The sequence below is a fragment of the Pseudomonas sp. MF08831 genome (genome assembly GCF_059862645.1).
Map to the genome: position 1 here is coordinate 50774 of NZ_JCBCUX010000015.1, position 113318 is coordinate 164091.

Below are 113318 nucleotides of genomic sequence, written 5' to 3' on the forward strand. Positions count from 1 at the left end.
TGGCAGTTGGGGGCCTGACTGCAAGATTGACCAGGTGTACCGCCAAGCCCGAGAGGAGGCCATCGGCCGGATTAACCGTGCGTTTAAGGATGACAAGCGCGGTGTCCGAATTCTTGGCCCCGTTGTCGTCAAGGCCATCACAACAGACGTGGAGGTTCGCGGATGACCACCAACCAAACGATTGACGGCGTGCCGCGTGAGCTTCTGTACAGAGTTTCGGACCCGTACAGGCCCAACGGACAAGAGAGGGCCCGCGCCGAGCTGCGCGCCCTGCTGGATGCACCTGAGAAGTCAGCTGGAAGCCTGATCAGCGTTAAGCCTGATGTTCTGCGTGCGTTGTTTGCGCCAAATGCAAATGCCGTGCAACTGCGCGATGCAAAGGACGCGGCACGCAAAGCGTATGAGGACTGGTCTATTGCTGGTCAGAACCCAGCCGCCCAGCCCCAGGGCGATCCAGTTGGGAGCTTCGACAAGCACATGCAATACATGCATGAAAATATCGATCTGAAGAAGCGTATCGCTGAGCTTGAAGCCGCCCAGTCCAATGGCAAGCCGGTGGCGTGGATCTGTCACGGGCCAGAGGGAAGCGGCCTCGTTGCGCTGCAATGGTCGCACTTGCCAACGCCGCCAGGCCTTGTTCGCAAAATTGGGTTGTGTCTCGAGCAGCCCGCGCCGGTAGCGGTGGTGCTGCCTGAGCGCCGCGAAGTGGCTGGCGTAGGCGGACACGCTTATTACATCCCTGTCGGCTGGAACGCCTGCCTCGACGAACTGAAACGCCTCAACCCCTCTCTGTAACCCCTCCCCCTTCAAAGTCAGCCGCTATAGCGGCAAGGACGACCCATGGCCAGGAAAAACCACCTGATCGTCGACTCAGGTTGCACACAAGACAATGAGCGCTGGTCGCTCTCGGCCTGCGGGCTGAACGAAGAATCCGAAGTTGAGTGGGACGGCACCCACAACCGTGAACTTGTAAGCTGCATGCGATGCCAGGCGAAAATGGCCAAGCCGCGTCCGGCGCCTGAGCCGTTCCATAAAGAGCGGCCCATTCTTTTCAGCGGTGCAATGGTTCGCGCGATTCTGTGCGGACAAAAGACCGTCACGCGCCGCCCGGTCAAAGGCAATCAGATCCCGAGCCGCAGCAAATCCGACTCACCGGATCATCAGTGGATTGCCGTTGTTCAGGACCATCCGCGCTGGGGATTCGCTGCGTTTGGCGCGACCGAGCAGGAGTGCGCCGCCGAGCTCGCAATGTACGGCGGATGCCCATATGGCCAGCGCGGCGATCGGCTGTGGGTGCGCGAGACCTGGGCGGCAGATGAACAGGTTGATGCGGTCGCGCCGCGAGACCTGAGCCAAGGCGAGCCGATTCATTACGCAGCGGACGGGGCTGCCAGGCAAACCGGATGCGCGATGATCAAGCCAGGCAAGGGCCGCCCATCCATCCATATGCCCCGCTGGGTCAGCCGCATCCTGCTGGAGATCACCGACGTGCGCATCGAGCGGTTGCAGGACATCAGCGAAGAGCAGGCCGTTGCCGAGGGTTTGATATGGCAGGGCCAGGAAAACGGCAAGGTGTTTTATTCCCATGCTGAAAGGAAGTACCCGCCTGGCGCTCATCAGCAGTTCGGGATTTCTGGAGTTGATGCCGTATCCGCGTTCCGCAACCTCTGGAACTCCGTCGGCGGCGACTGGGGCGCCAACCCATGGGTCTGGTGCGTTTCATTTCGGAGGGTCGAGCAATGAAACCGTGTCCTTCATTCCCCGGATACTCAGCAACCAATGATGGCCGAGTGTTTTCCCACCGCCGTCGCGGGCAAGGGGCTCAGCGTGGATCAGTTTCCACCATTGACCCTGCCTTTATGTATGAGCTCGCGCAGCAGACTACCAGCAAGGGCTACAAGACCGCGTCGGTCATGCTGCCTAACGGGAAGTCTCGACCTATCGGAGTTCATCAGCTGGTGGCGGATGCTTTTCACGGCGCATGCCCAGATGGCTTGGTAGTTCGACACTTGAACGGGGTGTCCTCAGACAACTCCTCCGAAAACCTGAAGTACGGCACCAATACTGAAAACGCCGAGGATCGAAAACGACACGGCACGTATCTCGGCGGGAGCAATCATCACGGCGCCAAATTGACCGGTGGCCAAGCTGTGGCGATTCGCACAAGGCGGAGAGCCGGCGCGCGCGTCAAGGATCTCGCGGCCGAGTTTGGCGTGAGCGTAAGCACCATCGAATCCATCATTTACAACCGGAGCTACTTGGCGCCAGGCGTCGAGTTCAAGCGGGTGACGCCATGATCGCCACCCTCTGGTTCGCCTACGTCTTCATCTACAAAGGGCCGAGGCCATGAGCAGGATGGTCAGCGTTCCAACCACGATGCTGTCCGGACCTGCACTCCGCTGGGCCATCGAGTCGATCGAGGGTCAGGTTCCAGTCCCAACAGACACTGGACAGTTGCAGCTTTCCTTCGATACAGACCCAGTGGATAGGCGCCAATGCGAGCGACTGATAGCCAAGTACACCGTATGGGTTGAGCAAGGCCACGATTTCGCATGGGTAGCTGATACGAATTGCGATCCACTTGAGCGCATGGACGGCGAAACCCGAGCAATCGCGGTATGCCGGGCTGTGCTGACGAAGACCGCCGGCAAGTCCATCAAGGTACCCGCCGAACTCATCTAACCCCAATCCCCCTACATGCCTGCCGGTGAGCATCAAGGCTGTTTCTTGCCCTTCGCCCATCCACACGCCATCAGTACCAAACCGGGAATCCAGAGGGCCGGCGCAGTTATCGCGAGACCGCAGACTGCCAACGGGATCCCAGTCAAAAACAGCGGGTTTCTAAACGCCTTATCCATTTCGCGTTACCTTTAAGAATTCATTTCATTAAATCACAAGTGCCTGCCGGTGAGCGGCGGGCGAGGTATTACTATGTCCGAAGAAAAGAATGCATTCCGCGAAGCCGCTATCGAAGCGATCTCGGATATCGCGCAGCACCTGCCGCTCGATTGCGAACTGCTGGTGGTGGCCTGCCGCCCAGGCAAGAAAGACTTTGACCTGGTGCTGCCTTCGCCTGAGTCGAACCTGAACAACGCCCTCGACGCGCTTCGCCGTAACGGCCTGAGCATCGACGGCGACAACGCCTACAAGCGTGACCTGCTGGACTGCGTTGTCGGTGCCCTGGCCACGGGCGTGCAAAACACCAACCCGCCACCAGCTGGGCACTGGGGCCAGCGCTTCTGGGATATCGGTCGGGAGGAACGCGCCAGCAGCGAGCAACTGCTGAAAGCTCTCATGGCGCTCGCCCAGATAGCGGGCGAATGCGAGCAGATCGCCAGCAACTACAGCGGCACCATCGACGGAATCTTTGAGCACGGCGGCGACGACCACGAAGACCCGAGCTGCGCGATCTTCCATCGCCTGTACTACGCCATGTTCGACGCGCGAGCCGCAATCAAGAAAGCCACGACCTAACCCACCTTCTGCCGCCCAGCGCGGCAAGGACACCCCATGTACGCAATAAAACTCACCCTGCTGATGCTGGGCGTTCTGCTCTATGTATCAGCCACGGCATGCTGGTTCTTTTGGATCGGCCCCTGCCTGCTCATGGATGGCGAGTCGGCAAATATCCTCGGCGCCTTTGCAGGAACCTGCATCTGGCTGCTGATCACTTTCGGCATGGTCATCCACATCATCAAGGCGGCGCGCCCTACAGCTGGCGGCGGGAGGTAAACATGGATATTCATTTTCTGTCGCACGAGGAAGTTTGCACGCTCACAGGCGCAAAAACGAAAGCCGGCCAGGTGCAGGTTCTGAAAAGAAACGGTATTCGGCACACCATCAAGCGCAGCGGTTGGCCTTGCGTCATCGCCAACGCCCTTACCGGCGAACCGGTCGCAGCATCAGCAGAAAAACCAAAATGGCAGCCACGCCTGGTGAGTTAAATGGGAAGGAAGCCAACAAACCCTGATAGCGTCACACGCCTCAGGAAGCGCAAGCAGCGCAGCGGGAAAATCTATTACTACTACGACCTCGGAGGCACGCCCAGAAAAGAGATCGCCCTGGGCAGCGATTACGGAATGGCTATCGTGGAGTACGCGAAGCTCGAGAAGAGCCGCGTGTCCTCGGCCTTGGTACAGGACGTACTCACTTTTGCCTACGTTGCGAACATCTACATGCTCGAGGTGGTGCCCACCAAAGGATTAGCGACGCAGAAGGATAACGCCAGAGAGCTGAAGCAATTGTTGAAGTTCTTCGACGATCCGCCAGCACCACTGGAAGCGATCGAGCCTCAACACGTCGTACAGTACCTGCGCCAGCGCGGCAAGACGGCGCCAGTGCGCGCCAATCGCGAGAAGGCGTTACTTAGCGCCATCTGGAACTTTGCCCGGAGCAGCGGCTATACGGCCTTGGCCAACCCGTGCGCCGGCGTGAAGGGACACAAGGAATCGGGTCGCGATCAATACATCGAGGATGAGATGTTCGCCCTGGTGTACCAGCACGCCGAGCAGCCGCTACGGGATGCACTTGATCTGTTCTATCTGACCGGCCAGCGCATCGCGGACACCCTAAAAATGGATGAGCGAGATATCCGCGACAATAGGCTGTCCGTGAAGCAAGGCAAGACGAATGCAAAAAGGAGGATTGAGATAACCGGGGAGCTGAAGGTGGTGATTGATCGAATCATGGCCAGGAAGGACGGGCACAAGATCCGCACTAGCAGGCTCATCGTTATGGATAACGGGCAGCCAATGACCAGCAGCATGTTGCGAGGTAGGTTTGACGCGGCCCGTGAGGCGGCTGGTGTTGAGAAAGGGGACTTTCAGATGCGCGATCTGCGCGCAAAAGCTGGCACCGACAAGGCAGAATCCAGCGGTGACATCCTGCAGGCTCGCGACCAACTTGGGCACACAACTGTCGTTATGACAGAGAACTACATCCGCAAGAGGATCGGCAAAAAGGTCACGCCGACCAAGTAAATTTTGCACCGCAATAGTTTTAACCCCCTTGAAAACAAAGGGCTGCAAGCAAGGTAAAAACTACCCATAGCGGTGCAGAATATACGCTAACCTATTTCATTTAAAAGAATACCTTGCGGACTTAAAATCCCCCGCTCGTAAGGGCGTCCCGGTTCGATTCCGGGTTCGGGCACCATAGATATCAAGGGCTTGCATGAGGAAACTCATGCAGGCCTTTTCTTTTTTCCGCAATTGACACACCTGTTCCGCAATTGCCCTCCTGCGGCGTCCAGCCGAATGCAATTTACCCTCCTGTAACCTCAATCGAACTACCCATACTTTCCCATGCTCTATCGAGAGTCGCCTGGGCCCTCCAGGCCAACCCGCAGGGAGTGGAGTATGTCTGATGATCTGAAAAACCGTGGGCCTCAAGATCGTGCTCGAGTGAACACATCAGAACCTTGGGAGCTAAAGCACTGGACGAAGGCGTTCGGGGTAACAGAGCAACAGCTCAAAGACGCGGTTAAGGCCGTAGGCCCGATGGTGACTGACGTTCGTAAAAAGCTAGGCAAGTAGTGTCAGACACGCCCTGCGCTTGGCAGGGCGTGTTCAATTTCTTTGCGGTGTCTGCGGCAACCTACGGCGCCACACCGAAGAAGCTCCCTGCTACGCTGTTCGCCTCAGGGAGGAACACCGATGCCACATTCAGATGTGATCCTTCGCCGCTCTCAAACTGCTATGAAAACCTACTCGCTCTTGAGGAAACCTGATGCGCGCTGGATCTGTCGCCGCCTCATCTCTCGTAGTAGACCTTGGCGGAATCTGTGTAGTCTCGTCCCAGTTTCGCGCACCATTCGGGGAAGCCGCCTACGGGATTTTCCGAATAGGCTTTCCAGTCCGCGATGAGGCGGTCGAAATGCTGCACTTCAGATGTCAGATACGCCAGCGCTTCGGGATCAGGGGCTTCTGCTATGAGTCGTCTGGCACGCTCCAGCGCTGAGGTCGCCTCGTCAACGCTGCCTAAGAAGGAAGATTCGTCAAGATGATGGGTGGCATGGCCAACCCCGCCAAGCGCTAAGTCGATCAGCATCCTGCGCACAGGCATATCTTCGGGTAACCCAGAAAGCGCTCTGTTAAGCAGTTCAGGGTCACGGTTGAGCAGCCCGAGCCATTCCACGGGTAAGGTTGTGACTGCATCAGGGATATGCCATCAGAAGTCTTCGCGGGGTGCAAAGGCGATACGGCCCTGGGGAACGTCAGGATTAAAAGGCCTGAATCGATTCGGCCTTCAGATTAATTGTCGTAGAAATACCACATGACGGCCGCCACCGTGACGACCCACCCGAGGGTCAGCAGTATTGACAGACCCGCAAGCCGCTTGTCCATGATGCCCTATCAGTTACCAAAATGATCGAAGTCAGAGCGCTCCCGGCAAGCGTAGTTCAATGCGCGAAGCCTGCAACGGTGAGCCCGTCGTTGCGGCACACCCCCGCTTGGATTAATCGAAAACTCCCCTCCGGCCCACTTACGGCATGAGCACCTCAAACTCATAAGCGCGCAATTATTTAGCGCGCCTATTATCTCGATTCATTCTTTTGTATTCCTGGATTTACGTCTGCCCCCCCAAGCTGCAGCCGAGAGTCACTGTGCTGCATGAACAGTCTGTTTTGTTCGCGCTCAACAAAATGACGTGGATTGCCACGCCAATAAATCCCGGCCTTCGGAGGCCTATATGAAATTAAGATCCTTGAATATCGCGCGCAGGGCTTTCGTCTGCTTTGGGCTAATCACACTCCTGCTCATCAGCTTGGCGGGCTTCTCGTATCTGCAGATAGATCACCTGCGTAATGCAGAGCAGGACATCGAGCAAAACTCATTGCCCAGCATCCAGGTCATTGACGACATTCAAATCGCCCTGCTCCATGCTCGCCTTGAAAGTATCCGCATGCTGTCGAGCACGACCAAGGATGTGCATGATAAATCGCTGTCATTGGTCGAAGGCGCCATACAGACGCTCCAGTCGAAGACCGAGTTTTACCGTGAACACCTGATTTCTGGCCAGCAGGATGAACTGCAGTTTTCGAAGACAAGCCAAGCTATGAATGTCTACATCGACGGCCTCAAGAACGTACTTGCCCTCGATATTGCTGATCATGACCAAGCTGTTCTTTTTGCGAACACAGAGCAGGCACAGCGAGCAGGCGCCTATCAGGAGCAGCTAACCATTCTTCGTGAGCAAAATGCGCGTCAGGCGGTGGTGTCGGGGCAAGACGCGACAGATGTATATACCCATAGCGTTAACGTCTTGATTTCGGTACTGGTAGTCGCATTTATCTTAACCATCGTCCTGGCGACCCTGTTCACTAAAAGCATCGTCAGCCCCATCAGCGCCTCGCTGAAGTTGGCGGAAGATATCGCGTCTGGCGACCTCACCCACGACCTTGAAGTGACAGGTTCAGACGAAGCCTCGCGCTTGATGCATGCACTCAATCGGATGCAGAAAAATCTCAGAAGCACGATTTTAGAAATCTCGGGAGCGTCTGCTCAATTGAGTACCGCAGCTGTCGAAATGACTTCGATCACAGAAAGTGCCGATCGCACCCTTCAGCAGCAAAACAGCGAAATCGAGCAAGCGGCCACAGCAGTGACCGAAATGAGCGTCGCCGTCGAAGAGGTCGCGCGCAATGCCAACTCCACATCTGAAGCGGCCATGCAGTCCAGCTTGGCGGCTGATCTGGGCAATCAAAAAGTGACTGAAACGTTAACGGCCATGCGCGGACTGACGGAACTGGTCGAAGTCTCCTCAGACCAGGTGAAAGAACTCGCAGGCCAGGCTCAAGACATCACCAAAGTGCTGAGTGTGATCAGGGCGATTGCCGAGCAAACGAATCTCCTGGCGTTGAATGCAGCAATTGAAGCGGCACGTGCGGGTGAACAGGGCCGTGGTTTTGCAGTGGTGGCCGATGAGGTTCGGGCGTTGGCGCACCGCACCCAAACTTCGACCCAGGAAATTGAACAGATGATATCCACCATTCAAGCCGGTTCTTCAGCCGCAGTGGAGTTGATGCACAAGAGCACTTCTGAGGTTTACACCACGCGAGATACGGCAGAGCAAGCAGGCCAATCGCTGCGCCAAATTATTGATTCCGTGCTGGAAATCAACGACCGCAATATTCAGATCGCGACCGCTTCCGAGGAACAAGCTCACGTTGCACGTGACGTAGATCGCAGTCTTATAAGCATTCGTGACTTGGCAATTCAAAGCACTGAGGGCACTCGCCAGACGTTGACTGCAAGCAATGAATTATCACGTCTAGCCGTGAACTTGAACGACTTGGTTCTCCGATTCCGGACTTAAAAGCTGGATCAAGCACAGTGCAGGGTTCATGGCACAGATTCACAAATCAACAGTGACACGCTCAGCGACAGACAGCAGAGGATAAAAATGGCTTCTCATGAGATTGCCTTGCACTCTGTGCTGAGCGCAGATGAACGCTCTGAAATAGCTGAACTGGAGGCCACGAGCACTATTTTGCAGCTTGTTACGCGCCTGACAGGGATGCGATTTGCAGGCATTGCCAAATTCACGGAAAAGGACTGGATAGTTTGCTCAGTGTGCGACCCAACGCATTTAGGGATAGAGGCTGGAAATACCCTGGAGTTGGAAATCACCCTCTGCAGCGAGCTGAGAAGAAACCCCAAAGCCCTCTTCATTCCAAAAATCAGTGGCGATCACAGATATTCAGATCGCCATGTCGTCAAGCAATACGGACTGGAAAGTTATGCAGGCGCGCCTATCTTCCTTCCTGATGGACGCCTCTTTGGCGCTTTATGCGCGCTGGACTCACGCTCAATCTTGTTTGAAGACCCGGATCTTGAGGAGACGTTAGTTTTATTCGCCAAGTTAATAGGCTGCATTTTTTTCACCAACCTTGCTGCTGAACAAAAGCCAGCAAGTCCTTGTCAGGCTACGTAGAACTCATTGATTTAATCGTCAGCGTGCAATACTCGAGTGTGTTTCTGGTCCTGGGCCGCAAGGTCCTGATCGATGGCCAGGCGCTTGTTTTTATGGAGCGCGAAGTACTGGAGGAGACTGGGATCGAGTCGAAGTGCGAATCCACCGTAGCGTTCACCCGCAAACACTCCTATCAATTTGGCAAATCGAATATTTCCTTTATTTGTCGAATGACGGTCCTTGCGCAGCGTATCAACATACTGGACACCGCCGAGACCTAAGGATTGAAATGGGTGGCGCTGCATGCCTACCTTGCGTGCCGCCTTCGACCGCCTGTGCAACCGGCAGTTCGTCAGCGATGTAGCGTTCAGCCAAGGGCTCGCCCGCCCCCTTCAGATAAGCCTCCGGACCATGCCCGTTGAGACTTGCTATCGTCCAGGTTTTTGCTGCCAAGCAAGACGGACGACGGCACTTAATGACATAGACTGTTAAACTCGCCCTTTCAAATTCCATGTGTGATCAGCGCAGGAGGCTTAAATGTCTGTCCTAATTCGCAACAATGTACGCGTCCACGGTTCAGGCCCTGCCACTCTAGTGTTTGCGCATGGTTTTGGGTGTGATCAAAATATGTGGAGACTGGTCGAGCCGGCATTCCGCGAAAACTTTCGGACGATTCTTTTCGACGTCGTAGGCTGTGGGAAGTCAGACCTCTCAGCCTACGAGGTTGTGAGGTACTCATCATTAAAAGGGTACGCGCAAGACATCGTGGAGATTATTGAGGAGTTTGCGGACTGCCCGGTCATATTTGTCGGGCATTCTGTCAGCGCTATGGCTGGCGTAATCGCCGCCAATAAGCGTCCTGACCTATTTGGGGCGCATGTCATGGTTGGGCCTTCACCGTCGTATATCAACGATGGTGAATATTTTGGTGGTTTCAGCAGGGAGGACATCGACTCACTTCTGGAGACGTTGGAAAGCAACTACCTTGGCTGGTCGAGTTCCATGGCCCCCGCCATCATGGGCGCGCCTGGACAGCCCCATCTTGGTGTCGAATTAACCAATAGCTTCTGCCAGACAGACCCTGATATTGCGAAGCGATTCGCCAGGGTGACTTTCCTATCTGATAACCGCAATGACGTGGCCAAGTTACTGGCGCCGGCGCTGATTATTCAGTCCTCCGACGACATCATTGCACCTGTCGAAGTCGGTCGTTACCTCAACAAGGTGATCCCGGATAATCGTCTTGAGGTGATAGAAAACGTGGGGCATTGCCCGCACCTGAGTGCTCCTGATCTATGCATCAATGCGATCCAAAGCTTCATTGCAAGCGTTCAGGGTCGAATTGCTCATGGGGGCTAATGACGACCCACTCCCTGATGCCGACTTGCTTTACGAGCACGCTCCCTGCGCCCTCATTATCACCAGCAAGGCCGGTTTAATCCTTCGGGCAAATGCCACCTTCTGCGAGTGGCTGGGGTACTCCAAAGATCAGTTGGTTGGCCGACGTAAACTTCAAGAGTTGCTGACTATCGGAGGACGGATTTTCCATCAAACTCACTGGATGCCTTTGCTTGAGATGCAGCGTTCCATCTGCGAGGTAAAGCTTGAGTTTGCGACGTCTGAGGGTAAAAAATTACCCATGATTCTCAACGCAACAAGGCGGGAGCACCTTGGAGGCATTTTCGATGAGGTTTGCGCTTTTGTAGTGATCGAGCGGCATCGATTCGAGCAGGAAGTGCTGATTTCCAAACGGCAAGCTGAGGAATCGCTCGAAGCTCACCTGGCGCTTCAGCGGGATTTGTCGGTTGCCGATGCCAGGCTGCGGGTTGCTCTGGAGTCGGCCAAAATGCACGTTTGGGACGTCGACCCGGTGACACTTGAGCGTCGTTACGATAACAGCGTGGCGCAATTGCTCGGTTATCCGTCAAACCAGGATGTTTCGGCCTCAGTGTACTCAGACCTAATAGACCCTAATGACCGCCCAAGAGAGGCCGAGTTATTTTCGGCGGCTCTCGGATCGGTTGCTCAGGAGTATCGCTGCACTTATAGATTGAACGGCGTTGATGGCGTTCAGCGCACGGTACTCTCCACTGGGCGTGCGGCATTCGACCCAAATAACAAGCTCGTTCAGTTTGTCGGTATTCTTCATGACATTACAGACGTAAAACGGGAGCAGGCAGCAGCAGAAGACCGTGCTCTGTTCTCTGAGCAAATGATTGGGATAGTGAGTCACGATCTGCGTAATCCCCTCTCGGTGATCTCAATGGCCACCGAGGTGCTTGAGCGCAATGATCTGTCCCCTAAGCAGCAACAATTGGTTCGGCACACTCAGGAAGCGGCGCAAAGGGCACGCAGGCTTATCAACGATTTGTTGGATTTCACGCAGGCCAGAATAGGGCGCGGTATTGGGGTAACAAAAACGACTATCGACCTACACCTGCTGATCGCTGCGGCTGTCGAGCAGCTTCGAATCGTTTATCCCAAACGAGAGTTTCTGCATTCAATCAATGGCCAGGGTCTATGCATGGCTGACAGCGATAGGCTTACGCAGCTTGCAGGCAACCTTATTTCCAATGCTGTTACGTACGGAGCGGTGGATCGCCCGGTGACAGTAACCTCCTCCATTACAGAGCAAGGTTTCGAGTTGGTGGTGCACAACTGGGGTATACCGATTCCTCCAGACTTTCTGGCCACGGTCTTCAGTCCGATGACCCGTGGTGTCAATCTTGCGCAAGACAGCCGCAGCGTTGGATTGGGGCTTTTCATTGTTCGCGAAATCGTGAAGGCACACGGCGGCACGGTTTCGGTTAGTTCAACCATTGAAAGTGGGACAGCATTCATGGCTACCTTTCCGTTAAAGTAAGCCTGGATCAAGTAGCTATAACGCGCTCTACGGAGCGCCTTTCTTATACGTATGCTTTCGCCAGATGCAAAAAGCCCAGCGCGGGGCTGGGCATTGACGGCTGTTATGTACGCTTAAAATTGGCAACGATGCACCCATTTACCTCGTTGCGACAATCAACTGTAAGGTCGTCCAGGTAAGGCTGTATTTCCAGGCACTCCATTAGACCAAGCAGGTTCTGGGCGGAATCACGAATGGGCTGCCATTCTTGATGATCGAATAACATCCAGTCGCCACAACGAAAAGCGTGTTCAGGCAGGTTGCTGCAGAGTTGCCAGAGGTTGTAGAGATTGCTTGTAACTTCGCTGGGCATTGCTGTGCCACAGACGACCAACGTATCGTTCAACGGCAGCATTGTCATTGACCAGGCTTCACAGGCAGGGCAAGACGCAATAGCTCCTCGCTGCTCATCGGCACTCATCGCCAAAAATTCCAGGGCAGGAAACGTTTCACAAACGGCGAGCACCCGCTTGTGCTCCCCCTCCCCATACCATTCCCAGAGTGTTGTTGCGAATCTCATCTTGAAGCTCCTGAACCCCTACCGCCGCTATCAAAATCCGCATGTCGTCGCCTCTTTGATTGGGCGGCAATTTAGCATTTGCGGCATCGAAGCCGCCCAGGAAGGATATTTTCCCAATGCATCGCCGGTGTCGAAAACTGATGTATTAGAGGTGGCACCTCTACATTTTTCGGGAAGTAAATTCACTCTCTCGATCAACGATCAACGATCAACGCTTCAAAGCAATTGTGCACGCAGGTCTCTGTTGGAGATCGAATCACAGCTGCCGTTCCTTCTCTTTTTTGCCCTCCGCAAATCCCCCCGCATCCTGCCGACCGACAATCACACTCGCATCCTGATCCACTACAACTGGTTACCCACAAACGCATCACGCTCAACTTTATAAAAAAGGTTCTCTTGGGTGCGCCCGGCGACATCCTTCGTCGCGGAATGCGACAACCTTCCGCCGATTTTCTCCATGGCCCGTTGTGAACGAATGTTCTGAGCGCCGATATGGAACCACACGGTGTCGACCCAGCGAAATGCGTGGTCGAGCATCAGGCGCTTGAGTTCCCCATTCGCTGCGCCGCCCCATTTTTCGCGGGCTAAAAATGTGTACCCAATCGCAACCTCACGTTTTTCTTCACTGAAGTCGTAGTAGCGAGAACTGCCTATCAACGCGTTGCTGGCACGGTCGATCACCACCACAACGCTCTGTGACGTCAATGCCTGGTCAAACCACTCACGAAATACCGGCGCTTGATAGCGGGTTGGGCTCGGGTGCTGAGCCCAGAGCAACGGATCGGCTGCGACGCGGTACAGGGCTTCGAAATCTGCGCTGTCCAAAGGGCGTAACTCAAGCGTGTGCCCGACGATGGACGGCGGGATGGGCAGCGATTGCATCGATATTTCTCCATGAATTCGATGTGGGCGGGTCATGACCGTGTAGGCCGTTAGCATCGCAATAACCAGCCTGTTTGCGCCAGACCGATCAGCAGCCAGGCAAACCTCACTCACGCTTGAACACTCAAAAAAACCCTAATAGATTTTATATAGAATCTATTTAATAGATGTTTACAGTCATGTATCTTCACTCTCGCTTGAGAAATTCCTCAACGAACACGACCCAACCGTCGTGCTTGACCTACGATTAAAGGCCTGATGAGGCCGAGGTGATGCAATGAGTTTGAAAGACAACATTATCGGGCAACTGGGCTTCGGCACGGCGCCGCTGGGCAACATGTTCCGCGCCATTGATGAAGACGAGGCAGCCGCCACCGTCGCCGCCGCCTGGGCTCAAGGCATCCGTTTCTTTGACACCGCGCCGCTGTACGGCGCCGGGCTGTCCGAGACTCGCCTGGGCAAGGCGTTGGCCCATCACCCTCGGGATGCGTACACCCTTTCCACCAAAGTCGGCCGCCTGGTGTCTGACGAAGTGCACGCAAACGCAGGCTCCGGCCCGTTCAGCCGGGGCAACCCGAACAAGATGCTCAGCGACTACTCGGCCGATGCCACTTTGCGTTCCATCGAAAGCAGCCTGCAGCGTTTGGGCACCGACCGCCTGGATATCGTATTTGTGCACGACGTGGCCCAGGACACCCATGGTGATGAGTGGATCGAACACTTCAACATTGCCCGCAAAGGCGCCTTCAAGGCGCTGTCGCGTCTCAAAGAAGAAGGTGTGATTCAGGCCTGGGGGCTGGGCGTTAACCGCGTTGAGCCTTGCGAACTGCTGCTGGATCTGGAGGAGGTTCAGCCCGACGGTTTCCTGCTCGCCGGTCGCTACACGCTGCTGGATCATGAGCAGCCGCTGCAACGCCTGTTCACCAAAGCTCAGGCCAAAGGCGCCGAGTTTGTCGCGGGCGGCCCTTACAGCTCCGGCGTGCTGGTCGGCGGCAAGCACTTCGAGTACCAACCTGCCTCTGCCGCCATGCTCGACAAGGTGGCGAAAATCCACGCGATCGCCCAGCACTACCACGTCGATATCAAGGCAGCAGCGTTGCAATTTGTGCTGGCCAACCCGCTGGTCGCCGCCGTCATCCCTGGCGCAAGTCGGCCTTCGCGTATTACCGAAGACACGCAGGCAATCAAGGCCCGCGTCCCGCGCGAATTTTGGCAAGCGCTGAAAGACCAGGGCTTTATTGCCCCCGATGCGCCTACCCCAAGCAGCCACTGACATGACCGCGTTTATTGTGTTCACCAAAGAACGTACCCACGACCAGTCACAGCTGGACCTGTACCAAAGCCAGGTCCGCGATACGTTTGACGGGCACCCCATTGACCTGGTGGTCAAGGGCACGCCGCACGCGCTCGAGGGCGCACAGGCAGAAGGTATAGTAATCCTGGCGTTCCCCACCCCCGCGGCGGCGCGCGCCTGGTACGACAGCCCCGCGTATCAGGCGGTCGCTGCACACCGTTTGAAGGGTGCGACCTACAGCGTCGCCCTGGTTGACAGCAGCAACGAATAAACCCTATTGATCGGAGAGCGACCATGCACCCGCATAAAACCGCGATTGTGTTGATTGAATACCAGAACGACTTCACCACTCCCGGCGGAGTGTTCCATGACGCCGTCAAAGACGTCATGCACACCTCCAACATGCTGGCAAACACCGCCACCACGATTGAGCAGGCACGCAAGCTGGGCGTGAAGATCATCCACTTACCGATCCAATTTGCCGCCGGCTACCCTGAGCTGACCACGCGCTCCTACGGCATCCTCAAGGGCGTGGCCGACGGCAGCGCCTTTCGCGCCGGCTCCTGGGGCGCCGAGATCAGCGACGCGCTGACGCGCGAAGCCGCCGATATTGTGATTGAAGGCAAACGCGGGCTGGATGCGTTCGCCACCACCGGCCTGGATTTGGTCCTGCGCAACAATGGCATCAAGAACCTGGTCGTCGCAGGCTTTTTGACCAACTGCTGCGTCGAAGGCACGGTTCGATCAGGTTACGAGAAGGGCTATGACGTGGTGACCTTGACCGATTGCACCGCGACGTTCAGTGAAGAACAACAGCACGCAGCCGAGCAGTTCACCTTGCCGATGTTTTCGCAAACCCTGCAACACACAGCGTTTCTGCAGGCGCTGAACGCCGAATAAAAAAAAGGGGCGACTCAGACTGAGTCGCCCCTTTTTTAGTGCCTGGGTCACTCGGTCGGCGCGTACTGCATTTCACCGTTACCAAATGACCAGTCTTCGCGCTTCACATCGACCAGGCTGATCCACACGTCTTCCTTGCGCAACCCGGTCCTGGCGTGGATGCCTTCGGCGATAAATGTATAAAAGGCCTTTTTCACTTCAATGCTGCGCCCGGCGTTCCACGTTACCTGGATAAACACAATCCTGGGCGTGTAGGTGATCCCCAGATAACCGGCCGCCGGGTACACCAGTTCATCCTTGGCATGCCGGTTGATGATCTGGAATTTATCGTGCTCAGGCACGTTGGCAACGCTGGTCATCGCCGCATATACCACCTCACCGATGGCGGTTACGGTGTCGGTGGAGGTGTCGGCGGCGAGGTCAATTCGGACTAAAGGCATTAACATATCCTTCACAGGGTGAGCGGCCATCCACACCGGCGGCCAGTGGTACCACGCTAGTCGCGACGACAAGATTCATCAAGCGCATAATTTTCTAGAAGATGATGAGTATTTCGCATGCTATTTCAAGACTTGAAGGCCTTCGTCACCGTGGTCGATAGCGCGTCACTGACCAAGGCAGCGCAAACGCTTTGCCTGACGCAGTCGGCGGTGTCTCGTCGCATTCAGCACTTGGAAGACACCTTGGGCGACGCATTATTCGATCGCTCGACGCGTCCGCCCTCGCCCACTGCCATCGGGCGTCGCGTCTACGAAAAAGCCGTGGCGCTGCTCAAGGACGCGGAGCACCTGCTGAGTATCCCCCAGGAAAATGCCCCACCCAGCGGGCGCTTCCGTGTGGGATTGACGCAGGTCGTCGCGGACGCGGTGGCGCTCGAGGTGGTCACGCGTATGCGCGACCAGCTGCCCGGGCTCGAACTGCAGATCGTCACCCACTGGAGTTCCGAGCTCGAGCAAAGCTTGCTCCTCGGCGAACTGGATGCAGCCACGCTGATGCTGCCCGCCGCCAATAGCCCACCCGCCTCGCTGCAAGCGCAACTGATCACCACACTCGACATTCGGGTGGTACAGAGCAAGCGCACACCGCGGGTGGCCCCGACCGCCACGATCAACGACCTGGCAGCCGTCGAGTGGGTGTTGAACCCCAAAGGCTGCGGGTATCGCGCGGCATTGGAAGCGGCCATGGGCGGACACGGCCACACGCTCAAACTGGCCTTGGACACCCATGGCGCGGCGATGCAGATGCGCATGGTCGCGGCCGGTTTCGGGCTGGGTCTAATTCCGGCAACGCTGTTAACCAGCAGTGCTCACGCAGATGAGCTGACCACCGTCGAGCTGAGTGATTTTCAGCTGAAAATGGACGTTTGGCTGGCACACCCGCAGCAACCAGGCAATCTGCGCCAGGCCAACGCATTGCTGGCCCAAGGCATTACAGAGGGTTTGCGCCAGCGAGACGCAGAGGATGCAGTTCATCGCAAGCCTCACGCTCAAACGCCGCGTTAATGCGGCACTTGATCGATGCGTCAATCAGCCCTGTCGGCACTCAAACCATCGGCGAATGACTGACAACGCGCAGCGCCAGGCCCTCGTAGGCATCCAGCGTGATGGTGAATTCACCCTCGGCAGTGAGGTCGCCCTCAACCCGTTCATTGATGATGTCCACCACCGGCCCCGGCGCGATATTGGGCAGGTGCAGGGTTTCAGTGATCGCGCTGCCGCCAAAGTTGAGCGCGGTAATCTGCGTGCCCTTCCCGGCCGGCAACTCGTGGACCATGATCAGCAAGCCGGGATGCTCGACGTCCGGCACCAGAATCTGCCGGCTGGCGGCGATGCCATAGGCACTGCGCACCGCGAGGATTTTTTGCAGCTGCGAGGCAAACGACTGCGGGTCCTGCAACTGCTGATTGAGGCTGCCGTACAGGGCTTTCGAGCGCGGCATCTGCCCCGCCGACAGCTCGGCCTCGGGGTTCAAGTCCACCAGGTCGTAGGCGCCACGGTGCACCCAGCGGGTATCGCCGTCGGCCATCAAATGCGCGACTTCATCGGCTGCCAACGGCAGTGCGCCAACCAGGTCCCAACCCGACAAGGCAAACACCCCAGGCTGCATGGCGTTGTACATCACCAACAACAAATGGATCTGCCGGATCTGCTCGATGTCAGTCGGCGTAATCGCCTCCAGGTCACGAATACCCAGCGCTGCGGTAATGATGCTGGCGGTGGTGCAGGACACGCCGTTGGTGACGAATTTGAGGTTATACGGCGCATGTTCGCCGGCCAGGCGTTCGTACATCTGTTCGCGGATATGCTCACGCAAAATGTTGCCGGGGAAAGTCTGGCCCTGATAGAGGTAATTGTCGTGGGCGTGCAAGGTCCAGAAATGCACCAGTTCCAGAGTCAGCTCATCATGGTTCTGCAACGCATGAATCAAGGAGCCTGGGTCGATGCCCTGGCTGTGCATCTCGCGCAGCATCAGGCGCAGAAACTCGGTGTCGCCCATCAGCAACGCGTGCTGATACGCCGGGCGGGTGATGAAGTCATAGGACAGGTCCGCGCCGCCGTGTGACATGGCGGCGATGTCATCCACCGTGAGGTTAAGCTCCTGAAAGCTGAACCCCCCGGCCTTGCGAATCGCGCCGCCGAGCAACTGGTTGCCGGTAATCGACAGCGGATGGCTCTCTGACCAGGCGCCGCCTTCAAGCTTGCGCTCCACCCCCAAGAAGCCGTTGGCATCCAGGCGCAGGATCTTGGCGCCCATCACGTCAATCGCATGCAGGGCGTCGCCGATGATCATTTGCTGCGCGGCAAACGAAGGGTCCAGCCAGTTCAGCGACGGCTGCCCTTCTTTGAAGTAATGCAGGTAGACCCAACGGCGCGGCTTGCCATCCACGCCGACCACCACCGGGGTAGCACTCCAATCGGTTTCCTTCACGCCGGGCTCGAAGAAAATCACCCGCTGCAACTGGCCGACGATGTAATGCTTGTCGCGTAGCGCATCCACCTGCGCGGGGCTGAGGTTCTGCGCGTCCCGGCCATCGGCGACGTCGGGCAACATCGGCCAGTCTTCTTCGCGGATTTCTACCATGTGGTAGAGCCCGGGATAGTCCTCATACGCCATCTCGGCCAGGCGGAAGTCCGCGCCTTTGCCGGTGTGGGATGGGATCACGTCGTCGATGATCACCGCGTTGTGCGCAGCGGCCATGCGTGTCAGGGCTTGCAACTGTGCCTCGGTGCCCAGTTGCGGGTCGATTTCAAAACTGATGCGGTCAAAATTGCCGTCGATGGTCGGTGTATGCCGCGTGCCGGAAAGCCCGCCGGATTTTTTCAGTGGGCCGTTGTGAATGCCCTGGATGCCGATCTTCGACAACGCGTGCCACAAGCTTTCGTCCCCCAGCGCCTCCAGGACCGTGCCGTTTTCACGGGTTACAATCGAGGCCGGGTACGCGGTAAACCACACCGACGACAAGGCTGACGCATCACGCGGCCGGGTATGCGCATACGGCTGCTGCCACAACCGCCCTTGCCCCGAATAAAGCTTGGCGCGCTGGCGCGCCGCGTGCAGCATCGATTGCTCAACCAGCCAGTTCACATGATCGTTGTCCGCCGCCGTCATAAGCCCGTTACCTGTGTGCGTGAAAAGGTTATTCGTAAGCATAGGAGCGGCCACGAGGGCGATTCGTTGCATTGATACTGTTGGGCTAAGACAGAAACCCGATTCGACGGCTAAGAAAATCAATCAGCACACGCAGCTTGAGCGGCACCTGGCTGCCGGACGGCCACAACAGGTTGAAGGTGCTGGTCTCCTCGCTATACGGCTCCAGCACCGCGCACAACTCACCCGACGCCAGGTATTCCCTGACCATGAAGTCTGCCGCGTACGTAATCCCCAAGCCTTTGAGCGCAAAACACACGCGGCCCTCCACCGAGTTGCTGATCAGCGTGCGCGGCAGCTCCAGCTCAGGTTGCTCAGGCTCTCGAATCAGCCAGCGCTGCAGCTTGCCCGTGTCGGGAAAGCGAAAGTGAATGCAGCGGTGTTCAAGCAAATCGCGGGGCCGTGTTGGCAGACCGTGCCGGGCAAAGTACCCCGGCGAACCGACCGCGAGCATGCGGTAACGGCCCAGGCAACGGGCCGACAAGCCAGAGTCCTTGGGCATGCCGCTGCGCACCACGGCATCAAAACCTTCGCCGATGATGTCCACAAGGCGATCGGTGAATTCCAGGTCCAGCTGGATATCCGGGTACAGCAACTGGAAGTCGGCAAACACCGGCAGAAATGGCTTGCCGATCATCGGCAGGCTTACCCGCAAAGGCCCCTGAGGCAAAGAGGCAGTCTGGCGTAACTCCTCCCCTGCCGCTTCCAGCTCCTGAATGACCCGCCGACACCGTTGCAGAAAACGTGTGCCCTCAGCCGTCAGCGTCAGGCTGCGAGTACTGCGGTGAAACAGCCGCACGCCAAGCTTCGCTTCCAGCCGCGCAATGCTTTTGCTGACCGCCGAGGCCGAGATACCCAGGTTCCGCCCTGCACCGACGAAACTGCCGACTTCGCCAGCCTGCACGAACACCGCCATGCCCCCAAAACTGTCCATGAACGTCCTTAATCGTTGAGCCATTCATGACAAAACTGTCACTACTGATCTGACACCTATCCCACTTATTCCGGCCTCAGGCAACCGCTAGATTGCACGCTGACTTGATCCACCTATCAGCGAGGCATTCATGAGCATATTTCTGACAGGCGCCAATGGGTATGTCGGGGGCACCGTCGCCCTGCGACTGATCAACGCCGGCTACGCCATTCGAGGCCTGGTGCGCGATGAAGAAAAAGCGCGCCAGGTGCAGGCATTGGGCATCGAACCGGTCATCGGCAACCTCGATGACCTGGCACTGCTGGCCAAGGAAGCGCGCGCCGCCGACGGCGTCATTCACACGGCTGACAGCGACCATCTCGGCGCCGTGCAGACCTTCATCCAGGCGCTGGCAGGCTCGGGCAAACCGTTCCTGCACACCAGCGGCTCCAGCGTGATCGGCGACGATGCCCAGGGTATAGCCGTCAACCCTGCCGTATTTGATGAAGACAGCACCTTCGTGGTGGCCGCCTCCAAACAACCGCGCCGCGACATAGAGCTCACAGTGCTCGGCGCCGCCGCGCAAAACATTCGCGCGGTGGTGATTTGCCCCAGCAGCATTTATGGCACCGGCACCGGCGTGCACACGCAAAGCGTGCAGATTCCCTGGCTGATCACTCAGGCTCAGGAAAGTGGCGTGGTGCGCGTGGTCGGCACTGGCGTCAATCGCTGGTCCAACGTGCACATCCACGATGTCGCCGAGCTTTACCTGCTGGCCCTGCAAAACGCCCCGGCCGGCGCGTTCTACTTTGTCGAAAACGGCGAGGCGTCGTTCCTTGAGATCGGCCAGGCGCTAGCCCGTCGCCTCAAGCTCGAACCGCTGGGGTTCTGGAGCGTGGAGCAAGCGACCGAACGCTGGGGCTATTTGCACGCGCACTACACCTTCGGCACCAACAGCCGGGTCACGGCCAAACGCGCACGCCAGGAGTTGGGTTGGGCGCCCATCCACGCATCGGTCCTGGAGTGGATTGAACAGGACATGGTGCTATGAGCAAGGTCTGGCTGATTACTGGCAGTGCCAGCGGCATTGGCAAAGGTATTGCGCACGCCGCGCTGGCAGCGGGCGACCAAGTGGTGGCAACCGACCTTGACCTTGCGCGCTTGCACGACGTCTTCGGCGCCTGCGGCGACCAGGTCTTGAGCCTGCATCTGGATATTCGTGACCAGGCCCAGGCACATGCCGCCGTCAGCGCGTGTATCGCGCGCTTTGGCCGCCTCGACGTGCTGGTCAATAACGCCGGGTATGGCCAGTTCGGGCCTTTCGAGGAAATCGACGCCGTCGAGCGCCAGTTCGCCACCAACGTACTGGGCACCTTCAACGTGACACGTGCAGCCCTGCCGACCCTGCGTGAGCAGCGCAGCGGGCACATCCTGAACATGTCGTCCAATGGCGGCTTCAAAGGGGTGGCCGGTGCGTCGATGTACTCCGCCAGCAAATTTGCCCTCGAGGGTTTCTCTGAGTCGCTGGCGCAAGAGATCGCCAGCCTCGGTATTCGCCTCACCGTGGTCGAGCCCGGCGCCTTTCGCACCGACTTCCTCGACCCGCGCGCGCTGAAGCTGGCCAGCGGCAGCATTCCCGACTACGACGACTACCGGGCCAACGCGCTGGCCGTGTTCGCCGCGCGCAACCACCAACAGCCCGGCGATCCGGCACGCCTGGGCAACGCCCTGGTGCGCCTGGTCAATGAGCCGGTGCCGCCGCTGCGGTTTATCGCCGGCGCCGACGCGCTGAGCGTGGTCAATGCCAAGCTGGCCGCGGTCGCCAAGGAAACCGCCGCGTGGCTGGAACTCAGCCTGAGTACCGATTTCCCCACCCATCAGGAGCCAACAGCATGAGCCTTCAAGCATTGAGCGCGCGCCTGGATAACCTCGAAAGCCACATGGCGATTCAACGTCTGATCGCCGAGTACGCACACGCCTTTGATCGTCGCGATGAAGCGTTGCTGCGCAGTATCTGGCATGCAGATGCCGTGCTGGCGTTGGGCGCTGCGTTCGGCCACTTCGTGGGTGTCGACGCGATTGTCGACTCCGCTCACCAGAACTGGGCGCACATGCCCCACATGCATCACTGGATGGCCAATACGCTGATCGAGCTGGAGGGTGAAACGGCCACCGCCCAGGCCGCCGTGGATTGCATGGTGTTACACCGTGAGCTGGGGCAGGTGCAAATCAGCGGCCATTACCACGACCGGCTCGAACGTCGGGGTGGGCGTTGGGCCTTTGTCGAGCGCCGATTCGACCTGCACTACCTCACGCCGCTGCCCCACTGGAAGCCGGTGGCCGGTAGCGAGGCGCCTGCCGATACTGCCTCGGCGTAAAGCCGGTCAATGCCTTGAACTGGCGAGTGAACGCGCTGTGGTCGGTGTAGCCGCATTGCAGCGCGACCTCGGTGATCGGCAGTTCGGTATGCAGCAACCGGTGCGCGTGTTCCAGACGCACTTTCTGGATCATCTGCCGTGGCGTCAGGTGGAACACGCGTTTGCAGTAGCGCTCCAGCTGCGCCACGGAAATGCCGGCGATGCGCGTCAGTTCACCGAGGCTGACGCGCCGGTTGAAATGCGTGCGGATGTGCGCGTCGACGGCGGCCAGGCGCTGATACGCCGGGTGCGTTTCGCTGGCTGACTGCAAGTCGACGGAGATGCCCGCCAGGCCGATGATCTGGTTGACATCGCTGTACAGCGGCCATTTGTGCGTCAGGCACCAGCCGGGTTCGCGCGTGCCATACAGGTGCAGTTCCAGCTGATCCTCAAGTACAAAGCCCTGTTCCAGCACGCGCCGATCCTGTTCGGTATAGCCCGGCCCCAGTTGCGCGGGGAACACCTGCGCACTGGTCTTGCCCAGTAGCGGTTGCAGCTGCTTGAGGCCGCAGCGCTGCACCAGCGTGTGGTTGGCGAGCACGTAGCGCGCCTCGATGTCCTTGATGAAGATCGCGGCATTGGGGATCACGTCGAGCATCGGCAACAGCTGCGCCACCCCGGCCAATAGCTGCTGCATGTCGTGGGGACGATTGGCCTGAAAAAGGCTCGCAAATGCGCTCGGCAGCATGAACTGGACTCCCCTGTTTTCGAGCAGATTGCCGCATGCCGATGTGACTGTCGAGCGCGGCCAACTGTGCCCAATTCGTCATCCACGCAGGCGCAAAACATCAATCGCCACGCCCTTGATGCGTTCAGGATAGCGCCACTACCTGCCTATCCAATAACTCACAAGAAGGCGCCGCCATGTCTGCTCAAGGCAAGTTCAAGAAACAACTTTCATTGATGGACCTGACCTTCATCGGGCTGGGCGCCATCTTCGGTTCGGGCTGGCTGTTTGCGGCCAGTCACGTCTCGGCCATCGCCGGGCCGGCCGGAATTTTTTCCTGGCTGATCGGTGGGTTCGCCGTGCTGCTGCTGGGCATCGTCTATTGCGAACTCGGCGCTGCCCTGCCCCGTGCCGGCGGGGTGGTGCGTTACCCGGTGTATTCCCACGGCCCGCTGTTGGGCTACCTGATGGGTTTTATCACGCTGATTGCGTTTTCAAGCCTGGTGGCGATTGAAGTGGTTGCCTCGCGCCAATACGCCGCTGCCTGGTTTCCCGGGCTGACCAAGGCCGGCTCCAGCGACCCCACCCCCTTGGGCTGGCTGATGCAATTGGCCCTGCTGTGCCTGTTCTTTGTGCTTAATTACCGCAGTGTGAAGACCTTCGCCATCGCCAATAACCTGGTGAGTGTGTTCAAGTTCATCGTGCCGCTGCTGGTGATTGGCGTGCTGTTCACCTTCTTTAAACCGGCGAACTTCCAGGCCCAGGGTTTTGCCCCGTTCGGCCTGTCGGGCATTGAGATGGCGGTGTCGGCCGGCGGCGTGATTTTTGCCTATCTGGGCCTGACGCCGATCATCTCGGTGGCCAGTGAAGTGAAGCACCCGCAACGCACAATCCCGATCGCGTTGATCCTCTCCGTGCTGCTCTCGACGGCGATCTATGTGCTGCTGCAAACCGCGTTCCTCGGCGGCGTGCCCACCGAGATGCTCGCCAACGGTTGGGCGGGGATCAGCAAGGAACTCGCGCTGCCTTATCGCGATATCGCCCTGGCGCTGGGTGTGGGCTGGCTGGCGTACCTGGTGGTGGCGGACGCGGTGATCTCGCCCAGCGGCTGCGGCAATATCTACATGAATGCCACGCCGCGCGTGGTGTATGGCTGGGCGCAGACCGGCACGTTCTTCAAGATCTTCACGCGCATTGACGAGAAATCCGGCATTCCGCGCCCGGCGCTGTGGCTGACCTTTGGCCTGTCGGTGTTCTGGACCCTGCCGTTCCCATCCTGGGAAGCGCTGATCAATGTGGTGTCGGCCGCGCTGATCCTGAGCTACGCCGTCGCCCCGGTGACCGTCGCCGCGCTGCGCCGCAATGCACCGGGCATGCCACGGCCATTTCGGGTCAAGGGCATGGCGGTACTCGGCCCGCTGTCGTTCATCATCGCCGCGCTGATTGTGTACTGGTCCGGCTGGAGCACCGTGTCGTGGCTGCTCGGCCTGCAAATCCTGATGTTTGGGGTGTACCTGCTGTGCGCACGCTGGGTGCCGACCGCGCACCTGAACATCAAGCAGCAAGTGCGCTCGTCGGCGTGGCTGATCGGCTTTTACGCGGCGACCCTCCTGCTCTCCAAACTCGGCAGCTTTGGTGGCCTCGGCGTGCTCAGCCACCCGTTTGACACGCTGATCGTCGCGGCCTGCGCCTTGGGCATTTATTACTGGGGCGCGGCCACCGGCGTGCCTGCCCACCTTGTGCGCCTGGAACACGAAGACGACGAAAGCGAAGCCGTCAGCCAACCCCGGCACAGCGCACCCTTGTCCCCGGCCTCCCACTGAATGGAGCGTTTTATGAAACGGTTGCACGTGATCGACTCCCATACCGGCGGCGAACCCACGCGCCTGGTGCTGGACGGCTTTCCCTCATTGACAGGCAGCAGCATCGCCGAGCAACTGCAGAACCTGCGCACCGAGCACGACCGATGGCGCCGCGCCTGCCTGCTGGAACCGCGAGGCAATGATGTACTGGTCGGCGCGCTGTACTGCGAGCCGGTCACTGCGGGTGCGACGTGCGGGGTGATCTTCTTCAACAACACCGGCTACCTCGGCATGTGCGGCCACGGCACCATCGGGCTGGTCGCCTCGTTGCACCACTTGGGCCGCATCGAGCCCGGCGTTCACAGCATCGACACGCCGGTTGGCCCTGTAACGGCCACCCTGCACGAGGACGGCGCCGTGACCCTGCGCAACGTGCCCGCCTATCGCCATCGCCACCACGTGGCGGTGGACGTGCCGGGCCATGGCGTGGTCCACGGCGACATTGCCTGGGGCGGCAACTGGTTTTTCCTGGTCTCGCAGCACGGGCAAACGCTTGAGATGGGCAACGTCGATGCCCTCACCGACTACACCTGGACGATGCTCAAGGCTTTGGAAAACCAAGGCATCCACGGCGCCGATGGCGCGCTGATCGACCATGTCGAACTGTTCGCAGACGACGCCAACGCCGACAGCCGCAATTTCGTCATGTGCCCCGGCAAAGCCTACGACCGCTCGCCGTGCGGCACCGGCACCAGCGCCAAGCTCGCGTGCCTGGCCGCCGACGGCAAGCTCGCGCCCGGTGCGACCTGGGTGCAAGCCAGCATCACCGGCAGCCAATTCGAAGGCCGTTATGAATGGGACGGCGAGCGCGTACGCCCCTTTATCACCGGCCGCGCCTACATGACCGCCGACAGCACCCTGCTGATCGACGCGCAGGACCCTTTCGCCTGGGGCATCTGAGCCCTGATTTTTACTGAACGCTGCAAGGAGTTAAAACAATGAGCGACAACATTTTCACCGGTTGCATCCCCGCGCTGATGACCCCGTGCACGCGTGAGCGCAAGCCGGACTTCGACGCCCTGGTGGCCAAGGGGCGCGAACTGGTCGATATCGGCATGAGCGCCGTGGTGTACTGCGGCTCCATGGGTGACTGGCCGTTGCTCACCGAAGCCCAGCGCCAGGAAGGTGTGGCGCGCCTGGTGGGTGCCGGTGTACCGACCATTGTCGGCACGGGCGCGGTGAACAGCCGTGAGGCCGTGGCCCACGCAGCGCACGCGGCCAACGTCGGTGCCCATGGCCTGATGGTGATCCCGCGCGTGCTGTCACGCGGTGCGTCGGCGACCGCGCAAAAGGCGCACTTCTCGGCCATTCTCAATGCCGCGCCAAACCTGCCGGCGGTGATCTACAACAGCCCGTACTACGGTTTTGCCACCCGCGCCGACCTGTTCTTCGAACTGCGCCGCGAACACCCCAACCTCATCGGTTTCAAGGAATTCGGCGGCGCTGCCGACCTGCGTTACGCGGCTGAAAACATCACCTCCCAGGACGATAACGTGACCCTGATGGTCGGCGTCGACACCCAGGTGGTGCACGGCTTCGTCAACTGCAACGCCACCGGCGCCATCACCGGCATCGGCAATGCGCTGCCACGTGAAGTGCTGCAACTGGTGGCCCTGAGCAAGCAAGCCGCCAAAGGTGACGCCAAGGCGCGGCGCCTGGCCCGCGAACTGGAAGCGGCGCTGGGCGTGCTGTCCTCCTTCGACGAAGGCTGCGACCTGGTGCTGTATTACAAACATCTGATGGTGCTTAACGGTGACCACGGTTACGCCCTGCACTTTAATGAAACCGACGTGCTCAGTGATGCGCAGCGCCATTATGCCGAGCACCAATACGCGCTGTTCCGCCAGTGGTATGCCAATTGGTCCGCCGAACAGAACCTCGCCTGAGCCCTTGCGCGCCGCTGTGCTTCTCACAGCGGCCAACCCTCATTTTTCCAGGACGACCCCATGACTCTGACGGGCAAGATGCTGATCGGTCAGCAAGCCATTTCCGGCCATCGCGAAGCGATTCGGGCCATCAACCCCGCCACCGACGCGCCGCTGGAACCGGCTTACGCCGGCGGCGGTCGTGAGCATGTCGAGCAGGCGTGCGCCCTGGCGTGGGCTGCGTTCGACACGTATCGCGAAACCTCGCTGGCCGAGCGCGCCAGCTTTCTGGACGTCATTGCCGACGCTATCGAAGCCCTCGGCGATGAGTTGATCGAACGCGCCATGGCCGAAACGGGCCTGCCGCGCCCGCGCATCCAGGGCGAACGAGGCCGCACCTGCGCGCAGTTGCGTACCTTTGCGCGCACCGTGCGCGCCGGTGAATGGCTGGGCGTGCGTGTGGACACCGCGCAGCCCGAGCGCCAGCCGTTGCCACGTCCAGACCTGCGTCAACGGCAGGTGCCACTGGGCCCGGTGGCCGTGTTTGGCGCGAGCAATTTCCCCTTGGCGTTCTCGGTGGCGGGCGGTGATACCGCTTCGGCCCTGGCGGCCGGCTGCCCGGTAGTCGTCAAGGCACATGGTGCCCATCCCGGCACCAGTGAACTGGTCGGACGCACGGTGGCCCAGGCGGTGAAGGCCTGCGGTTTGCCCGACGGGGTGTTTTCACTGCTTTACGGCGCAGGCACGGACATCGGCATGGCGCTGGTCACCGACCCGCGCATCAAGGCCGTGGGCTTTACCGGTTCGCGCAACGCTGGTATCGCGTTGACCCAGGCGGCGCAGGCGCGGCCGGAGCCGATCCCGGTGTATGCCGAAATGAGTTCGATCAACCCGGTGTATCTGTTTCCTGCCGCGTTGCAGGCACGTGGCGAAGCGTTGGCGCAGGGTTTTGTCGCGTCGTTGACTCAGGGCGCCGGGCAATTTTGTACCAACCCTGGGTTGGTGATTGCCGTCGCAGGCAGCGCATTGGATGCGTTCATCGCCACCGCAACGCAGTTGCTGCGCGGTTGCGCGGCCCAGACCATGCTGACGCCGGGTATTTTTCACGCCTACCAAACCGGCGTGAGTACGCTGGCCGAACATGCCCGGATTGCGGCAAAAGGTCGGGCGGCCGACGGCCCCAACCAGGGGCAGGCGCACGTGTTCGTCACCCCGGCCCATGATTTTTTGCGCAATCAGCACCTGCAAGCAGAAATCTTCGGCGCCGCATCGCTGGTGGTGGTGTGCGCCAGCGAAGATGAAGTGCGCCAGGTCTCGGAACACTTGGAAGGCCAACTGACGGCCACACTCCACTTGGATGATGGCGACGTTGCAAGTGCCAAAGCCTTGCTGCCGGTGCTTGAACGCAAGGCCGGGCGCTTGCTGGTCAACGGCTGGCCCACGGGTGTGGAGGTGTGTGACGCCATGGTCCACGGCGGGCCCTTCCCTGCCACCTCGGACTCACGCAGCACCTCGGTGGGCACGGCGGCGATCCTGCGGTTTTTGCGCCCGGTGTGTTACCAGGACTTCCCCGATGGCTTGTTGCCTCGCGCGCTGCAACAGGGCAACCCGTTGCAGTTAAGGCGTTTGCTCGACGGTAAGAGAGAGGCCTAGGCCATGTCCGACTCCAATACCGCGGACACCGTGGTCATCGGCGCCGGGATAATCGGCGTGGCTTGCGCGTTGCAATTGGCGCGTCAAGGCCGGCGCGTGGTGGTCATCGACCCGCAGCCGCCCGGAATGGGCGCCTCCTATGGCAACGCCGGGCACCTGGCGACCGAGCAGGTGTTTCCGATTGCCGACGTGTCGATCCTCAAGCGCCTGCCGGCGATGCTGATGGACCCCAGGGGCCCGCTGAGCCTGGACTGGAAATACCTGCCGCGCGCCCTGCCCTGGTTTGTGCGCCTGTTGCTGAACCTGCGCCCGGCGAGCTACCGGCGCACGGTCGCAGGTATTCGCGCGCTGAATGAAGCCAGCCTGGCGGCGTGGCAACGGTTGTTGCAGAGCATTGACCGGCCACAGTTGCTGCGCCCAGACGGCTCCTTGCTGGTGTTTGAACGCGCCGCGTCAGCTGAGGCGATCAATGCATTGCGCCTGCGCATGCAGCAGCAAAACGTGGCAGTGGAATTCTGGCCAGGTGAGGCGATACGCCAGGTGGCGCCGCAACTGAGCGAGGCTATCCGAGGCGGCCTGTTTTTCCCCGGCACTGGGCATTTTATTGACCCGTACACCGTGGTCTGCGAACTGGTGAGCGCCGCCAAGGCCAGTGGCGTGCAGTTTGTGCAGCAGCGCGTGCTGGATGGGCGGGTGGATGGCGCCGGCGTGTCGCTGATGACCGATCAAGGCGTCGTCGCCGCGCGCCAGGTATTGATCGCCTGCGGTGCCCATTCGGCCAGACTCACCGCGGCACTCACGGGTAAAACAGTGCCACTGGACACCGAACGCGGCTATCACTTGATGCTGCCAACGGAACAGAACCGCCTGCCGTTTGCCGTCACCTCGTTTGAGCGCAAGTTCATCATGACGCCCATGACCGATGGCTTGCGCCTGGCCGGCACCGTCGAGTTCGCAGGGCTCAAGCGCCCGGCGAATATGCAACGTGCCTGGCAATTGCACCGGCTGAGCCAAGGCTTGTTTCGTCAGGACCTGAACGCGCAGGACGCGACCGCCTGGATGGGATTTCGCCCTTCCCTGCCCGACTCATTGCCGATCATTGATCGGCTGTGCGACGGTAAGGTGCTGCTCGCGTTCGGGCACCAGCATTTGGGCCTGACGCAGGCAGCGGTGACGGCAGAGATCGTGGCGCAACTGGCCGCCGCACACCCCTCGCTGTCAGAGCTGCCCACGCTTGCGCCCTACCGACTGGGGCGATTCTGAGCAACGCTGCCGGGTGCGGGCCTCAGTGGCCGGCCCTGGAGGCGTCTGATAAGGCATCCGCCATCTGCTGAATCTCAGCGCGCATCCATACTTTTTCCAGCCAGCCTGCGGGAATGCCTTGGACGCCATAGTGGGCGCCCGCCAACTGACCCACGATGGCGGCCGTGGTGTCCGCATCGTCACCCAGGTTTGCAGCGGCGAGCACGGCATCGGCAAAGCTGTCGGTGTGGTGAAAGCACCAGAACGCGGCTTCCAGCGAGGCAACCGAATAGCCGGAACCGACAATCTCGCCACGCGACTTGTCACGGTATTCGCCGGCGGCGATGGCCAGCACTTTGGGCGCCGTCAGCGCAGCGTCCGAGACGCGCAATACGTCGTCTTTGGGCATCCCGCCCAAGGCATTGCAAAGCGCCTGCGCGAGTACCACACAGCACTCGATGGCCTCCGGGGCTGCGTGGGTTGTGCGTGAACTGTCGATGGCAAATGTGCGCACACGTTGCCAGTCCGGGAAGAAGAACAACACCACAGGCGCGAGGCGCATCATCGAGCCATTGCCGGCCGAATACGGGTGCGTAGAACCCGCAAACGGGTCGCCATGCTGCTGGAAAGCCGCCAGGGCCTCGCGCACGGTCACGCCGATATCAAAGCAGTCCCCCGTGGCACTCAAATAGCCCCACTGCCACCAGTTCAGGTACCGGCCCATCTGATCCTTCGCGTCAAAGCCGCCCTTGCTCAGCAGGCTTTCGGCCAGGCACAGGGCCATCGATGTGTCGTCGGTCCACTGGCCAGGCTTCAGGCTGAACGGCCCGCCTCCGACCATGTCCGTCACGGCGGCAAATGTGCCGCGGGGCATGAACTCAACCGTGGTGCCGACCGCGTCGCCACAGGCCAGCCCAAGCAAGCTGCCGCGGTAGCGGTCTGGCAGTGTTATAGGCATAGGTACTCCTTGATAAAACATCGTCCAAATAGAAAATCAACGCGCGCAGCCTACTTGACCAGCCGCTTCTCCTTGGAGGGGCGATAGCCGAAATACGCGCTGTAACATTTGCTGAAATGGCTCGGCGAGACAAAACCGCACGCCACCAGCACGTCCACCTGGGACAGTTCGGTGTGCTGCAACAAGCGCCGCGCCTCGGTTACCCGCAGTTCCATGTAATAGCGCTGCGGCGTGGTACCCAATTGTTCCTTGAACAGCCGTTCCAGCTGACGGCGCGAGCGGCCGGCGTAAACGGCCAGTTGGTCGAGTTCCAGCGGTTCTTCAAGGTTGGCGTCCATCAGCTTCACCACTTCACGCAGCGGCGCACTGACGCAGACATTTTCCGTGGGTTTGATGCGTCGGTAACGCGACTCCTCAAACGCCAGAATGTCTTCAATGCCCTCGACCAGCGCCTTGCCGTGCAGGCCCTTGATCCAGTCCAGGGCCATGTGAAACGCGCCTGAGGGGCTGGAGGCCGTCAGGCGGTCACGGTCGATCACATAGGGCTCGCTGGTCACTTGGGCGGCCTTGGAGACCTCCGCCAGCGCCGGGCGATGTTCCGGGTGAATGGCGCAGCGATAGCCCTGCAGCAGGCCGGCACGGCCGAGAAACCAGGCGCCGTTCCACAACCCGGCAAGGGCGACAGCCTGTTCGGCGGCGCTGCGTAACAAGTGGCTGAATTCGTCATCGGCCTTGAGTTCGGTACGAAAACCGCCGCACACCACCAACAAGTCCAACTGCGGCAACGCCGACACGTCCAGGCGCGCATCGGGACGGATGACCAGGCCCAGGTCGCTGATGACCTCGCCGTCGCCGCAACCGAACGTACGGGTGGCAAACAGTTCGGGACGCAACAGGTTGGCGGTGATGAGCGTGTCCAGGGTCTGGGTGAATGCGGGCAGGGAGAAGTGTTCGAGCAGCAAAAAACCCACACGGGTAACCGGCGGCGACTGCTGGGGGGTGTCATTCAGGTAGCGCAGGTTCTTGCCTTGCATGCCACCGCTGAATTGGCGTCTTTCCATCGAGGGTTGGCCCACTCTTATTGTTGATGCAGTGGGCGCTATCTTAGGGGCAAATGCAGACGCTGTCCCCCGGCATTCCCCAAGCGTGGTGCCTGAGCGTGCGGTTGCACCGGCGGCGCTGTTGGACGCCGCCGCGTGCCTGATCTTGAGAAAACAGTGTGCCTTCCAGGCCTGCTACCGGGCAGTCGCGGGGCCATCTGATACGGTTTTTTCTTTGCTATCTGCGTCTGTATCGAAAACGCCTCGAAGCGGACAATGGCGCCATCCCGACATTCCTGTCGTCCCCTTCCCTTCGGAGGCCTTATGACCAAGATGGCACTTTTCCTGTTCGGCTTTTTGGTGTTGACCATCGGCATCGGCTTGCTGGCGACCATCTCGCCTGTGTGATTGCGTCACCGTCTGGGTATCGGCCGAGCTGCGCGCCGCCTGTGTGGCCAGCTCGCTGATGATCAGCGCAGTGGCCGGCCAACCCGTCCATGACTGAGTGGGTCGGCAATACTCGAACAGCGCCCCGACCACCGCTGCCGCTGGCGCCTCACCCTCGTCATAGAGGTCGCCGGCCCGCAGCTGCAACACCTGTGACGTCACCCGGCTCTGTCAACTCGCAAAGAGCATCGGGTACAGCGATACCACCAGCAGCCCGGCCATCGACACGTTGAACAGTCGCAACCAACGCGGTTCACGCAGCACAGTGCGCAGGCCAGTGCCGCAAACCACCCATACACACACGCTGGGCAAGTTGACCACCGCAAACACCAGGGCAATCACCAACACGTTGGTCACATAACCTTCGGCCGGCGTGTAGGTGGTGATCGCCCCCAACGCCATGATCCACGCCTTGGGATTGACCCATTGAAACGCCGCCGCCCCGAGGAAGGTCATGGGTTTGGCGTGTTCGTTGTTGCTCTCGGGCATGCCGCCCGAGGTTGCAATCTTCCACGCCAGGTACAACAAGTAAGCCGCGCCCACATACCGCAACAGGGTGTAGGCCCATGGAAATACCTTGAACACCTCGCCCAGACCGAGCCCCACCGAAATCACCAACAGCATAAAGCCGATGCTGATGCCCATCGCGTGGGGCATCGACCGGCGAAACCCGAAGTTCACGCCAGAAGCCAGCAGCATCGTGTTGTTGGGGCCGGGTGTGATCGAGGACACGAAGGCAAACAGCACAAAGGCTGAGAGCAGGCTGGTAGACATGAACATGGCGCGGCATCCCGACGGCGGTGGTATGCCTGCGACAGTAATCGGTTGCAGCCCTGGCTGCCCCGTACAGCTAGGGGCGGATCGAGGAATACACTTTGGCTTTGTCGAGAAATTCGCGACAGTGCGCGACGGTCTGCTGCGTGGCCTCCACCATCGGCAAGTGGCCGATGCCTTCAAGAATTTCCAGGCGCGCATGCGGGATCCCCTCAAGCCAGGTTTGCGCGCTGGCAACGGGCACCATGCGGTCCTCCCGGCCCCACAGGATCAGGCTTGGCACGCGTACGTGCGGCAACCAGGGCTCCATGCGCGGGCTGTCGGAGAAGTTCGCGAAAATCTCCGCCAGCTCCGCGCGGCGCTTGATGTAGCTTTGCGCCTCGGCCGCCAATAACACTTCGGGGATGAAAGGCGGTGCCGCCATGGTCATGGCGAAAAACCGGTCGAATTGCTGACGGGTGCGAATCAGAAACGGGTTATCGCCACTATTGACCAACGCTTCGACTTCGTTGGGCTGCGGCAGATTCACGCCCGCGGCGCCAATCAAACCGAGCGACAGCACGCGCTCCGGATAATGAGTGGCCAACCAGCTGGCGACATACGCGCCCATGGAACTGCCAATAACGTGCACTTTGTCGACCTGGCAGGCGTCCAGCAGCGCCACCATGCGCCGCGCCTGGGCCGCGATGCTGTAATCGCCGCCCGTCACAAAGGCAGTTTTACCGTGGCCGGCCAGATCCGGAATGATCACGCGGTAAGCATCGACAAAGTGCCGCGCAAACCCCAACCAGACGCCCTTGTCGGCGCTGAAACCGTGCACCAGCAACAGCGCCGGCGCATGCGTGTCGCCCCCCTGATAAGTGGCGAGGGTCATGCCTTTGATCGGCACGTTGAGGGTCTTCAATCGAGAGCGCCGCGCTTCTACCCAGGCGATGAGCGCAAACAGCACGTTGCCAACCCGGGGATAGGTCCACCAGATCCACACGGCCACGATGGCAAGTACGCCGACGATCACAAGCATCAAGGTTTCTCCGGCAGTGACGACTGGATTGCTTTCACTGACCGGTATAGTTGCTCACGTCGCTTGAATCTGCGCTGAATGCATCACAAAAGGCCAAGCCATGAGTGTCGGCACAGCGCGGTGGTTGAGTTGCGGGGACTGAATGACACTGACCGCCGGTGATGCACAAAACGGTCCCCACTGACGCACCGGGAACCGTTTTTGGCGTGGCTGACAACCTGCGGCCTCAGTTCTGCGGCCGTTGTTTGGTCGAGTCCAGTTCGGCTTTTTTAGCGGTGGAAATTTCAGTGATCTGCGCAGACTTGGCGATGGCCATGTCAAACGTGTCCTGCATGTTGGCGATGGCATCGGTCGCCGTGCCCTTCAGCCCGCCATTGGCCGCCCAGTCGAAGTTCCACACGCCGGACAGGTTATCGGCACCGGCCACGTCGTGGGTTTCGATGGCGGTGAATACATCGGGGTGTTTTTCCATGTACTTGGCAGCGTCGGAAACGTTCGCTGGCACCTTGCCTGAGGCATTGCTGGCCAGTTGCGACAGCTCCTGCTTGGTGATGGCCGACTTGCCGGTCTGGCGCATGTAATCGGCAATAACCTTGCTGGACCTGGCAATGTTCAACTTGTCGTCGAAAGACGACGGCGAGGACTTTGGCGTGTTCGACCCGCCAGACGCGGGCGTTACGGTAGTAGACATCGGCGCTGCTCCCTCAATGGAACGAATGAAATCGTCGTGCTGACGATACCCCGATGCGGACGTTAGCATGGGCAAAGGGCCATTCCCCATGCTTCACAACATTTCACAACGGCTGCCCGATTTTCGCAGCCTTTGGGCACAGCCATCAGCGCAAAAGCGCGGCTGCAGATGCTCGTGTCGACACTGCGCAGTACCACAATCGCCGCCGCCCTTAATGCTGCGTTCAGCCCTGACGCACATACGCGAACATGTGCGGCACATAGTCCGCTTTGCCCAGCGGCACGCCGTTATGGCGCAGGATGTTGTAGGCGGTCATCAGGTGAAAATAGAACTGCGGCGTGGCCCAATTGACGGCGTATTCATTGCCGGTCATCTGGAAGGCGATACCACCGGGGAGTTCGATGGCGATGGATTCATCCGCCCGACGCTCAATCACGCTGCGGTCAGCGCCGGCGAGCACTGCCAGCGTCTGGTCAATCAGTGCAAGCGCCTCAGCCATTGAGGTCGGGGCCTGCAGCGTCGACAGCGGATGCCCGCTTAGCCGCTCAACCGCCTCGCGCGCCTGGGTGCAGGCGTAGCGAACCTGGGTCGCCAGGGGGTGCATGTCGGGTGCCAGGCGTGAATCGAGAAGAACTTGCGGGTCGAAAGCCAGTGCTGCAGCGTGAGCATCACCCTTGGTGAGCAGGCCTTTGAGCGAGTTCAGCATCTGGGCGAAGCAGGGAATGGTAACGGTATAGAGCGACATCGTTGCGTCCTTGTCTGGGGTTGAAAAAATCACATCACGTAGCGACCACGCCGCGTTGCTTGACCAGGCCTTCCAGGGTAAACCGGGCTTGCATCAGCACCACGTCGCGCACCAGTTCCATTTCCTTCTGGTTGACCTCGGCCCACTTCAACGCCTCAAGCAGCTTGGGTTTTTGCACCCGGAATGCCAGGCCTTGGGTGAACAGTGCCATCGAGTGAATCACGGTGCGCTCGTCCTCCACCGCGAAACCGGCCAGGCGCGCGATCAGTTGGCGGATAACCCGGCCAATGCGCGCCTTGAAGCGATCCTCAAACGCTGTTGTCGCGCTTTCTGGACACAGGCCGGCCTGGTGGCGGTCTAGAAACGCACGCCAGGCGGTGGTTTGCGGGCTGTCCTGGATGGTGGAAACCACCGTACCGAGGATGCCCAGCGACACGTCGATCAGGGTTTTATCGTCCGAGGCCTGATCGGCCAACGCGCATTCGGCGGCCTCCACGCAAGGCGCCATCTTGCGCCACAGCAGTGCGATCAAGTGCTCGACACACTCCAGATAGATGCCTTCCTTGCCGTCAAAATAGTACTGAATCGCCGGGGCGTTGACGCCCGCGGCCGTGGCGATGTCGCGGGTCGACGCGCCGTCGTAGCCGCGCTCGCCAAATACCACGACCGCCGCGTCGACAATACGCGCGCGGGTTTCTTCACCACGCTGATAACCACCCTCGGCGGCAGGTTTATGTCGTGCCATGTGCAGCTCCTTTCGAATACCGGACCAAAATATACCAGTTGACAAAAATTCGCGAAAAATAGAATTTATTCCATCTGTTATAAATCTGGAGTGACCCGATGTCCGCTGCACCTCCCTCGCCTCAGGTCATTCCTGAAGACACCGTCAACCGTCAACGCGGCAAGGCTCGACGGATCCTGCTGACCATCGCCACCGTCGCACTTTTGGGTGCTGTGGGTTGGGCCGCCTGGTGGTGGCTCAGCGGACGTTTCATCCAGACCACCGACGACGCCTACCTGCAAGCCGACAGCATCAGCGTGGCGCCCAAGATCAATGGCTACGTCGCCCAAGTGCTGGTCAGCGACAACCAGAACGTAAAGCGCGGCGACGTGCTGGTGCGCCTGGATGCGCGCAAATACCAGGCCGTCAGCGATGAAGCCTCGGCCACAATCGCCGCGCGCACGGCCGATTACACCAAGGCCCAGGCCGACCTGGTGCAGCAAGACTCGACCATTGCCGAAGCGCGCGCGCAGTTGCAAGGCGCCGAGGCCGATGCGAAACACGCGCAGGCCGAAGTCGCGCGCTATGCCCCGCTGGCGCGTTCAGGTGCCGAGCCCGAAGAGCGCCTGGCGCAGCTCAATAACCAATTGGCCCAGGCCCGCAGCACCGTGGCAGCCAAACAGGCTGCCTTGCGTTCCAGTCAGACCCGCTATGGCACGCTTGAAGCGCAGCTCAAACAAGCCCAGGCGCAACTCGGCGTGGCCAAGGCCAGCGAGGCGCAGAGCCAGCTGGACGTGGATGACGCAGTGATTCGCAGCCCGCTGGACGGGCGCGTGGCCGACCGCGGCGTGCGTGCCGGTCAATATGTGCAGCCCGGCACCCGCTTGCTGACCGTGGTGCCGATCAGCGCGATTTATCTGACCGCCAACTATAAGGAAACCCAGATCGGCGACATGCGCCCCGGCCAATCCGTCAGCGTGCACGTGGACGCGCTGCCAGGGCGTGATCTGCAGGGCCATATCGACAGCCTGTCCCCAGGCACCGGCGCGCAGTTCGCGCTGCTGCCGCCGTCGAATGCCACCGGCAACTTCACCAAAATCGTGCAGCGCGTACCGGTGCGCATCTCGCTGGACATACCCGATGAGGTGCGCGTGGCGTTGATGCCTGGCCTGTCGGCAACCGTTGACGTCGACACCCGCACCCCTGCCGCGGACGCCAATCATGGCTGAAGCGCTGATGGCCGAGGTGGCCGCAGAAAAACCACGCAACGCCTCGCTGACCGACTGGATCGCCGTGGCTGCCGGCGCACTCGGCGCCTTGCTGGCGACGCTGGACGTGTCGATCACCAACTCGGCGCTGCCGCAGATTCAAGGGCAAATCGGCGCAACCGGCACCGAAGGCACGTGGATCGCCACGGGCTATCTGATGTCGGAAATCGTCATGATCCCTCTCGCCGCCTGGCTGACCCGCGTGTTTGGCCTGCGTCGGTTCCTGATCGGCACGGCCTTGATGTTTACGGCGTTTTCGATGTTCTGTGGCCTGTCCTCCAGCCTCGGCGCCATGATCGCCGGGCGCATCGGCCAGGGGTTCGCCGGCGGCGCGATGATTCCCACCGCGCAAACCATCGTGCGCACGCGCCTGCCGCCGCACCAACTGGCCATCGGCACCACGATGTTTGGCATGACCGTGATCCTCGGCCCCTTGCTTGGCCCGGTCATCGGCGGCTGGCTCACGGAAAACATCAACTGGCGGTGGTGCTTCTTTCTCAATCTGCCCATCAGCATCGCCCTGATCACGCTGCTGATCACCGGCCTGCCAAGCGAGCGCATGAACCTGCAACGCTTCATCAGTGCCGACTGGTTGGGCATCCTCGGCCTGGCCATGGGCCTGAGTTCGCTGACGGTGGTACTGGAAGAAGGCCAGCGTGAGCATTGGTTCGACTCGCTGCTGATCACGTGGCTGAGCATCGCCACGGTGATCGGCTTTTTCCTGATTGCGGTCGGGCAGTTGCGCTCGAGTACGCCGATCGTGCGACTGCAACTGGTGCTGAACAAAAGCTTTGGCAGCGTGCTGTTGATCGGTACCGCCGTGGGCGCCGGGATTTATGGCACGGCGTATCTGGTGCCGCAGTTCCTGGGCATCCTCTCGGGCTACAACGCGCAGCAGTCCGGCGCGATCATGTTGCTGTCGGGGATACCGGCGTTTTTGCTGATGCCCATTCTGCCGCGCATGCTCGGCCGTTATGACCTGCGCTGGATGGTCGGTGCCGGCCTGTTGCTGTATTGGGCCAGCTGCTTTGTCGACACCCAACTCACCGCCGAGAGTGTCGGGCACGACTTTGTCTGGTCGCAGCTATTGCGTGGTTTTGGGCAGATTCTGGTGATGATGCCGCTCAGCCAACTGTCGATGCGTTCGGTCGAGACCCGTGACGCCGGGGACGCCGCCGGGCTTTACAACATGTCGCGCAACCTGGGCGGCACCATCGGCCTGGCCTTGCTCGGCGTGCTAATGGACCGGCGCAGCCACTTTCATGACGACAGGCTGCGCGAAGGCATCCAGGCCAACAGCCAGTTGGCGCAGGACCACATGGCGAGCCACACCGCCAGCTACCTCGCGCAAACCGGCGATGCCTCGACGGCGCAAGCGCAGGCGTTCGCACAACTTGCCAATGACATTGCGCAACAAGCCTCGGTGATGGCCTACAACGACTCGTTTTATGTACTGGGACTCGCGATGCTGGCGTGCCTGCCCCTGATCTTCATCCTGAAAAAGCGCACGGTACAACGATGATTCCTCGCACCCTTCCCCTCTTGCTGACTGTCGGCCTGTTGTCGGCCTGCACCGTCGGCCCGGACTACCACGGTGCCCCCGACGTCGCGCCAAAGACCCTGGCGGCCGGGCACCTGCCGCACGCTGACAGCGCATCGGCAAGCGCTCCCGGTGTCGCGCAGTGGTGGCGAACCCTGGGCGACGCGCAATTGAACCAGATGGTGGAGCAAGCCCTGCAAAACAGCCCGGACATTGCCACGGCCCAGGCGCGCCTCAAGCAGTCCCGCGCAAGCCTCAGCGGCGCGCAAGCCAACGCAATGCCCAAGGTCACCGGGGACGCCGCGATGCTCAAACTGCGCTCCCCGGACACCTCCGCGCTGGGTGGCAGCAATGGCGGTGGCCGAGGCCCGTTGAGCCTGTACCTCGCCGGTTTCGATGCCAGCTGGGAGGCCGACCTGTTTGGCGGCACACGCCGTGCAGTCGAAGCCGCCCAGGCAGAGGCCGACGCCTCCCAGGCCCGGTTGGCTGACGCCCAAGTGCAACTGGCTGCCGAAACAGTGCAGGCCTACACCGACCTGCGCGACCAGCAAGCACGCCTGGCATTGGTCGACGCCAGCGTCGGCATCGAAAACCAGGCCCTGGACCTCACCCAGCAACGGCGCGAACGCGGCGTGGCCTCGCAACTGCAGCTGGAGCAGGTGCTGACACAGGCCCAAAACACCCAGGCCCAACGCCTGCCGCTGCAAGCCGCCATCGTTGAATCGCTCGACCAGCTCGGCCTGCTCTGCGGCCTGGAACCCGGCGAGTTGGACAGCCAACTGGCCGCCGCGCAGCCCTTGCCCGCTATCCCGGAGGCGGTGCCGGTCGCCGACCCGGCCGCACTCTTGAAGGCCCGCCCGGACATCCGCATCGCCGAACGCCAACTGGCATCGAGCAATGCCCAGATTGGCGAGAAGACCGCAGACTGGTTTCCCAAACTGAGCTTGATGGGCGACCTGTCGTTCTCGGCCGGTGACCCGGGGCACCTTGCACGCAAGGACAACGGCACTTGGTTGATCCTGCCTCGGATCACCTGGAACGCGCTGGATTTCGGCCGCGTTACCGCCAGCGTCAAAGGTGCAGAGGCTGGACGAGACGAAGCCCTGGCCAACTATAAAAGCGTGGTGTTGAGTGCATTGCGCGATGCCGACGTGGCGTTGGCGCGTTACGGGCACCAGCGCCAGAACGTGCTGCTGTTGCGCTCGGTGGAATCTTCCGCAGTGCGTGCCGCCGACCTGACGCGTCAGCGTTACCGTGCAGGCACCGCCAGTACGCTGGATTGGCTGGATGCGGAGCGCACGCGCTATCAGGCGCAAGAAAGCCGAATCTCCGCGGACGCAGAGTTGCTGAAGGATTTCGCGTCGCTGCACAAAGCGCTCGGGCTTGGATGGACACGGTGAGCAGGCGATTGGCGGCAAATCAACTACCATGAGCCTTCCTTCATGGCTACCGGCTTGCATCCGATGAGAGACTTACCGCCCACCGCCACCTTGCGCGCCTTTGAGGTTGCCACGCGGCACGCTACCTTCACCTCGGCTTCGCAGGAGCTGCATGTCACCCAAAGTGCTGTCAGCCATCAGTTAAAACACCTTGAAGCGACTTGGGGTTTGGAGCTTTTTCAGCGCGGCAAGTCGCTGACGTTGACACCCGCCGGCGCCGCACTAGCGCCGATCGTGCGTGAGTTTTTCATGAACCTGCAAGCCACCCTGGCTGACCTTCGGGAACACAAAGGCCGGGTGCGCCTCAAGGTCAGCACCACTTACTCCTTTGCGCTCAAATGGTTGCTTCCCAGGTTGCCGAGTCTGTCGCAGCAGCACCCGGAAATTTTGATCACGCTTGAGACCAGCGACAAAGCCATCACGTTTTCCAGCAGTGAGTCTGACGTGGCGATCCGCTTGGGCAATGGTAATTATCCGGGCCTGCATTCGGAGTTTCTGCTCAGGGAACAGATTTTCCCCGTGGCCAGCCCCGATCTCCTGCACCGCTTTGGCCTGCCACAAACGCCGGCGCAGTTATTGCGTTACCCATTGCTGACGCGCGACGGCGCAGACCTGGTGCCGAAGTGGGAGGCCTGGTTCCAGCATGTCGGCACGGGCATCGCGGCGCTCAAGGAAAGTGTGCGCTTTGCAGACACCAATATGACCATCGAGGCTGCGCTGTTGGGCCAGGGCGTCGCGCTTGCCCGCAGCGGGCATGTCGAAGCGCAGATCCGCGACGGCAGTTTGGTCAGGCTGTTTGATGTGCCGTTCGACTCCCCGGTGGCCTACTACTTTGTCTGCCCAAAAGGCATCGAATCACAGCCCCACGTCGTCAGTTTTCGTCACTGGCTGATGGAAGCGTCACAGCAGGCACAACTGAGCTACCGCTAAAGCATGAGCGTTTGCTCATGCCTGGATGAGAGGACTTCGCTTTAGTGCAGGCGCGCCGTTGCTTAGGATGGCGCATGCCTTTTCATATTGTTTTGCTGATTCTGTTCGCCGCCCTCCTGCACGCCAGCTGGAACGCGCTGCTGCGCGGCGGCGCCGACAGGTTGTGGTCGATGACGGTGATGTGCCTGGCGGTGGCCACTGCCAGCGCGCTCATCGCGCCGTTTGTGACGCCGCCCGCACGGGCCAGTTGGTGCTATGCCGGCCTCTCGGCGGTGCTGCATGTGGGCTATAACCTGTTCCTGGTTCGCAGCTACAAGGTTGGCGACCTGGGGCAAACCTACCCGATTTCCCGCGGTGCCTCGCCTATCCTGATCGCCCTCAGCGCTGCGTTTTTTGTCGGGGAAGCAGTCACCGGCGTGGCGCTGCTGGGCATTGCGCTGGTGTCTGGCGGCATCGTTTCCCTGGCGTTCAACAACCGCAGGCTTGCCGTTCCCAGCCTGCCGTACGCATTAGGCACTGGGATTTTTATTGCGGCTTACAGCGTGACCGACGGTATTGGCGCACGGCTGTCTGGCGCGCCTTTGGCGTATCCGTGTGGATGTGCGCGTTGTGGGGCGTGTTGATGCCTCTGGTGTATATCGGTTTAAGTGGGACGCGCAGTTTGTTCAGCTGGCGACCCGGTGTCGCGATAGCCTTGGGCGGCGGGCTGGTCTCGCTGCTGGCCTACGCGATCATTATCTACGCGATGTCCTATGCGCCCATGGGCGCGGTGTCTGCATTGCGCGAAACCAGCGTGTTATTTGCCGCGCTGATCGGTTATTGGTTTCTCGGCGAGGCATTCACGCTGCGCAAGTTTCTGGCCTGCGCAGTGATTGCGCTCGGCGCTGTACTTATCGGCTGAAGCCGTCCATGGCTGTCACACAGTGAGGTTTACGCGTTATGAGCCCCCATCCCCAGGCCCCTGTCATCCTGATTACCGGTGGCAGCCGCGGCGTCGGTGCAGCCACCGCGCGACTGGCCGCCGCACGCGGCTACGATGTCGCGATCAGCTACGTGTCCGACGAGGCCGCCGCCCTGGCCGTGGCGAATGACGTGAAAGCCGCCGGACGGCGAGCGCTGGCGGTACGCGCCGATAGCGCAGAGCCAGAGCAGGTCGCGGCGTTATTCGCCGCGATTGACCGCGAGTTCGGCCGTGTCGACGTGTTGGTCAACAACGCGGGCATACTCGGACCACAATCGCGCCTCGAAGACCTCGACTTTGCACGCATGCAGCGCATCTTCGCGGTCAATGCCATCGGCCCGATGCTGTGCGCGCAACAAGCGGTCAAACGCATGTCCCATCGCCATAACGGCCGCGGCGGCGTCGTTATCAATGTGTCCTCGGGCGCGGCCCGGCTCGGCAGTCCGAACGAATATATCGACTACGCTGCCTCAAAAGGCGCCCTGGAGACGTTCACCATCGGCTTCGCCAAGGAAGTGGCGCGAGACGGCATCCGCGTCAACTGCATCCGGCCCGGCCATATCTACACCGACATGCACGCCAGCGGCGGAGAGCCGGGTCGGGTGGATCGGGTCAAGGACTCGATCCCCATGGGCCGCGGCGGACAACCCGAAGAAGTTGCGCGGGCTATCCTGTGGCTGGCGAGCGATGAAGCGTCGTTCATTACCGGGACGTTTCTTGACGTCACCGGGGGCAAGTAAGGGCAGGACGCACGGTTTTTTTTGAGGCATTTGGGTAATCCCCCAGACCTGGCTGAGAGGGGGATGGGGGTTAATGGATTGGACTTCAAGCAACATCAGGTAGGCAGGCAGATGGAAGAATTGATGCAGGGGCTCGACGGGCTCAGGACTGCGCAGCAAGAACTGTTTTATGACCTTGAAGATGCGGCCGCCGTTATCGGCTGGTCAGTGGTTGAACTGACGGCCCTGGCCGGCACTGGCAGGACGCCGGCCGAAGCGGTGGCGCTGATGAAAATATGTGCGTTGCTGACGGCTCAGCAGGGGAAAATTGGCCTGTATGCAGATGAGGTCAAAGCGCAGCGCATCACCAGGTCCGAGGTCGGGGCTTGATCGGTGCTCAACGCGCAGGAGCCGGCCCATCAGTCGAGGATGACATCGCCGCCCTCGGCCTTTAAACGAGCGAGGTTGTCCTTCATCTGCTGCAACCGCTCCGGCGAATGCCCTTGCCACTGGGTCACTTCGGCAACGACCCGCAGTGGCTCGCAGGAGCGATAGGACAGCGTCGGATTGCCGGGAAACTTCTTATCCGTCACGTTGGGGTCGTCCACGATCGGGCCCGTGGGCTCTACGACATAAATGCGTTCGCGCTCATGACCTAGCGCCAGTTCGGCGCCCCAGATAGCGGCGTCCAGCGTGCCCGCAAAATAAACCCAGGACAGCGCTCGCCCTTCGGTGAAATTGGACGGATAACCGACGCGGATCATGTCTGCGGGCTTGAGGTCGGCGCGAGTGCCGTGAAAGTACTGTCGTATAAACATGCCGGCGGCGTTTGACATGGGCTTGTTACTCCAAGAATGCGTGGTGCCAGGCCGCCTGTCTGCAGCGCAAGGCATGCCCTTCTTGTAACTGACTGTCGAATCCCTAAGCAACCTTACGAGGGCAGGCGAGCCCCCTGCCGTCAGCCTTGCAATGCAGATAATCGCGCCACAGCCTGAACGCCCGTTGCTGCCTGGCAAATGCCGCTTGCCACTCTTCGCCGCCGATTTGCTCGACGGGCGTCGCCATCATCTGCTCCGTTGCAAGGTCCAGTTCTTCTACGAGCTGACGCCCGTTAGGCATATCCAAAATTAGAGATCGCATAGCTACCTGTCTTATTTGTTCTGTAGATCGACCTCTGTATCCCTTTGATAGTGCGTGGGTTCCGACGAACGGTTACATTTTCTTACAGGTTCAACTGCGAGGGTTCGCAGGCGATAACGGTGCGGGGGTCACCGACGAGACACACAGACAAGTAATGGAGACTGAGAGGCAAGAGATTTCTCTCTGGAACTTTTTGTAACATTTTATAATTAACGCTTGTTAACAGCCATCGCGAAACAACAGCGCAGGTTTATCACTTGCGCTGTTAATTGACGATAGCTGAACCGCACAAGCGCTTAATTCACGTGTTATAGGCAAAAGGATAAGGAACATGTCACTGCACAAGTTATTTGCACTGGTCATCACTGTGGCATTGCTGGGCGGCTGCAATGCGCTCGCAGGCAAGACCAACATGTTGAGCGATGATGACGTGAAATCGCAAAGCGCCGGCGCACTGGGCTACGCCCCTGCGGACCTGACTATTGTCAATCGCCAAACCCAGGGCACCAATACCTACGTATTGCTGAAAACCAACGACAACAAGCAATTCAACTGCATCATCAACGGCGGCAATATCATGACCTTCGGCATGTCCAACCCGCCCTCTTGCGCGAAAAAAGGCGAGCAGGTAAAGAGCGGGCCGTTTGGTGGATAACTGTCACGCCAACATCGCAGGGCGTGATCAAATCGGCTCTCACTGTCAGCTTTTATATAGTCGAACTTCGGTATAAATCGAGTCATGTACTGCGATGACTGAAAAGGGAACGGACCTATTGAGTTGAATAAATCCGTTCCTTTTTTACGCTGGAAGTTGAACCGTGTTGTTATCAGGGCACGGTTACTCAATGTCTTCGTGAATAACCGCGCCCGCGCGGCGCAATTCATCCAGATACGCCTCGGCGTCCTCAAGCAGCTCGGGCATATACAGTCCGGCGGAAAAGGGAGAACCGCCGTTGAGGCCCAGCACGGCTGACAGCGAAAGCACCACGCTCAGTCCGGTGAGCGACGCTTGGCCATGCTTGAACTCAAGGGTAGCGCGTGACCGTCGTGGCCGCCCCTCAGCTTCGCCCTCTATCTCGACGATGATCTCGGCCGCCACGGCGTCGCCGCGACGACGGCTCGATGATTCGCCACTCGCCAGGTCAAAGCGAATATCCGGCGCGCCCGTGGCGGCGTAGAGGCTGATAATGTCGAACGGAGAGTACGCGTCAGCCGCAAGCTCCCGACCGTCAATGGCCTTGATCCTGGCTTTGGCGGCGTCACCGGACACCCATGAACGCTTCCCGCCTGTGAACACCAACGCGGCAGGCGCCGCCGCACTCAGCCGCTGCATATCTTCCAGCGCCAGTGGGCCTGCAGCGTCTTGTTCATCCAGTACAACCCCGATCCTGATGGATCGCACGCGCTCGAAGCCTTTTACACCGTGCAGCGCAAGAAACACCGCGACTCCGGCGCCCCATTGACTGGCAAGGACCACGGGCGCCGCCGTCGCACGGTGCGCGAACAGCGCCATCTCCGGCCCTACCTCTACCAGCCCGTTATCGATGTTCAGGTACGCAATGCCCAAGTCCTGGGCATAGCGCAAACCCCGGAGTCCATCATCAGGTGCCAGCATGACCACCGCCGCTAATGCGACGCCGTCATCAAGGCCCAGGCGAGGTTTATCAAGGTCGATTGCCACCGCGTGGGCAGCACCCGCCTCCCGCGCAACCTCGCGCGCCGCGTCCAGATTGCGGCCGCCCACCAGCAAGGGCATACCGGGCTGGCGCTCACGAAACCACCGGATGGCAGCACGCCCAACGATGCCCGACCCACCGGCAAACAGTATGTGTTTTGTCGTCATTGACCTGTCCTCTGTCTAGCCCGAAAAAGACGCAATCGAGCCCAGCAGCGATCACCCCAGAGGTGCACCCGGCTACGCAAACAGCGCACACAGCGTCGATGAAGAAAACCGACACACGTCACAGCACCTCAGCATTGCGTCGATAGGGTAGTGACGGACGGGGGAATTTGTAGGTTCCAAAAACTTTGTAAGGCATGGGAGGTGGTAGCAGCACGCCACAAGAACCGGATGACAGGCTGAGCGCAGTCAATTTGAAGGCAATAAAAAACCCCGTAGACGTTAATCTACGGGGTTTCTAAGAGTGGAGGCCGAGGTCGGAATCGAACCGGCGTAGGCGGATTTGCAATCCGCTGCATAACCATTTTGCTACTCGGCCTCAAACGATAAATGCTCTGACCGCTAACATTCACCGCATAAAAACTTGAGTGGGCTATAGAACCCTGCCTCTACTCTAACTCATTGAATACATTGAAGTTTTTAATGCTTCGTTGCGTTCGATGGGCGCCATTATGTACTCATTTGCTTTTACCTGCAACCCCTTGATTTCAAAAATATTTCGTATTGGCATCAAGGGGTTGCGCACCTGCCCTACTCCTTGATGAGCTGTTGCTGATACTGCGGGTCAGCCTGGATCTGGGCGTCGGTGAAGGGCAGCGGGCGTAGTTTTTTCTCGGAGAAAGCGCGGGTCTGGTCCTTCGAATACCCAGAGGCTGGGTTGCTGGATTCGGAGAATGCCAATACGCCCATGGCCTGCGGGCCGTTGTCGTCGAAGGTGATGATTTGCAAATAGCTGGTGCCGCTGACGACTTCGCGTTTGCCATCGGCACGTGGCACGGTTTGCATCGCGTTGTAGATGCCCAGCTGCTGCGGGCCGCCGTGCATCGGGGTTTGGCCGGAGACCTGGATGTCGCCCCAGCGGGTCAACCCAAGCTGGCTCACCGCCGCCGTCGAGGCCAGCATGGCTTCGCGCAGGGCGTTGGCCACGGGTTCGCGCTCGATGGCCAGCCCACGCGGAGTGGTCAGGGGGTGCGCCGGGTCGAAGGCGACGCGCCAGGCGTCGGGGAGTGCCTGCAAGTGTTCGAACAGATTGATGAAGTGCACCAGGCCGACGCCGCTGTCGAGGTTGGCGTGTTGGTCCCAGTGTTTAAGGCTGGTGCACAGTGGCTGCAATGTTGCCGCATCCGCGCCGAGGCGGTTGGCGCAGAACGCGAGCAGGTCGGGCATGACTTGGCTGGCGAGGTAGACCTCGTTGTCCATGACCATGTTTTGCAGGTCCGTCACCTTGATCGGTTGTTTGGCCAGAGATTGCAGGCGCTGCAGGGCGAATCGGGCGCGTGGTCCCAGGCCGATATGATCCTGGCTGATCACCGGCGAAAACCCGGTCAACGGCGCCTTGGGGTTGGCCATCCACGCTGAATCATTGGCGTGTTGCACGTAGTCGGTGCGTTCCAGTTGCGGCAGGTCGGCGGCAGCGAAGATGCCGGGTTGGGCGGCACGCGGGTCGATGTCCCAGGCACAGGCGCTGTGGGATCCGTCGAGCACGATCAGTTGCAGGCCGGCGCGCGGGTCACTGCATTGCGCAAGTTTGGCCGCGCTGACGTTGGGCACCACTGACAGGTTCATGTACAGGCTCTGGCCTTGGTCATCGGCGGCCAGGGTGTTGACCCACGGGATGCCTTGCAGGGTGTGCACCGAGGTTTGCAGCGCCTTGAGGCTGGTAGCGCGGTTCATGGCGTCCCACTGCTGCAGGACGCGGTCGTTGCCCAGGTTGGCGTCGCGCAGGCTGAAGGCGTAGTGGCTGTCCCAATCCAGCTTGCCGGGCCATTGCACCACCGGGCCAAAATGCGAGCTGTAAACCGTGTGCGCCTGCGGCCTCAGGCTGCCATCGGCCTGCTTGACCTGCACGGTGACGGAGGTTTTCTCCAGGGGAATGGATTGACCGTCGAGCAGGTAGCGCGTCGAATCCTTGGGATCAAGGGTCAGGCGGTAGAGGGTGAAATGCTTGGACGTGTCGACCGTGTGGGTCCAGGCCACATGCTGGTTGAAGCCGATGTTGATCAGCGGCAAGCCTGGCAGCGCGGCGCCCATCACGTCCAGTTGGCCAGGGATGGTCAGGTGCATCTCATAAAAACGCATGCCGCCCACCCACGGGAAATGCGGGTTGGCCAACAGCATGCCACGGCCATTGAACGAACGATCACGGCCTACCGCGATGGCGTTACTGCCGCGGTCGAGGCTGAAACGCTGCTGGTTGGCCGATGCCTGTTCAAAGGCTTTCAAACCGGGTTTCACACTGGCAGTGGCTTGAGGCGGTGTGGCGCCAGCCAGGGCGTCGGCAAATTGCCCGACACCGCCTTCCACCAGCAGCCTGCGCGTCAGCTTGATCACGTCTTGCGCCACAAGCGGTCGAACCCACGCCGCCTGGCATTGTGCCGGCGCGCCCTGCTCTTTCAGGTAGCGGTTGTAGCCGGCGACGTAGCCTTCAATCCGCTGCTGTATCTGTGGCGTCTGGGCGTTCCAAAAAGCGCTCACCGCTTGGGGTGTATTCAGCCAGGTGAAAAACACATCGCTGACAAGGTTGTTGCGCTCCTCCAGGGTCGCCTGTTCGGGGCCGAAATACTTGGCGCGCTCGCCGCTCACCGTGACCACTTCGTTGGCCAGCAGGCACAGGTTGTCCTGGGCATAGGCGTAGCCGATGCCATAGCCCAGGCCGCGTTCGTCGTTGGCGCGAATGTGCGGCACCCCAAACGTGGTGCGGCGAATGTCCGCCGACGCCTGCGTCACTTGCTCGCGCGCCGACGCGGCAAGACTCGCCCCCAGCAACAGCCCCGCCACGCACACCCTGGACAACCGGTTGGAAATAATCACGCAAGCTCCACAGTCAAATTGAACACCCTCACAAGGGGCAACTACCCCACCGTAAGGACGCAATGAACCGGGAATAATTTAGCCGCCGGACGCGTTTATTTAAGGCGTGCGCGCTGTGACAAAGTCGATACCGACAAAATTTCTACATCCAGCACTTCATGATTTCTGTCGCTCGTTCGTCTTATTAGGTAAGAGCGCCATCATTTTCCTGATCAGGCTCTGATAAGGAGTTTTTTGCATGTACAACTCGCAACTGCCCACGGACGGACATTCACCGGCCGCCGACGCCAATTACGGCAGCGGCGGCGCACACGCGTTCGGCAAAGCGCCCGAACAGCAAGGCAACCAGCGTATACGCCATTTGCTCAAGTGCTTCGGTTTGCGCACCAGCCTGATTCGGCTGAAGGTCATCGACGCCCTCCTCACCGCTGCCGACAACCAGCGCACCCTCGGGGTGCGCGGCGTGCACAGCCATTTGCTGGAGCTGGGCATTCCGTTGTCGTTTCTCAGCGTGCGTGAGGTGCTCAAGCGCCTGTGCAGCGAGGGCGTGATCACCCTCAATGCCGATAAAAGCTACAGCCTCCATGAAGAGGCTGCCAAAGTGCTCGATGGTCGCGCCTGACTGACGCGATCAGAAGTTGGGCTTGACCTTGCGGCGCATGATGCCGTTGATCACTACCACGGTCACCGCCACGGCAATGGCGATGTACTGGAACGTTTTTTCGCTGATGACCCCAGTGTTCTGCAGGTAGGACAGGCCGAACATCGTCCCCAGCACCACAAGGGAAATCAGAATCGAATATTTCAAACGTTGCTTTTGGGTCATGACGGGGTTCCTGAACCTGATAAATGTATCCACTTTGTATCGCCGAACATGCCAAGCACATACCCAGTGACGGGGATGGATGAGGGTCGGCAGGGTCGTATGTTACAGGCGATGAAAAAGTTTGGCTTGTCCCACGCCTGATTGACCTTGTGAGCACCCTAGAGGATTTTCAAATGTTACGTCGAATCACACTGCTGATTCCATTGCTGATCATGCTGAGCATGAGCGGCTGCTTCTTTTTCCCACACGGCGGCGGTGGCGGCTGGCACGATCATCGCTACGACGGCGGCCCAGGCTACGAGCACCGCTGATCGCGCCTGCGCCCCGCTTTCCAGGCCGGAAACCGGGGCGCTCAGCCAGCATGCACCCAGCGCTGATGCAACCAACGCGCAAACGCATCCAGGGCAAACCCCAACAGCCCGATCAGCAGCACCATGGCCATCAGTTCCGAATAGGCCAGACGGTCCCGAGTGTCGAGGATGTAGTAGCCCAGCCCCGCACTGACCCCAAGCATTTCGCACGGCACCAGCACGATCCACAAGATACCGATGGCCAGGCGCACGCCGGTCAGCACATGCCCCACCACGCCGGGGATGATCACCCGCCGCAAGGTTTCCCAGCGTGTAGCGCTCAAACTCTTACTCAACTGCAGCCAACGCGGGTCCAGCTGACGCACGCCGGCAGCGGTGTTGAGCATGATCGGCCACACAGCCGCAAAGGCCAGCAGGAAATAGATCGGCTGGTCGCCTACGCCCATCAACATCACCACGATCGGCATCCACGACAGCGGCGAAATCATCCGCAGAAACTGGAAAGCCGGCGTGGTGGCCGCCTCCAGGTTGCGCGAACTGCCCACCAGCAGGCCCAGTGGTACGCCTACCCACAACGCCAGAAACAGCCCGACGAAAATGCGTTTCAGGCTGACCGCGATGTGCAGGTACAGCTCGCTGCGCCCGAGCAGTTCCCACAAGCTGCTGAAGGTCGCCGCCACTGAAAAGCGCGCCGACAAGCCGTCGGCGTCGCCGAATACCTTGACGCCCAGCCACCACAAAGACAGCAAGCCTGCCAAGCCACTCAGCCCCAGCAACCAGCCCGGGATTCTGCCTTTATTCAAGCGCCAATCTCCTCGTGCCGTTCGTACCCATCCGGCAAACCGAAGGTCTTCATGCCGCCCACCGACTCGATGGCGTTACGCACAAAACGGTCGTCGACCAAGTCTTTGGCAACGAACGCCGGATCGAGGTTGGCGAGGAATTTCTTGTCGCCTTCAATCAGCGTGTCCTTCAAGCGCCGCACCAGTTCCTCGGTGTAGCTGGGGAATGGGTAAGGCTGGAAGTCGATGCGGTGTTCATCCCAATTGGCATGCTGGATCGCCCCGTCGGCCAGGTAGGCAGCACGGTCGGCGGCAGCGGGCGCGAGGACTTTGCTCAAGACCGGCTCGGCGTGTGGCGTGTAGCGGTTCGGGCCGTCTTTGGACAGCAGCTTCACCGCCTCTTCACGGTTGTCGCGCGTCCAGACCTGGGCCTTGACGATCGCATTCACGACCTTTTGCGACCATTCGGGGCGATTGGTCAGGTCATGCTCGTGCATGAACACCACGCAGCACGCATGGTTGCGCCACACATCGCCGGTAAAGCGCTGCACCCGGCCGACCTTGAGGTTTTCTGCCAGGGCGTTGAACGGCTCGGCGACGATATAGCCGTCGATGCGCTTGCTGGCCAGGGCCGGCGGCATGTCGGAAGGCGGCAACACGATGAGGTTGACCTCGTTGGCGGCAATCGCACTGCCGGCAGCACGCGCCACGGGGGTCAGGCCGTTATCACGGAACAACTGCTGCACGACTACGTTGTGGATCGAGTACCAGAACGGAATCGCCACCGACTTGCCGCCCAGTTGCTTGACGTCGGTGATGCCCGGCGACACCGTCAGGCCGGAACCGCCGACGTGGTTCCAGGCCACAACCTTGGCAGGCACCTTGCTGCCATAGCGCGCCCACACCGTCATCGGCGACAACAGGTGAATCACGTTGACCTGTCCCGAAATGAACGCCTCGATCACCTGGGCCCAACTGCGCAGCAGCACCGGGCGCTCGGCCTTGATGCCTTCGGCTTCGAACAGGCCGTTGTTGTGTGCGACCAGCAGCGGCGTGGCGTCGGTGATCGGCAAATAACCGATGCGCACCGGCGCGTCCGGTTCGCTGGCGGCGCGCGCCTGCAAACTGCTCAGCAGCGGCATGGCACCGGCGGCACTGAGCACCGCCGAAAGTTTGAGAAAGTCACGGCGCGAGTGAGTGAGGTCATCCAGACACATGGTTGGGCTCCAGCAGTTCAAGGGGGTTGGGTTGAGGGCGGCTCGCCTGCCGTAAGGTTTTCAGAATGTCGATACGCAGCGCGCCGATGGCCTCGACCTGCTCTTCACGCGGCTGTGGCAGGTCAATGTGCCACTCACCCAAAGTCCGCGCCGGGCGGTTGCCCAGTAGCAGGATGCGGTCGGACAGCAACAGCGCCTCATCGATGTCGTGGGTGATCAGCACCGCCGCCGAACCTTGCTCGCGGTTGACCTTGAGCAGCAGGTGTTGCATATCGGCGCGGGTCACTTCATCCAACGCGCCGAACGGCTCATCCAGCAACAGCACCTGTGGCTGGCGTGCCAGGCAGCGGGCCAATGCGGTGCGCTGGGCCATGCCGCCGGACAATTGCGCCGGAAACTGTTGGCGGGCATGTTCCAGCCCGACCGCAGCAATGGCGTGATCAACGCGACGGCGCCGCTCCTCGGTGCTCAAGTGCGGCTGGCGGGCGAAATCCAGGCCAAATGCGACGTTGTTTTCCAGGCTCAGCCAGGGCAGCAGGCTGGGGTCCTGGAATGCCACTGCAACGCGTGGATGCGGGCCATTCAAGGGCTCGCCCAGCACGCGCACGCTACCGCCCTGGGGCGCCTGCAAACCGGCAAGCACACGCAACAGGCTGGATTTGCCGACGCCGCTGGGGCCCAGGATCGATACCACTTCGCCCGGTTGCAGCTGCAAATCAAACCCTTGCAACACGGGGCCGCTGGCATACCCAAGGCAAATGCCCTGGGCCGTCAATACCGCCTGGTTCATAGATTGGCCTGGCGATGCAACTCGGTGCGCAACTGCACCAGGCTTGGCGTCACGATCGGCACAAAGGCCGATTCACGCCAACGGCGTGCAAAACCGCTGCCGTGGGCGGTGAGGTAGGCCTTGCCGCCGCTGGCTTGCAGTTCCAGCTGCACGGCACTGGCGGCAGTTTCGGCGAGGGCAATCCGCAGCTTGAACAGCGGCACTGGCTCGGCCGCAAAGCGCCCGGCGAGCAGGCCCTTTTTCAGGTCGTTGACCAAGTGATCCAGGGTCACCCGCAGCGCTTCCAACTCATCGCGCAACACTGTACGACTCGACCCCAGGTGGTTGGCCACCTCCGCCAGCGAACGACGGGCCAGGCCAATGGACATGCCGCATTGCAAGCCCAGAAACGCCGGGCGTACCGCCGGCAGGAACTTGCGCGCATCTTCATGCAACAACCACTCACGGCTCAGCTCGACGCCTTCGAGGCCCAACGCGGCGGTGTTGCTCGACTGCAACCCCATCAGTTCCAGGTCGCGCGAGCGTTGCAAGCCGGCAACCGAATCGGGAATCGCCAGGATAAACGGCGCACCGCCCGCGGCATGCTCGATAGCGGCCGCCGCGACAAAGCCGTTCTTGCGTAAATTGGTCACCCAGTGCAGGCGGCCGTTGAGGGTCCAGCCGTCTTCGGTCGGCTCGGCGCTGATTTGCAGGGTCTCGATGCCCGACAAAAATTTCATCGCATTCGACAGGCCAGTCGCCCCGGCCAGCTTGCCGCTGAGCAAGTCCGGCAACAGGTGCTCGCGCAGTCGCTCATTGGGGCTTTGCAGCAAATATTCGATAAAGGAACGCTGGCCCCAGCAGACGAATGCCGCCGCCAGGGAATGGCTGGCGACATTGGCGATGGCGTCAACCGCGGCGGTGACGTCGCCGCCCAGGCCACCCAGCGCTTTGGGCACGCCGATACGTAAGACATTGGACTCTGCCAGCCTTGGCAGCACTTCCTGTGGATCGCAACTGCCCACATCCAGGGCCTGCGCTTGAACATCGAGCCAACGGCTCAAGATTGGGTCAAGCATTCATGTTTCTCCTTGTTACAGCAGGTGGACCATCGCCGACGCATGCGCGCTTCAGCTTGCCGGTTTTTCCCAACGGTATTGCGCCAGCTCCGGGTTCAGCGGTGTACGGGCAAACACGTTAGCGAAGTTGCACAGGGTTGCCAGGCTCACGCCCAAAATAACTTCCAGGGCCTGGCCTTCGGAATAACCGGCAGCACGGAACGCCTCGAAGCCTGCATCGCTGACATCACCGCGCGTGGCGATCACTTCGCGCGTAAAGGCGGCGAGTGTCTCATAGCGGGCATTGGGCAGTTCGCCGCGCTGGCGCAGCGCATCGATCACGTCTTCAGGCAGCTTGGCCTTGTTGCGCGCCACGGCGGTGTGGCCGGCAACGCAAAAATCACAGCCGTGGGTGGTGGCGGCAATCAGCTGCACCACTTCGCGGTCGGCCAGGCTCAATTCTGCCTTGGCGTTGAGGCCCGAAACCGTGATGTAGGTTTCCAGCGCAGCCGGTGCATTGGCCAATACGGCAAGCAGATTAGGGATGAAACCCGAGGCCTTCAGGGCGTTTTCGAGGAAGGGTTTGGCGGCTTCCGGCGCGGTTTCGGGGGTGAGCAACGGTACACGGGACATGGAGTAGTCTCCTGATGGATTCGTGTATCCAGTCTGTTGGTTATAAAAAATCGCCTCAATAGGCTAAAGTAGCGATTACTTGCTCTTGAGTCTTTCCGTTAGATGAATTCGTCCAGTGCACTTGTCGATTGGTTATTAGACAGCCTCGAACTCAACACCAGTCTGTTCCATGTCGGCCGCTATTGCGGTGACTGGCATGCGAGCACGCAAGGGCTGGCGAGGGCGAGCTTTCACCTGATCGTTCAGGGCCAATGCTGGCTGCATATCGATGGCGAATCCACCCCTCTGCAGCTGAACAATGGCGACGCGGTATTTCTGTTGCGCGATTTGGTTTATCGCCTGTCCGGCGAGGCCACGGCCGCCGGCGCGCAGGAGTGCCCGCGCCGGCCAATGCTGCCGCTGGACAGCCTGGCCAGCGATGGCGTGGGCCTGGTCTGCGGGTTCTTTCACTTTCATTCGGGCTTGTCGGCCATGATCGTCGACACCCTGCCCGCCTGGATCATCCTGCGTGCCGGCGACCCATCCCTGATCGCCGCACGCAACCTGTTCGAACTGATCCTGCAAGAATGCGAGCGCACGCCGGCGCCCTCTTCGGCCTTGCTGGAACGTCTTTGCCACCTGCTGTTTCTGTACGTGCTGCGTCAACAGGTCATCGATAACCCCGAATTGGGCGGCCTTGCCGCATTGGGCCGGCAACCGGCGTTCGCCAACCTGCTGGAACAGTTGATCGCGCACCCCGCTGATGCCTGGACGCTGGAAAGCATGGCCGCCTGCACCGGGCTGTCGCGTTCGGCGTTTTTCAAGCGCTTCAACGAGTTGTGCGGGCAGTCGCCGGGGCAAGTGCTGTTGATGATGCGCATGCGCCACGCTTGCCAACTGTTCAAGCAAGACCAGACCGTGGCGGATGTGGCGCTGGCCGTGGGTTATCAATCGGTGGCGGCGTTTACCCGGGCGTTTTACAAGGTCACCGGGCAGCAACCCGGCGCCTATCGCAAGGCTCAAGCCTGACGTTGCAACCCATTGCCCGGCCGCGCGCACAGCTCCACCAGCCAATCGACCAATACCCGCACCCGGGGTGACAGCTGGCGGTGCGGCGGGTACAGTGCCGTCAGCGCTAATTGCGGCGGCTTGATCGCCCCCAACACCTCCACCAGGCTGCCGGCCTGCAGTTGCTGCATGACGTGGTAATAAGGCGTTTGCACCAGGCCATAGCCCGCTTCGCAGGCGGCGAGGTAACCATCGGCACTGTTGACGGCAACCTGCTTGGGCAGGTCCACCAGGCGCAGCGCCTGCCCTACTTGAAACTCCAGGCCATAGCGCTTGCCACTGCTGCTGGAGAAGTATTCCACCACCTGGTGGCCGGCCAGCGCTTCCAGGTTGGCGGGCACGCCGAAACGCTGCAGGTACGCGGGGCTGGCACAGGTCACCTGATCCATCATTGCCAGCGGACGCGCCACCAGCGAGTCGTCCAGCGCCAGGCCACCGCGCAGCACGCAATCCACACCTTCGCGAATCAGGTCGACCGGGCGGTCGTTGAGGCCGATTTCCAGGTCGATGTTCGGGTAGCGAGTGGAAAATTCCGGCAGCGCGGGTATGACCAGAAATCGGCCGATGCCCGAGGGCATATCGACGCGTAATGTGCCACGCGGGCTGCCTCGGGTAGCGAACACCGCTTCGGTCTCTTCAAGGTCTGCCAGCAAGCTGACGCAGCGCTGGTAGTACGCGGCGCCATCCAGCGTCGGGCTGACTTGCCGAGTGGTGCGCTGCAGCAACTGCACGCCCAGGTGCGCTTCCAGTTGCTTGATCAGGATAGTGACCGAGGCGCGTGGCAGTTGCAGGCTGTCGGCGGCCTTGGCAAAGCCACCCAGTTCGACGATTCGGGTAAACACCCGCATGGCGTTAAATCGGTCCAAAGCCGGGCTCTCCCATGGCATTGTTTAGAAAATCCTAATAGTGATAGCGGTTTTAGCCGCTTTATCCCTCAGTTGTCGAGGAGAACAATGGGGGCCTTTCCCTTCCAAGGAGCTCTCCCGATGCATACTCGCCAACTCGGCAAAAACGGCCCTCACGTCTGCGCCATCGGCCTGGGCTGCATGGGCATGACTGATTTCTACACCACCGGCACCGATACCCAGGAAGCGATTGCAACCTTGCACCGCGCCCTGGAGTTGGGCGTCACGTTGCTCGACACCGCCGACATGTATGGCCCTCACACCAATGAGGCACTGATCGGCAAAGCCATCGCCGGCAAACGCGACCAAGTGTTTCTGGCGAGTAAATTCGGCTTTGTGCGTGACCCGGCCAACCCGTCGGCACGCGGTGTGAATGGCCGCCCCGAGTACATTCGCGAGGCCATTGACGGCACCTTGAAACGTCTGGGCATCGAAACGCTGGACCTGTATTACCAGCACCGCGTTGACCCCGACGTGGCAATCGAAGAAAGCGTCGGCGCGATGGCCGAGCTGGTCAAGCAAGGCAAGGTGCGTTACCTGGGCCTGAGTGAAGCCTCCGCGGCCAGCCTGGAGCGCGCGCACAAGGTGCACCCGATCAGCGCCCTGCAAAGTGAATATTCGCTGTGGAGCCGCGACCAGGAAGACAACGGTTGCCTGGCGGCCTGCCAGCGCCTGGGCATCGCCTTTGTGCCTTACAGCCCGCTGGGGCGCGGGTTTCTCACCGGCGCGCTGAAAAGTCCGGAGGATTTCGCCGCCGACGACTACCGCCGCTCCAGCCCGCGCTTTCAAGGTGAGAACTTTGCCAAAAACCTGCTGCTGGTGGAGCAAGTGAAAGCGCTGGCTGCGCAAAAAGGCGTGACAGCCGGGCAACTGGCGCTGGCCTGGGTGCTGGCGCAGGGTGATTACCTGATCCCGATTCCGGGCACCAAGCAGCGCAAATACCTGGAAGAAAACGTGGCGGCCGTGGATATCAGCTTGAGCCCTGCCGAATTGTCAGCGCTGACGTCGATCTTTCCGGCGGGCGCTACCGCGGGTTTGCGCTACACCGAAGCGTCAATGGGCCTGGTGAATAAATAGCCTGTGGTCAGGGCGCACCCACTGACGGTGCGCCCTGACCTTTCTTGCACGATGGTACCTCAAGCTCCTCCTTGCCAAGCCGATAGCCCGATGAAGCTCTAACACAGCCGCGTCGATAATAAACGCTTCGTAAGGACGACCTCATGCCCCCACTGCGCTCCATCCAAACTCGCTACACCCTGTTTCTGGTGCTGTTCGTCCTGGTGTTATTTGTGTTGACGGTGGTGGGGATCGGCCAGTTGGTCGCGCCCAAGCTGCGGCACACTGAAGAACAGGTGGTGCTCAACCGCATCGCGGAAGTAGCCGAACAGATTCAGGGCGAACTGAACAAGGTTCAGGCCCAGCAACGCAGCATCACCCAGACCATTCCCCTGCTCGACAGCGATGCCATCGACAAAGTCCTGCCCGGCCTGGTGGACCAGTACGGCGAGCTGAAAGTCTTCGGCGGCGGCATCTGGCCATTGCCGAATCAGCGCACGCCGGGGCGCAACAAGCACAGCACGTTCTGGCACCGCGATGCGTCGGGCAAGCTGGCAGTCAACACCTTCTGGAACAGCGACGCGGCGCCCAATTACTACGACCAGAGCTGGTACAAAGGCGGTCTCGCCTCACCGCGTGGCCAGTGCGCCTGGGCGGCGGCTTACAAAGACGACGCCAGCCAGGAGCCACGCACCAACTGCGCCATGGCCATCCAGCGCGACGGTGCCGCCTACGGCGTTGCCACCATTGACGTGACCCTGGGTTTCTTCAATGACCTGGTGGCCAGCAAAGAGACAGACATCGGCGGGCAGATGCTGATCGTCGAGGGCGACGGCAAGATCATCAGCAACAGCACGCGCATCAGCGGCCCGGTGGTGTTGAAAAACATCAGCGAATTGGCTGGCACCTCGGCGTTTGCCGCTCAGGTCAGCAAGGCCCTCGCCCACCGCGACCAGGCCCAGCGCGCCGAATTCGACAACCAGGGCGTGGCCAGCACCTTTTACATGCGCCCGATCGAGGGCACGCCGTGGTTCCTGGCTACCGCCCTGCCGACCTCGCTGATCACCGCTCAGCGTGATGATGTGCTCGGCAGCCTGGCCCTGTTGCAAATTCCCATGGTGTTGCTGCTGGTGCTGCTGGCGTTCTATGCCATCCGCCAACTGGTGCAGCGCATGAAATCGCTGAGCATCAATATCGACGCGCTGTCTGCCGGCGATGCTGACCTGACACGCCGCATCACCATCCGTGCCGAAGATGAAATGGGCGCTATCGGCCATTCGGTCAACCGCTTCATCATCTACCTGCAAAACATGATCGGTGAAGTGACGCTGGCCACGGGCGCCATGTCGACGGGGCTTGAGCAATTGCAGCAGACCTCGGCGCAAACCAACCGGATTCTGGTGCGGCATGCCTCGGAGACCGATCAAACGGTCACGGCCATCACCGAAATGAGCTCCACTGCCGACACCGTGGCGCAGAACGCCGCTGAAACCGCCTCCTTCACCCAGCGCGCCAACGAACACGCAGACCGCTCACGGGTGGTGGTCGGAGAAGCGTCCACCAGCGTCAGCGCGTTAATCGGCGAAGTGGCCAGCGCCACCCACACCGTGGAAAACATGCGCCAGGACGCTGCTCGCATCACCGAAACCCTTGGCGTGATCGGCGCAATTGCCGGCCAGACCAACCTTCTGGCGTTGAACGCCGCGATTGAAGCGGCGCGGGCCGGTGAGCAAGGCCGTGGTTTTGCGGTGGTGGCCGACGAAGTCCGGGCGCTGGCGGCACGCACCCAGGCCAGCACCTCGCAGATCAACGAAATGCTCGCACGCCTGACCACCGGGGTCAGTTCGTCGGTGACCGCCATGGAAAACACCCAGGCCAGTTGCCAGTCGGCCGCGGATGCAACCGCGCGAGTCAACACGGGCCTGGACGAGATGGCCGGCTCGGTCAGCCATATCAACAACCTCAGCACTCAAATCGCCACTGCCGCCGAGCAGCAAAGCGCGGTGACCGAGGAGATCAACCGCAGCATGGTGCAGATCCGACATATGGTCGAAGAACTGGTCGAAAGTGGCCACGCCACTGAAACCAATACACAAAGCCTGCTGGACGCCAATGGCCGAGTGATTGCGTTGATGAGTCGCTTCAAGGTGCGCTGATAAATGCATGAAACACTCCCGTGCAAAACACGGGAGTGCGACTATTCTGACAGCTCCTAGTGCAAAGTCTCGCCACACAGGAGGTGTGTCATGCACGCTGTCGAGCATTCGAGCCGCTTGGAGCGGATCATTCAGGAACGGTTTATCGAAGCCCCCATTGATGTCGTTTACGACTACGTGACCCAGCCTGACCGCTGGCACGAGTGGCACCCCACTTCCCTCAGTGCCGACACCGGCACCACCGGCTCACTCCCGGCCGGCACCCGCTTTACCGAAGTCATCGACCTGCTGGGTGTGCGTGTGCCCATGAGTTATCGCGTGCAAATCGCCCGCCATCCAACTGAATTCAAGACTGTGTTCACTTCCCTGGCCGTGGACGGCGCCATTCACTATTTCTTGCAGCCCCATCGCGGTGGCACGCTGTTCAAGCGCGTATTGACCTACGAAACCGAGCTGCAACTGGCTACCTTGCATGAGCGCATGGTCGAGCTGTCCGACATTGCTCTGGACCAGCTCAAGCATCGGCTGGAAAACGCGCCCTTCGTATAATTTGGAAACATTACTGGCACCTTCTTCGACCTGTAGACGCTGGCTTGCCTGCGATGACGTCGTCATGATCGCCCCCCATTCCGACGACGTCCCCTTGCTCACGAGACCCGCATGAAAAACCCATTGCGACTGGCCCTGCTTTCAGCTCTGCTCACCTCCAGCCTGGCCCAGGCTGCCGAGCTGATCCCTATCGACGTACACCGCGACGCCAACTGCGGCTGCTGCAAAAAGTGGATAAGTCACCTGCAAAGCAACGGGTTCAAGGTTAACGACCATGTCGAAGCCGACATGAGTGCCGTCAAGCAGCGCCTGGGCGTGGCACCGCGCCTGGGCTCGTGCCACACCGCCGTGATCGACGGCAAATTCGTCGAAGGCCATGTCCCCGCCGAACAGGTGCTGGCCTTGCGCAAGCGCGACGACTTGCTCGGCATCGCGGCGCCAGGCATGCCCGTGGGGTCACCGGGCATGGAGATGGGCGGCAAAAGCGACGCCTATCAGGTCATCGGCCTGACCCGTGAAGGCAAAGACGTGGTGGTGGCCGACTACCCGGCCCATTGAGTCATGCTCACCGGTTACCTGGGCCTTTTCTTCGCCGCCTTCGGGGCCGCCACGCTGTTGCCGATGCAATCGGAAGCGGTGCTGGTGGGCCTGTTGATCAGCGGCCATTACAACCTGTGGTGGCTGCTCGCGCTTGCCACCGTCGGCAACGTATTGGGCTCGGTGGTGAATTGGTGGCTGGGGCGCTCGGTCGAGCGTTTCAAGGGACGGCGCTGGTTTCCGGTCAGCCCGCGGCACCTGGAAAAGGCCCGCGCGCACTACCAACGCTGGGGGCATTGGTCGTTGTTGCTCAGTTGGCTGCCGATTATCGGCGACCCGCTGACCCTGGTGGCTGGCGTCATGCGTGAGCCGTTCTGGCGCTTCCTGCTGCTGGTCAGCGTGGCCAAGGGCGCGCGATACGCGGTGCTGGCGCTCGTGACGCTGAGCCAGCTCACGCACCGGTAGCGCGGGACCACTGGTCGAAACTGTCAAATCTGACAGCTAGACGCGAGCACGGTCGGGCCCTTAATTTCCTATGCATACGCACGGTTATGCGGGCATTCCCCGTAGGAATCTTCTGTTTATCCGCGCGGTTGAGCTGTGCCTATCGGCAGTTCCAAGGGGTTAATCCTCGATTAATCGCTTGCCGACAGCATCCGATTTTCATTGCGGAGCCCACCATGCAAGCCAAGCGTATGTTCTATCTCAGCGGCCTGTTACTCGCCGCCACCCTTACCGGATGCGCCACCGGCAAACACGACACCTACGGTCCCGAGCTGCAGGGGTTCAAATACCCCTACCCGGTGGAACGGTTCAAATTCGTGTCTCAAGGCCAAACCGTGCAAATGGGGTACATGGACGTTGCCCCCAAAGGCACGCCCAATGGCCGCAGCATTGTGCTGATGCACGGCAAGAACTTCTGCGCCGCCACCTGGGAAGGCTCGATCAAACCGCTCAGCGAAGCCGGTTATCGGGTGGTGGTGCCGGACCAGATCGGCTTTTGTACCTCCAGCAAGCCTGATCACTACCAGTACAGCTTCCAGCAACTGGCGATCAACACCCATCAATTGCTGCAAAAGCTTGGCATTCAAAAGGCCACGGTCCTGGGCCATTCCGCCGGCGGCATGCTTGCCACCCGCTACGCCTTGCTCTACCCACAGCAAACCGAGCAACTGGTGATGGTCAACCCCATCGGCCTGGAGGACTGGAAAGCCCTCGGCGTGCCATACCGTACCGTCGACCAGTGGGCTCAATCAGAGAGCCGACTGACCTACCAAAGCGTGCGCGCCTATCAACAGCGCCATTATTACGCCGGGCGCTGGGAACCGGCCTTCGACCGTTGGGTGGACATGCTGGTAGGGCTGACCAATGGTTCCGGCCATACGGAGGTGGTGCGCAATTCCGCCGCGCTGTACGACATGCTCTTCACCCAGCCGGTGTACTACGAGTTCAAAAACCTGCAGGTGCCGACGCTGCTGCTGATTGGCACCGAGGACACCACGGCCCTCAACAGTGACCTGGCGTCGCCGCAAGTGCAGGCGAAAATCGGCAACTACAAGGTGCTGGGCAAGCAGGTCGCCCAGTTGATGCCGCGTGCCACGCTGGTGGAATTCGACGGCCTGGGCCACTCGCCGCAAGTGGAAGACCCTGAACGGTTCAACGCGGCGTTGCTGCAGGGCCTGAGCGCGCCCTGAAGCGATTACTACTGGGGCGCTGGCTGACCACGCGGCGCTCCGTTAATCCTCGCTTAATCCCCTCGCCACAGCATCCGAGACACTGTTTTCGGAGCCTGACCCATGACGTTGATCCGCTCACTGTGCGCTGCCAGCCTGTTGCTGAGTACTGCCGTCCCCGCCTTCGCCGCCACTGCAGGCCCCGCCTATGGCCCCGAGCTGCAAGGCTTCAAGTACCCCTATCCCGTCGAGCATTTCAACTTTGAGTCCCAGGGCAAAAGCTTGCAGATGGGTTATATGGACGTGCCCGCCCAAGGCAAGGCCAATGGGCGCGCCGTGGTACTGATGCATGGCAAGAATTTTTGCGGCGCCACCTGGGATGAATCGATTAAAGCCTTGAGCGGCGCCGGTTACCGGGTGATCGCGCCCGACCAGATCGGCTTCTGCACGTCCAGCAAGCCCGACCACTACCAATACAGTTTCCAGCAACTGGCGCTCAACACCCACCAACTGCTGGCTAAACTCGGCATTCAAAAGGCCACCATCGTCGGCCACTCCACCGGCGGCATGCTTGCCACCCGCTACGCGCTGCTGTACCCGGCGCAAACAGAGCAGCTGGCGCTGGTCAACCCGATCGGTCTGGAAGACTGGAAAGCGCTGGGCGTGCCCTATCGCAGCGTTGACCAATGGTATGAACGCGAGCTGAAACTGAGCGCCGACGGCATTCGCCAGTATGAACTCAACACTTACTACGTCGGGCGCTGGAAGCCTGAGTACGACCGTTGGGTCGACATGCTCGCCGGCTTGAACAAAGGCCCGGGGCACACCCAGGTGGCATGGAACTCGGCGTTGATTTACGACATGATCTTCACCCAGCCGGTGTACTACGAATTCAAGGATTTGCAGATGCCCACGCTGCTGCTGATCGGCACGTCCGATACCACCGCCATCGGCAGCGATATCGCGCCGCCGGCGGTCAAGGCCAGGCTCGGTCACTACGACGTGCTCGGCAAGCAAGTGGCCAAGTTGATCCCCCGCGCAACCCTGGTGGAATTCCCGGGCCTTGGGCACGCGCCGCAGATGGAAGAGCCAGTTAAGTTTAATCAGACGCTGTTGCAGGGGTTGAACGCCCTTTAATCCAACCTTTTTCGAGGCACTCGTGAATGTCGGTACAGATCGCAGTCATTGATGATTGGCAGGATGTAGCCAGTGGCGTGGTGGATTGGTCGGTGCTGCAGTCGGTGGGCCAGGTGCATTTCCTGCACGACTACCCGGCGGACACTGCGTTGATGATTGAGCGCTTGAAGGGCTTTGAAGTGATTTGCGTGATGCGCGAACGCTCGACCTTCGACAGGGCTCTGTTGGAGGGCCTGCCCCGGCTGAAATTGCTGGTGACCGGCGGCATGCGCAATGCCGCCATCGACATTGCGGCGGCCAAGGCCTTGGGAATCCAGGTGTGCGGCACCGACAGTTATAAGCAGGCGGCGCCGGAATTGACCTGGGCACTGATCATGGCCTCGACCCGCAACCTGTTGGTCGAGGCCAATGCGGTGCGCGACGGCGGCTGGCAGGTTGGCCTGGGCGGTGATCTGTATGGCAAGACCCTGGGAATCCTGGGCCTGGGCAGTATCGGCCAGAAGGTCGCGCAATTTGCCCAGGTGTTCGGCATGCGCGTGATTGCCTGGAGTGAAAACCTCACGCCAGAACGTGCGGCCGAGTCGGGAGTGACCTGGGTCAGCAAGCGTGAGCTGTTTGAACAGGCCGACATCCTGACTGTGCACCTGGTACTCAGTGATCGCAGCCGTGGCCTGGTGGATGCCCAGGCGCTGGGCTGGATGAAGCCGACCGCACGACTGGTGAATACGGCGCGCGGGCCGATCGTGGACGAACAGGCACTGGTGCAGGCCTTGTCCACCGGACGCCTGGCCGGGGCGGCGCTGGACGTGTATAGCCAAGAGCCACTGCCTGCGGAGCATCCGTTTCGGCGCTTGCCCAATGTATTGGCCACGCCGCATGTGGGTTACGTGAGCGAGCAGAATTACCGGCAGTTCTACCAGCAGATGATCGAGGATATCCAGGCCTGGGCCGGCGGCATGCCCATTCGCGTGCTCGGGTAGCGCACCAATCAAGGGCGTACGCACTGCTGTGGCGAGGTGCGTGCACCCGCTGGTGCGCGCGCAGCGGCCTCTGGCTCGACCGCAGAACATCGGGCAGTGTTGCAACCCGGCGCGAACAAACTTCGGGGCCAGGCCTTGCTGGACAGCCCCCGCGGTCAGCGCAAGCATTCAACCTTGCATAAGGTTAAAAGTTTTTTGTCCTACAAAATTCCCGCATAAACCCTACAGGCTCTAGGATCTGGCCTAGACTCATGACCGATGGGTCCGTTCCAAAATAAAAACCCCGCAAAAAATCGAAACTTTCCAACTCTGCCGTAGGTCCAGTTTTTAAGGGAGGCGAGTGCACGCGGTTCACGCCAAATGCCCGTCCATCCACTCTTTTTTAGCAATGAGTGCAACTGGCATACGCCTTGCCAGTTTGTACAGTGCTTGTGCGCCTGGCCGCAGGATGCGGTCTTCGGAGCCGATGGCAGCGGGCCATTAGCCAACCAGACATGTCGGAGAGAATTATGATCAGTGCTGCAGTAGATACTCAGGGAGAGCGTTTTAGTCAGCCGGTAGGGGGGCCCACTGCGTTGGCCGACCTGCCCAACACTGTGCGGCCGATCGTGAGTCAGAACCCGAACCGAAAGAAAGTCCTGTTCGTCACCTCCGAATTCGCCGACCTGGTGAAAACCGGCGGCCTGGGCGACGTGTCCGCCGCCCTGCCCCGCGCCATGGCGCACCTGCACGACGTGCGCGTGTTGATTCCGGGTTATCCGCAAGTGATGGAAAGCGACAACCCGATCCATATCATCGGCGAACTGGGTGGCCATGCAGCGCTGCCGCCGTGCAAGATCGGGCGCATGGATCTCAAGGATGGCCTGGTCATCTATGTCCTGATCTGCCCCGAGCTGTATGAGCGCGAAGGCACGCCGTACGGCGCCAACAACGGGCGCGACTGGCCGGACAACCATATTCGCTTCGCACGCCTGGGCCTGGCCGCCGCCGACATGGCCGCCAACCTCGCACAGATCCACTGGTGCCCGGACCTGGTGCACGCCCATGACTGGCCAGCAGGCCTGGCACCGGCGTACATGCACTGGCGTGGTTCGCGTACGCCAACGCTGTTCACCATTCATAACCTCGCCTACCAAGGCGTGGTCAGCCTGGCTTCCACCCCTGAACTGGGGATTCCGCCGCATGCCCTGCAACAGGAAGGCATGGAGTTCTACGGCAAAATGTCGTTCCTCAAGGCCGGCATGGCGTATTCCAGCCACATCACCACCGTGAGCGCCACTTACGCCCAGGAAATCACCACGCCGGAATTCGGTTGCGGCCTCGACGGCTTCCTGGCGAGCAAGACTCAACAAGGCCTGCTCAGTGGCATCCCCAACGGTATCGATGAAAGCTGGGAAACCTCCACTGACACGCACCTGACCCACAACTTCAACATTGGTGACTGGGAAGGCAAAGCCATCAACGCCGCCCATGTGCGCGAGTTGTTCGGCCTGCACGACTCCACCGGCCCGCTGTTTGCGGTGGTTTCGCGCCTGGTGTACCAAAAAGGCCTGGACCTCACCGAGGCGGTCAGCAGCTTTATCGTCGAAAACGGTGGCCAGATTGCCATCATCGGCCGAGGTGAGCCTGAAGAAGAACACGCCATGCGTGAGCTGGCCCTGCGGTTCCCGGGCCAGGTGGGCGTGCGCATCGGTTTCAACGAAACCGACGCCCGCCGCATGTTCGCCGGCAGTGACTTCCTGTTGATGCCATCGCGCTATGAGCCCTGCGGCTTGAGCCAGATGTACGCCCAGCGCTTCGGCTCGCTGCCAGTGGCGCGCAATACCGGTGGACTGGCTGACACCATTGAAAATGGCGTTACCGGGTTTCTGTTCAACGAATCCACGGTTGAAAGCTACAAGGAAGCGTTGAGCCGCGCCTTCAGGGTATTTGCCAATACCGGCCTGCTCAATGCGATGCGCAGCCGTGCTATGACGCAGCCGTTCAACTGGTCCCAGGCGGTGGAACCCTACGCCGAACTGTACGAACAGCTTGTGGTTAAAGCACTGGGGAAATCGAACAAATAATCAAGGGAGGGCTTCATAGATGCCGTCACGGACTCTGGAAACCTGGCCCCACGGCGCAATCATGCTGGACGCGCAACACACGCGTTTTGCCCTGTGGGCGCCAGACGCGTTTTATGTCAGCGTTGAATTGGAAGACGGCAAGTCCATCGCCATGCTGCCCCAGGCAGATGGCTGGTTTGAGGTAGAGATACAGTGCCCGGCGGGCACTCGCTACCGCTACAACATCGACGGCGAAAACGACGTACCCGACCCGGCATCCAGGGCGCAAGCCGAGGATGTTCATGGTTGGAGCGTGGTTGTCGATCCACTCGCCTATCAGTGGCGACACAGCCATTGGCAAGGCCGCCCATGGCATGAAGCGGTGATCTACGAGCTGCACGTGGGTGTGCTGGGTGGCTACGCCGCCGTACAAAAGCAGCTGCCACGCCTGGCTGAACTGGGCGTCACCGCGATTGAATTGATGCCGTTGGCGCAATTTCCCGGCGAACGCAATTGGGGTTACGACGGGGTTCTGCCCTATGCGCCCCACTCCTCTTATGGCTCGCCGGAACAGCTCAAGCAATTGATCGACAGTGCCCACGAACACGGCCTGGCGGTGATGCTCGACGTGGTTTACAACCACTTCGGCCCGGACGGCAACTACCTGGGCCAATACGCCAACGGTTTCTTTCAAGAAGACGTGCACACGCCCTGGGGCGCAGGCATTGATTTTGATCGTCGCGAGGTGCGCGACTTCTTCCTCGACAATGCCTTGATGTGGTTGCTCGAATACCGCTTTGATGGCCTGCGCCTGGATGCGGTGCACGCAATCGACAATCCCGATTTTCTCAAGGAACTGGCCCACCGTGTTCGCCAACAGGTAGACACAGGTCGGCATGTCTGGCTGGTGCTGGAAAACGAGCTGAACCAGGCCAGCCTGCTGAAGAACGATTTCGACGCGCAGTGGAACGATGACTTCCACAACGTGCTGCACGTATTGCTTACCGGCGAAACCGACGCCTATTACAGCGACTTCGCTGAAAACCCTACCGAAAAACTCGCGCGCTGCCTGGGTGAGGGTTTTATCTATCAGGGCCACACCACCCGCCACGGCCATGAGCGCGGCGAACCCAGTGGGGACTTGCCGCCCAGCGCCTTCGTGGCGTTTTTGCAGAACCACGACCAGATCGGCAACCGCGCACTGGGCGAACGCCTGCATCAGCTGTGCTCGCCGCAGGCGCTCAAGGCAGCCACGACGTTATTGCTGTTGTCGCCGATGATTCCGTTGCTGTTCATGGGTGATGAAGTGAACGCCGAGGAACCGTTCCTGTTTTTCACCGATCACCATGGGGAGCTGGCCGAAGCCGTGCGCGAAGGCCGGCGCAACGAGTTTGCTGATTTTGCCGCATTCAAAGACCCGCAAAGGCGTGAACACATTCCCGACCCGAATGCCCTGCCCACCTTTTTGCAATCGGCACCCGCCTTCACCGAAAACCAGCACGCCCAGTTCTACCGCCAACTGTTGAGCCTGCGCCACCAGCAGATCGTGCCGCACTTGCCCGGCAGTGTGGCCTTGGGCGCGCAGGTGCTGGGGCAAGGCGCCGTCAGCGCGCGCTGGCGCCTGGGCAACGGCAGTGTGTTGCAGATTGACTTAAACCTGGGCGCCGAACCGCTGGATCACCCTGCGCCGCCGCACCTGCTATTTGAAACGCCTGCCGGTGAAGGGGCGCCCTTGGCGCCTTTCAGCGCACGCGTTGCCCTATCCCCTGTTGGAGAGCACCTTTGAGCGAAGCGAACCTGGAAATACTCGCCAGCCGAGCGGGCCTGGCCGTCGATTGGATCGACGCGAACGGCCGTCCGCAACATGTTAAACCCGGCGCCTTGCGCGCCGTTCTCAAAGGCCTGGGCCACCCGGCCGATACTGATGCCGAAATCAACGCCAGCCTGCTCGAACTCGAACAGGTGCAGCAAGACAAGCATCTGCCGCCCTTGATGACCGTCGACAGCGGCGAAGGCCTCGACCTGGCACGCTACTTTGCCGCAGACACGCCCTGCCGGGTCAGCCTGGAAACCGGCGAAACCCTGGAGCTGCGCCTCGACGGTGATGCCGTGCTGCCAGGCGTCATCGCGCTGGGCTATCACCAGGTGCACATCGACGACCAGACCTTCACCCTGGCCGTGGCGCCTGCTCACTGCTACAGCGTGGCTGAAGCCGTCGACGCCCAACCGGCGCGCGCCTGGGGTTTGAGCGCCCAACTGTACGCGCTGCGTCGTCTCGGCGACGGTGGTTTTGGCGACACGCAGGCGTTGGAGCACATGGTTCGCGCCGCCGCCGAACGCGGCGCCGATGCCTTGGCGATCAGCCCGATGCACGCGATGTTCAGCGCCGACACCGAGCGCTACAGTCCCTACTCGCCGTCCAGCCGCCTGTTTCTGAACAGCCTGTACGCCTCGCCTGCCTGCATCCTGGGCGAGCGCGAAGTGCGCAATGCCATCGACGCCTGCGGTTTGACCGAAGAACTGCACACGCTGGAACAGCACACCCTGATCGACTGGCCCGCCGCCGCCAAGGCCAAGCAGCGCCTGCTGCGCGCGCTGTATGAAGACTTCCGCCACGGCGGACACCCGCAGCATGCCGATTTCCTGAGCTTTCGCCAGAACGGCGGTGAAGCCCTGGAGAACCATTGCCGTTTCGAAGCCGTGCAGGCCGTTCGCGCCGCCGCGGGAGAGGACCTCGACTGGCGTCACTGGCCCGAAGCCTGGCGCTCGCCGCAAAGCCCTGAACTGGTTAAGTTCGCCGCTGAACACCGCGACGAAATCGGCTTCTACGCGTTCAGCCAATGGCTGATCGCGCGTTGCCTGGAGCGTGCGCAACAAGCCGCGCGTGGCAGCGGCATGGGCGTCGGCCTGATTGCCGACCTGGCCGTCGGCGCCGACGGCGGCGGCAGCCAGGCCTGGAGCCGCCAGGATGAATTGCTGGCGAACCTCACCGTGGGTGCGCCGCCCGATATTCTCAACCGCGCCGGTCAAGGTTGGGGCATCTCTGCGTTTTCCCCCGAAGGTCTCAAACGCAACGGCTTCCGCGCCTTCATCGAGATGCTGCGGGCCAACTTCGCCCATGCCGGTGGCCTGCGCATCGACCATGTGATGGGCCTGCAACGCCTGTGGGTGATCCCCATGGATGCCTCCCCGCGCGAGGGTGCGTACCTGTATTACCCGGTGGACGACCTGCTGCGACTGCTGGCGCTGGAATCCCAGCGTCACAAGGCGATTGTGCTGGGTGAAGACCTCGGCACCGTGCCCGATGGCCTGCGCGAAAAACTCAGCGCGCGGTCGATTCTGGGCATGCGCGTGCTGCTGTTCGAGCAAGGTCACGATGGCCAATTCAGGCCGATCCTTGACTGGCCGGACAACGCCCTGGCGACCACCAGCACCCACGACTTGCCGACCCTCAACGGCTGGTGGCACAGCCGCGACATCGAGTGGAATATCCAGCTCGGCCTGATCGACGCACCGACGGTGGAGCAATGGAGCGAACACCGCCTGCGCGAACGTCAGGCACTGCGCCAGGCCTTGAGCCAGGACCCGCAGAACTTTGTCGATGAAATCCGCAACGACACCGACCACATGATCGACGCCAGCGTGCGCTACCTCGGCCATACCCGTGCGCCGCTGGTATTGCTGCCCTTGGAGGACGCGCTGGGCATCGAAGAACAAGCCAACCTGCCCGGCACCACCGACACCCATCCCAATTGGCGCCGTCGCCTGCCGGGCGAAGCCGCCAGCCTGCTCGACAACGCCGGCGCCGCCCGCCGCCTCGAACTGCTGGCCGTTGCGCGCAACCAAGCCTATGAGCGTGACCGATGAAAGCACTGCCCCTGCGCGCTACTCAGCGCCTGCAATTCCATAAAGGTTTTACCCTGGATGATGCGGTGCCTCTGGTGCCGTACTTCGCCCAGCTAGGCATCAGCCATGTGTACGCCTCACCGATACTCAGTGCCCGCGCGGGCTCCATGCACGGATACGACGTGGTCGACCCGACGACCGTCAACCCCGAACTGGGCGGCGAGCCCGCGTTGCGGCGCCTGGTTGCTGCACTGCGCGAGCACCAGATGGGGCTGATCCTCGATATCGTCTCCAACCATATGGCCGTGGGTGGCGCGGACAACCCGTGGTGGCTGGACCTGCTCGAATGGGGACGCCTGAGCCCCTACAGCGAGTTCTTCGATATTCAGTGGCACTCGCCGGACCCGTTGCTCAAAGGCCAACTGCTGATGCCGTTTCTGGGCAGCGACTATGGCGAGGCTTTGCAGACCGGCGCGCTGACGCTGCATTTTGACGCCGAGCATGGGGCGTTTTACGTCGAGCATTACGAGCACCGCTTCCCGATCTGCCCGCGCGACTACGCGTTGATCCTCGGCGCCGACGCGCTGCTCCGGCCGTTGGCCGAGCGTTTCAGCGCGCTGGCCTATCAGGATGATGCCTACCACGAAGCCGCCTGGCTCAAGCAGGCGCTGGCCGAACGCGCGACCGAAAGCGACGTGCGCCGTGCCATCGAGCAACGCCTGGGCGAGTTCGACGCACGCCAGCCCGAGGGTTTCAATCGCCTGCATCAATTGCTCGAAGAGCAAGTCTACCGGCTCGCCAGCTGGCGCACGGCGGCGGACGATATCAACTGGCGGCGCTTCTTTGATGTCAATGAATTGGGCGGCTTGCGCGTTGAACGTAAGGCGGTATTCGAGGCCACCCACGGCAAGATCTTCGAGCTGATCAGCGAGGGCCTGATAGATGGCTTGCGCATCGACCACATCGACGGCCTGGCCGACCCACGCGGTTATTGCCGCAAGCTGCGGCGTCGGGTTGATTCACTGTCGCCCGAACGGCACTTGCCGATCTTCGTGGAAAAAATCCTCGGTGAAGGCGAAACCCTGCGCGAAGATTGGAAAGTAGACGGCACCACCGGCTACGAATTCATGAATCAGCTGTCGTTGCTGCAGCATGATCCTCAAGGCTTCGAGCCGCTTGCCGAGTTGTGGACCCGCCACAGCGGACGGCCAGCGGCTTTTATCGAAGAAGCCTGGCTGGCACGCCAGCAGATCCTGAATGGCTCGCTGGCCGGTGACTTCGAAAGCGTGGCCCAGGCCCTGCTGCAGGTGGCCCGTGACGATGTGATGACCCGCGACCTGACCCTGGGCGCGATCCGCCGCGCCTTGCAGGAGCTGATCGTGCACTTCCCGGTGTACCGCACTTACATCAGCGCCCGTGGCCGCAGCGAAAAAGATGACGTGTTTTTCCTGCAAGCCCTGGCCGGTGCTCGCAGCACGTTGAGCGAAGGCGACTGGCCGGTGCTCGATCACCTGGAAAAATGGCTGGGCGGCCAGCCGTGGCGCCATCGCCTGATCGGGCGCGAGCGCAAGATACTCAAACATGCCTGTGTACGCTTCCAGCAACTGACCTCTCCGGCCGCGGCCAAGGCCGTGGAAGACACCGCGTTCTATCGCTCGGCAGTACTGCTGTCGCGCAATGACGTGGGTTTCAGCACCGAGCAGTTCAGTGCGCCGGTGGCGGCGTTTCACACCGTCAACCAACAACGCTTGCAGACCTTTCCCGACAACCTGCTGGCCACCGCCACCCACGACCACAAGCGCGGCGAAGATACCCGCGCACGCCTGGCGGTATTGAGTGAATGCGCGCCGTGGTATGTCGAACAGGTTGAGCACTGGCGCACCCTCGCCGCCCCCTTGCGCGAGGATGCCAATAGCCCGTCGGCCGGTGATGAGCTGATCCTGTATCAAGTGTTGCTGGGCAGTTGGCCGCTGGACCTGCACCTGGACGTCGAGAATTACCAGCAGCGCCTCTGGCAATGGCAGCAAAAGGCCCTGCGCGAAGCCAAGCTGCAAAGCAGCTGGAGCGCGCCGAACGAGGCGTATGAGCAAGGCGTCGAGGCGTTTCTCTCGCGCCTGTTGCTCAGCGATGCGGGCAGCGCATTGCGCACCGCCCTGGGCAACGCCGCTCACGCCATTGCCGCGGCCGGTGCGGTCAACAGCCTGGCGCAATCCTTGCTTCGCATCACGGTGCCGGGTGTGCCGGACTTGTACCAGGGCGATGAGTTCTGGGACTTCAGCCTGGTGGACCCGGACAACCGTCGTCCGGTGGACTTCAACGCGCGGCAACACGCGCTGAACACACCGCCGGACATCCCTGAACTGTTATCCAACTGGCGCGACGGGCGCGTCAAGCAGGCGCTGATTGCCCAGGTGCTGGCGTTGCGCAAGGCCGCCCCGGAGATCTTTCGCAGCGGCCACTACACACCGCTGGAGGTCACCGGCACGCACGCAGAACATGTGGTCGCATTCTGTCGCGAACATCAAGGCAAACGCCTGTTGGTGGTGGTGCCGCGCTGGCCTCATCGCTTGCTGGAAAACGGTGAGCGGCCCCACATCGACGCGCAAGTTTGGGGCGATACGCGGGTTAAATTACCGTTCGCCGCGACAACGCAAAACTGGAAGGGACTTTTTCATACAGGCGCAGTCACACCAAACAAGGAGCTGTTGATCAGCGCTGCCCTGGGGGATTTCCCGGTCAATGTCTTTATCAATCCTGATGATCAAGAAAGCTGAAACTTTTCTGTGAGGAGCATTGTGATGAGTACTGAAGACAAACGTATTCGCGAATTGGCGCATCAGATCTGGGAATCCGAGGGCAAGCCCCACGGAGAGGACACTCGCCACTGGGAGATGGCGCGCAAACTGGCCGAAGCCGAAGCGCTGACGCCAAGCAAGCCCAAGGCCGCTGCCAAGCCAAAAACCGCGCCCAAGCCTGCGCCCAAAGCCAAGCCGCCGGCACCGGCAGCGAGCAAACCGGCGCCGCCTGCGGCGAAAAAGCCCGCAGCGCCGAAAAAACCCAAGCCTTAAGCATCACGACCTTACGGGCCTCCTCCCGGCGCTGCCGGCAGGAGGTTCCCTTTTGAATATCCACTGCGTCAGCTGAACGATCGCCAGCACGGTCGCGCTCGGCCCGAAAAAAGACCCTTGCAGGAGCAACTCAATGAGCAAACCAGATAAAAACCAACCGACGCCGGAAAACGAGCCGTCGCGGATTCGTGAAGGTTTGCCCTTCCCCCTCGGCGCCACCTGGGACGGCCTGGGCGTCAACTTTGCGTTGTTCTCGGCCAACGCCACCAAAGTTGAACTGTGCCTGTTTGACGACACCGGCGAAGTTGAGCTGGAACGCATCGAACTGCCTGAATACACCGACGAAACCTTCCACGGTTACCTGCCCGACGCCCACCCTGGGCTGATTTACGGCTACCGCGTATACGGTGCATATGACCCGGCCAATGGTCACCGCTTCAACCACAACAAATTGCTGATCGACCCCTATGCCAAACAGCTGGTGGGCGAACTCAAATGGTCCGAAGCGTTGTTCGGCTACACCATCGGCCACCCCGACGATGACCTCAGTTTCGACGAACGCGACAGCGCGCCCTTCGTGCCCAAGTGCAAGGTCATCGACCCGGCGCACACCTGGGGTAACGACCAGCCGGTGCGGGTGCCGTGGGACCGTACGATCATTTATGAAACCCACTTGCGCGGCATCAGCATGCGCCATCCTTCGGTTGGCGAGTCGGTGCGCGGCACCTGCGCCGGGCTGATGGAAGATGACGTGCTCAAGCACATCCGCCAGCTGGGTGTGTCGTCGGTGGAATTGCTGCCCGTGCACGCATTCGTCAACGACCAGCACTTGCTGCAAAAAGGCATGACCAACTATTGGGGCTATAACAGCATCGCCTTTTTCGCCCCGGACCCGCGTTACCTGGCCAGCGGCAAGATTGCCGAGTTCAAGGAAATGGTCGCGCACCTGCACGAAGCCAAGCTGGAAGTGATCCTCGACGTGGTCTACAACCACACCGCCGAAGGTAACGAGCGCGGCCCGACCCTGTCCATGCGCGGCATCGACAACGCCTCCTACTATCGCCTGATGCCTGACGACAAGCGCTTCTACATCAACGATTCCGGCACCGGCAACACCCTGGACCTGAGCCACCCGTGCGTGCTGCAAATGGTCACCGACTCCTTGCGTTACTGGGCCACCGAGATGCACGTGGACGGGTTCCGCTTTGACCTGGCGACCATTCTGGGCCGTTACCGCGATGGCTTCGACGAACGCCACAGCTTCCTCGTGGCCTGCCGCCAGGACCCGGTGCTGCGCCAGGTGAAAATGATCGCCGAGCCGTGGGACTGCGGCCCCGGTGGCTATCAAGTGGGCAAATTCCCACCGGGCTGGGTGGAATGGAACGACCGCTTCCGCGACACCGTGCGCGCCTTCTGGAAAGGCGATGACGGCCAGTTGGCAGACTTTGCTGCACGCATGACTGCGTCCGGCGAGATGTTCAACCAGCGTGGTCGACGCCCGTACAGTTCGGTGAACTTCATCACCGCGCACGACGGCTTCACCTTGCACGACCTGGTGTCGTACAACGACAAGCACAACGAAGCCAACGACGAAAACAACCAGGATGGCAGCAACAACAACCTGTCCTGGAACCACGGCGTCGAAGGGCCTACCGAAGACCCGGAAATCAACGCGCTGCGCCTGCGCCAGATGCGCAACTTTTTCGCCACCCTGCTCTTGGCCCAAGGCACACCGATGCTGGTGGCCGGTGACGAGTTCGCTCGCACTCAGCACGGCAACAACAATGCCTACTGCCAGGACAGCGAGATCGGCTGGGTCAACTGGGAGCTGGACGACGACGGCAAGGCGCTGCTCAAGTTTGTAAAACGCCTGATCAAGCTGCGCCTGGCGTATCCGATCCTGCGCCGTGGACGCTTCCTGGTGGGTGACTACAACGAAGACATCGGGGTGAAGGACGTCACCTGGCTGGCGCCGGATGGCAACGAGATGACCACCGAACAGTGGGAAGACAGCCATGGCCGCTGCCTGGGCATGCTGATGGATGGCCGCGCCCAGGAAACCGGGATTCGCCGCCCGGGTGGCGATGCGACGTTGCTGCTGGTGGTCAACGCCCACCACGACATGGTCAATTTCCGCCTGCCACCGGTGCCGGAAGGCGAGTTCTGGACCTGCATGCTCGACACCAACGAGCCAGCGGTGCGCGGTCAGGAGCGCTTTGATTTCGAGCACGAGTACGCAGTCACCGGCCGCTCGCTGTTGTTGTTTGAACTGCAGCACGACGAGGTGTGAAATGGCGTTGCATGGATTCCTTCAAAGCTACCGGGGCTATGCGGACACGCACGCTTTGGGCCAAGCCCTGAAGGCCCTTCAGGAAGAAGGCCTGGACCAGCTGCCGTTACCCGGCAGTGGCCAGACGCTGGAGCGATTCAGTCGTCTGGCGCAGGTGGCGGGCCACGATTTACGCCTGTGCAAGTTGTTCGAAGGCCACACCGATGCGTTGGCGATCATCGCTGAACTCGACAGCCCCCTGCCGCCCTTGGGCAGCTTGTGGGGCATGTGGGCCGCCGAACCGCCGACCGCCAAGGTGCGTGTGCGCCGTGATGGCCATCGGTTGATCGTCGATGGGCGCAAGGCCTGGTGTTCCGGGGCGGCGGTGGTCAGTCATGGCTTGCTGACCGCCTGGGACGACGAAGACCGTCAGCAACTGGTTGCCGTGGACATGGATCAGCCCGGCATTATGGTCACCAATGAAGGCTGGAACGCCGTGGGCATGGCCGCCACTGGCAGCGTCGAGATTGTGTTTGACGGCGCCAAGGGTATTGCCGTCGGCGGGCCGGGGGATTACCTGTCCCGCCCTGGCTTCTGGCAAGGCGGGATTGGCATTGCCGCCTGCTGGTACGGCGGCGCGCAACGCTTGGCCGAGGTGTTGCGCGAGCAGTGCAGCAAGCGCCCCGAGCCCCATGCCCTCGCCCACCTGGGCGCGGTGGACAGCGTGCTCAACAGTGCGGCCTGTGTGTTGCGTGACAGTGCAGAACAGGTTGACCGCGCTCCACGGGCGGATGCGCGGCTGTTAGCGCAGCAGGTGCGCGCGTGCATCGAAGACACTGTCGAGCAGGTCATCCACCATGTGGGCCGTGCGGCAGGTGCCGGGCCTTATTGCAAAGACCCGCACTTTGCCCAGTTGATGGCGGACCTGCCGGTGTATGTGCGCCAGAGCCATGCAGAGCGCGACCTGGCGGCGTTGGGCGAACAGGTGGCCGAGCAACCCACAGGGAGGTGGCAGTTATGAAACCCAATCCGATCGTAGGCCAGGGCACGCCACTGCATCAGTGGCAAGCCTCGTCGCACATGGCCGAGCTGCCGCACATCAGCGTCGAACAGTTGGTACCCGAAGGGCATCGGGCAGTCATCATTGCACCGCATCCGGACGATGAAGTGCTCGGTTGCGGCGGCCTGCTGCAAGGCCTGGCGGCCATCGGCCGGCCGATTCAGCTGATTTCCGTGACCGATGGCAGCGCCAGCCATCCGGGTTCCCAGCGCTGGCCGGTGGAGCGCCTGAGTGTGGTGCGTCCGCAGGAATCAGCCCAGGCATTGCACCGCCTGGGTTTGCCGTTGCACAGCCTCAAATGGCTGCGCGCAGGGTTCAGCGACAGTCAGGTGGCGGCGCAGGAAGAACAGCTGAGTGCGTTCATTCAACGCTACCTCAAACCCACCGACGTGGTGTTCACCACGTGGCGCGAAGATGGGCACTGCGACCATGAGGCTGTCGGCCGCGCCAGTGCAAAGGCCGCGCAGGCGGTTGGGGCGACCCTGTATGAATTGCCCGTATGGACCTGGCACTGGGCAACCCCGGAAGACAGCCAAGTGCCGTGGGACCGCGCGCGCAAAATCCTGCTGACGCCCGAAACAGTGGCGCGTAAGCGTCATGCCATCCACGCGTTTGCCAGCCAGTTGGAGGGCGACCCGCAGATCGGCCTGCCGCCTGTGCTCGCACCTTATGTGGTGGAACGCCTGCTGCAGCCTTTTGAAGTGGTGTTTGTATGAGCGTGGCCACGCCGTATTTCGACCAACTGTTCGCCGGCAATGACGACCCTTGGGCATTTCGCCAACGCTGGTACGAGCAGCGCAAACGCGCGCTGACCCTGGCGGCGCTGACCCGCCCGCGGTATGCGTCGATATTCGAACCCGGTTGCGCCAATGGCGAGCTGAGCGCTGAACTGGCGCCGCGCTGTGACCGCCTGGTGTGTTGTGACACGGCCAGTGCCGCCGTGGCGCTGGCGCAAACCAGGCTGCTGGGGTTTGCCCATGCCGAGGTGCAGCAAAGCCGTTTGCCGGAACAGTGGCCGACAGGTTCATTCGAACTGATCGTGTTGAGCGAGCTGTGCTACTACCTGGATGCCGATGATCTGCACCGCCTGGTTGACTGCGCCCTTGGCGCCTTGACCGAAGACGGGCAACTGCTGGCCTGTCACTGGCGCCCACGCATTGAAGGGTGCCCGCAGACCGCTGAACAGGTGCATGCCCTGCTGCAGCAAAGGCTGAATATGCCGCCGGTGGTGCAGCATCACGAAAGTGATTTCCTGCTCGACCTGTGGAGCCGCGACCGCACCTCGGTCGCAACCCTCGAGGGGCTGCGATGATCGGCGTTCTGATCCCGGTGCATAACGAAGAAGCGCTGCTGGGCGAATGCCTGAAATCTGCGTTGGTTGCCGCACGCCATCCGGAGCTGCTCGGCGAAACGGTCCAGATCCTCACCGTGCTCGACAGCTGCAACGATGGCAGTGCGGCGATCGTGCAGGCCTATGCGGTGCAAAGCCTGCAGGTGCAGGCGCGCAATGTCGGGCAGGTGCGCGGTGTGGGTGCGCGGCACTTGCTGAATCAAGGCGCACGCTGGATTTCGTGCACGGACGCCGACAGCCGCGTCGCCCCTGACTGGCTGGTAGCGCAATTGGCGCTGGGTGTCGACGCGGTGTGCGGCACCGTGACCGTGGACGGCTGGAGTGACGGCTTCGACCCCGCGGCGCAAATTCGCTACACCCAGGCCTATCAGGCCCGAGACGGCCATCGGCATGTACACGGTGCCAATCTGGGCGTGAGTGCTGGCGCCTATGTGCAAGCCGGCGGGTTCGAACCCCTCGCCTGCCATGAAGATGTGCAACTGGTGCGCAATCTGGAGCGTTGCGGCGCGTCCATCGCCTGGAGCCACCGGCCACAGGTGATTACCAGTGGCCGGCTCGACTGCCGCGCCGAAGGCGGTTTTGGTGACTATTTGAAAAGCCTCATGCAGGCCAGCTGAAAAAATCAACATTTCACGATGTAAAAGCCATGAATCCTTGACTATGCTGATAGCGCCTTGCCGGTATTCCAGGGTTGGAGTACCGCGCATCACCGCAGCGGAGTCTGCGCTGAAAAAAAAGAGCGTCGTCCCGTCAACGGGGTACGGCCAGCATCAATCGACAAGGACGTGACACCCATGAAGCCTGCCTCCTTAAGCGAGGGCCGCCGCGGTCCCGCGCAAATCTGGAACAGCGCGCCACAGTTGGCGCAAATTCCCGCTATCCCTCCCTCTTCGCTGGTGCCACCTGGTGCGCGCGTGGTGGTGATTGCTCCGCACCCTGGCGATGAAGTGCTGGCGTGTGGAGGGCTGCTGCAACTGCTCAGTACCCTGGAGCACCCGCTGCTGCTGATCTCGATCACCGACGGCAGCGCCAGCCATCCGGGGTCTCACGCATGGCCGGCGAGCCGTCTGAGTGTGATCCGCCCACAGGAAAGCGCCGAGGCGCTGCGCAGGTTGGGCATGCCGCTGCACAGCTTGAAGTGGATTCGCGGCGGTTTTCGTGACGACGCCCTGGCGAGCAGTGAACAGCCGATGAGCCAGTTCATTGCGCGTTACCTGCAGCCGGGCGACATGGTGTTCACCACGTGGCGCAACGACGGCAATGACGACCACGACGCCGTCGGCCGTGCCAGCGCCAAGGCCTGTAGCCTGATCGGCGCGCGGCTTTATGAACTGCCCATCTGGGCCTGGCACAGTCCGGCGCGTGAAGCGGCGATGATGCCTTGGCAGCGAGCGCATAAGGTGCGTCTGGACAGCTGGAGCGTCGCGCGCAAACTGCACGCCGCTCATGCCTACGCCAGCCAATTGGTCGGCGACCCGGCCATCGGGCTCGCGCCGATGCTCGCCCAGGAACTGCTCGAACGCATGCGCGAGCCGTATGAGATCGTGTTCACGTAGAGCGGGCGGTTATGTATCGCACTGTGTACAGCAGCCGTGGCGATACACAGCGTTTAACCCGGGACCGTTCCTGAAACATGCGCGATACAGCGCAGCGGTCAACTGAGTGTCAGGCACCCATCAGCCGCAGGAGGCTCGCCATGCACACTCTGTTGACCCGTCGCTCCAAACACCGTCCGCTTGCTCTGGCATTGGCCTTGTTGCCATTCGGCGCCCTGGGCGTGGCTCATGCTGAAATGCCCGAGCCGCCAACGCCGGCCAGCCATCACCAAACCGCCTTCGGCGCGCTCAAGCACGTCAAGGCCGGGGTGCTCGATGTGGCCTACGCCGACGTTGGCCCGGCCAACGGCCAGGTGGTGATCCTGCTGCACGGTTGGCCCTACGACATCGACAGTTACGCCGATGTCGCGCCGTGGCTGGCAGCCAAAGGCTACCGCGTGTTGATCCCGTATGCCCGCGGCTATGGCGCCACGCGTTTTGTGTCGGATAAAACCCTGCGCAACGGCGAACCGGCAGCGTTGGCACAGGACGTGATCGACTTCATGGACGCACTGAAGATCAAGCAAGCGGTGCTCGGTGGGTACGACTGGGGCGCGCGCTCGGCGGATATCGTCTCAGCGCTGTGGCCGGAGCGGGTCAAGGCATTGGTGTCTGTCAGCGGCTACCTGATCGGCAACCAGGCCGCCGGCAAGCAACCGCTGCCGCCCAAGGCTGAATTGCAGTGGTGGTACCAGTTTTACTTCGCCACCGAGCGCGGCGCCGCCGGCTACCAGAAGAACACCCACGAATTTGCCAGGCTAATCTGGCAAACCGCTTCGCCGAAGTGGGCCTTTGACGACGCCACGTTCGCGCGCAGCGCCAAAGGCCTGGATAACCCCGATCACGTCGCCATCACGGTTTTCAACTACCGTTGGCGCCTGGGTTTGGTGCACGGCGAGGCGCAATACGACGCGCTGGAACAGCGACTGGCCCAATCGCCCACCATCGGCGTGCCGACCATCACCCTCGAAGGCGACGCGAACGGCGCACCGCACCCGCAACCCGAGGACTACGCCAAGCGCTTCACCGGCAAGTACGAATTTCGCCAGATCAATGGCGGGATCGGCCACAACCTGCCGCAGGAAGCACCGGCAGCGTTCGCCAAGGCCGTGTTCGACGCCGATCACCTGTGACCTATCGCGACGACCTGGCGGGGTTACCGACTGTGGGCGGGGAGTGTTTTTTGCTGCTCAGCGCACGACTGTCGGGAAGGACATTCTTTGGCTTGAACAGTGGTGCCAATTGAGCACGGTGGGCCGAATGGACTCGGGCCACCGTGCGTTGATCAGGCCGGCACGCCGAGAATGATGTGCGAGGCTTTGATCACCGCCGTCGCGCTGACGCCCGGCGCCAGGCCCAACTCCGCTACCGCGTCGCGGGTGACGATGGCGTAAACCTTCGAACCACCGGCCAATTCGATCACCACTTCGGCGTTGACCGCACCGTCGTTGACGCTCAGTACCGTGCCTTCCAGGCAGTTGCGCGCCGACAGGCGAATGTCGCTGGAATCGGTCATCAGCATGACCCACGGCGCCTTGATCAGTGCCACGGCCTCTTTGCCCACGGCGATGCCCAGGTTGCGCACGCTCTGTATGGTCACCACCGCCACCAATTGCTCACCACCGGCCAAGGTCAGGACGACTTCTGCATTAACGGCGCCCTCCTGCACTTGGCTGACTTGGCCTTTGAATACGTTGCGTGCGCTGACTTTCATCGTGATGGGGCCTTTTCTTGACTTTTGATTAGGAATTAACGCGCATGTTTAAACGTAACGCTGTGTAAAAACAACTATAGCGTCCCAACTGCCGGCGTTCTGCGCCGGATAGTGACTACCTGCTGGCGCCCGAGCTAGCGATAAGGCTGCATCGACGATGTGAAAAATTTGTTAAGCATTTAACGTCAAAGGCTTTTTTGCTCGGATCCAATCTGACACACTGATGCGAATAATTATCATAATCTTTATTATTCGCTAGGGACAGCACTTCCGGGAGAGTCGGTTTCATGTCTGTGCAACAACATGGCGGTAAAGGTTTTTCACCCAATTTGATCGCGATGGCCATCTGTATTGCCAGCTCACAAGCGGCCTTCGCCGCCGACACGCAGCAGCCAGCAGACGTCGTCGAGTTGGGCGCGACGCAGATCAACACCGAGCAGCAACTCGGTGCGACCACCGAAGGCAGCCCGTCCTACACCACCGGCTCGATGGCAACGGCGACCAAGCTTCCACTCACGATGCGCGAAACCCCACAGGCCGTTACCGTCATCACGCGACAGCGCATGGATGACCAGGCGATGACCAGCATCAATGACGTGGTCAAGGCCACGCCCGGGTTGTTCCTGAACTTCTCCAACGGGCCTGGCCGGCAGTCGTACACCTCGCGCGGTTTCGACATCGACAACCTGATGTATGACGGCATTCCCAGCGGCTACAACGGGGCCACAGTCGGCGCCCAGCCGAACCTGGCCATGTTCGACCGCGTCGAGGTAGTGCGCGGCGCAACAGGCCTGGTCACCGGGGCCGGCAACCCTTCAGCGGCCATCAACCTGATCCGCAAGCGGCCGTTGGACGAGCAGAAAGTCACCCTCACCGGTGCCGCCGGCAGTTGGGACAATTACCGTGGCGAGCTGGACGCATCCAGCCCGCTCAACGACAGCGGCACATTGCGCGGCCGGGTGGTTACTTCTTACGGTGATGCCAACAGTTTCATCGATAAAGTCCAGGAAGATCACGGCCTGTTCTACGCCGTCACCGAAGCGGATCTGAGCGAAGACACCACCCTGACCCTGGGTTTCTCCAACCAGAAGGACAAGACCAACTACTTCTGGGGATCGGCGATGGTCGGTCAGGACGGCCATCATCTGGACCTGCCCCGCTCCTACAACCCCGGTACTCGCTGGGAGAACAAGGATCAGGAAATCAACACGGTGTTCGCCGAGCTGCGTCAGCGCCTGGCCAACGACTGGAGCCTTCAAGTCAACGCCAACTACGCCGAACAGAACGCGTTGTTTTCAGGCTCCTACCAGTCGCGCCGGGTCAACAACACCCCGGCCCGCACGGTCTACCAGGCGGCCTACGATGAAAACCAGGCCGGCATCGACGCCTTTGCCAGCGGCCCTTTCCAGGCGTTCGGGCGTACCCATGAACTGGTGGTGGGCGCCAGCAAGCGCATCTATGACCTGACCACCCACAGCTACAGTCCGTACGACACCAACTGGCCACTCACCGCGGGCAAGCCAGACTTCGTCCACACCGACAACCAGCGCGAAGTCACCACTCAGGATGGCGTCTACGTCACCACGCGCCTGAGCCTCGCCGACCCGTTGAAACTGATCCTCGGCGGGCGCCTGGACTGGTATGACTATGACAACCGTGACGGCGACGGCGACTATCATGTCACCCGCAACCTCACCCGCTACGCAGGTTTGATTTACGAGCTGGACGACCATCACTCGGTCTACGTCAGCTACAGCGACATCTTCACGCCGCAGAGTGACAAGGACACGTCCGGTAAGCCGGTCAAGCCGATTGTCGGCAAGAACTACGAAGTCGGCATCAAGGGCGAATACCTTGGCGGCGCGCTGAACGCGAGCCTGGCGCTGTTCCGCGTCGATCAGGAGAACCGAGCGGTGCAAGTGTTCGTGCCGAACTGCCCGCAGGCCTCCTGCAACGAAGCCTCCGGCGAAATTCGCAGCGAGGGCATCGACGTCGAACTGCAAGGCGCGTTAACCGAGAATTGGCAGGTCGGCGGTGGCTACACCTACGCCCGTACGCACACCATCAAGGATGAGGCCAACCCGCAGAAGGTCAACAAGCAGTTCGACACCGACACGCCAGAACAGCTGTTCAAACTGACCACACGCTACAACCTGCAGGGCCCGCTGGAAAAATTCCGTGTGGGCGGCAACGTCTCCTGGCAGAGCCGCATGTACAACGACCTTGACCTCGCGGACGGCAGCAAATATCGGCTTAAACAGGGCAGCTATGCCGTCACCGACCTGATGGCCGGCTACCAGGTCAACCAGCACCTGGACCTGCAGCTCAACGCCAACAACATTTTCGACCGGCGCTATTACTCCACCATCGCCAACTCGGTGAGCTACGGCGGTGATGCTTACGGCAACCCGCGCAACATGATGCTGACCGCCAAGTACACCTTCTGATCGTTATCGCAGCGTCGGCTATCCGTTCGGATAGCCGTTCTTAAAGTCCCGTTCAGGGATGCCCCTGAATCAAAAAGCACACGAATACCTGCTTCACTCCACCGGTGGCCGGTCGTGGCACGCCGCATGCTTGCCTGTACCCCTCGATCACATGGAGTAAGAGTGAATGCCCACCCGCCCGCGTTTTCTGGAGCACTACCGCAAGGCCGATCGCATCATGCTGGCGTTGGTCTGGCTGATGTTTCTGTTCTCACTCGGGCTGGCGTTCTGGCACGACACTTGGCTGCAGGCACTGACCGTGGGCGCAGGCACCAGTGTGGTGCTGACGGTGCTCTATCGCGCCCTCGGCGGGACACGCTTGATGCGCTGCCTGCTGGGCGCCGGCCTGATGGTAATGGCTGCCCTGCACATCAACCAGGCGCAAGGCGTGATCGAATCACACTTCGGCATTTTCGCGTTGCTGGCGGTGCTGACGTTCTACCGCGACTGGCTGCCAATCCTGGTCGCGGCGGCAACGATCGCCGTGCATCACGTGGTCTTTCATGCCTTGCAACATCAAGGCTTCCCGGTGTTTGTGATGGAACACCACGGCGGCTGGAGCATGCTGTTCGTCCACGCTTTCTATGTGGTGATGGAGACCGTCGCCCTGCTCTACCTGGCCATTCACAGCCAGCGTGAGGCGGTTGAAAGCCAGGAAATGCTCGAGAAAATGCTCGCCGTGACCACCCAGCTCACCGTCGAAACCGCCCAAGGTGAAGGCAAGGTGCACGTCTCCCTGGCCAAGCGCTTTGACCACTTCCTGCAGCAAATCACCCACCTGATCGACGGTGTGGCCCGCGACTCCCAAGGCCTTGGCCAACTCGGCCAGGAACTGGCCAGTGCCAGCGGCACGCTGGAAAAAGGCGCACGCCATCAGTTGGCAGAAATCACCCAGATGACCGGCTCGATGCAGCGCATGGAAGACGCCATGGGCCACATCACCGTGCACGTTGAACAGGCTGTCGAGCACGCAGGCCAAGCCAGCCAACAAATCGTACGCGGCCAGGAAAGCGTCGGCCGCGCGCAGCATGAAATCAGCCAACTGGCTCTACGCATTCACGGCACCCACTCAACCGTGCAAGACCTCGCCGTGCAGGCCGAGCAGATCGGCTCGGTGCTCGAAGTGATCAGCAGCATCGCCAACCAGACCAACCTGCTCGCCCTCAACGCCGCCATCGAAGCTGCGCGCGCCGGCGAGCAAGGCCGAGGGTTTGCCGTGGTGGCCGATGAAGTGCGCAGCCTGGCCCAGCGCACGGCGGTGTCTACGCAGGAAATCAAACAGATCATCGAAGGCTTGCAACACGGCAGCCGTCAGGCCGTCGAGGCGATGCATGACAGCCAGCAAGGCGTAGAGCGTTGCGTACAAGACAGCCAGTTGGCGGTACAGATGCTGCAAGCGGTCGGCGCCGATATCGCGCGCATCGACGCACTGAATGGGCGAATTGTGAGCACCACGCGCGAGCAGTCCACGGCCAACCTGGAGATTGTCGGGCGCTTGCAGGCGGTGCAAAGCATTGCGCAAAGCACCGCGGATGATGTGGAGACGCTGGCGCGCAGCAGTGAACGGTTTCCGCCGATTGCGGTGCGCCTGGATGCTTTGGGGCGCAGGTTTCATCAATGAAGTCATGCGTCTCGGGACAATGAGGAGGTGATCTGAGCAATCGCGCCCTGATCCGCCTCGTGCAGCGTGCGGTACTGATTGACGACTTCGGTTTCTTCCACAGTAAGGTCATCCGCGCTCATGTGCGAACGCTCCCCGCTCAGCACATAAAGCACATCGACCCCTTTGCGACGGATAGCCATCAGATAATCCGATTTGGGTAATCTCTCGCCCCTTTCATAGTGGCCTTGTGCGTTTTCGGCCACGCCCCCTATCACACCAAAATCGTGCTGGGAGAGTAAAAGCCGTTTGCGCTCTTCCTTTAAGCGCCCGCCTAAATTGCCGTCCATGTTGAATGCCTGAACTGAGGGTATAAACCACCATACGCCTATACACCTCAAAGAAGGTCATTCATTTGAATTGACGTTTCAGGGCATAGTCCGGCAGGTCAATGGCGTCAGCCTTGGGGGAAAGAAACTTGCCAAGCAGCTTTTTAAAAACAGGCGCTGTCGCCAGCCGCAATACGGCGTGGCCGAGCGCTATTGCAACGCGCGAATGAGGTGATGCCAACCGCGGTGCAAATTTGGGCACGCCTTGCGCTTGAGCCACGTAGGGCCGCATCAGGGTTTCATAGGCGGCGAACGCTTGGGTGTGATCTGCATGGCGCCCCAACTCGCCAGCCAACACATACGCCCCGCACAGGCCCAGGCTGGTGCCCATGCCACTGATGGGCGAGGCGCAATAGGCTGCGTCGCCCACCAGTGCAATACGGCCCTTGGACCAACGGGGCATTTTGACCTGACCTACCGCTTCCAGGTAAAGGTCGGTTGTGTCATTCAGCCCCGCCAATACGCGGGGCGTCTCCCAACCGGCGTCGGCAAAGCGTTGCTTGAGCAAGGATTTCTGCGCGTCTGGTGCGAGTTTTTCGTAGCCGTTGGGTGCTTGCTGAAACGACAAAAACGCCCGCGTGGTGCCCAGGTTGTCTGGGCGTAAACACACACAGCGCCCGCCGGGAATGTTGTACCAGCGCATGATCTGGCCGTCGCTTGGCTCACGCGGCAGGGTGAAATAGGCGGTGTATACATCCAGCGGGCGGCGCTGGACTTCGCTGCCGAACACGTGATTGCGCGTGGTCGAGCCAATCCCTTCCGCCACAATCACCAGGTCGAAAACCTGCTCGGTCCCCTGTGCAAAGCGCACATGCACCTGCTGGCCATCGTCGTGCAGGGTTTCAATGCTGTCGCCAAACCGATACGTGGCCCGGTCCTCGCTGTGCTGGATCAACAGCTTGGCGAGTTCGCCACGCAGAATCTCCAGTTCAGCGATTGGCCCTTCGCCGTCAAAGTCGTTCACGCCGATGAAGGCCTTTGTCCGGTTATGGCGGTCAACGAAGGCAATGCCTTTTTCGTGGGTTGTATTGGCCCGAATCAGTTCCTCCAGGCCCATGCGCTGCACCACAACGCGGCCCGCACCCCGCACGTCGATCGTCTGCCCACCATCGCGAAAAGCCGGTGCCCTTTCCACCACTGTGACGTGCATGCCCTGCCGGGACAGCCAATACGCCAGCGCTGGGCCGGCGACACTGGCGCCGGTGACAAGAATCTTTTGGGGTTTCATCAGGCCTCCTGCTGTGGATTTGAAGCGGCGCTGCTGCCCGGCAACGTGCTGCGGTAAACCTCGATCACCTGGCCAAGAAACGCCTCGACTACCGCGCGCTCCTGGCCCCCAAGCGCCGCCAGTACGGCGTTCAGGCCGCTGAGCATTGGCGCAATGTGCTGATAAGCCAGGGCCACCGAGGCGGGAACCGGACACACCATCACGCGGCGCTTGTCATCAAGCTGGCGCTCACGAATCACATGGCCGGCACGCTCCAGGCGGTCGATGACTTGGGTGATGCCGGCGGTCGTCACCGACAGGCGCGAGGCAAGCTCGGTCGGTGGCAACGGGCCGTCCGTGATCAAGTGCTCCAGCGCCGCCATGTCGGTCTGGTTGATGGACAAAGAATCGGCAAGATGGCTGGCGGCTTTGCGCGTCAGGATGGCGATCTGTTGCAGCTGCTGCGCAACAGCATCGCTGGCGATCTGCAGGCCACGTGGGTCGGGGACGGGGACAGATGCGGATGGTTTCATGCGTTTGGCTGCTCTGGATCGCGAGGTGGCAGCCACACTAGCATATAGCTAACTTGCTTAGCTATCTTCCAAAAATGTCGAACGGGTATCCATGGGCAGGCGAAATCCCTCACGTTTTACTAGCCTGAGTTCAGGCGAGAATCCCCTCGCTGACCGTAGGCACCAAAGGGAGCGTGCAGCATGACCGACGACACAACAACAAGCGGGCCGGCGTCGTACTTCCCCGCCATTGAAAAAAAGTATGGGCAGCCCATCAGCCATTGGCTGGACCTGCTCAAAACCGTCAATGCCCAGAAGCACATGGAAAGGGTCGCCTGGCTTAAAACCGAACACGGCATGGGCCATGGCCACGCCAATGCGCTGGTGGCGTATTACGCGGCGATGGAAAAAGGCGACTGAGCCGCCGCCCTACCCTTCCAGGCTGCGTTTGAGTCGCTTCAGGTCACGGTTGACGATCAGCTTGTGCACCTGACCGACCGGCACCATATAAAAGCGGCCAAAGGCGTTATGAATGACCACCGATGAAGTGATCGTGAACACACGATCGCTGATCGACAGGCAGATCATTACATCCAGATGCCGGTCGCGCTCGGTCAGCACCAGCACGTCGGGAGCGCTGTGCTCCACCAAAAAGAAGTCCAGCCGCTCGCCGACCTGCACACGCTCTCGCCGCGTGCCGGAAAACCCGCCAATACGTTTCACACCAAACAATGCGCAAATGGCGTCCCTGATCCCAAACGCCATGCGCAGGAATAGCCCCGGTTCGGCCGTCATGATGTTCCAGGCTTCAAGCGCGGTGACATCGACCGGCAGCAGGATCGACCTGCGATCGTAATAATCCAGGTCGCCCGGCAGGCGCAGTGTGTGAACAACATCGGTGCTCGCCAAACAGTCTCTCCTTGAAAGGTGGCCGCGGTTGAATGTGCTCAACCGCAAGCCTTACCGCAATTCGTCCAATAGATGTGACGCGCCTGGCTGTGCCTGAAAACGGCAGGACGCCGCTTGCCGGGCAGAGATTATTTTGCGCGTGCGCTCAAGTAAAGCGCCAAATGGCCTTGAAGAATGTGGGCGCAAGAATGCGCTGCCATCGCCTTCCTGAGCTGGCAGCGCCTGCCGCATGACTTATAAAGAGGCGTTATCCATGCCGGGCTGGCCCTGCCTTTTTGTCGCCCTGCAGGCTTCCCGCGGCTCTGGGATCAGGTGCTGCATGCCTTGGTGCCCGGCGGCGTGTTCGTCGGGCATCTGTTTGGCGCACGCCTAGCTGGGCGACGCGTACGCACATGACCTTCCACACCGAGCAAGCCATTCGCGCGATGTGCGAGGGCTTGGAAATAACGCGGCTTCGTGAGTCGCACACATCCAGCACAAACCCTTCCGGCCTGCTCAACGGGCACCGTTTTGATGTGATCGTTCGCAAGCCTTCTCATCCGCTGTCGGCGGCCCTCAGCTCAAACTTAGGCGGCTGACTCGCACATTGACATATCGGTAAATCCCGATACTATCGGGCGCATGGACCTACTCGACATATTCAAAGCCCTCTCAAACCGCACGCGACTCGATATCCTGCAAGGTTTGAAGGATCCCGAAAAAAACTTCCCCGCCCAAGACGAGGGAGACGTTCATACCGTGGGCGTCTGCGTCAGCAGCATCCAGGAAGGCGTCGGCCTTTCCCAGTCGACCGTGTCTGACTACCTGGCGACCCTGCACCGCGCAGGCCTGGTTGAAATCCGCCGTATCGGCCAGTGGACCTACTACAAACGTAACGAAGCCAACATCCGCGCGCTGACGGAGATCCTAGGGAAAGAACTCTAGGTTTTTTTTCATCGCATTATATCGATATTTCCCGATATCCCTTTTTACCGAAACGAGGTCATGCAATGAAAGCGATGATTCTTAAATCCTTTGGCGGGCCCGACGCGTTCGAACTCTGCGACGTGCCCAAGCCCGTGCCCCATACGGGGCACGTCCTGGTGCGCGTACACGCCACCGCCATCAACCCACTGGATTACCAGGTACGACGGGGTGACTACGCCGACGCGGTGCCACTGCCAGCCATTACCGGCCACGACGTGTCTGGCGTTGTCGAAGCCATCGGGCCAGGTGTGACCGCCTTCGCCCCAGGCGATGAAGTCTGGTACACCCCACAAATATTCGACGGCCCCGGCAGCTACGCCGAGTACCACGTGGCCGCCGAAAGCATCATTGGCAAAAAGCCTGCCTCGCTCAGCCACCTCGAAGCCGCCAGCCTCAGCCTGGTCGGCGGCACTGCGTGGGAAGCACTCGCCGAACGCGCGGCGCTCAGGGTTGGCGAAAGCGTGCTGATACACGGTGGCGCGGGCGGCGTCGGCCACGTGGCAATCCAGCTGGCCAAAGCCATCGGGGCAAGGGTGTTCACCACCGTGCGCGCGGCCAACATTGAGTTTGCGCGAAGCATGGGCGCTGACGTGATCATCGACTACGAAAGCGAGGATTACGTCGAGGCCATCCTGCGCGAAACGGCGGGCCGCGGCGTCGATGTGGTGTTCGACACCCTCGGCGGCGACACCTTGTCACGCAGCCCCGACGCGCTCGCACAACGGGGCCGCGTGGTCTCGATCGTGGACATCACGCAGCCGCAAAACCTGGTTCAGGCCTGGGGCAAAAACGCGGCCTATCACTTTGTGTTCACCCGACAACATCGCGGCAAGCTGGACGAGCTGAGCGCATTAGTGGAACGCGGTCAGCTGCGGCCCCACGTGGGCGCGGTTTATTCGTTGGCCGACATCGCGTTGGCCCATGCCCGGCTGGAAAGCCGCCATAACGGTGTTCAAGGAAAAGTCGCGATTGCCGTCGTGCCATCGCTCATCGCGTGAGCACCGTTGAACTCATTTTTGGAGGAACACCATGATTTATGAAATCGCCCAGCTCCCGGTTTACACAGAACAGGTTGAAGCGTTCAGGCGCGCATTTACCCAGGTCGAGCCGTTGCTGTGTCGAGCGAAGGGCTATTGCGGGCACCTGCTCGCACAAGGCATTGAAACGCCGCAGGTGTTCAACTTGATCGTGAAGTGGGCATCACTTGAAGATCACACGCCAGGGTTCGAGGCGAGTGAGGACCATCGGCTGTTTATGCTGGGGTTGGAGACCTATTTCGCCGACGAACCAACGGTTTACCATATCGAAGGCGCAGCCTTTGTCAGGCATATGGGCAACGCCGATGCCCCGAGTAGTTCGTGGTTTTAAGCGCCTTGCCTGGTGTTGATTGTCAGCGGTGAAATGATCCACGTGCGTCGTCGCCATTGCGGCCCCAACGCACGCATCGCTCGACGCCTACCGGTGTAATTAAGGGCGTTGGTACGGCCAGCTTTTCTGGTGCTCGCGGGCAGTCTGGAGTGGGATGAGGTGCAATTTCCTGAAAGGCAGTTGTCGGCCCAAAGCAGACATTGCCACTGAAAAAAACAAACCGTTGCTAGCACGCCAAAAACCGTTGGCGGGATAACGTTGTGCTTTACACCACTTCCACCAACTCGAATTCTTCTGCCACAAGCTCCATCGCCGCGTCGAACGAGCCCTCCCGTTGAAAAAAAGCTTTATGACCCTGCGCCCAATACCCGAGGCTGAGATCCCCTTCGCCTTCCTTTCTCGCAAACGCTTCATTCACGTCGCAGTAACGAATGATACGCAGCGAAACAAGCCTGATGACACATACCGGCTCGCCCTGACTGTTGAGGATGATGCTGTAACCACCAATCGCTGACGAATCATCTTGATAGTTAAATGATGAAAGTGAGCAACATGACGCTGTTTTAATGCCCTTAGCTACACGGTCAGCCAGCTCATCTGCCATCTCTGGAGTATCCCCAAATGCCCATGCACTGGCTTTGGGGTACCTGATCTTTAAATCGTCAATCATGCGCATCATTCGTTCAAACCTTATCGTTGACTGCAACGTCAGCACCCATTCGCGAATGATTAGCCCGGCACCCTTGATCGAGTTGCACCGCCGCCGGTAATGGCGCGACCCGCTCAGCAGGTCGCGCCCTAGGCGACAGTTTTAATTGCCGTGATAGACAGGTAATCGCCCTTCAGCCTCTGCCTTGCGCCCCTCCTGGAAGTCGTTTGACTTATACAGCGTTGCGCGTTGCGCATCCAATTCCGACAGAGCGCCGGCTTGCACCGGGTCGATGACGTGATGCGCAGAGGCCAGCGATGCCTTGATCCCTAAGGGGCCATTGGCGGCGATCCTGTTTGCCAACTCGATAGCTTTGTCGAGGGCTGACTGTGGGTCAGGGATCTCCTGCACCGTGCCCATGCGATAGGCTTCACGGGCGGTCCAATGATCGCCCGTCAGAATGTAGCGCATGGCATTGGCCCAGCCGGCTTCGCGCACGAATCGTACTGTCGATCCACCGCCCGGGAAACGACCATGGGTGTTTTCATCCTGTCCGAAGTCAGTGTTGTTCGCCGCAACCCGTATGTCGCCGACAAGAAACAGCTCATGCGCCATGTTCCAAGTGTCGCCGTGAACCGCCACGATCAGAGGCTTGGTGAGATAGGGCATTTTCTTGCCGAGCGGGTCGATCAGCCCCGCACCGAGCGTAGGTCCGCCCGAGCTGGCAACCGCCTTGAAGCCCTCAACGTCAAGGCCCTGCGAGAAATTGTCGCCGTGCCCGAACAACACAGCGGCACGCAGTGAAGGATCATGGTCGTAGTCGTAATACGCCTTGGCGAGGGCCAGGTACGCTTGCGGATCAAGCCTGTTCTGGATATCGGGTCGGTTGATACCGATCAATACAATCTTGCCACGTCGCTCGACGGTAATTTTGTGAGCGGCACTGGTCGGGATATCGACCAGGGTGACGTCGTCGGGGCGTGTTTTGACGTCGTCGCCAGATTGCGCAATTACAACGCCGGCGAATAAGGACAATGCTGAGAACATGATGATCTTGCGCAATACTGTTTGCATCGATACATCCTTTGGCGAAGTTGGCTGTGCGAATGGGTTTGCCGCGCCAATCAGATAACGCGGCCGTCCCCACTCGGTGCTCAAGTTTTCAGTTCAGTACTGCGAGACACCGCCATCGACATCGAGCTCGATGCCGGTAACGTAAGCACTGTCATCAGAGGCGAGAAATACGGCCGCTTTGCCCAAGTCTTCCGGGCTGCCCAAGCGGGACAGCGGAATGCTGCCAACAAGGCCGGCACGCGCAGCCTCGGGAATCAGCGACTGCAGTCCTGGGGTAAGCGTATGGCCGGGGCTCAATACGTTGATGCGGATGCCCAGTTCCTTGGTGTCCAGTATGAAACCGCGCGCCAGGTTGCGGACGGCCGCCTTGGTCGATGAATAGACGGACATACTAGGGATGCCGATCGAAGCGGCGATTGAACCGGTGAATATTACCGATGCGCCTGTTCCCAGAAGCGGTAGCGCTTTCTGCAGGCCGAACAGCAGGCCCTTGACGTTCGCATTGTAGGTCTTGTCGAAATGCTCCTCGGTAATCTCGCCGAGCTTCATGAACTCATAGAAACCCGCGTTCAACGCCAGTACATCAATGCGCCCGGCTTTTTCCTTGATGCGCGCGTACAGCGCGTCCAGGTCGGCAAGCTTGCCCGCATCGCCTTGAATGCCCACCGCACCGTGGCCAATCTCAGCGACCGCGCGGTCGAGCTCAGGTTGACGCCGGCCCGTGATGAACACGCGAGCGCCTTCATTGGCAAACGCCTTGGCGATACCGAGGCCGATTCCGGCGCTGGCACCCGTGACAACCGCGACCTTGCCTTCAAGTTTTTTGCTCATGTGGCGTACCTTCAATCTGGCTTGCATTGCGCCGCTCGCCCATGTGGGAACGACCCGGCGAGGCGCCAGGCTGGCGCCACAGCGGGAAGATTGAAGGAGGCAATGAACCCCCTGTAGACGGCAACCGGGACTAACATTCATACCGGAATGGAATGCTGGTTACTGGTATAGATCGGCCCGCTTGCGCCGTTCGCCGCAACGCGCAGATTGTCCAGCCAGCTCAACTGCCCTTATCCTCAACGCTCCCCGCCCAACCCGGAGCCGCCATGGACCTTGCCACGCTCGCCCTCTTCCTCCCCGCCTGCTTCGCCCTGAACATGGCGCCAGGCCCGAACAACTTGCTGTCGGTCAGCAACGCCACCCGCTACGGCTATCGCACGTCTTGCCTCGCCGGTGCTGGCCGCTTGCTGGCCTTCGCCGGCATGATCGCCCTCGCCTCGGCGGGCCTGGCGGTGGTGCTGCAAACCTCGGAGTTGTTGTTTTACGCGATCAAGATTCTGGGCGCGGCGTATCTGTTTTATCTGGCGTTTCAGTTGTGGCGGGCTAATCCGCAGGCAGAGGCTGAATCGGCGACGGCCAAGGTGGGTTTGTGGGCGTTGGCGCGTCAGGAGTTTCTGGTGGCAGCGGGCAATCCTTATGATTGCCAATATGAATTGAAATCCTTAAAGCGCTGCCTACCTAAGTGGACATGCTTCAGCAAAACATTCTCTCAGAATTTTTCTAACTCAAATCCAGGGGCTTCCTCACCCCGCGTGGATACCTTAACCTACCAATCATCACCATTTAAGAGCCTGGCAAATGGTGTTTTCTGAGTAGCGAGAGGTCAAGGGAATGCAGACATATACAGAAGAAGAAGTTCAGGATCTTACCGATAGAGTCTTCCTCATGCGGGATCGACTCGAAGCAGGAAAAATTCACTTCGCCGCCCATTTGGTAGAGGGTTTCAGAAGGAGTTTTGAAGCAATACAGCTTCGTCCTGACGGTCTGGTGGACCCTACAACGGTTGACGGGAGAATCCGCGCATCTACGCTCGCCATTAAAGCGTTCGCTTATCGTGATGAAGCCAAGCAATCCATAAGTCTCCTTAAGATTCAATCTTTATACTTCGATTTCCTCTTTCGAGAATTTGGGCAATTCTACAACCCAATGGTCAAAGCGGGGGCAACCCCTGCTAATACTGCAGCGTATATAGTAAAGGATGACAAGCTGGTCGAAAGTATTGGTTCTGTCTTATCTGATCTCGCTGCAGGTTTGGCCGAGTTCTGGACCTCAGTGGCAGATCCCTCAGCATTTCACTTACAAGACGGGCGGCAACTTAAAGCTACCTTTGCAGGAGATCTTTTCCCTGCGCACTGGGAAAATGTAATTTCAACGGCTGGCTTATATATAGATACTATAGTATTACCGTGCCCCGTAATGCGAATTGCCCCCTTGGCGGATTCCCTTCCTAATAAAAAAGTCGTGGAGCTTTTGCTCAAGCATGTTCTAACGGCAATGACATATAAAGATCTTGCTATCGCCGACATCGATCCGCCCATGGTAATTATATCGCCAAACCCAAAAGATATTAATGCCGATGATCGCATCGAATTGGCAGATCAAAGCAAGACACTTGCGTGCAAACATGCTAGCTACCTATTCGGCCGCAAATTTGACTCCACCGAGCACCTTGCTGAATACTGCGCTCACTTATCCACAGTCGAGCAGGTCGTCGCCGAACTTAAAGGCAAAGATCGGCTAATATTTGACACGAACTGGGGAAGAGACCCACGAGATCAGTTACGGAGGACAATGAAAGAGAATTTATTTCCGGGGTTGGATTCCGCTGTTGCTGGCAACCATGTTCTTTTTGCATGCCTTGGACGTATGCCGCAAGCATTGGCCACCCAACAATGTGCCTCCCATTATGGCGGAACTCCTTTTATAGGAGTGGATACGTCATGGAGATACTTTAATTGGATGCTGGAATACCAGGGAAGCTCTGAAGGTTACCCTCAGGCCGAACGCGAGAGCATGCATATTGTTCGTGCCTTGAGTGCAGAGGCTGAAAACAATCTTCAGTGGTTAGGAAAAGTCCCCCCAGAAACAGTGCTAAAAATACGCAAAGCCGGATTGGCTGAAGAACTAAGATCGATTTTAGGACATGGCATAGCGGAGCTTATCAGTATTAAGCCAGATAACTACTACAGGACAGCTGACCAGGTTGTAGAAAACCTAGATCGTGCATTTAGAGTTCATCAGGCCTCGCTCAATGAAGCTCGCATAAAAAAACTAAAACTGTACGGTATTGACGTTGCTTCTTGCTTAGCTGTAGGAGCAATTGGCGTCGCTGCTGCATTCACAGGAAACGTTGCATTAGGAGCCATTGGTAGTGTTTTAGGGGTAGCCGGACTGCCTAACATCAAAGATATAAAACAAAGTTTACTGATCTAAAGGCCCAAGAAAACGCACGAAATAGCGCGCCAACAGGAATGCTTTTCAAACACATGAGGTAACCTTTGAATGGTGACTGTCACTCAACTCGATCAAGCGGCTCATGATAGCGAGCTAAGAACTCACTAGCATAACACCCCCAACACTTAAATTCTTTTCAGCTCTTTCAACTAAATGCCAACTTATAAATCATCAACAACCAATCTGCTACCTTGCGAATCTTGCCACAGACTTTAACTCTATTAGTTCAGGCGCATCAAATATGAAAGTATCGGAAACAGGCTTATCAGCCAATGATCTTCTACTAGCGGGCTATCCTCCCCTGCTCAGCCATATTCTCAATGGAAAGGAATACGGACCGCTCCTGAGAGGTCCGAATGTCCATAGAAATAGGGAAAAATGGCGAATACTTATGAAGGAGTTGACTGCGTATGCCCCTATGGATTGTGCCATTGCCGAACGTTTTCACACCAATTGGCATGTCTCCCACCATTACATTCGAGAGCTTATCGCTGACGACGAGTAATTGACAGATATGCTCTGGACGTGGCTACCTCGTTATAAAGGGCATGACCTGGCGCTATACCGTGGCGAGAATATCGATCGCCTCGAACGCGGAATAATTGGTACCGCATGGAGTAATAAGGAGACGACAGCCCATATGTTCGCTAGTGGATGGAACGCCAAGGGTAAAGGTGGCGTGATCTTGGAAACCACTGCAGCAGCAAGTGCAATAATTGCCGGGCCGTCGGCTCATAGTATTCGCATGGGGGAGCACGAATTCACCGTCGATCAGCGTAAACTGGGTACTGTAATTCGTAAACGATACTTTCCTCCGCCCCTGTGAAAGCCAACGACGACAGTGACGAGCGTGGAAATAGAAACGGACCTTTCCGAGTCGAAAGCGACCATCTATCAGCGGAAAATCAAGCTAGCGAATCGTAACCCTGACGATGGCCAATCTAAAGTTCGCCGGTAGTCCGATTTCGGCCAGAAGCAGTCGCTCAATGTTGTCTATCAAACCAGAGGCGATTCAGTCAGAATGACAACAACTTTTCCTTATTGACCTCCCTTTTCGTCCAGTGCCTAGACACCTGCACGGATTTCTTCTAGCAGGTCGCTTAATACAAAATTCAAATAATCGTTGCGACAGGTTTCTAGCTCTTTGGGGAAGTTCGTTTGGATGAATGGCATCACCATCCATCCCTTCTGGTTTTCGTTAGCCCTTTTGCTAAAGAATTCCTTTGCACCCACCTGTGTGATCACCTGAAAGGCCGTTTCGTATTCCTCTACCGACATAACGGTGTATGGATACAGGTCCACAACGTCGCGAGAAATTTTTGCCTTTTCCAGCAGACTTAGCACGGACTCTTCGAGTCTTTCGTAGGCCTTCGGCCCAAACAGGTTCCAACTGACCAGAGTCACGACTACAGGGAAAAGAGATCGGTCCCCAGGTTGCCACCCGGTGTATCCATTGGTGATATCCTCAAGGTTCTTGTAATTCTGAACGACGTATCGAGCCAAAACGTCTATCTCGCTATACAAGGCTTGATTGTCCAACTGGTAGCGAGCTTTGAGGTTTAGTCGTTTGGATTTGCATTCGACCAGAATTGCTCCAGTCGCGTCATAAACGAGTAGATCAACCCCGTGCTTTACATTTTTTCCGACGTTATAGGGTTCAGGTCTTGCGACTTTGATTAAAGATCTAGATTCACATCCCGTATTTAAGATATTGCTGACGTCATGTACGTACTCCTCAAAAGCGTCGCCGTACGCCTGCTCGTAGCCTTGGATTTTGGCGATATCAAAAAAGAGCCCCTCCGAAAATCTATACATTAGGTAAAAGGGCATGGGGCAAATTACGATATTGGGGGCAGCTTGATCGATGACAATCAGCGGCGTGCTTACGAGCGGGTTAATTGTATACGACCAGTTTTCGTTGTACTCCTGCACGCTTAGCGTCCGACTCTTTAGGTCGCCAAAGTTAAGTACCATCTTTTCTAGAAAAACATCACGTTGTTCATCGCTGATTCCAAACTCCGTGTAGTCCTGCTTCATATTATAGGTATATTTGCTGAGGAAATGGCCAGATATCGATATCCCTAATGTATAGAACTGTTTGATAGAAAGAGTGGTGCCTTTCATCAGAACAGCCGCGAGATCCGGTGTATTGTATATTTTCAGATGGCGAGCAAGCATCAGGTGCATGTTTGTACGCCATAGCGTTTGTTGCTGATAGCCGCGCTGTATCTCTTGGTAAATCGTTCTTTGAAGATCTGTGCGGCTTTGGGTGTCTGATACCCGCCGGATGGTATTGATGGCCGCTGCCAGGTGGCCTGTATTGTAGAGGTCCTTCGAGCCATTACCATCAGCGTGCAGAATAATTTCACGCGTTAAAATATCCAGCTCCCAAGGATGCACTACGTCCTTCAGGGAGGCCTTACCGAGCTTACTCATACGAGCGAACTGCGGAGGCAACGGTTTGTCATGCTCTAGGTTTCCGAAAAAACTCCAGATTTTTATGAGGGACTCGATACGGTTCAGCTTGGCGGCAAAATTCCGCATGGGTTTGTACGCGCTGTACATTTGGTCGTCCCTGAAAAGTTATGCGCCATCATAGGCTCGGTGCTATTGCGCTTGCTATATCAGATCCGCGATCCCCCGGCGCTCCTGGCCGATTTCTGCCTGTCGCCACCCGCAGCTACGGGTCGAAAGCGGCATCCAGCAGCTTGGATTCAAGCTGGGCACCAGCAACCCGAAGGCTATCTTGATCTTCACGGCCTTCCTGCCGCAGTTCGTGGTGCCAGGCCAGCCGATCACGCCACAATTTGCGCTGCTGGGCGCGATGTTCCTAGTGCTGGAATGGATCGCCATCAGCGCCTATGCCTACATGGGCCTGCACATGCGTCGCTGGTTTGCCGAGCCACGCGGTAAACGGATTTTCAATCGATGCTGCGCAGGGTTGTTGTCGGCAGCGGCGACGGTGCTGTTGATGGCGCGTCGCGCTTGAGGTCGCTGCGAAACAGCGAGTGATGCCATCGCTCGCAAGCACCGCTACACTGCCCACCTGCACCTCACGAATGGATTCGACATTGCGCCGCTTTGCCCTACCCCTCGCTTTACTGTGCTTTGGCCTGCTGGCCTATTGCTTAGTCGCCTTGGCGATCAGTCTGTGGCGCAGCCCCCACAGCCCCACACTGTTGATGGGCGCCTTCTACGACGAAGGCATCATCGTCGATAAAAACCCGGTCAAGGCCGCAGAGTGGTATTTGCGCGCGGCGGAAAAAGGCGAGACCTTCGCACAGTTCAAAACCGGCTTTTTTTATTTTTTCGGGCGCGGTGTAGCCGTTGATCACCGCAAGGGCCTGGAGTGGATCACGCTATCAGCCGAGAAAGGCAACTCTGAAGCCCAGTTTTTTTTGGGGGATGCAAACTACGGCGGCGTGGAAATGCCGCGCGATAGCGCTCAAGCCGCGGTGTGGTATCGCAAGGCTGCGCAGCAAGGTCATGCCCGCGCCCAGCAACGGCTTGCCGACGCCTATTTCAGAGGCATTGGCGTCGAGCAAAGCGACCGCAAGGCATTCTACTGGGCGCGCAAAGCCAGTGCGCGAGGCGATGCTGAGGGCCAAACGCTGTTGGCGACCTTTTATTTCACGGGCGTAGGCACGCCGAAAAACCCTCAGCAAGGCATCCAGCTGCTGACCCAGGCCGCCCAGTCAGGCAATAGCGAGGCGTACGAATGGCTTGGGATGGCCAACCTGAATGGCATCGGCACCCCCAAAGACGTACCCGCCGCCATTGGGTGGTATACCCGCGCTGGCGACGCGGGCCGGGCCAAAGCGCAGTACATGCTTGGCTCTCTATACAGCAGCAGCGGTGCAGTGCCCGCAGACTATCCAACGGCGAACCGATGGCTGCTCAAGGCCGCGACACAAGGGTACGCTTACGCAACAGCGACCCTCGCCGAGCATGTGGATACGGGAAAGGGCTTTGAACCCAACAAGCTCAAGGCATGCGGTCTCGTGCGCGTGGCGCTGAATCAAAAGCTGTCCGAGTACGAGGACGATTTACGCGGCCAGCTTGAGCATGAGGAAAAAGCCTTGTCCGCAGAACAACTGGCCGACGTCGCGGCGCTGGAAGCCCTCTATTCAACCCCGCAAGGGCTTGGGCAATTGCTGGGTGATATAACCAGCGCGCCATAGACTCACACAAGGGCAAAGTCGATGAGTGCTTTTCAAAAAGGAGAACACGCCATGACCCGCAACCAGCTCGCCGACCTTTACCGAGGGTATATCGACTGCCTCAACCGCCAGGGCTGGGAGCGCCTCGGCGATTTCGTGCACCCGCAGGTGACCTACAACGCCACCCCCGTCGGCCTTGCCGGCTACCGCGCGATGCTGGAGCGGGACTTTCGCGAGATCCCCGACCTGGTGTTCCGCATCCAACTGCTGGTCGCGGACCCGCCCACCGTCGCCAGCCGGTTGAACTTCCACGTCACGCCCACAGGTGAATTTTTCGGCTTGCCGATCAACGGCAAGACGGTGACCTTCGATGAAAACGTATTCTACGAATTCGTCGACGGGAAGATCGCGCACGTCTGGTCCGTGATCGATAAGGCGGCGATCAAACAACAGCTTTAATGGATGGAGCCGCTTGTGGAGAACCCGCTTTTCACCTTTACCACTCAACCCTACCCGCCGCGCCAACGCTTTGAAGTGTGGCGTGAGGAAGTGAATGCGATCTTCGATATCACCATCAGCGAGCCTGAATCCGCCGCCTTCAATTACCGCCTGGCCACCGGTTACCTGGGTTCGTTATTGATGGGCTGCGGTGCCTGGGACGGTGCCGGCGAGCCGGTGCCGTATCGGGTCAAGCGTTCCACACACATGATTCGCCGTGACAGCCTCGACCACTATTACCTCTGCCTCGGCCTGTCTCACACGATTAATGGCACGGCAGGCCGCACCACGCTGGCGGCGGGTAACTCGCAGATCTACATCCTGGACCTGGCCCGTGAACTCGATTGCCTGATCACGGCTGGCGATACCGTGATCCTCACCATTCCTCGCGACTTGCTGGCGCAAAGCCTCGGCTACAAAGACGTGCATGGCCAGGTGCTGCAGGGCGGCTTGAGCGAGCTGCTCGCAGACCATATGCGCGCGTTGCAACAGCGCCTGCCGCGCCTGACACCCGAGGAAATCCCGCACGCCCAACAGGCGACGCTGGCCATGATATCGGCAGCCCTGGCGCCGACAGTGGCCAACCTGCAAACCGCCGAGCAAGCGATCGACCACACCCTGCTCAACCGCGCCCGTCGCTTGATTGAACAGCACCTGCGCAGCCCGGAATTGTCCCCGGCTTTCCTGTGCAAACACCTGGGTATTTCGCGGGCGCAACTGTATCGGGTGTTCAGCCAGGAGTCCGGCGTGGCGGCGTATATCCAGCAGCGCCGGTTGAACCGCGCGCGGGTGATTATCCAGAGTGATTCCGGCGCGCGGCAGCGGGTGTCGGGGCTGGCCTTCCAGTTCGGGTTCAAGAGTGATGCGCACTTCAGCCGCACCTTCAAGCAAGCCTTTGGCTATTCGCCGCGCGAGGCCCGGGAGTTGAGCGCCGCGGCCCAGGCGCCGGAACGCGTGAGCCGCCACACCGGGTTCTCGTTACGCAACATCCTGGGGCAGATGAAGGCGGTCTGAGACACCCAGGCAAGTCATTGAGACGCGGGGACAGGAAGATTTTCTCCGCGTGTTTTTCACCGTTTTATCATTGGCCGACGTTCAAAAGCCCTGACTAAACGGAGAAAATCATGGCCCGTCGTACTGTTATCGCAACGCTTGCCACCGCCCTCTTGCTGACGGGTTGCGCCAATGGCGTCAACGGGCTCAGCAGCTTGAACAACCTGTCATTGCCGGGTATCCAGGGCAAAGCCGGGCCGGATATTTCGCTGTTCGATACCACGTATGTCAGGACGCACATCATTTCTGGCAAGACCACCTCCCAACAGCTCAAAGCCCTGTATGGCGAACCGCAGGATCAGTCGATTTCATCCGACGGCACCGAAACCTGGAACTACGCGCCCTCCACCACCCAGAACGCATCCATGCGCCACTTGCTCGGGCTGGTCTCCAACCGTATCCCCGGCAATACCTACGACAACGCCCTCGACACCCGGCGCACAGCCATCGACAACCTTGCACCGCAGCAACAGAGCCGCCGCCTGAACATCCACCTCAACAATGGCGTGGTCAGGGACTACAGCATTCTGTAACAGCACCGCCCGGCAGTTCTGCCGGGCTCGCTTCAGCCCTCATCTAAACTCCACGCACCCTTGATACGTGGAGCCCTGAAATGACCCACAAAAATACCCTGTGCCTCTGGTACAACGGCACCGCCCTGGAAGCCGCGACCTTCTATGCCTCCCTCTTTCCGGACAGCGCCGTCAAGGCCGTGCATCACGCCCCAGGCGACTACCCGGCAGGCAAGCAAGGCGACGTGTTGACCGTCGAGTTCACCGTCCTGGGCATTCCCTGCCTGGGGCTGAATGGCGGCCCGGCATTCCCACACACAGAGGCGTTCTCCTTCCAGGTGGCGACGGACGATCAAGCCGAAACCGACCGTTATTGGCACGCAATCATCGATAACGGTGGCCAGGCCAGCGCATGCGGCTGGTGCAAGGACAAGTGGGGGCTGTCGTGGCAGATATCCCCGCGCGTGTTGACCGACGCAGTGACCCACCCCGACCCGGTGATCGCCAAGCGCGCCTTTGACGCGATGATGACCATGACCAAAATCGATGTGGCCGCCATTGAGGCTGCAGTGGCCGGGCGCTGACTCGTGTAGCAAACGGGCTTGTCCTGGCGAGCGGGCTTACTGTGGCGAGCGGGCTTGCCCCGCGTTGGAGTGCGAAGCGCTCCCAACTCAAACGCCCCGGTATAACTGACAGATCCCATCAGCAGGTTCTGGGCCTGCTGCGCCGCCCAACGCGGGGCAAGCCCGCTCGCCACACCGGCCCACGTTCTGGCATCCTGCCCCCCCCAAAGTCGTCGAATGCGAGCTGCAAGCCCATGAACCACGGCGTCAAACTTGACCCTCGCACGATCCCAGTGCCGCAATCAATCAGCCCTCAAGCCCAGGCCACACTGCAACGCCTGGTCGGGGCTGACGGTGTGCCCCTCAACGCGCTACACGCGATGCCCGCGCCCGAGGACCATGACGGCTGGCGCCGCCTGCAGGCTGCCGTGGCTCAGAACTACACCAGCGCCAACGCGGGGCAAGCGGCGTCGCTGCGGGCCAGCCTGCACACCATCAGGGTTGAAAACGCCAGCGTGCATGTCGCCACACCAGCGTCTGCCACGCCTTTTGCCTACATCGACCTGCACGGGGGCGCGCTGGTGTTCGGCGGCGGCGAAAACTGCCGCCTCGCGGCCGGCAGACAAGCCGATCTGCACGACGTGATCTGCTATGGCGTGGACTACCGCATGCCACCCGACCATCCCTACCCCGCAGCGCTGGATGACTGCCTGGCTGTCTATCGGCACGTTCTCAAGCATCACGCGCCGCAACAGATCGTGATCGGTGGCCGCTCAGCGGGCGGCAACCTTGCGGCGGCCATGGTGTTGCGTGCGCGTGACGAAGGTTTGCCATTGCCCGCTGGGCTGGTGTTGCTGTCGCCGGAAGTCGACCTCACCGAGTCCGGCGACAGCTTCCAGATCAACCGCACCGTCGACGTGGTGCTGCCCAACCCGTTGATGAACGTCAATCTGTTGTATGCCAACGGTGCGGACTTGTCTCACCCGTACCTGTCACCGCTATTTGGCGATTTCACCCAGGGTTTCCCGCCAACTTTTCTGCAAAGCGGCACCCGTGATCTGTTTCTGTCCAACACCGTGCGCCTGCACCGCGCCTTGCGCCAGGCGCGGGTAACGGCGCAGTTGCATGTGTTCGAAGCCATGCCGCACGGCGGTTTCATGGGCGCGCCGGAAGACGCGGAGCTGGCCAACGAGGTCGCAGAATTTGTCCGTGAGCAGTTAAAGCGGGGTTGACACATTCCGTCACATCCGCTGAAGATGGAGGCCTTATTCAGGGTGTGTCAGCGCATGTCTGCATCGTCTTTCGTTAACCTTTGTGCCGTTGACTTGATTGCCAAGGCGCAAGGTTGCGTGGCGCACGCCCTCAAATCGAAGAAACAGTCGCTCATGTGACCGGGGCGCGCTGTCCCGTCAGATGAGCTGACAGGACATTGAGCGCGACGGACCTCCCTCCCTTTGCACAATCCCCCTCTGCCCTTCTGACGGTGACTCCAGCGGTCAACCATCAGGAGAAAGTGCATGTCATCGTTTCAAGGTATCTGGGTTCCCGTGGTCACGCCGTTTCATGACGGCGCCATCGACTTCATCGGCCTGCGCCGGATGGTCAGCCACCTGCTGGAAAAGCACGTGGCCGGCATCATGGTCTGCACCACCACCGGAGAAGCGGCGTCACTGAGCCGTGAGGAACAACTGGCCGTGCTGGATGCGGTGCTGCAACTCGTGCCGGCGCAGCGCGTGGTGATGGGCCTGGCAGGCAACAACCAGCCTGAACTGCTGCAGTTCCAGAGCGAAATCCTCAAACGCGCGGTGGCCGGCTTGCTGGTGCCGGCGCCCAGCTATATCCGCCCCTCCCAGGCCGGCCTCGAAGCGTTTTTCCGCACGGTGGCCGACGCCTCCAGTGTGCCGGTCATTCTCTATGACATTCCCTACCGTACCGGCGTGACCTTCGAACAGGCCACTTTGCTGAACATCGTCAAGCACACGCGAATCGTCGCGATCAAAGACTGCGGCGGCAACCTGGCGACTACCTTGGCGCTGCTCGCCCGCGGCGACGTGGAGGTGTTGTGTGGCGAGGATCTTCAAATCTTCAACGCGCTGTGCCTGGGCGCCACTGGTGCGATTGCAGCCTCGGCCCATGTGCACACCGAGGACTTTGTGGCGCTGTACCAGCAGGTACGCGACAACCAGCTCAGCGAGGCCAGGGCGACTTTTTTCAGGTTGATGCCCCTGATCAACACCCTGTTCATGGAGCCCAACCCCGCGCCGGTAAAGGCGGCGCTGGCGATGCAAGGTTTGATCGCCAGTGAGCTGCGCGCGCCGATGCAAACAGCCAGCACTGGCGTTATAGAGCGGTTGCAGCAGGTTTCGATGCGCGGCGTTTAAGCGTCAACACGCGCTCATGCGCCAAAAAAAGACATCCAACGGACCGCCCGGTTGCGACCGGCGCGATCCCGGCCTATGTTCCAAGCCATGCTTTGCATTTTTGCTGTCCCTCCCCCTACGCCTCTTCCGTACCAGGTGACGACATGCCCACGCTTTCCCGCCCTGCCGTACTCGAATTGATCGGCAACACGCCGCTGGTCAAGGTCAGCCGATTTGATACCGGCCTGTGCACGCTGTTCCTCAAGCTTGAATGCCAAAACCCCGGTGGCTCCATCAAAGACCGCATCGGCCTGGCCATGATTGACGCCGCCGAACGCGACGGCCGCCTGCGCCCCGGCGGCACCATCATCGAAGCCACCGCCGGCAACACCGGCCTGGGGCTTGCGCTGGTCGGCCGGGCCAAGGGCTACCGCGTGGTGCTGGTGGTGCCCGACAAGATGTCCACCGAAAAAGTCCTGCACTTGAAGGCCATGGGCGCCGAGGTGCATATCACCCGCTCCGACGTCGGCAAGGGCCATCCCGAGTATTACCAGGACGTGGCTGCGCGCCTGGCCAAGGACATTCCCGGTTCATTTTTTGCCGATCAGTTCAACAACCCGGCCAACCCGCTGGCTCACGAAACCAGCACCGCGCCGGAAATCTGGGCGCAAACCCAGCACGACGTGGATGCGATCGTGGTGGGCGTCGGCTCGGCCGGCACCCTCACCGGCCTGACGCGTTTCTTCAAACGCGTACAGCCGGAATTGGCCATGGTGCTGGCGGATCCGGCGGGTTCGGTGATGGCTGAATACAGCCGCAGCGGCAGGATGGAAACGCCGGGGTCATGGGCCGTGGAAGGCATCGGCGAAGACTTCATCCCCTCTATCGCCGACCTCTCCAGCGTGCGCCACGCCTATTCCATCAGCGATGAAGAAAGCTTCGACCACGCCCGCCAACTGCTCAAGGCCGAAGGCATTCTCGGCGGCTCGTCAACCGGCACCCTGCTCGCTGCTGCGTTGCGTTATTGCCGCGAGCAGACCGAACCCAAACGCGTGGTCACCTTCGTCTGCGACACCGGCACGCGGTACCTGTCCAAGGTTTACAACGACCAATGGATGAACGACGCGGGCCTGCTCCAGTACAAACACTACGGCGACCTGCGCGACCTGATCGCCCGCCGCTTCGAAGACGGTCGCGTGATCAGCGTGAGCCCCGACGATACCCTGCTCACGGCCTTCCAGCGCATGCGCCTGGCCGATGTCTCGCAACTGCCGGTGCTGGTCGAAGGCCGCGAACTGGTTGGCGTGATCGACGAGTCCGACATCCTGCTGGGGTTGCACCATGACGCCGCCGACTTTTCCATGATCGTTGCCAGCGCCATGACCGACACCTTGCAAACCCTGGCCCCGAGTGCCAGCCTGGCCGAACTGCAGGCGGAACTTGATCGCGGCCTGGTTGCCATCATTGCTGACGCTTCAGGTTTTTATGGCCTGATCACCCGCGTCGACCTGCTTAATCACCTACGGAGATCCCTTGCATGAGTCAGCCCGATAAAAGCGCCTTTGCCACCCGCGTGATCCACGCCGGGCAATCACCCGACCCGACCACGGGAGCGCTGATGCCGCCGATCTATGCCAACTCCACGTATCTGCAAGACAGCCCCGGCGTGCACAAGGGCTTTGACTATGGTCGTTCTCACAACCCCACGCGCTTTGCCCTGGAGCGCTGCGTGGCCGACCTTGAAGGCGGCAGCCAGGCGTTTGCCTTTGCCTCCGGGCTGGCGGCGATTTCCACCGTGCTGGAACTGCTCGATGCCGGCGCGCACATCGTCTCCGGCAACGACCTGTACGGCGGCACCTTCCGCCTGTTCGACAAGGTGCGCCAGCGCAGCGCCGGGCACCGGTTCAGCTTTGTCGACTTGAGCGACTTGCAGGCGTTCGAGGCGTCGTTGCAGGACGACACTCGCATGGTCTGGGTCGAGACCCCGAGCAATCCGCTGCTCAGCCTCACTGACCTGAGTGCAATCGCGCGAATCTGCCGCGACCGCGGCATCATCTGCGTAGCCGACAACACCTTTGCCAGCCCATGGATCCAGCGCCCGCTGGAGCTGGGGTTCGACATCGTGGTGCACTCCACCACCAAATACCTCAACGGCCACTCCGACGTGATCGGCGGCATCGCCATTGTCGGCCATAACCCGGAGCTCGCCGAACGCCTGGGCTTCCTGCAGAACTCAGTCGGCGCGATTGCCGGCCCGTTCGATGCATTCCTGACGCTGCGCGGCGTGAAAACCCTGGCTTTGCGCATGGAGCGCCATTGCAGCAATGCCCTGGAGTTGGCCACCTGGCTGGAAAAACAGCCGCAAGTCTCACGGGTTTATTACCCAGGCCTGGCCTCGCATCCCCAGCACGAACTGGCACGCAAGCAGATGCGTGGGTTTGGCGGGATGATTTCGGTGGATTTGAACAGTGACCTGGCCGGCGCCACACGCTTTCTGGAAAACGTGAAGATCTTTGCCTTGGCCGAAAGCCTGGGCGGTGTCGAAAGCCTGATCGAACACCCGGCGATCATGACCCACGCCAGCATCCCGGCAGCAACGCGGGCGCAACTGGGCATTGGCGACGGTTTGGTGCGTTTGTCGGTGGGTGTTGAAGACGTCGAGGACCTGCGGGCCGACCTGGCGCAGGCATTGGCCCTGATCTAACCCAATCGCCCAAACAATCAAGCCTCAACTGTGGGAGCGGGCTTGCTCGCGAAGGTGGTGGGTCAGTCTGTCTATCCAGTGACTGATACGCCGCCTTCGCGAGCAAGCCCGCTCCCACAGGGGTTCAGCGTCGGGCTCAAATGATGTTGATTGTTCCCACACTCAAAGGTGGGAGCTGGCTTGCCTGCGAAAGCATCACCTCGGTACACCTGAAACACCGAGGTGTCTGCATCGCGGGCAAGCCCGCTCCCACAGGGTTAGCGTCGGGCTCAAATGATGTTGATTGTCCCCACACTCAAAGATGGGAGCTGGCTTGCCTGCGAAAGCATCACCTCGGTACACCTGAAACACCGAGGTGTCTGCATCGCGGGCAAGCCCGCTCCCACAGGGGTTCAGCGTCGGGCTGAATGATGTTGATTGTCCCCACACTCAAAGGTGGGAGCTGGCTTGCCTGCGAAAGCATCACCTCGGTACACCTGAAACACCGAGGTGTCTGCATCGCGGGCAAGCCCGCTCCCACAGGGGTTCAGCGTCGGGCTGAATGATGTTGATTGTCGCCGCACTCAAAGGTGGGAGCTGGCTTGCCTGCGAAAGCATCAGCTCGGTACACCTGAAACACCGAGGTGTCTGCATCGCGGGCAAGCCCGCTCCCACAGGGGTTTACGCGTCAGGCTGAGGTGATATTCGCACGCGCCGCGTGCAGCTTTTTGTAGCTGTCGATCAAGCGCAAATGCCGATCCAGCCCTTCCAGCTTCATGCTGGTCGGCGTCAAGCCATAGAAACGCAGCGTGCCGTTGACCGAGCCGATCACCGCGTCCATGCGCTCATTGCCGAACATGCGGCGGAAGTTGGCCTCGTAATCCGCGAGTTCCAGGTCCTCGTCCAGGTGCATCTCCAACACCGCGTTCACCGCCTGATAGAACAGGCCGCGATCAGCAGTGTTGTCGTTGTACTGCAGGAACATCTCCACGCACTCTTTCGCCTCCTCATATTGCTGCAAGGCGAGGTAGATCAGCAGCTTCAACTCCAGAATGGTCAGTTGGCCCCACGCGGTGTTGTCGTCGAACTCGATGCCGATCAAGGTGGTGATGTCGGTGTAATCGTCCAGCTCGCTTTCCACCAGACGCTCAGCCAGCGCTTTGAGCTCGTCATCGTTGAGGCTGTGCAGGTTGAGGATGTCGGCCCGGAAAAACAGCGCCTTGTTGGTGTTGTCCCAGATCAGGTCATCCACCGGGTAAATTTCCGAGTAGTCCGGTACAAGGATGCGGCAGGCGGTTGCGCCTAGGTGTTCGTACACCGCCATGTAGGACTCTTTGCCCATGCCTTCGAGGATGCCAAACAGGGTCGCGGCTTCCTGGGCATTCGAGTCTTCGCCCTGGCCCGAGAAATCCCACTCAACGAACTCGTAGTCTGACTGGGCACTGAAGAAGCGCCACGAGACCACGCCGCTGGAGTCGATAAAATGCTCGACGAAGTTGTTCGGTTCGGTCACCGCGTGGCCTTCAAAGGTCGGCTGCGGCAGGTCGTTCAAGCCTTCGAAGCTGCGGCCCTGAAGCAATTCGGTGAGGCTGCGTTCCAGCGCCACTTCCAGGCTTGGGTGGGCGCCGAACGAGGCGAATACGCCGCCGGTGCGCGGGTTCATCAAGGTCACGCACATCACCGGGAATTCACCGCCCAGGGACGCGTCCTTGACCAGCACCGGGAAGCCCTGGGCTTCCAGACCTTGAATACCGGCAAGAATTCCCGGGTATTTGGCGAGCACTTCAGCCGGTACGTCCGGCAGGGCGAATTCGCCTTCGATGATTTCGCGCTTGACCGCGCGCTCGAAAATCTCCGACAGGCACTGCACCTGGGCTTCGGCCAGGGTATTGCCGGCGCTCATGCCGTTGCTGAGGTAGAGGTTTTCGATCAGGTTGGACGGGAAGTACACCACCTCGCCATCGGACTGGCGCACGAACGGCAGCGAAACAATGCCGCGTTCTTCATTGCCCGAGTTGGTGTCATACAGGTGCGAGCCGCGCAGTTCGCCATCGCGGTTGTAGATTTTCAGGCAGTAGGCGTCGAGGATTTCAGGCGGCAGCTCGTCTTTGCTGCCCGGCTGGAACCAGCGCTCATCCGGGTAGTGCACGAACGGCGCGTTGGCCAGTTCCTCACCCCAGAACTGGTCGTTGTAGAAGAAGTTGCAGTTGAGCCGCTCGATGAACTCGCCCAACGCCGACGCCAGTGCGCCCTCTTTGGTCGCGCCCTTGCCGTTGGTGAAGCACATCGGCGACTGAGCATCGCGGATATGCAGCGACCAGACGTTGGGCACGATATTGCGCCACGAGGCGATTTCAATCTTCATGCCCAGCCCCGCGAGGATGCCGGACATGTTGGCGATGGTCTGCTCCAGCGGCAGGTCCTTGCCAGCGATGTAGGTGCCCGTTTCAGAAGCAGCATTAGGCATCAGCAACGCCTGGGCATCGGCGTCGAGGTTGTCCACCTCTTCAATCACAAACTGGGGCCCTGCCTGCACGACTTTCTTGACGGTGCAACGGTCGATGGAGCGCAAAATGCCCTGGCGGTCCTTGTCGGAGATATCCGCCGGCAACTCGACCTGGATCTTGAAGATCTGGTTGTAGCGGTTTTCCGGGTCAACGATGTTGTTTTGCGACAGGCGAATATTTTCGGTGGGGATATTGCGCGTTTCGCAGTACAGCTTCACAAAGTACGCCGCACACAACGCCGACGAAGCCAGGAAGTAATCGAACGGACCCGGGGCCGAACCATCGCCTTTATAGCGAATGGGTTGGTCGGCAATCACCGTGAAGTCATCGAACTTGGCTTCAAGCCGAAGGTTGTCGAGAAAGTTGACCTTAATTTCCATGCGGGCACACCAGAACGAGCTAAACAAATTGGCCGCCATTATGAAGATTTTCGCCGGGAAGTCTCAGGGTTTTCCGAATTGGCTGCCGATCGGTGCTAACGTTCCAGCCAACCTCTCGTTGAAGTTGTGCGCCCATGCCCATCACCGACAACCTCCTCGCCTTCACCTTCGCCGCCACTGTGCTGACGCTCACGCCCGGGCTCGACACCGCCTTGGTGCTGCGCACCGCTACGGTAGAAGGCAAGCGTCAGGCGCTGCACGCTGCCCTCGGCATCAACGCCGGTTGCCTGGTGTGGGGCGCGGCGGTGGCTTTTGGGCTGGGCACGTTGATTGCAGTGTCGGAGGTGGCGTTCAACCTGCTCAAGTATTGCGGCGCCGCTTACCTGGCCTGGTTGGGCGTGAACATGCTGCTGCGCCCGCGCCGTTCACTGTCGTCGGCCAACGCTGACGCCAGGCCCGGCGGCAACTGGTTTTTCAAGGGCATGCTGGGCAATGTGCTGAACCCTAAGGTGGGGATTTTTTACGTGTCGTTCCTTCCGCAGTTCATTCCCCAAGGCCATTCGTTGATTGCCTGGACGTTCGGCCTGGTGAGCATTCACGTGGTGTTGGGGCTGGCGTGGTCGTTGGCGTTGATTGGCGCCACCCGGCCGCTGTCCGGCTTCCTGCGCCGAGAAAAGGTCATTCAGTGGATGGACCGCACCACGGGCCTGATCTTCGTTGTATTTGCCGCGCGCCTGGCCTTCAGCAAGCGCTGAGTTCAGGCTGTTTAGCTAACAACAGCCACGCCACCACCACCGACATCGTCACCGCCACGGCGCCTGCCAGGTACACCGACGCTACGTCGGTAGCACCGGCCAAAGCGCCGGCTAGCGGGGTGGTGATCCCTAACGCAATATCGAGGAAGGCCACATAGGCGCCCATGGCCAGCCCGCGCGTTTGCGGGGGCGCACGCTTGATCGCCTCGACACCAAACCCCGGGAACGCCAACGAATAACCGAAGCCGGTCAGCGCTGCGCCCACGTACGCCGTCAGCGGTGAGCCTGCGCCCCAGATCAACAACTGCCCCGCCGCTTCGATCAGTACACAGACCAAGGCGACGACTGCGCCACCGAGCTTGTCCGGCAGGTGCCCGAAGAAGATTCGCGCGCCAATAAATGCAAGGCCAAACGCGGTGAAGGCGAACGACGCGTTGCCCCAGTCCTTGGACGCAAACAGCAGCGCGATAAACGCTGTGATCAGCCCAAAACCGATGCTGGAAAACGCCAGCCCCAGGCCCGGCAACCACACTGTGCCCAGTACTTTGTAAAACGAGGTGCGCCGCTGGCTGGTGGGCGCAACACCCTTGGCCCCCGCGACGATGGCCAGCGCGCACAGCGGCAACAGCAGGGACGCGATGCTGATTCCACTGAACCCCCACTGGCTGTTGATTGCCACGCCCAACGGTGCACCCAGCGCAAATGCGGCATAGATCGCAATGCCGATCCAGGCCATGACCTTGCCGGCGTTTTGCGGCCCGACCAGGCCCATGCCCCAGCCCATCGAGCCGGTGATGATCAGGCTTTCACCCACGGCCAGCACCACGCGCCCGGCGAGCAGAACCCACACCGACAGCGCCGGTGTGTCGACAAACGCCAGCGACGCCAGGTACAGCACACCGGAACTGGCCGCCACCAGCATGCCAATCAACATCGCGCGCTTGGGCCCGCACATGTCGGCAAAATTGCCGGCCCAGGCCCGTGACAGCAACGCCGCCACGAATTGCGCGCCCACCACCACGCCGACCACCAGGGTGCTCATGCCCAAGGTGTGGTTCAGGTGCAGCGCCAGCACCGGCAACTGCAGGCCGATGATCAGGAAGCCGACGAACACCGCCAGGGTGATCGGCAGCATTTTCAGCAAGACAGGTTGAGTCATGAAAACCTTCCGTCAGAGGGTGAAGTAGTCGGCTTGATCAAGGTCTGTGAGCAAGTCCGGGCCGCTGGGCACCCAGCCCAGCAGGTCGCGGGTGCGCGCGCTGGAAACGGCCATGTCGGCCCCGGCCATCATCGCGAACCAACCAAAATGCTCACGCGGCCGGGATTGCACCGGCACACCCAGGCGGCGCCCGATGACCTCGGCGATGGCTTTGAAGGGCACGGCCTCGTCCGCAACCGCGTGGTACACGGCTTGGCCGACGCCCTCCTCCAGCGCCAGGCGGTAGACCCGCGCCGCGTCGGTGCGGTACACGCCCGACCAGCAATTCTCGCCGTCGCCGATATAGGCCGACACGCCCGTCTGCCGTGCCAGGCGAATCAAAATCGGCAGAAAACCATGGTCGCCTACCCCGTGCACCGACGGAGCCAGTCGCACGGTTGCCGCCCGTATGCCACGCTCGGCCAACCGGCGCGCCGCGGGCTCGGATTGGCGCGGGGCGCCAGCGTTCGGTAAGTCACTCTCGAGCGCGCCGCGCGCCAGGCCCGACAAACCCGAGGTCACGATCAGCGGCGTATCCGAGCCTTTGAGCACACTTTCCAGCGCCTCGATCACGCGACGGTCCTGTGCGCAGTTTTCGATGAACCGTGTGAAGTCATGATTGAACGCGGTATGGATGACCGCATCTGCGCTCCAGGCCGCACGGCGCAAAACATCCAGGTCATCCAGGCAGCCGCGCAGCACTTTCGCGCCGGTGGCCGCCAGTGCCTGGGCCTTTTCATCGCTGCGGGCCAAACCGGTGACCCGGTAGCCGGCGCCGATCAGATCCTTGACCACTTCGCAGCCAACCCAGCCGGTGGCTCCCGTGACAAATAC

General features: G+C 60.3%; 109 protein-coding genes, 1 tRNA gene and 5 pseudogenes (1 of these 115 cut by a window edge). 77 read left to right on the forward strand and 38 right to left on the reverse strand.

Annotated elements, in window-relative coordinates; translation table 11 throughout:
* The first annotated feature begins 162 nt into the window (after positions 1–162).
* From AC19YS_RS25700 to AC19YS_RS25735, 8 genes are all read left to right on the forward strand, one after another.
* Complete coding sequence (locus AC19YS_RS25700; protein WP_500602931.1) at positions 163–795, forward strand: hypothetical protein; 633 nt, start codon at positions 163–165, stop codon at positions 793–795.
* A gap of 45 nt (positions 796–840) precedes the next feature.
* Positions 841–1743 carry a hypothetical protein gene (locus AC19YS_RS25705; RefSeq protein ID WP_500602932.1) on the forward strand — a complete coding sequence of 301 codons (903 nt, stop codon included), beginning with the start codon at positions 841–843 and terminating at the stop codon, positions 1741–1743.
* Positions 1744–1859: 116 nt separating this feature from the next.
* Positions 1860–2297: an HNH endonuclease gene (locus AC19YS_RS25710; RefSeq protein WP_498294896.1), complete on the forward strand. Its 438-nt coding sequence runs from the start codon at positions 1860–1862 to the stop codon at positions 2295–2297.
* A gap of 634 nt (positions 2298–2931) precedes the next feature.
* Positions 2932–3474 carry a hypothetical protein gene (locus AC19YS_RS25715; protein WP_500602933.1) on the forward strand — a complete coding sequence of 181 codons (543 nt, stop codon included), beginning with the start codon at positions 2932–2934 and terminating at the stop codon, positions 3472–3474.
* A gap of 36 nt (positions 3475–3510) precedes the next feature.
* A complete protein-coding gene (locus AC19YS_RS25720) occupies positions 3511–3732 on the forward strand; it encodes a hypothetical protein (protein WP_500602934.1) in 222 nt (73 codons plus the stop codon).
* A 2-nt stretch (positions 3733–3734) separates the two neighbouring features.
* A complete protein-coding gene (locus AC19YS_RS25725) occupies positions 3735–3944 on the forward strand; it encodes a DUF4224 domain-containing protein (protein ID WP_065869984.1) in 210 nt (69 codons plus the stop codon).
* Positions 3945–4979 (forward strand): site-specific integrase, encoded by a 1035-nt coding sequence (locus AC19YS_RS25730; RefSeq protein WP_500602935.1) that lies wholly within the window; start codon positions 3945–3947, stop codon positions 4977–4979.
* Between the two features lie 378 nt (positions 4980–5357).
* Positions 5358–5534: a DUF3606 domain-containing protein gene (locus AC19YS_RS25735; protein ID WP_200625269.1), complete on the forward strand. Its 177-nt coding sequence runs from the start codon at positions 5358–5360 to the stop codon at positions 5532–5534.
* 217 nt (positions 5535–5751) lie between these two features.
* Here AC19YS_RS25735 and AC19YS_RS25740 read toward each other — a convergent pair whose 3' ends face one another.
* Positions 5752–6048 (reverse strand): hypothetical protein, encoded by a 297-nt coding sequence (locus AC19YS_RS25740; RefSeq protein ID WP_200625270.1) that lies wholly within the window; start codon positions 6046–6048, stop codon positions 5752–5754.
* Positions 6049–6690: 642 nt separating this feature from the next.
* Between AC19YS_RS25740 and AC19YS_RS25745 the strand changes: the two are divergent.
* The 3 genes and pseudogenes from AC19YS_RS25745 to AC19YS_RS25755 form a co-directional block, all read left to right on the forward strand.
* Positions 6691–7410, forward strand: a pseudogene (locus AC19YS_RS25745) (MCP four helix bundle domain-containing protein); the annotation flags it as partial.
* Positions 7411–7716: 306 nt separating this feature from the next.
* Positions 7717–8316, forward strand: a pseudogene (locus tag AC19YS_RS25750) (methyl-accepting chemotaxis protein); the annotation flags it as partial.
* Between the two features lie 87 nt (positions 8317–8403).
* The gene (locus tag AC19YS_RS25755; RefSeq protein ID WP_106579221.1) at positions 8404–8934 is read left to right on the forward strand and encodes a GAF domain-containing protein; all 531 of its coding nucleotides are present in this window, start codon (positions 8404–8406) and stop codon (positions 8932–8934) included.
* An 11-nt stretch (positions 8935–8945) separates the two neighbouring features.
* Here AC19YS_RS25755 and AC19YS_RS25760 read toward each other — a convergent pair whose 3' ends face one another.
* Entirely contained in the window at positions 8946–9218 is a 273-nt protein-coding gene (locus AC19YS_RS25760; RefSeq protein ID WP_339385055.1) for a hypothetical protein, read from the reverse strand.
* Positions 9219–9450: 232 nt separating this feature from the next.
* Between AC19YS_RS25760 and AC19YS_RS25765 the strand changes: the two genes are divergently transcribed.
* Together AC19YS_RS25765 and AC19YS_RS25770 are read left to right on the forward strand one after the other, a co-directional pair.
* Entirely contained in the window at positions 9451–10272 is an 822-nt protein-coding gene (locus AC19YS_RS25765) for an alpha/beta fold hydrolase (RefSeq protein WP_200625272.1), read from the forward strand.
* Positions 10262–11776 (forward strand): sensor histidine kinase, encoded by a 1515-nt coding sequence (locus tag AC19YS_RS25770; RefSeq protein ID WP_214246829.1) that lies wholly within the window; start codon positions 10262–10264, stop codon positions 11774–11776. The genes AC19YS_RS25765 and AC19YS_RS25770 overlap by 11 nt, the downstream gene beginning before the upstream one ends.
* A 103-nt stretch (positions 11777–11879) precedes the next feature.
* Here the strand turns inward: AC19YS_RS25770 and AC19YS_RS25775 are convergent, their stop codons facing one another.
* A complete protein-coding gene (locus tag AC19YS_RS25775) occupies positions 11880–12335 on the reverse strand; it encodes a hypothetical protein (RefSeq protein ID WP_500602936.1) in 456 nt (151 codons plus the stop codon).
* A 1-nt stretch (position 12336) separates the two neighbouring features.
* Between AC19YS_RS25775 and AC19YS_RS25780 the strand changes: the two genes are divergently transcribed.
* Positions 12337–12720, forward strand: coding sequence for a hypothetical protein (locus tag AC19YS_RS25780; protein ID WP_500602937.1), 384 nt, complete (start codon positions 12337–12339; stop codon positions 12718–12720).
* On the opposite strand, the gene AC19YS_RS25785 is transcribed toward AC19YS_RS25780, so the two are convergent.
* Positions 12678–13217: a GNAT family N-acetyltransferase gene (locus tag AC19YS_RS25785; RefSeq protein ID WP_119740238.1), complete on the reverse strand. Its 540-nt coding sequence runs from the start codon at positions 13215–13217 to the stop codon at positions 12678–12680. The genes AC19YS_RS25780 and AC19YS_RS25785 overlap by 43 nt on opposite strands.
* A gap of 277 nt (positions 13218–13494) precedes the next feature.
* Here AC19YS_RS25785 and AC19YS_RS25790 point away from each other — a divergent pair, with 277 nt between their 5' ends.
* The 3 genes from AC19YS_RS25790 to AC19YS_RS25800 are packed head-to-tail and all read left to right on the forward strand — an operon-like array spanning position 13495 to position 15411.
* Complete coding sequence (locus AC19YS_RS25790; RefSeq protein WP_500602938.1) at positions 13495–14490, forward strand: aldo/keto reductase; 996 nt, start codon at positions 13495–13497, stop codon at positions 14488–14490.
* A gap of 1 nt (position 14491) precedes the next feature.
* Positions 14492–14782, forward strand: coding sequence for a DUF1330 domain-containing protein (locus AC19YS_RS25795; protein ID WP_500602939.1), 291 nt, complete (start codon positions 14492–14494; stop codon positions 14780–14782).
* Between the two features lie 23 nt (positions 14783–14805).
* Complete coding sequence (locus tag AC19YS_RS25800) at positions 14806–15411, forward strand: cysteine hydrolase family protein (RefSeq protein ID WP_500602940.1); 606 nt, start codon at positions 14806–14808, stop codon at positions 15409–15411.
* 47 nt (positions 15412–15458) lie between these two features.
* Here AC19YS_RS25800 and AC19YS_RS25805 read toward each other — a convergent pair whose 3' ends face one another.
* A complete protein-coding gene (locus tag AC19YS_RS25805; protein ID WP_106579114.1) occupies positions 15459–15851 on the reverse strand; it encodes a tautomerase family protein in 393 nt (130 codons plus the stop codon).
* 117 nt (positions 15852–15968) lie between these two features.
* Here AC19YS_RS25805 and AC19YS_RS25810 point away from each other — a divergent pair, with 117 nt between their 5' ends.
* Positions 15969–16913 carry a LysR family transcriptional regulator gene (locus AC19YS_RS25810; RefSeq protein ID WP_500602941.1) on the forward strand — a complete coding sequence of 315 codons (945 nt, stop codon included), beginning with the start codon at positions 15969–15971 and terminating at the stop codon, positions 16911–16913.
* Positions 16914–16953: 40 nt separating this feature from the next.
* Here AC19YS_RS25810 and treS read toward each other — a convergent pair whose 3' ends face one another.
* Positions 16954–19020 (reverse strand): maltose alpha-D-glucosyltransferase, encoded by a 2067-nt coding sequence (gene treS, locus AC19YS_RS25815; protein ID WP_500602943.1) that lies wholly within the window; start codon positions 19018–19020, stop codon positions 16954–16956.
* Positions 19021–19105: 85 nt separating this feature from the next.
* A complete protein-coding gene (locus AC19YS_RS25820) occupies positions 19106–19993 on the reverse strand; it encodes a LysR family transcriptional regulator (RefSeq protein WP_500602945.1) in 888 nt (295 codons plus the stop codon).
* A gap of 130 nt (positions 19994–20123) precedes the next feature.
* On the opposite strand from AC19YS_RS25820, the gene AC19YS_RS25825 reads away from it, so the two are divergent.
* Genes AC19YS_RS25825 through AC19YS_RS25835 form a run of 3 tightly spaced genes read left to right on the forward strand, consistent with a single transcriptional unit; the run spans position 20124 to position 22350 of the window.
* A complete protein-coding gene (locus AC19YS_RS25825; RefSeq protein ID WP_500602946.1) occupies positions 20124–21023 on the forward strand; it encodes an NAD-dependent epimerase/dehydratase family protein in 900 nt (299 codons plus the stop codon).
* Positions 21020–21868, forward strand: a complete 849-nt coding sequence (locus AC19YS_RS25830; protein WP_500602947.1) for an SDR family NAD(P)-dependent oxidoreductase — start codon at positions 21020–21022, stop codon at positions 21866–21868. The genes AC19YS_RS25825 and AC19YS_RS25830 overlap by 4 nt, the downstream gene beginning before the upstream one ends.
* Positions 21865–22350 carry a nuclear transport factor 2 family protein gene (locus AC19YS_RS25835; RefSeq protein WP_124417549.1) on the forward strand — a complete coding sequence of 162 codons (486 nt, stop codon included), beginning with the start codon at positions 21865–21867 and terminating at the stop codon, positions 22348–22350. Before AC19YS_RS25830 ends, AC19YS_RS25835 begins: the two co-directional genes overlap by 4 nt.
* On the opposite strand, the gene AC19YS_RS25840 is transcribed toward AC19YS_RS25835, so the two are convergent.
* Positions 22283–23077 (reverse strand): AraC family transcriptional regulator, encoded by a 795-nt coding sequence (locus AC19YS_RS25840; RefSeq protein WP_169366848.1) that lies wholly within the window; start codon positions 23075–23077, stop codon positions 22283–22285. The two genes, AC19YS_RS25835 and AC19YS_RS25840, sit on opposite strands and share 68 nt — an antisense overlap.
* A 176-nt stretch (positions 23078–23253) precedes the next feature.
* On the opposite strand from AC19YS_RS25840, the gene AC19YS_RS25845 reads away from it, so the two are divergent.
* The 5 genes from AC19YS_RS25845 to AC19YS_RS25865 are packed head-to-tail and all read left to right on the forward strand — an operon-like array spanning position 23254 to position 29699.
* Entirely contained in the window at positions 23254–24879 is a 1626-nt protein-coding gene (locus AC19YS_RS25845) for an APC family permease (protein ID WP_500602948.1), read from the forward strand.
* Between the two features lie 12 nt (positions 24880–24891).
* Positions 24892–25818, forward strand: coding sequence for a 4-hydroxyproline epimerase (locus AC19YS_RS25850; protein ID WP_200625465.1), 927 nt, complete (start codon positions 24892–24894; stop codon positions 25816–25818).
* 38 nt (positions 25819–25856) lie between these two features.
* On the forward strand, positions 25857–26804 hold the full coding sequence (locus AC19YS_RS25855; RefSeq protein WP_500602950.1) for a dihydrodipicolinate synthase family protein: 948 nt from the start codon (positions 25857–25859) through the stop codon (positions 26802–26804).
* 60 nt (positions 26805–26864) lie between these two features.
* The gene (locus tag AC19YS_RS25860; RefSeq protein ID WP_500602951.1) at positions 26865–28436 is read left to right on the forward strand and encodes an aldehyde dehydrogenase (NADP(+)); all 1572 of its coding nucleotides are present in this window, start codon (positions 26865–26867) and stop codon (positions 28434–28436) included.
* Positions 28437–28439: 3 nt separating this feature from the next.
* On the forward strand, positions 28440–29699 hold the full coding sequence (locus AC19YS_RS25865) for an NAD(P)/FAD-dependent oxidoreductase (RefSeq protein WP_500602952.1): 1260 nt from the start codon (positions 28440–28442) through the stop codon (positions 29697–29699).
* 22 nt (positions 29700–29721) lie between these two features.
* Here AC19YS_RS25865 and AC19YS_RS25870 read toward each other — a convergent pair whose 3' ends face one another.
* The 7 genes from AC19YS_RS25870 to AC19YS_RS25900 form a co-directional block, all read right to left on the reverse strand.
* Complete coding sequence (locus AC19YS_RS25870; RefSeq protein WP_500602953.1) at positions 29722–30636, reverse strand: ADP-ribosylglycohydrolase family protein; 915 nt, start codon at positions 30634–30636, stop codon at positions 29722–29724.
* A gap of 50 nt (positions 30637–30686) precedes the next feature.
* Complete coding sequence (locus AC19YS_RS25875; RefSeq protein ID WP_106579100.1) at positions 30687–31670, reverse strand: GlxA family transcriptional regulator; 984 nt, start codon at positions 31668–31670, stop codon at positions 30687–30689.
* A 624-nt stretch (positions 31671–32294) separates the two neighbouring features.
* The gene (locus tag AC19YS_RS25880; protein WP_119740197.1) at positions 32295–32903 is read right to left on the reverse strand and encodes a LysE family translocator; all 609 of its coding nucleotides are present in this window, start codon (positions 32901–32903) and stop codon (positions 32295–32297) included.
* A 70-nt stretch (positions 32904–32973) separates the two neighbouring features.
* Positions 32974–33918, reverse strand: a complete 945-nt coding sequence (locus tag AC19YS_RS25885; RefSeq protein WP_179608194.1) for an alpha/beta fold hydrolase — start codon at positions 33916–33918, stop codon at positions 32974–32976.
* Positions 33919–34144: 226 nt separating this feature from the next.
* Positions 34145–34609 (reverse strand): hypothetical protein, encoded by a 465-nt coding sequence (locus tag AC19YS_RS25890; protein ID WP_500603027.1) that lies wholly within the window; start codon positions 34607–34609, stop codon positions 34145–34147.
* 223 nt (positions 34610–34832) lie between these two features.
* The gene (locus tag AC19YS_RS25895) at positions 34833–35354 is read right to left on the reverse strand and encodes a DUF1993 domain-containing protein (RefSeq protein ID WP_500602954.1); all 522 of its coding nucleotides are present in this window, start codon (positions 35352–35354) and stop codon (positions 34833–34835) included.
* A gap of 34 nt (positions 35355–35388) precedes the next feature.
* Positions 35389–36099, reverse strand: a complete 711-nt coding sequence (locus AC19YS_RS25900) for a CerR family C-terminal domain-containing protein (RefSeq protein ID WP_119740191.1) — start codon at positions 36097–36099, stop codon at positions 35389–35391.
* A 98-nt stretch (positions 36100–36197) separates the two neighbouring features.
* On the opposite strand from AC19YS_RS25900, the gene AC19YS_RS25905 reads away from it, so the two are divergent.
* The 7 genes and pseudogenes from AC19YS_RS25905 (at position 36198) to AC19YS_RS25935 (ending at position 43325) form a co-directional block, all read left to right on the forward strand.
* Positions 36198–37307 (forward strand): HlyD family secretion protein, encoded by a 1110-nt coding sequence (locus tag AC19YS_RS25905; RefSeq protein WP_500602955.1) that lies wholly within the window; start codon positions 36198–36200, stop codon positions 37305–37307.
* The gene (locus AC19YS_RS25910; protein ID WP_106579093.1) at positions 37300–38868 is read left to right on the forward strand and encodes a DHA2 family efflux MFS transporter permease subunit; all 1569 of its coding nucleotides are present in this window, start codon (positions 37300–37302) and stop codon (positions 38866–38868) included. The genes AC19YS_RS25905 and AC19YS_RS25910 overlap by 8 nt, the downstream gene beginning before the upstream one ends.
* Positions 38865–40286 carry an efflux transporter outer membrane subunit gene (locus tag AC19YS_RS25915; protein ID WP_500602956.1) on the forward strand — a complete coding sequence of 474 codons (1422 nt, stop codon included), beginning with the start codon at positions 38865–38867 and terminating at the stop codon, positions 40284–40286. Before AC19YS_RS25910 ends, AC19YS_RS25915 begins: the two co-directional genes overlap by 4 nt.
* A gap of 63 nt (positions 40287–40349) precedes the next feature.
* Complete coding sequence (gene gcvA, locus AC19YS_RS25920) at positions 40350–41255, forward strand: transcriptional regulator GcvA (protein ID WP_500603025.1); 906 nt, start codon at positions 40350–40352, stop codon at positions 41253–41255.
* Between the two features lie 74 nt (positions 41256–41329).
* A pseudogene (locus tag AC19YS_RS25925) lies at positions 41330–42156 on the forward strand (EamA family transporter).
* A gap of 38 nt (positions 42157–42194) precedes the next feature.
* The gene (locus tag AC19YS_RS25930) at positions 42195–42956 is read left to right on the forward strand and encodes an SDR family oxidoreductase (protein ID WP_500602957.1); all 762 of its coding nucleotides are present in this window, start codon (positions 42195–42197) and stop codon (positions 42954–42956) included.
* A 111-nt stretch (positions 42957–43067) separates the two neighbouring features.
* Entirely contained in the window at positions 43068–43325 is a 258-nt protein-coding gene (locus tag AC19YS_RS25935) for a hypothetical protein (RefSeq protein WP_119740826.1), read from the forward strand.
* 29 nt (positions 43326–43354) lie between these two features.
* On the opposite strand, the gene arr is transcribed toward AC19YS_RS25935, so the two are convergent.
* On the reverse strand, positions 43355–43771 hold the full coding sequence (gene arr, locus AC19YS_RS25940) for an NAD(+)--rifampin ADP-ribosyltransferase (protein WP_500602958.1): 417 nt from the start codon (positions 43769–43771) through the stop codon (positions 43355–43357).
* A 635-nt stretch (positions 43772–44406) separates the two neighbouring features.
* Here arr and AC19YS_RS25945 point away from each other — a divergent pair.
* Positions 44407–44730 carry a hypothetical protein gene (locus AC19YS_RS25945; RefSeq protein WP_106579087.1) on the forward strand — a complete coding sequence of 108 codons (324 nt, stop codon included), beginning with the start codon at positions 44407–44409 and terminating at the stop codon, positions 44728–44730.
* Positions 44731–44913: 183 nt separating this feature from the next.
* On the opposite strand, the gene AC19YS_RS25950 is transcribed toward AC19YS_RS25945, so the two are convergent.
* The 3 genes from AC19YS_RS25950 to pvdQ form a co-directional block, all read right to left on the reverse strand.
* Positions 44914–45918, reverse strand: a complete 1005-nt coding sequence (locus tag AC19YS_RS25950) for a hypothetical protein (protein WP_500602959.1) — start codon at positions 45916–45918, stop codon at positions 44914–44916.
* Between the two features lie 302 nt (positions 45919–46220).
* A tRNA-Cys gene (locus tag AC19YS_RS25955) sits at positions 46221–46294 on the reverse strand.
* Between the two features lie 212 nt (positions 46295–46506).
* Entirely contained in the window at positions 46507–48786 is a 2280-nt protein-coding gene (gene pvdQ / locus AC19YS_RS25960) for a bifunctional acylase PvdQ (RefSeq protein WP_500602960.1), read from the reverse strand.
* Positions 48787–49024: 238 nt separating this feature from the next.
* Here pvdQ and AC19YS_RS25965 point away from each other — a divergent pair, with 238 nt between their 5' ends.
* A complete protein-coding gene (locus tag AC19YS_RS25965; protein WP_119740169.1) occupies positions 49025–49408 on the forward strand; it encodes a fe2+ zn2+ uptake regulation protein in 384 nt (127 codons plus the stop codon).
* 9 nt (positions 49409–49417) lie between these two features.
* On the opposite strand, the gene AC19YS_RS25970 is transcribed toward AC19YS_RS25965, so the two are convergent.
* A complete protein-coding gene (locus AC19YS_RS25970; protein WP_053255884.1) occupies positions 49418–49612 on the reverse strand; it encodes a hypothetical protein in 195 nt (64 codons plus the stop codon).
* Positions 49613–49785: 173 nt separating this feature from the next.
* On the opposite strand from AC19YS_RS25970, the gene AC19YS_RS25975 reads away from it, so the two are divergent.
* Positions 49786–49923, forward strand: coding sequence for a hypothetical protein (locus AC19YS_RS25975; protein ID WP_164487942.1), 138 nt, complete (start codon positions 49786–49788; stop codon positions 49921–49923).
* Between the two features lie 41 nt (positions 49924–49964).
* On the opposite strand, the gene AC19YS_RS25980 is transcribed toward AC19YS_RS25975, so the two are convergent.
* Genes AC19YS_RS25980 through AC19YS_RS26000 form a run of 5 tightly spaced genes read right to left on the reverse strand, consistent with a single transcriptional unit; the run spans position 49965 to position 54382 of the window.
* Positions 49965–50711 (reverse strand): ABC transporter permease, encoded by a 747-nt coding sequence (locus tag AC19YS_RS25980; RefSeq protein ID WP_500603026.1) that lies wholly within the window; start codon positions 50709–50711, stop codon positions 49965–49967.
* Between the two features lie 11 nt (positions 50712–50722).
* Positions 50723–51922: an ABC transporter substrate-binding protein gene (locus tag AC19YS_RS25985; RefSeq protein WP_500602962.1), complete on the reverse strand. Its 1200-nt coding sequence runs from the start codon at positions 51920–51922 to the stop codon at positions 50723–50725.
* Entirely contained in the window at positions 51909–52712 is an 804-nt protein-coding gene (locus tag AC19YS_RS25990; protein ID WP_500602964.1) for an ABC transporter ATP-binding protein, read from the reverse strand. The genes AC19YS_RS25985 and AC19YS_RS25990 overlap by 14 nt, the downstream gene beginning before the upstream one ends.
* Complete coding sequence (locus AC19YS_RS25995; protein WP_106579080.1) at positions 52709–53770, reverse strand: acyl-CoA dehydrogenase family protein; 1062 nt, start codon at positions 53768–53770, stop codon at positions 52709–52711. The genes AC19YS_RS25990 and AC19YS_RS25995 overlap by 4 nt, the downstream gene beginning before the upstream one ends.
* Before the next feature lie 51 nt (positions 53771–53821).
* Entirely contained in the window at positions 53822–54382 is a 561-nt protein-coding gene (locus AC19YS_RS26000) for a carboxymuconolactone decarboxylase family protein (protein WP_106579079.1), read from the reverse strand.
* Positions 54383–54484: 102 nt separating this feature from the next.
* Here AC19YS_RS26000 and AC19YS_RS26005 point away from each other — a divergent pair, with 102 nt between their 5' ends.
* A complete protein-coding gene (locus AC19YS_RS26005) occupies positions 54485–55390 on the forward strand; it encodes an AraC family transcriptional regulator (RefSeq protein ID WP_500602966.1) in 906 nt (301 codons plus the stop codon).
* On the opposite strand, the gene AC19YS_RS26010 is transcribed toward AC19YS_RS26005, so the two are convergent.
* Positions 55381–56295: a LysR family transcriptional regulator gene (locus AC19YS_RS26010; protein ID WP_119740824.1), complete on the reverse strand. Its 915-nt coding sequence runs from the start codon at positions 56293–56295 to the stop codon at positions 55381–55383. The genes AC19YS_RS26005 and AC19YS_RS26010 overlap by 10 nt on opposite strands.
* Positions 56296–56415: 120 nt before the next feature.
* Here AC19YS_RS26010 and AC19YS_RS26015 point away from each other — a divergent pair, with 120 nt between their 5' ends.
* The 20 genes from AC19YS_RS26015 to AC19YS_RS26110 all read left to right on the forward strand — a co-directional run bounded on the left by AC19YS_RS26015 (position 56416) and on the right by AC19YS_RS26110 (position 80789).
* Complete coding sequence (locus tag AC19YS_RS26015; RefSeq protein WP_500602967.1) at positions 56416–57411, forward strand: aldo/keto reductase; 996 nt, start codon at positions 56416–56418, stop codon at positions 57409–57411.
* Positions 57412–57554: 143 nt separating this feature from the next.
* Complete coding sequence (locus AC19YS_RS26020; RefSeq protein WP_500602968.1) at positions 57555–59546, forward strand: methyl-accepting chemotaxis protein; 1992 nt, start codon at positions 57555–57557, stop codon at positions 59544–59546.
* Positions 59547–59636: 90 nt separating this feature from the next.
* Positions 59637–60095, forward strand: coding sequence for an SRPBCC family protein (locus AC19YS_RS26025; RefSeq protein ID WP_119740152.1), 459 nt, complete (start codon positions 59637–59639; stop codon positions 60093–60095).
* A gap of 111 nt (positions 60096–60206) precedes the next feature.
* Positions 60207–60653 (forward strand): DUF411 domain-containing protein, encoded by a 447-nt coding sequence (locus AC19YS_RS26030; RefSeq protein WP_500602969.1) that lies wholly within the window; start codon positions 60207–60209, stop codon positions 60651–60653.
* A gap of 3 nt (positions 60654–60656) precedes the next feature.
* Positions 60657–61097 (forward strand): YqaA family protein, encoded by a 441-nt coding sequence (locus tag AC19YS_RS26035; protein WP_500602971.1) that lies wholly within the window; start codon positions 60657–60659, stop codon positions 61095–61097.
* Positions 61098–61312: 215 nt separating this feature from the next.
* Positions 61313–62326, forward strand: a complete 1014-nt coding sequence (locus AC19YS_RS26040) for an alpha/beta fold hydrolase (RefSeq protein ID WP_500602972.1) — start codon at positions 61313–61315, stop codon at positions 62324–62326.
* 102 nt (positions 62327–62428) lie between these two features.
* The gene (locus AC19YS_RS26045; RefSeq protein WP_500602973.1) at positions 62429–63442 is read left to right on the forward strand and encodes an alpha/beta fold hydrolase; all 1014 of its coding nucleotides are present in this window, start codon (positions 62429–62431) and stop codon (positions 63440–63442) included.
* Between the two features lie 26 nt (positions 63443–63468).
* Entirely contained in the window at positions 63469–64422 is a 954-nt protein-coding gene (locus AC19YS_RS26050) for a D-2-hydroxyacid dehydrogenase family protein (RefSeq protein WP_500602974.1), read from the forward strand.
* Between the two features lie 509 nt (positions 64423–64931).
* Positions 64932–66488: a glycogen synthase GlgA gene (glgA, locus tag AC19YS_RS26055; RefSeq protein ID WP_106579068.1), complete on the forward strand. Its 1557-nt coding sequence runs from the start codon at positions 64932–64934 to the stop codon at positions 66486–66488.
* Between the two features lie 19 nt (positions 66489–66507).
* A complete protein-coding gene (treZ, locus tag AC19YS_RS26060) occupies positions 66508–68253 on the forward strand; it encodes a malto-oligosyltrehalose trehalohydrolase (RefSeq protein WP_500602975.1) in 1746 nt (581 codons plus the stop codon).
* Entirely contained in the window at positions 68250–70334 is a 2085-nt protein-coding gene (gene malQ / locus AC19YS_RS26065) for a 4-alpha-glucanotransferase (protein WP_124417614.1), read from the forward strand. Before treZ ends, malQ begins: the two co-directional genes overlap by 4 nt.
* Positions 70331–73087, forward strand: a complete 2757-nt coding sequence (locus tag AC19YS_RS26070) for a malto-oligosyltrehalose synthase (RefSeq protein ID WP_500602976.1) — start codon at positions 70331–70333, stop codon at positions 73085–73087. The genes malQ and AC19YS_RS26070 overlap by 4 nt, the downstream gene beginning before the upstream one ends.
* 24 nt (positions 73088–73111) lie before the next feature.
* Positions 73112–73381 (forward strand): DUF2934 domain-containing protein, encoded by a 270-nt coding sequence (locus AC19YS_RS26075; RefSeq protein WP_106579064.1) that lies wholly within the window; start codon positions 73112–73114, stop codon positions 73379–73381.
* Between the two features lie 133 nt (positions 73382–73514).
* Positions 73515–75671, forward strand: coding sequence for a glycogen debranching protein GlgX (gene glgX / locus AC19YS_RS26080; protein WP_106579063.1), 2157 nt, complete (start codon positions 73515–73517; stop codon positions 75669–75671).
* A gap of 1 nt (position 75672) precedes the next feature.
* On the forward strand, positions 75673–76671 hold the full coding sequence (locus tag AC19YS_RS26085) for an acyl-CoA dehydrogenase family protein (protein WP_106579062.1): 999 nt from the start codon (positions 75673–75675) through the stop codon (positions 76669–76671).
* The gene (locus AC19YS_RS26090; protein ID WP_106579061.1) at positions 76668–77426 is read left to right on the forward strand and encodes a PIG-L deacetylase family protein; all 759 of its coding nucleotides are present in this window, start codon (positions 76668–76670) and stop codon (positions 77424–77426) included. Before AC19YS_RS26085 ends, AC19YS_RS26090 begins: the two co-directional genes overlap by 4 nt.
* Positions 77423–78022, forward strand: a complete 600-nt coding sequence (locus tag AC19YS_RS26095) for an SAM-dependent methyltransferase (RefSeq protein ID WP_106579060.1) — start codon at positions 77423–77425, stop codon at positions 78020–78022. Before AC19YS_RS26090 ends, AC19YS_RS26095 begins: the two co-directional genes overlap by 4 nt.
* Complete coding sequence (locus tag AC19YS_RS26100) at positions 78019–78678, forward strand: glycosyltransferase family 2 protein (RefSeq protein ID WP_200625491.1); 660 nt, start codon at positions 78019–78021, stop codon at positions 78676–78678. The genes AC19YS_RS26095 and AC19YS_RS26100 overlap by 4 nt, the downstream gene beginning before the upstream one ends.
* 177 nt (positions 78679–78855) lie before the next feature.
* A complete protein-coding gene (locus AC19YS_RS26105) occupies positions 78856–79617 on the forward strand; it encodes a PIG-L deacetylase family protein (protein ID WP_179677361.1) in 762 nt (253 codons plus the stop codon).
* Between the two features lie 140 nt (positions 79618–79757).
* Positions 79758–80789: an alpha/beta fold hydrolase gene (locus AC19YS_RS26110; RefSeq protein ID WP_200625493.1), complete on the forward strand. Its 1032-nt coding sequence runs from the start codon at positions 79758–79760 to the stop codon at positions 80787–80789.
* A 152-nt stretch (positions 80790–80941) separates the two neighbouring features.
* Here AC19YS_RS26110 and AC19YS_RS26115 read toward each other — a convergent pair whose 3' ends face one another.
* Positions 80942–81370: a TOBE domain-containing protein gene (locus tag AC19YS_RS26115; protein ID WP_106579056.1), complete on the reverse strand. Its 429-nt coding sequence runs from the start codon at positions 81368–81370 to the stop codon at positions 80942–80944.
* Positions 81371–81657: 287 nt separating this feature from the next.
* Here AC19YS_RS26115 and AC19YS_RS26120 point away from each other — a divergent pair, with 287 nt between their 5' ends.
* Positions 81658–83817: a TonB-dependent siderophore receptor gene (locus AC19YS_RS26120; protein ID WP_200625494.1), complete on the forward strand. Its 2160-nt coding sequence runs from the start codon at positions 81658–81660 to the stop codon at positions 83815–83817.
* 166 nt (positions 83818–83983) lie between these two features.
* The gene (locus AC19YS_RS26125; RefSeq protein ID WP_500602978.1) at positions 83984–85477 is read left to right on the forward strand and encodes a methyl-accepting chemotaxis protein; all 1494 of its coding nucleotides are present in this window, start codon (positions 83984–83986) and stop codon (positions 85475–85477) included.
* A gap of 2 nt (positions 85478–85479) precedes the next feature.
* Here AC19YS_RS26125 and AC19YS_RS26130 read toward each other — a convergent pair whose 3' ends face one another.
* The 3 genes from AC19YS_RS26130 to AC19YS_RS26140 all read right to left on the reverse strand — a co-directional run bounded on the left by AC19YS_RS26130 (position 85480) and on the right by AC19YS_RS26140 (position 87585).
* Positions 85480–85806 (reverse strand): helix-turn-helix domain-containing protein, encoded by a 327-nt coding sequence (locus AC19YS_RS26130; protein ID WP_106579053.1) that lies wholly within the window; start codon positions 85804–85806, stop codon positions 85480–85482.
* A 61-nt stretch (positions 85807–85867) separates the two neighbouring features.
* A complete protein-coding gene (locus AC19YS_RS26135; RefSeq protein WP_500602979.1) occupies positions 85868–87073 on the reverse strand; it encodes an FAD-dependent monooxygenase in 1206 nt (401 codons plus the stop codon).
* Entirely contained in the window at positions 87073–87585 is a 513-nt protein-coding gene (locus AC19YS_RS26140) for a MarR family winged helix-turn-helix transcriptional regulator (protein WP_200625497.1), read from the reverse strand. The genes AC19YS_RS26135 and AC19YS_RS26140 overlap by 1 nt, the downstream gene beginning before the upstream one ends.
* A 180-nt stretch (positions 87586–87765) precedes the next feature.
* Here AC19YS_RS26140 and AC19YS_RS26145 point away from each other — a divergent pair, with 180 nt between their 5' ends.
* A complete protein-coding gene (locus AC19YS_RS26145) occupies positions 87766–87984 on the forward strand; it encodes a DUF4287 domain-containing protein (RefSeq protein WP_200625498.1) in 219 nt (72 codons plus the stop codon).
* Positions 87985–87993: 9 nt separating this feature from the next.
* Here AC19YS_RS26145 and AC19YS_RS26150 read toward each other — a convergent pair whose 3' ends face one another.
* A complete protein-coding gene (locus AC19YS_RS26150) occupies positions 87994–88515 on the reverse strand; it encodes a DUF2867 domain-containing protein (protein ID WP_500602980.1) in 522 nt (173 codons plus the stop codon).
* A 350-nt stretch (positions 88516–88865) separates the two neighbouring features.
* Between AC19YS_RS26150 and AC19YS_RS26155 the strand changes: the two genes are divergently transcribed.
* From AC19YS_RS26155 to AC19YS_RS26170, 4 genes are all read left to right on the forward strand, one after another.
* A complete protein-coding gene (locus tag AC19YS_RS26155) occupies positions 88866–89051 on the forward strand; it encodes a hypothetical protein (RefSeq protein WP_500602981.1) in 186 nt (61 codons plus the stop codon).
* Positions 89052–89094: 43 nt separating this feature from the next.
* Complete coding sequence (locus tag AC19YS_RS26160; RefSeq protein ID WP_119740110.1) at positions 89095–89397, forward strand: ArsR/SmtB family transcription factor; 303 nt, start codon at positions 89095–89097, stop codon at positions 89395–89397.
* 65 nt (positions 89398–89462) lie between these two features.
* Positions 89463–90437 (forward strand): zinc-dependent alcohol dehydrogenase family protein, encoded by a 975-nt coding sequence (locus tag AC19YS_RS26165; RefSeq protein ID WP_500602982.1) that lies wholly within the window; start codon positions 89463–89465, stop codon positions 90435–90437.
* 31 nt (positions 90438–90468) lie between these two features.
* Entirely contained in the window at positions 90469–90807 is a 339-nt protein-coding gene (locus AC19YS_RS26170) for an antibiotic biosynthesis monooxygenase family protein (protein ID WP_169366880.1), read from the forward strand.
* A gap of 265 nt (positions 90808–91072) precedes the next feature.
* Here AC19YS_RS26170 and AC19YS_RS26175 read toward each other — a convergent pair whose 3' ends face one another.
* The 3 genes from AC19YS_RS26175 to AC19YS_RS26185 form a co-directional block, all read right to left on the reverse strand.
* On the reverse strand, positions 91073–91486 hold the full coding sequence (locus AC19YS_RS26175; protein ID WP_500602983.1) for an ASCH domain-containing protein: 414 nt from the start codon (positions 91484–91486) through the stop codon (positions 91073–91075).
* A gap of 132 nt (positions 91487–91618) precedes the next feature.
* A complete protein-coding gene (locus AC19YS_RS26180; protein WP_500602984.1) occupies positions 91619–92530 on the reverse strand; it encodes an enoyl-CoA hydratase-related protein in 912 nt (303 codons plus the stop codon).
* A 93-nt stretch (positions 92531–92623) separates the two neighbouring features.
* On the reverse strand, positions 92624–93361 hold the full coding sequence (locus AC19YS_RS26185) for an SDR family NAD(P)-dependent oxidoreductase (protein WP_106579044.1): 738 nt from the start codon (positions 93359–93361) through the stop codon (positions 92624–92626).
* Positions 93362–93627: 266 nt separating this feature from the next.
* On the opposite strand from AC19YS_RS26185, the pseudogene AC19YS_RS26190 reads away from it, so the two are divergent.
* Positions 93628–93996, forward strand: a pseudogene (locus AC19YS_RS26190) (LysE family translocator); the annotation flags it as partial.
* A gap of 196 nt (positions 93997–94192) precedes the next feature.
* Positions 94193–95794 carry a hypothetical protein gene (locus AC19YS_RS26195; protein WP_500602986.1) on the forward strand — a complete coding sequence of 534 codons (1602 nt, stop codon included), beginning with the start codon at positions 94193–94195 and terminating at the stop codon, positions 95792–95794.
* Positions 95795–96880: 1086 nt separating this feature from the next.
* Here the strand turns inward: AC19YS_RS26195 and AC19YS_RS26200 are convergent.
* Entirely contained in the window at positions 96881–98380 is a 1500-nt protein-coding gene (locus AC19YS_RS26200) for a hypothetical protein (protein WP_500602987.1), read from the reverse strand.
* A 148-nt stretch (positions 98381–98528) separates the two neighbouring features.
* On the opposite strand from AC19YS_RS26200, the pseudogene AC19YS_RS26205 reads away from it, so the two are divergent.
* From AC19YS_RS26205 to AC19YS_RS26250, 10 genes and pseudogenes are all read left to right on the forward strand, one after another.
* A pseudogene (locus AC19YS_RS26205) lies at positions 98529–98804 on the forward strand (LysE family translocator); the annotation flags it as partial.
* A gap of 82 nt (positions 98805–98886) precedes the next feature.
* On the forward strand, positions 98887–99996 hold the full coding sequence (locus AC19YS_RS26210; protein WP_500602988.1) for an SEL1-like repeat protein: 1110 nt from the start codon (positions 98887–98889) through the stop codon (positions 99994–99996).
* Positions 99997–100047: 51 nt separating this feature from the next.
* Complete coding sequence (locus AC19YS_RS26215; RefSeq protein WP_106579041.1) at positions 100048–100434, forward strand: ester cyclase; 387 nt, start codon at positions 100048–100050, stop codon at positions 100432–100434.
* A 15-nt stretch (positions 100435–100449) separates the two neighbouring features.
* On the forward strand, positions 100450–101487 hold the full coding sequence (locus tag AC19YS_RS26220) for a helix-turn-helix domain-containing protein (protein ID WP_237266733.1): 1038 nt from the start codon (positions 100450–100452) through the stop codon (positions 101485–101487).
* Between the two features lie 110 nt (positions 101488–101597).
* Positions 101598–102059 carry a hypothetical protein gene (locus tag AC19YS_RS26225; RefSeq protein WP_106579039.1) on the forward strand — a complete coding sequence of 154 codons (462 nt, stop codon included), beginning with the start codon at positions 101598–101600 and terminating at the stop codon, positions 102057–102059.
* Between the two features lie 80 nt (positions 102060–102139).
* The gene (locus tag AC19YS_RS26230; protein ID WP_119740095.1) at positions 102140–102622 is read left to right on the forward strand and encodes a VOC family protein; all 483 of its coding nucleotides are present in this window, start codon (positions 102140–102142) and stop codon (positions 102620–102622) included.
* Between the two features lie 233 nt (positions 102623–102855).
* Positions 102856–103833, forward strand: coding sequence for an alpha/beta hydrolase (locus AC19YS_RS26235; RefSeq protein ID WP_500602989.1), 978 nt, complete (start codon positions 102856–102858; stop codon positions 103831–103833).
* Between the two features lie 285 nt (positions 103834–104118).
* Positions 104119–104982, forward strand: a complete 864-nt coding sequence (gene dapA, locus AC19YS_RS26240) for a 4-hydroxy-tetrahydrodipicolinate synthase (protein ID WP_500602990.1) — start codon at positions 104119–104121, stop codon at positions 104980–104982.
* A gap of 143 nt (positions 104983–105125) precedes the next feature.
* The gene (locus tag AC19YS_RS26245; RefSeq protein WP_500602991.1) at positions 105126–106502 is read left to right on the forward strand and encodes a pyridoxal-phosphate dependent enzyme; all 1377 of its coding nucleotides are present in this window, start codon (positions 105126–105128) and stop codon (positions 106500–106502) included.
* Complete coding sequence (locus tag AC19YS_RS26250; RefSeq protein ID WP_169366885.1) at positions 106499–107665, forward strand: cystathionine gamma-synthase; 1167 nt, start codon at positions 106499–106501, stop codon at positions 107663–107665. The genes AC19YS_RS26245 and AC19YS_RS26250 overlap by 4 nt, the downstream gene beginning before the upstream one ends.
* Positions 107666–108332: 667 nt before the next feature.
* Here the strand turns inward: AC19YS_RS26250 and AC19YS_RS26255 are convergent.
* Positions 108333–110531, reverse strand: a complete 2199-nt coding sequence (locus AC19YS_RS26255; protein ID WP_200625595.1) for an OsmC domain/YcaO domain-containing protein — start codon at positions 110529–110531, stop codon at positions 108333–108335.
* A gap of 134 nt (positions 110532–110665) precedes the next feature.
* On the opposite strand from AC19YS_RS26255, the gene AC19YS_RS26260 reads away from it, so the two are divergent.
* On the forward strand, positions 110666–111286 hold the full coding sequence (locus AC19YS_RS26260) for a LysE family translocator (RefSeq protein WP_500602992.1): 621 nt from the start codon (positions 110666–110668) through the stop codon (positions 111284–111286).
* On the opposite strand, the gene AC19YS_RS26265 is transcribed toward AC19YS_RS26260, so the two are convergent.
* Together AC19YS_RS26265 and AC19YS_RS26270 are read right to left on the reverse strand one after the other, a co-directional pair.
* Complete coding sequence (locus AC19YS_RS26265) at positions 111273–112445, reverse strand: arabinose transporter (RefSeq protein ID WP_500602993.1); 1173 nt, start codon at positions 112443–112445, stop codon at positions 111273–111275. The two genes, AC19YS_RS26260 and AC19YS_RS26265, sit on opposite strands and share 14 nt — an antisense overlap.
* Positions 112446–112457: 12 nt before the next feature.
* A protein-coding gene (locus tag AC19YS_RS26270; protein ID WP_500602995.1) for an SDR family oxidoreductase crosses the window boundary here: on the reverse strand, positions 112458–113318 show its 3' portion. It continues 6 nt past the right edge of the window; 861 of the gene's 867 nt are visible here — the last part of the coding sequence; its start codon lies off the right edge, out of view; the stop codon is at positions 112458–112460.

Excerpts from the sequence above, each read along its gene's own strand:
- AC19YS_RS25700 (WP_500602931.1), top strand. The coding sequence starts at position 163 with ATGACCACCAACCAAACGATTGACGGCGTGCCGCGTGAGCTTCTGTAC.
- AC19YS_RS25705 (WP_500602932.1), top strand. The coding sequence starts at position 841 with ATGGCCAGGAAAAACCACCTGATCGTCGACTCAGGTTGCACACAAGAC.
- AC19YS_RS25710 (WP_498294896.1), top strand. The coding sequence starts at position 1,860 with ATGTATGAGCTCGCGCAGCAGACTACCAGCAAGGGCTACAAGACCGCG.
- AC19YS_RS25715 (WP_500602933.1), top strand. The coding sequence starts at position 2,932 with ATGTCCGAAGAAAAGAATGCATTCCGCGAAGCCGCTATCGAAGCGATC.
- AC19YS_RS25720 (WP_500602934.1), top strand. The coding sequence starts at position 3,511 with ATGTACGCAATAAAACTCACCCTGCTGATGCTGGGCGTTCTGCTCTAT.
- AC19YS_RS25725 (WP_065869984.1), top strand. The coding sequence starts at position 3,735 with ATGGATATTCATTTTCTGTCGCACGAGGAAGTTTGCACGCTCACAGGC.
- AC19YS_RS25730 (WP_500602935.1), top strand. The coding sequence starts at position 3,945 with ATGGGAAGGAAGCCAACAAACCCTGATAGCGTCACACGCCTCAGGAAG.
- AC19YS_RS25735 (WP_200625269.1), top strand. The coding sequence starts at position 5,358 with ATGTCTGATGATCTGAAAAACCGTGGGCCTCAAGATCGTGCTCGAGTG.
- AC19YS_RS25740 (WP_200625270.1), bottom strand. The coding sequence starts at position 6,048 with ATGCTGATCGACTTAGCGCTTGGCGGGGTTGGCCATGCCACCCATCAT.
- AC19YS_RS25755 (WP_106579221.1), top strand. The coding sequence starts at position 8,404 with ATGGCTTCTCATGAGATTGCCTTGCACTCTGTGCTGAGCGCAGATGAA.
- AC19YS_RS25760 (WP_339385055.1), bottom strand. The coding sequence starts at position 9,218 with ATGCAGCGCCACCCATTTCAATCCTTAGGTCTCGGCGGTGTCCAGTAT.
- AC19YS_RS25765 (WP_200625272.1), top strand. The coding sequence starts at position 9,451 with ATGTCTGTCCTAATTCGCAACAATGTACGCGTCCACGGTTCAGGCCCT.
- AC19YS_RS25770 (WP_214246829.1), top strand. The coding sequence starts at position 10,262 with ATGGGGGCTAATGACGACCCACTCCCTGATGCCGACTTGCTTTACGAG.
- AC19YS_RS25775 (WP_500602936.1), bottom strand. The coding sequence starts at position 12,335 with ATGAGATTCGCAACAACACTCTGGGAATGGTATGGGGAGGGGGAGCAC.
- AC19YS_RS25785 (WP_119740238.1), bottom strand. The coding sequence starts at position 13,217 with ATGCAATCGCTGCCCATCCCGCCGTCCATCGTCGGGCACACGCTTGAG.
- AC19YS_RS25790 (WP_500602938.1), top strand. The coding sequence starts at position 13,495 with ATGAGTTTGAAAGACAACATTATCGGGCAACTGGGCTTCGGCACGGCG.
- AC19YS_RS25795 (WP_500602939.1), top strand. The coding sequence starts at position 14,492 with ATGACCGCGTTTATTGTGTTCACCAAAGAACGTACCCACGACCAGTCA.
- AC19YS_RS25800 (WP_500602940.1), top strand. The coding sequence starts at position 14,806 with ATGCACCCGCATAAAACCGCGATTGTGTTGATTGAATACCAGAACGAC.
- AC19YS_RS25805 (WP_106579114.1), bottom strand. The coding sequence starts at position 15,851 with ATGCCTTTAGTCCGAATTGACCTCGCCGCCGACACCTCCACCGACACC.
- AC19YS_RS25810 (WP_500602941.1), top strand. The coding sequence starts at position 15,969 with ATGCTATTTCAAGACTTGAAGGCCTTCGTCACCGTGGTCGATAGCGCG.
- treS (WP_500602943.1), bottom strand. The coding sequence starts at position 19,020 with ATGACGGCGGCGGACAACGATCATGTGAACTGGCTGGTTGAGCAATCG.
- AC19YS_RS25820 (WP_500602945.1), bottom strand. The coding sequence starts at position 19,993 with ATGGACAGTTTTGGGGGCATGGCGGTGTTCGTGCAGGCTGGCGAAGTC.
- AC19YS_RS25825 (WP_500602946.1), top strand. The coding sequence starts at position 20,124 with ATGAGCATATTTCTGACAGGCGCCAATGGGTATGTCGGGGGCACCGTC.
- AC19YS_RS25830 (WP_500602947.1), top strand. The coding sequence starts at position 21,020 with ATGAGCAAGGTCTGGCTGATTACTGGCAGTGCCAGCGGCATTGGCAAA.
- AC19YS_RS25835 (WP_124417549.1), top strand. The coding sequence starts at position 21,865 with ATGAGCCTTCAAGCATTGAGCGCGCGCCTGGATAACCTCGAAAGCCAC.
- AC19YS_RS25840 (WP_169366848.1), bottom strand. The coding sequence starts at position 23,077 with ATGCTGCCGAGCGCATTTGCGAGCCTTTTTCAGGCCAATCGTCCCCAC.
- AC19YS_RS25845 (WP_500602948.1), top strand. The coding sequence starts at position 23,254 with ATGTCTGCTCAAGGCAAGTTCAAGAAACAACTTTCATTGATGGACCTG.
- AC19YS_RS25850 (WP_200625465.1), top strand. The coding sequence starts at position 24,892 with ATGAAACGGTTGCACGTGATCGACTCCCATACCGGCGGCGAACCCACG.
- AC19YS_RS25855 (WP_500602950.1), top strand. The coding sequence starts at position 25,857 with ATGAGCGACAACATTTTCACCGGTTGCATCCCCGCGCTGATGACCCCG.
- AC19YS_RS25860 (WP_500602951.1), top strand. The coding sequence starts at position 26,865 with ATGACTCTGACGGGCAAGATGCTGATCGGTCAGCAAGCCATTTCCGGC.
- AC19YS_RS25865 (WP_500602952.1), top strand. The coding sequence starts at position 28,440 with ATGTCCGACTCCAATACCGCGGACACCGTGGTCATCGGCGCCGGGATA.
- AC19YS_RS25870 (WP_500602953.1), bottom strand. The coding sequence starts at position 30,636 with ATGCCTATAACACTGCCAGACCGCTACCGCGGCAGCTTGCTTGGGCTG.
- AC19YS_RS25875 (WP_106579100.1), bottom strand. The coding sequence starts at position 31,670 with ATGCAAGGCAAGAACCTGCGCTACCTGAATGACACCCCCCAGCAGTCG.
- AC19YS_RS25880 (WP_119740197.1), bottom strand. The coding sequence starts at position 32,903 with ATGTTCATGTCTACCAGCCTGCTCTCAGCCTTTGTGCTGTTTGCCTTC.
- AC19YS_RS25885 (WP_179608194.1), bottom strand. The coding sequence starts at position 33,918 with ATGCTTGTGATCGTCGGCGTACTTGCCATCGTGGCCGTGTGGATCTGG.
- AC19YS_RS25890 (WP_500603027.1), bottom strand. The coding sequence starts at position 34,609 with ATGTCTACTACCGTAACGCCCGCGTCTGGCGGGTCGAACACGCCAAAG.
- AC19YS_RS25895 (WP_500602954.1), bottom strand. The coding sequence starts at position 35,354 with ATGTCGCTCTATACCGTTACCATTCCCTGCTTCGCCCAGATGCTGAAC.
- AC19YS_RS25900 (WP_119740191.1), bottom strand. The coding sequence starts at position 36,099 with ATGGCACGACATAAACCTGCCGCCGAGGGTGGTTATCAGCGTGGTGAA.
- AC19YS_RS25905 (WP_500602955.1), top strand. The coding sequence starts at position 36,198 with ATGTCCGCTGCACCTCCCTCGCCTCAGGTCATTCCTGAAGACACCGTC.
- AC19YS_RS25910 (WP_106579093.1), top strand. The coding sequence starts at position 37,300 with ATGGCTGAAGCGCTGATGGCCGAGGTGGCCGCAGAAAAACCACGCAAC.
- AC19YS_RS25915 (WP_500602956.1), top strand. The coding sequence starts at position 38,865 with ATGATTCCTCGCACCCTTCCCCTCTTGCTGACTGTCGGCCTGTTGTCG.
- gcvA (WP_500603025.1), top strand. The coding sequence starts at position 40,350 with ATGAGAGACTTACCGCCCACCGCCACCTTGCGCGCCTTTGAGGTTGCC.
- AC19YS_RS25930 (WP_500602957.1), top strand. The coding sequence starts at position 42,195 with ATGAGCCCCCATCCCCAGGCCCCTGTCATCCTGATTACCGGTGGCAGC.
- AC19YS_RS25935 (WP_119740826.1), top strand. The coding sequence starts at position 43,068 with ATGGAAGAATTGATGCAGGGGCTCGACGGGCTCAGGACTGCGCAGCAA.
- arr (WP_500602958.1), bottom strand. The coding sequence starts at position 43,771 with ATGTCAAACGCCGCCGGCATGTTTATACGACAGTACTTTCACGGCACT.
- AC19YS_RS25945 (WP_106579087.1), top strand. The coding sequence starts at position 44,407 with ATGTCACTGCACAAGTTATTTGCACTGGTCATCACTGTGGCATTGCTG.
- AC19YS_RS25950 (WP_500602959.1), bottom strand. The coding sequence starts at position 45,918 with ATGACGACAAAACACATACTGTTTGCCGGTGGGTCGGGCATCGTTGGG.
- AC19YS_RS25965 (WP_119740169.1), top strand. The coding sequence starts at position 49,025 with ATGTACAACTCGCAACTGCCCACGGACGGACATTCACCGGCCGCCGAC.
- AC19YS_RS25970 (WP_053255884.1), bottom strand. The coding sequence starts at position 49,612 with ATGACCCAAAAGCAACGTTTGAAATATTCGATTCTGATTTCCCTTGTG.
- AC19YS_RS25975 (WP_164487942.1), top strand. The coding sequence starts at position 49,786 with ATGTTACGTCGAATCACACTGCTGATTCCATTGCTGATCATGCTGAGC.
- AC19YS_RS25985 (WP_500602962.1), bottom strand. The coding sequence starts at position 51,922 with ATGTGTCTGGATGACCTCACTCACTCGCGCCGTGACTTTCTCAAACTT.
- AC19YS_RS25990 (WP_500602964.1), bottom strand. The coding sequence starts at position 52,712 with ATGAACCAGGCGGTATTGACGGCCCAGGGCATTTGCCTTGGGTATGCC.
- AC19YS_RS25995 (WP_106579080.1), bottom strand. The coding sequence starts at position 53,770 with ATGCTTGACCCAATCTTGAGCCGTTGGCTCGATGTTCAAGCGCAGGCC.
- AC19YS_RS26000 (WP_106579079.1), bottom strand. The coding sequence starts at position 54,382 with ATGTCCCGTGTACCGTTGCTCACCCCCGAAACCGCGCCGGAAGCCGCC.
- AC19YS_RS26005 (WP_500602966.1), top strand. The coding sequence starts at position 54,485 with ATGAATTCGTCCAGTGCACTTGTCGATTGGTTATTAGACAGCCTCGAA.
- AC19YS_RS26015 (WP_500602967.1), top strand. The coding sequence starts at position 56,416 with ATGCATACTCGCCAACTCGGCAAAAACGGCCCTCACGTCTGCGCCATC.
- AC19YS_RS26020 (WP_500602968.1), top strand. The coding sequence starts at position 57,555 with ATGCCCCCACTGCGCTCCATCCAAACTCGCTACACCCTGTTTCTGGTG.
- AC19YS_RS26025 (WP_119740152.1), top strand. The coding sequence starts at position 59,637 with ATGCACGCTGTCGAGCATTCGAGCCGCTTGGAGCGGATCATTCAGGAA.
- AC19YS_RS26030 (WP_500602969.1), top strand. The coding sequence starts at position 60,207 with ATGAAAAACCCATTGCGACTGGCCCTGCTTTCAGCTCTGCTCACCTCC.
- AC19YS_RS26035 (WP_500602971.1), top strand. The coding sequence starts at position 60,657 with ATGCTCACCGGTTACCTGGGCCTTTTCTTCGCCGCCTTCGGGGCCGCC.
- AC19YS_RS26040 (WP_500602972.1), top strand. The coding sequence starts at position 61,313 with ATGCAAGCCAAGCGTATGTTCTATCTCAGCGGCCTGTTACTCGCCGCC.
- AC19YS_RS26045 (WP_500602973.1), top strand. The coding sequence starts at position 62,429 with ATGACGTTGATCCGCTCACTGTGCGCTGCCAGCCTGTTGCTGAGTACT.
- AC19YS_RS26050 (WP_500602974.1), top strand. The coding sequence starts at position 63,469 with ATGTCGGTACAGATCGCAGTCATTGATGATTGGCAGGATGTAGCCAGT.
- glgA (WP_106579068.1), top strand. The coding sequence starts at position 64,932 with ATGATCAGTGCTGCAGTAGATACTCAGGGAGAGCGTTTTAGTCAGCCG.
- treZ (WP_500602975.1), top strand. The coding sequence starts at position 66,508 with ATGCCGTCACGGACTCTGGAAACCTGGCCCCACGGCGCAATCATGCTG.
- AC19YS_RS26070 (WP_500602976.1), top strand. The coding sequence starts at position 70,331 with ATGAAAGCACTGCCCCTGCGCGCTACTCAGCGCCTGCAATTCCATAAA.
- AC19YS_RS26075 (WP_106579064.1), top strand. The coding sequence starts at position 73,112 with ATGAGTACTGAAGACAAACGTATTCGCGAATTGGCGCATCAGATCTGG.
- glgX (WP_106579063.1), top strand. The coding sequence starts at position 73,515 with ATGAGCAAACCAGATAAAAACCAACCGACGCCGGAAAACGAGCCGTCG.
- AC19YS_RS26085 (WP_106579062.1), top strand. The coding sequence starts at position 75,673 with ATGGCGTTGCATGGATTCCTTCAAAGCTACCGGGGCTATGCGGACACG.
- AC19YS_RS26090 (WP_106579061.1), top strand. The coding sequence starts at position 76,668 with ATGAAACCCAATCCGATCGTAGGCCAGGGCACGCCACTGCATCAGTGG.
- AC19YS_RS26095 (WP_106579060.1), top strand. The coding sequence starts at position 77,423 with ATGAGCGTGGCCACGCCGTATTTCGACCAACTGTTCGCCGGCAATGAC.
- AC19YS_RS26100 (WP_200625491.1), top strand. The coding sequence starts at position 78,019 with ATGATCGGCGTTCTGATCCCGGTGCATAACGAAGAAGCGCTGCTGGGC.
- AC19YS_RS26105 (WP_179677361.1), top strand. The coding sequence starts at position 78,856 with ATGAAGCCTGCCTCCTTAAGCGAGGGCCGCCGCGGTCCCGCGCAAATC.
- AC19YS_RS26110 (WP_200625493.1), top strand. The coding sequence starts at position 79,758 with ATGCACACTCTGTTGACCCGTCGCTCCAAACACCGTCCGCTTGCTCTG.
- AC19YS_RS26115 (WP_106579056.1), bottom strand. The coding sequence starts at position 81,370 with ATGAAAGTCAGCGCACGCAACGTATTCAAAGGCCAAGTCAGCCAAGTG.
- AC19YS_RS26120 (WP_200625494.1), top strand. The coding sequence starts at position 81,658 with ATGTCTGTGCAACAACATGGCGGTAAAGGTTTTTCACCCAATTTGATC.
- AC19YS_RS26125 (WP_500602978.1), top strand. The coding sequence starts at position 83,984 with ATGCCCACCCGCCCGCGTTTTCTGGAGCACTACCGCAAGGCCGATCGC.
- AC19YS_RS26130 (WP_106579053.1), bottom strand. The coding sequence starts at position 85,806 with ATGGACGGCAATTTAGGCGGGCGCTTAAAGGAAGAGCGCAAACGGCTT.
- AC19YS_RS26135 (WP_500602979.1), bottom strand. The coding sequence starts at position 87,073 with ATGAAACCCCAAAAGATTCTTGTCACCGGCGCCAGTGTCGCCGGCCCA.
- AC19YS_RS26140 (WP_200625497.1), bottom strand. The coding sequence starts at position 87,585 with ATGAAACCATCCGCATCTGTCCCCGTCCCCGACCCACGTGGCCTGCAG.
- AC19YS_RS26145 (WP_200625498.1), top strand. The coding sequence starts at position 87,766 with ATGACCGACGACACAACAACAAGCGGGCCGGCGTCGTACTTCCCCGCC.
- AC19YS_RS26155 (WP_500602981.1), top strand. The coding sequence starts at position 88,866 with ATGACCTTCCACACCGAGCAAGCCATTCGCGCGATGTGCGAGGGCTTG.
- AC19YS_RS26160 (WP_119740110.1), top strand. The coding sequence starts at position 89,095 with ATGGACCTACTCGACATATTCAAAGCCCTCTCAAACCGCACGCGACTC.
- AC19YS_RS26165 (WP_500602982.1), top strand. The coding sequence starts at position 89,463 with ATGAAAGCGATGATTCTTAAATCCTTTGGCGGGCCCGACGCGTTCGAA.
- AC19YS_RS26170 (WP_169366880.1), top strand. The coding sequence starts at position 90,469 with ATGATTTATGAAATCGCCCAGCTCCCGGTTTACACAGAACAGGTTGAA.
- AC19YS_RS26175 (WP_500602983.1), bottom strand. The coding sequence starts at position 91,486 with ATGATGCGCATGATTGACGATTTAAAGATCAGGTACCCCAAAGCCAGT.
- AC19YS_RS26180 (WP_500602984.1), bottom strand. The coding sequence starts at position 92,530 with ATGCAAACAGTATTGCGCAAGATCATCATGTTCTCAGCATTGTCCTTA.
- AC19YS_RS26185 (WP_106579044.1), bottom strand. The coding sequence starts at position 93,361 with ATGAGCAAAAAACTTGAAGGCAAGGTCGCGGTTGTCACGGGTGCCAGC.
- AC19YS_RS26195 (WP_500602986.1), top strand. The coding sequence starts at position 94,193 with ATGCAGACATATACAGAAGAAGAAGTTCAGGATCTTACCGATAGAGTC.
- AC19YS_RS26200 (WP_500602987.1), bottom strand. The coding sequence starts at position 98,380 with ATGTACAGCGCGTACAAACCCATGCGGAATTTTGCCGCCAAGCTGAAC.
- AC19YS_RS26215 (WP_106579041.1), top strand. The coding sequence starts at position 100,048 with ATGACCCGCAACCAGCTCGCCGACCTTTACCGAGGGTATATCGACTGC.
- AC19YS_RS26225 (WP_106579039.1), top strand. The coding sequence starts at position 101,598 with ATGGCCCGTCGTACTGTTATCGCAACGCTTGCCACCGCCCTCTTGCTG.
- AC19YS_RS26230 (WP_119740095.1), top strand. The coding sequence starts at position 102,140 with ATGACCCACAAAAATACCCTGTGCCTCTGGTACAACGGCACCGCCCTG.
- AC19YS_RS26235 (WP_500602989.1), top strand. The coding sequence starts at position 102,856 with ATGAACCACGGCGTCAAACTTGACCCTCGCACGATCCCAGTGCCGCAA.
- dapA (WP_500602990.1), top strand. The coding sequence starts at position 104,119 with ATGTCATCGTTTCAAGGTATCTGGGTTCCCGTGGTCACGCCGTTTCAT.
- AC19YS_RS26245 (WP_500602991.1), top strand. The coding sequence starts at position 105,126 with ATGCCCACGCTTTCCCGCCCTGCCGTACTCGAATTGATCGGCAACACG.
- AC19YS_RS26250 (WP_169366885.1), top strand. The coding sequence starts at position 106,499 with ATGAGTCAGCCCGATAAAAGCGCCTTTGCCACCCGCGTGATCCACGCC.
- AC19YS_RS26255 (WP_200625595.1), bottom strand. The coding sequence starts at position 110,531 with ATGGAAATTAAGGTCAACTTTCTCGACAACCTTCGGCTTGAAGCCAAG.
- AC19YS_RS26260 (WP_500602992.1), top strand. The coding sequence starts at position 110,666 with ATGCCCATCACCGACAACCTCCTCGCCTTCACCTTCGCCGCCACTGTG.
- AC19YS_RS26265 (WP_500602993.1), bottom strand. The coding sequence starts at position 112,445 with ATGACTCAACCTGTCTTGCTGAAAATGCTGCCGATCACCCTGGCGGTG.